This window comes from Pseudomonas versuta (assembly GCF_001294575.1).
In the GTDB taxonomy this organism is placed as follows: Bacteria; Pseudomonadota; Gammaproteobacteria; order Pseudomonadales; family Pseudomonadaceae; genus Aquipseudomonas; species Aquipseudomonas versuta.
Map to the genome: position 1 here is coordinate 5,030,001 of NZ_CP012676.1, position 112,008 is coordinate 5,142,008.

Genomic DNA, 112,008 nt, shown 5'->3' on the forward strand with positions numbered 1-112,008 from the left:
GGTAGAGCACTGTTTCGGCTAGGGGGTCATCCCGACTTACCAAACCGATGCAAACTCCGAATACCTACAAGTGCCGAGCATGGGAGACACACGGCGGGTGCTAACGTCCGTCGTGAAAAGGGAAACAACCCAGACCGTCAGCTAAGGTCCCAAAGTTATGGTTAAGTGGGAAACGATGTGGGAAGGCTTAGACAGCTAGGAGGTTGGCTTAGAAGCAGCCACCCTTTAAAGAAAGCGTAATAGCTCACTAGTCGAGTCGGCCTGCGCGGAAGATTTAACGGGGCTCAAACCATACACCGAAGCTACGGGTATCATCTTAGGATGATGCGGTAGAGGAGCGTTCTGTAAGCCTGTGAAGGTGAGTTGAGAAGCTTGCTGGAGGTATCAGAAGTGCGAATGCTGACATGAGTAACGATAATGGGTGTGAAAAACACCCACGCCGAAAGACCAAGGTTTCCTGCGCAACGTTAATCGACGCAGGGTTAGTCGGTCCCTAAGGCGAGGCTGAAAAGCGTAGTCGATGGAAAACAGGTTAATATTCCTGTACTTCTGGTTATTGCGATGGAGGGACGGAGAAGGCTAGGCCAGCTTGGCGTTGGTTGTCCAAGTTTAAGGTGGTAGGCTGGAATCTTAGGTAAATCCGGGATTCTAAGGCCGAGAGCTGATGACGAGTTAACTTTTAGTTAACGAAGTGGTTGATGCCATGCTTCCAAGAAAAGCTTCTAAGCTTCAGGTAACCAGGAACCGTACCCCAAACCGACACAGGTGGTTGGGTAGAGAATACCAAGGCGCTTGAGAGAACTCGGGTGAAGGAACTAGGCAAAATGGCACCGTAACTTCGGGAGAAGGTGCGCCGGTGAGGGTGAAGCATTTACTGCGTAAGCCCACGCCGGTCGAAGATACCAGGCCGCTGCGACTGTTTATTAAAAACACAGCACTCTGCAAACACGAAAGTGGACGTATAGGGTGTGACGCCTGCCCGGTGCCGGAAGGTTAATTGATGGGGTTAGCTAACGCGAAGCTCTTGATCGAAGCCCCGGTAAACGGCGGCCGTAACTATAACGGTCCTAAGGTAGCGAAATTCCTTGTCGGGTAAGTTCCGACCTGCACGAATGGCGTAACGATGGCGGCGCTGTCTCCACCCGAGACTCAGTGAAATTGAAATCGCTGTGAAGATGCAGTGTATCCGCGGCTAGACGGAAAGACCCCGTGAACCTTTACTATAGCTTTGCACTGGACTTTGAATTTGCTTGTGTAGGATAGGTGGGAGGCTTTGAAGTGTGGACGCCAGTCTGCATGGAGCCAACCTTGAAATACCACCCTGGCAACTTTGAGGTTCTAACTCAGGTCCGTTATCCGGATCGAGGACAGTGTATGGTGGGTAGTTTGACTGGGGCGGTCTCCTCCTAAAGAGTAACGGAGGAGTACGAAGGTGCGCTCAGACCGGTCGGAAATCGGTCGTAGAGTATAAAGGCAAAAGCGCGCTTGACTGCGAGACAGACACGTCGAGCAGGTACGAAAGTAGGTCTTAGTGATCCGGTGGTTCTGTATGGAAGGGCCATCGCTCAACGGATAAAAGGTACTCCGGGGATAACAGGCTGATACCGCCCAAGAGTTCATATCGACGGCGGTGTTTGGCACCTCGATGTCGGCTCATCACATCCTGGGGCTGAAGCCGGTCCCAAGGGTATGGCTGTTCGCCATTTAAAGTGGTACGCGAGCTGGGTTTAGAACGTCGTGAGACAGTTCGGTCCCTATCTGCCGTGGACGTTTGAGATTTGAGAGGGGCTGCTCCTAGTACGAGAGGACCGGAGTGGACGAACCTCTGGTGTTCCGGTTGTCACGCCAGTGGCATTGCCGGGTAGCTATGTTCGGGAAAGATAACCGCTGAAAGCATCTAAGCGGGAAACTTGCCTTAAGATGAGATCTCACTGGAACCTTGAGTTCCCTAAAGGGCCGTCGAAGACTACGACGTTGATAGGTTGGGTGTGTAAGCGCTGTGAGGCGTTGAGCTAACCAATACTAATTGCCCGTGAGGCTTGACCATATAACACCCAAGCAATTTGCGCTTTGAATACAAAGCCTGCAAGTTGCGGTGTGTGAAGACGATACAAACCGAAAGTTTGCGTAACACACAAATCTATTACATACCCATTCGCTGGAACGTTAACCGTAAGGTAAACGCGCTGGCTACCGAATTTCTTGACGACCATAGAGCATTGGAACCACCTGATCCCATCCCGAACTCAGTAGTGAAACGATGCATCGCCGATGGTAGTGTGGGGTTTCCCCATGTGAGAGTAGGTCATCGTCAAGATTAAATTCCAAACCCCCTGTCTGCTCACGCAGACAGGGGGTTTGTTTTTGTGGCGAGAAAAAAGCTCCTGATTTAACTCGTACAAAAATGCGATAACAGGTGCGCTTTGGCTGGGTTCAGGCCGCAGGCTTTCTATGCAATAGCCCTACTCATGGCTATTATGCGTGCCTGATTGTGAGGCGATACTTGCATGCTGACGTTGTTGAAACTACTCAAAGATGGTCGATTTCATTCGGGGCAGGCGCTTGGGGCCGCGCTCGGTGTTAGCCGTAGCGCTGTGTGGAAACAGCTTCAGCACCTGGAGTCTGAATTGAACCTGTCCATTCACAAGGTTCGTGGTCGTGGCTATCAGTTGCAGGCTCCGCTGGAGCTTCTTGAGCCAGATCAGGTGGCTGGCAGTTGCTTGCCTGTATCTATACATGAATCCTTGGACTCAACGAACGCAGAGGCCTTGCGTGCTATTGATCGCGGCGTGGTTGCTCCCTTTGTAATTCTGGCTGAACGACAGCTTGCAGGCAGGGGGCGGCGGGGACGCAAGTGGATCAGTCCGTTCGCGGAGAATATTTACTACAGTCTGGTTCTGCGGATTGATGGCGGTATGCGCCGGCTTGAAGGGCTTAGTCTTGTGGTGGGGTTGGCGGTTTTACGTGCTCTTCGAGAGATGGGTATGGAAGGTGCTGGGCTTAAGTGGCCGAATGACGTGCTGGTCGGTAATAAGAAGATTGCTGGCATTTTACTTGAGTTGGTCGGTGATCCTGCCGATGTGTGTCACGTAGTCATTGGTGTTGGTATCAATGCCAATATGCGGGTCGCCAATGGTGTCGATCAGGCTTGGACATCCATCTTCCTGGAGTCTGGCAAAGCAATAAACCGCAATGCGCTCGTATCGAGTCTAAATGAGAGTTTGCTCGCGTATCTCAAACGCCATGAATCGTCTGGATTTGCGGCTATCCAGGCTGAATGGGAGATGAATCATTTGTGGCAGGGGCGCGAAGTGTCGCTGATTGCTGGAGTGCATCAGGTGGACGGTACGGTCATTGGTATTGATCAGCAGGGTGCACTTCGCTTGCGTGTCGGGGGCGAAGAGAAGGTTTTCAGTGGTGGCGAGCTTAGTTTGAGGTTGCGCCATGATTCTTGAGCTGGATTGTGGTAACAGCTTCATAAAGTGGCGCGTGCTCGACGATGAAAAAATTGCTGGAGGAGGGGTCGTAGATTCCGAAACGGCACTTATTGCAGCGGTACGATGTGTGCCAGCACTGGATGTCGTGCAGTGTCGCTTGGTCAGTGTGCGTACTGATGAAGAGACCTCTCTGCTGGTGGCAAGTATCGCCTCGGCGTTCGGGGTTGGGGTCATGTGCGCCGAGCCCGTCAGAGCGGTTTCGGGAGTCAGCAATGGCTACGAAGATTTTTCTCGCCTGGGCCTCGACCGCTGGCTGGCTCTCGTCGGCGGCTATGAATTGGCAAAACGTGCGTGCCTGGTTCTGGATTTTGGCACGGCTGTAACGGCAGATTTTGTTGCGGTTGATGGGCAGCATCTGGGAGGTTTTATTTGCCCTGGAATGCCCCTGATGCGTGATCAGTTGCGCACCCACACACGACGAATCAGATATGACGATTTTTCCGCCGAGCAAGCGCTGCTTTTGCGGACCCCGGGGCGTACAACGGCAGAGGCCGTAGAGCGTGGCTGCTTGTTGATGATGCGGGGTTTCGTTTTGACTCAGTTGGAATTGGCGCGAGAGTACTGGGGGCAAGAGTTTGAGGTTTTTCTCACGGGAGGTGACGCTGCCCTGGTGAGCGATATGGTCCCAGACGCACGATTGATTCAGGATCTTGTATTTGTCGGCTTGGCTGTAGCTTGTCCCTTTTCCTGAGGTTCTTATGCGTTGGCTGTTTCTGCTGCTGGTTGTTCTCAATGTTTTCTATTACGTGTGGCATCAGCAGGAGGCGCCTGTAAGGGTCAAGGAGGTTGTTTCCTTGTCGCTATACAAGGGCAGCCAGCAGGATATACGACTATTGAGTGAGGCTCGGCCTTTAACCCCCGCTGGGGTAGTCCCTGATGATCATCTGGAGGGGGTGGAGTGTACCTATCTCGGTAATATCTCCAGTGAAGACCAGTTGCGCAGAATTCAGCGCAAGCTCGCCGATATGGATATTCAGGCGCAGAGAGCTTATGTCAATACGGGGGATTTGGTGGGATATGCGATTCAGATCGATCCTGAAAGCAGCTCCAGCATCAATGAAATGCTACTGCAGGACCTTGCCAATGAATTCAATGAGTTAAAACACAAAAAAATGCAGTGCGAGGGGTTGCGGGTGCCCGGTTCTTTGCATAGAATGGCGCCCGCTCCACAGTGAACGCCTAACAGGCTTTGAAGTGTGAAGTGAGTCGAGATGCTAACTTCATGAATTAATTGAAGAAAGTGCTTGACAGAAGGGTAGAATGATGTAGAATTCTGCCTCGCTTAGGAGGGGTTCCCGAGCGGCCAAAGGGATCAGACTGTAAATCTGACGTCTACGACTTCGAAGGTTCGAATCCTTCCCCCTCCACCATATTTAAGTTCGAATAGCAAGATTTGCGGGTGTAGTTTAGTGGTAGAACCTCAGCCTTCCAAGCTGATGATGCGGGTTCGATTCCCGCCACCCGCTCCAGTCTTGCTGTTTTTGCGATGTGTTTTGCTCTTGTAGCTCAGTTGGTAGAGCACACCCTTGGTAAGGGTGAGGTCAGCGGTTCAAATCCGCTCAAGAGCTCCATATAACAAGGCAGATATGAAAATATCTGCCTTTGTTTTAACAGGTGCATAGCCTGTCCGGAGTGTTTGCTGGTGGTGCCAGATGTTTGGTGTTGCTGCTCTGGTTGGTGTTGCTGTTGTAGGCAGCTCGCATTCTGCTGTTTGCAAGGTCATATGCTCAGCTTGGCTGGTTTTATGGCAAAAGTAATTGCATTGGTTGTTGAAAAGTCTCTCTCGGGCCTGCATAATTCGCGGCTCGATAATGTTTTAGGTCAGTAGCTCAATTGGCAGAGCGACGGTCTCCAAAACCGTAGGTTGGGGGTTCGATTCCCTCCTGACCTGCCAGATTCGCTCATTGCGTCTGGCTTTCTTTTCACAGGATCCTCTTAGATGACTCCCAAGGCTGAAGTTCAAGGCTCTCGCTTCGATCTCCTCAAGTGGCTTGTAGTGGTTGCTCTTGTGGTGGTTGGCGTTGTTGGGAATCAGTATTATTCTGGTTCGCCGATCCTGTATCGTGTCATTGCACTTCTTGTAATTGCTGCTGTTGCCGCCTATGTGGGTTTGCAGACGGCAAAAGGCAAGTCGTTCTCTGTCTTGGTGAAGGAAGCTCGTACTGAGATTCGTAAAGTCGTATGGCCAACTCGCCAAGAAACTACGCAGACCACGTTGATCGTGGTGGCTGTTGTTCTAGTTATGGCGTTGCTGTTGTGGGGTTTAGATTCCCTGCTCGGTTGGCTCGTTTCCTTGATTGTTGGCTAAGGGTGTCCCGTGGCTAAGCGTTGGTACGTAGTGCATGCTTATTCGGGTTACGAAAAGCATGTTATGCGCTCTTTGATTGAGCGTATTAAGCTGGCAGGCATGGAAGAAGGCTTCGGCGAAATTCTGGTTCCCACTGAAGAAGTGGTTGAAATGCGTAATGGCCAGAAACGCAAAAGCGAGCGCAAGTTCTTCCCTGGATACGTGCTGGTTCAAATGGACATGAGCGAAGGGACTTGGCACTTGGTCAAGGATACCCCTCGCGTAATGGGCTTCATTGGTGGTACCGCTGATAAACCAGCGCCGATCACTGATAAAGAGGCAGAAGCAATTCTGCGTCGCGTTGCTGATGGTAGCGACAAGCCCAAGCCGAAAACACTGTTCGAGCCAGGTGAAGTTGTTCGCGTCACCGATGGCCCGTTTGCTGATTTCAATGGCACTGTTGAAGAAGTTAACTACGAAAAGAGTCGCATCCAAGTGGCAGTGCTCATTTTCGGTCGCTCTACTCCGGTAGAGCTAGAGTTCAGCCAGGTCGAAAAGGTCTAACTGGACACGAATCCCAACCCCATGGCTTCGGCTGTGGGGTTTTGTCGTCACTGGGATAAACGCGCAAGTAACCGGGGAGCCTTTCTAGGCGTCTGAACCCGTAATTGGAGTGCCTCATGGCCAAGAAGATTACCGCTTACATCAAGCTGCAAGTGAAGGCCGCTCAGGCCAACCCAAGCCCACCTGTCGGCCCAGCATTGGGTCAACACGGTGTGAACATCATGGAATTCTGCAAGGCTTTCAACGCCCGTACTCAAGGTATTGAACCAGGTCTGCCGACTCCAGTGATCATCACTGTTTACAGCGACCGTAGCTTCACATTCGAAACCAAATCGACTCCTGCTTCGGTTCTGCTGAAGAAGGCTGCCGGTTTGACTAGCGGTTCCGCTCGTCCAAACACCGTTAAGGTTGGCACTGTTACCCGTGCTCAGCTGGAAGAAATCGCGAAAACCAAAAACGCGGATCTGACTGCAGCTGATATGGAAGCAGCCGTGCGTACCATCGCCGGTTCTGCTCGTAGCATGGGCCTTAACGTGGAGGGTGTGTAATGGCTAAGCTGACTAAGCGTCAAAAGGCAATTGCCGGTAAAATTGAAGCTGGCAAGTCTTACAACTTTGTAGACGCTGCTGCTTTGCTGGCTGAGTTGTCCACCGTCAAGTTCAGCGAGTCTTTTGACATCGCTGTTAACCTGGGCGTAGACCCACGTAAATCTGACCAGGTTGTTCGTAGCGCTACTGTGCTGCCACACGGCACTGGCAAGACTGTACGTGTAGCTGTGTTCACCCAGGGTCCAGCTGCTGAAGCTGCTTTGGCTGCCGGTGCTGATCGCGTTGGTATGGACGACCTGGCTGCCGAAATGAAAGGCGGCGACCTGAACTATGACGTAGTTATTGCATCCCCGGACGCAATGCGTGTTGTAGGTCAGTTGGGTCAGATCCTTGGTCCACGTGGTCTGATGCCTAACCCTAAGGTTGGTACTGTAACTCCAGACGTAGCTACTGCGGTTAAGAACGCAAAAGCTGGTCAGGTTCGTTATCGCACTGACAAAAACGGTATCATCCACACCTCCGTTGGCAAGATCGGCTTTGATGCCGTCAAGCTGAAGGAAAACGTTGAAGCACTGATCGCTGATCTGAAGCGTATCAAGCCAGCTTCCTCGAAAGGTATTTACGTTAAGCGCGTTACCCTGAGCACCACTATGGGCCCGGGCCTGGTCATCGACCAGGGTTCTCTGGACGCGTAAAACAAATTGGCACGGCTTGCCGTGCCAATGAAAGATTGGGGTCCCTGCCTGGCGGGGGCTATCCAAGACCGTAGGCGGCGAAAGTCTTAAACCTCAAGCCTACGCAGATGGTGCTCCCGGTTCCTTACCGAATCAGACACCAAAACGACATCCGACTCAGGTCAGATGAAACGGTAACAAGCAGGAGTTAAACCCGTGGCAATTAAACTCGAAGACAAGAAGGCCATCGTCGCTGAAGTCAACGAGGCTGCCAAAGTTGCCCTGTCTGCTGTTGTGGCTGATGCCCGCGGTGTGACAGTAGGCGCTATGACCGGACTCCGTAAAGAGGCTCGTGAAGCTGGCGTTTACGTACGTGTTGTACGTAACACTCTGCTCAAGCGCGCTGTTGCTGACACTGAATACAGTGTTCTCAACGACGTGTTCACCGGCCCGACCTTGATCGCTTTCTCCAACGAACATCCAGGTGCTGCTGCCCGTTTGTTCAAAGAGTTCGCTAAAGGTCAGGATAAGTTCGAGATCAAGGCAGCTGCGTTCGAGGGCAAGTTCCTCGCAGCTAATCAGATCGACGTACTGGCAAGTCTGCCGACCCGTGACGAAGCAATTTCTCAGCTGATGAGCGTGATTCAAGGCGCTACCAGCAAGTTGGCTCGTACTCTGGCGGCACTTCGCGACCAGAAAGAAGCTGCTGCAGCCTAAGGCTGAGCTACTCCTTTCAGCGTTTATTGTTTATTTCGATAGCCGCCTAGGCTGTCACCCCAATACAGGAATTTATAGTCATGTCTCTGACTACTCAAGAAATCATCGACGCAATCGGTTCGAAATCCGTTCTGGAAATCGTTGAGCTGATCAAGGCAATGGAAGAAGCATTCGGCGTTTCCGCTGCTGCTGCTTCTGCTGGTCCTGCTGCTGCCGCTGCTGTTGTTGAAGAGCAAACTGAATTCAACGTCATGCTGCTGGAAGCTGGCGAGAAGAAAGTTAACGTGATCAAGGCTGTTCGCGAGCTGACTGGTCTGGGCTTGAAAGAAGCCAAGGCAGTAGTAGACAGCGCTCCTAGCGTTGTTCTGGAAGCTGTTGCGAAAGACGCAGCTGACAAAGCCAAGGCTACCTTGGAAGAAGCAGGCGCTAAAGTCGAGCTGAAGTAAGCCTCGACCTTGCGTCTCCAGCCCAAGCGTTAAGCAGAAGGCTGATGGCTGGTGGCTCTTGCCACCGGCCTTTTTCCGTTATTGGCTGCCGACTGGGTCGGCGTCTTTAACGTGCTGTAACCACCCTGTGCGGTGGAGCAAACCAAGGGGTTTGCACGATTTTCTGGCTGCTCCCGTCGGGAGAGGCCAAACAAGCAGGTGACCAAGCTGGGGAACGCTGATGGCTTACTCATATACTGAGAAAAAACGTATCCGCAAGGACTTTAGCAAGTTGCCGGACGTCATGGATGTGCCGTATCTCTTGGCAATCCAGCTGGATTCGTATCGTGAATTCTTGCAGGCGGGAGCGACTAAAGATCAGTTCCGCGACGTGGGCCTGCATGCGGCCTTCAAATCCGTTTTCCCGATCATCAGCTACTCCGGCAATGCTGCGCTGGAGTACGTCGGTTATCGCTTGGGCGAGCCGGCATTTGATGTTAAAGAATGCGTGTTGCGCGGTGTAACTTACGCCGTACCTTTGCGGGTAAAAGTTCGTTTGATCATTTTCGACAAAGAATCGTCGAACAAAGCGATCAAGGACATCAAAGAGCAAGAAGTCTACATGGGTGAAATCCCCCTGATGACTGAGAACGGTACCTTTGTAATCAATGGCACCGAGCGTGTAATTGTTTCCCAGTTGCACCGTTCCCCGGGCGTGTTCTTTGACCACGACCGTGGCAAAACGCATAGCTCCGGTAAACTGCTTTATTCCGCGCGTATCATTCCTTACCGTGGTTCGTGGTTGGACTTTGAGTTCGATCCGAAAGACTGCGTGTTCGTACGTATTGACCGTCGTCGCAAGCTGCCTGCATCGGTATTGCTGCGCGCGCTGGGTTATACGACTGAGCAGGTGCTGGACGCGTTCTACACCACCAACGTATTCCACGTTCAGGGCGAAAGTATTAGCCTGGAACTGGTACCTCATCGCCTGCGCGGTGAGATCGCGGCCATCGATATTACCGATGACAAAGGCAAGGTGATTGTTGAGCAGGGTCGTCGTATCACTGCTCGTCATATCAACCAGCTGGAAAAAGCCGGTATCAAAGAGCTCGTTATGCCTCTGGACTATGTCCTGGGTCGCACAACGGCCAAGGCTATCGTGCATCCGGCTACCGGCGAAATCATTGCTGAGTGCAACACCGAGCTGACCACCGAGATTCTGGCGAAAATCGCCAAGAGCCAGGTTGTCCGTATCGAAACGTTGTACACCAACGATATCGACTGCGGTCCGTTCGTCTCCGACACTCTGAAGATCGACTCCACCAGCAACCAATTGGAAGCGCTGGTCGAGATCTATCGCATGATGCGTCCAGGCGAGCCGCCAACCAAAGACGCTGCCGAGACTCTGTTCAACAACCTGTTCTTCAGCCCTGAGCGCTATGACCTGTCTGCGGTCGGCCGGATGAAGTTCAACCGTCGTATCGGTCGTACCGAGATCGAAGGTTCGGGCGTGTTGTGCAAAGAAGACATCGTCGCGGTACTGAAGACTCTGGTCGACATCCGTAACGGTAAAGGCATCGTCGATGACATCGACCACCTGGGTAACCGTCGTGTTCGCTGTGTTGGCGAAATGGCTGAAAACCAGTTCCGCGTTGGCCTGGTACGTGTTGAGCGTGCGGTCAAAGAGCGTCTGTCGATGGCTGAAAGCGAAGGCCTGATGCCGCAAGACCTGATCAACGCCAAGCCAGTGGCTGCGGCGGTGAAGGAGTTCTTCGGTTCCAGCCAGCTCTCGCAGTTCATGGACCAGAACAACCCTCTGTCCGAGATCACCCACAAGCGCCGTGTTTCTGCACTGGGCCCGGGCGGTCTGACGCGTGAGCGTGCAGGCTTTGAAGTTCGTGACGTACACCCGACTCACTACGGTCGTGTATGCCCGATTGAAACGCCGGAAGGTCCAAACATCGGTCTGATCAACTCCCTGGCCGCCTATGCGCGCACCAACCAGTACGGCTTCCTTGAGAGCCCGTATCGCGTGGTGAAAGACGCTTTGGTCACCGACGAGATCGTGTTCCTGTCCGCCATCGAAGAAGCCGATCACGTGATCGCTCAGGCCTCGGCCACGATGAACGACAAGAAAGTCCTGATCGACGAACTGGTAGCTGTTCGTCACTTGAACGAATTCACCGTCAAGGCGCCGGAAGACGTCACCCTGATGGACGTTTCGCCGAAGCAGGTTGTGTCGGTTGCAGCGTCGTTGATTCCGTTCCTCGAGCATGATGACGCCAACCGTGCGTTGATGGGTTCGAACATGCAGCGTCAAGCTGTACCTACCCTGCGCGCTGACAAGCCGCTGGTTGGTACCGGCATGGAGCGTAACGTAGCCCGTGACTCCGGCGTTTGCGTCGTGGCTCGTCGTGGTGGCGTGATCGACTCCGTTGATGCAAGCCGTATCGTGGTACGTGTTGCTGATGACGAAGTAGAAACTGGCGAAGCCGGTGTCGACATCTACAACCTGACCAAATACACCCGCTCCAACCAGAACACCTGCATTAACCAGCGTCCGCTGGTTCGCAAGGGTGATCGCGTGCAGCGCAGCGACATCATGGCCGATGGTCCGTCCACCGATATGGGTGAGCTGGCTTTGGGTCAGAACATGCGCATCGCGTTCATGGCCTGGAACGGTTACAACTTCGAAGACTCCATCTGCTTGTCGGAACGGGTTGTTCAAGAAGATCGCTTTACCACGATCCACATCCAGGAACTGACCTGTGTGGCACGTGACACCAAGCTTGGGCCTGAAGAGATCACTGCAGACATCCCTAACGTGGGTGAAGCTGCACTGAACAAACTGGACGAAGCCGGTATCGTTTACGTTGGTGCTGAAGTTGGCGCGGGCGACATTCTGGTAGGTAAGGTCACTCCGAAAGGCGAGACCCAGCTGACTCCGGAAGAGAAGCTGTTGCGTGCAATCTTCGGTGAAAAAGCCAGCGACGTTAAAGACACCTCCCTGCGCGTACCTACCGGTACCAAAGGTACTGTCATCGACGTGCAGGTCTTCACCCGCGATGGCGTTGAGCGTGATGCTCGTGCCCTGTCGATCGAGAAGACTCAGCTGGACGAGATCCGCAAGGATCTGAACGAAGAGTTCCGTATCGTTGAAGGCGCCACTTTTGAACGTCTGCGCTCTGCACTGGTTGGCCGTATAGCCGAAGGTGGAGCCGGTCTGAAGAAAGGTCAGGAAATCACCAATGAAATCCTGGACGGTCTTGAGCATGGTCAGTGGTTCAAACTGCGCATGGCTGAAGATGCTCTGAACGAGCAGCTTGAAAAAGCCCAGGCTTACATCATCGATCGCCGTCGTCTGCTGGACGACAAGTTCGAAGACAAGAAGCGCAAACTGCAGCAGGGCGATGACCTGGCTCCGGGCGTGCTGAAAATCGTCAAGGTTTACCTGGCAATCCGTCGTCGCATCCAGCCGGGTGACAAGATGGCTGGTCGTCACGGTAACAAAGGTGTGGTCTCCGTGATCATGCCGGTTGAAGACATGCCGTACGATGCCAATGGCACCCCGGTCGATGTGGTCCTCAACCCGTTGGGCGTACCTTCGCGTATGAACGTTGGTCAGATTCTCGAAACTCACCTGGGCCTCGCAGCCAAAGGTTTGGGCGAGAAGATCAACCTCATGATTGAAGAGCAGCGCAAGGTTGCTGACCTGCGCAAGTTCCTGCATGAGATCTACAACGAGATTGGCGGTCGTCAAGAAAGCCTGGATGACTTCTCCGACCAGGAAATCCTGGATCTGGCGAAGAACCTTCGTGGCGGTGTGCCGATGGCTACCCCGGTGTTCGACGGTGCCAAGGAAAGCGAAATCAAGGCAATGTTGCGCCTGGCAGATCTGCCGGACAGCGGCCAGATGACGCTGACTGACGGCCGTACCGGCAACCAGTTTGAACGTCCGGTTACTGTTGGCTACATGTACATGCTGAAGCTGAACCACTTGGTAGACGACAAGATGCACGCTCGTTCTACCGGTTCTTACAGCTTGGTTACCCAGCAGCCGCTGGGTGGTAAGGCACAGTTCGGTGGTCAGCGTTTCGGGGAGATGGAGGTTTGGGCGCTGGAAGCATACGGCGCGGCATACACTCTGCAAGAAATGCTCACAGTGAAGTCGGATGATGTGAACGGTCGTACCAAGATGTACAAAAACATCGTGGACGGCGATCACCGTATGGAGCCGGGCATGCCCGAGTCCTTTAACGTGTTGATCAAAGAAATTCGTTCCCTCGGCATCGATATCGATCTGGAAACCGAATAACACGTGACGTGAATCGAGAGCGGGGCGGTATTGCCCGCTCTCTGCTCCGCCAGGAGGAAAGGCCTTGAAAGACCTACTGAATTTGCTGAAAAACCAGGGTCAAGTCGAAGAGTTCGACGCCATCCGTATTGGATTGGCATCGCCTGAGATGATCCGTTCGTGGTCGTTCGGTGAAGTTAAAAAACCGGAAACCATCAACTACCGTACGTTCAAGCCTGAGCGTGACGGCCTGTTCTGCGCCAAAATCTTTGGCCCGGTTAAGGATTACGAGTGCCTGTGCGGTAAGTACAAGCGCTTGAAGCACCGCGGTGTGATCTGCGAGAAGTGTGGCGTTGAAGTCGCACTGGCCAAGGTCCGTCGCGAGCGCATGGCTCACATCGAACTGGCATCGCCGGTTGCTCACATCTGGTTCCTGAAATCGCTGCCGTCCCGTATCGGTTTGCTGATGGACATGACCCTGCGTGATATCGAACGCGTTCTCTACTTCGAGAGCTATGTCGTTATCGATCCGGGCATGACCACTCTTGAGAAAGGTCAGCTGCTGAACGATGAGCAGTACTTCGAAGCGCTAGAAGAGTTCGGCGACGACTTTGATGCCCGTATGGGTGCTGAAGCTGTCCGTGAACTGCTGCACGCTATCGATCTGGAACACGAGATTGGCCGTCTGCGCGAAGAAATTCCGCAAACCAACTCCGAAACCAAAATCAAGAAACTGTCCAAGCGCCTGAAGTTGATGGAAGCCTTCCTGGGCTCCGGCAACCTTCCTGAGTGGATGGTGCTGACCGTTCTGCCGGTTCTGCCGCCAGATCTGCGTCCTTTGGTTCCGCTGGATGGTGGTCGTTTCGCGACTTCCGACCTCAACGATCTGTATCGTCGAGTGATCAACCGTAACAACCGCTTGAAGCGCCTGCTTGATCTGTCCGCTCCGGACATCATCGTGCGTAACGAAAAGCGTATGTTGCAAGAAGCGGTCGACGCATTGCTCGACAACGGCCGTCGTGGTCGCGCTATCACTGGTTCCAACAAGCGTCCTCTGAAATCCCTGGCTGACATGATCAAGGGTAAGCAGGGTCGTTTCCGTCAGAACTTGCTCGGTAAGCGTGTTGACTACTCGGGTCGTTCGGTAATTACCGTAGGTCCAACCCTGCGTCTGCACCAGTGCGGTCTGCCGAAAAAAATGGCTCTCGAGCTGTTCAAGCCGTTCATCTTCGGCAAGCTTGAAATGCGCGGTCTCGCGACCACCATCAAAGCAGCCAAGAAAATGGTTGAGCGCGAATTGCCAGAGGTTTGGGACGTTCTCGCAGAAGTCATTCGCGAACACCCGGTTCTCCTCAACCGTGCACCGACCCTTCACCGTCTGGGTATCCAGGCGTTTGAACCGGTACTGATCGAAGGTAAGGCTATCCAGCTGCACCCGTTGGTCTGTGCTGCGTACAACGCCGACTTCGACGGCGACCAAATGGCCGTGCACGTACCGCTGACACTGGAAGCCCAGCTGGAAGCGCGTGCGTTGATGATGTCGACCAACAACATTCTGTCGCCAGCCAACGGTGAGCCAATCATCGTTCCGTCGCAGGACGTTGTATTGGGTCTGTACTACATGACTCGTGAAGCGATCAACGCCAAGGGCGAAGGTCGTGTATTCGCGGATCTGCAAGAAGTTGACCGTGTATTCCGTGCCGGCGAAGCCGCACTGCATGCCAAGGTTAAAGTGCGGATCAACGAAACCGTCAATGACCGTGATGGTGGCAGCGTGAGCGGCACCCGTATCGTCGACACTACTGTCGGCCGTGCGCTGTTGTTCCAGGTTGTGCCTAAAGGTCTGTCGTACGATGTCGTCAACCTGCCGATGAAGAAAAAGGCGATCTCCAAACTGATCAACCAGTGCTACCGCGTGGTTGGTTTGAAAGAGACCGTGATTTTCGCTGACCAGTTGATGTACACCGGTTTTGCTTACTCGACCATTTCCGGCGTTTCCATCGGTGTTAACGACTTCGTTATCCCTGATGAAAAAGCCCGCATCATCGCGGCTGCAACCGATGAAGTGAAAGAGATCGAAAGTCAGTACGCCTCGGGCCTGGTAACACAGGGCGAGAAGTACAACAAAGTAATCGACCTTTGGTCGAAAGCTAACGACGAAGTCTCCAAGGCAATGATGTCGAACCTCTCGAAAGAGAAGGTTATTGACCGTCACGGCGTTGAGGTTGAGCAAGAGTCGTTCAACTCGATGTACATGATGGCCGACTCCGGCGCACGGGGTTCTGCAGCGCAGATCCGTCAGCTGGCCGGTATGCGTGGTCTGATGGCCAAGCCGGATGGCTCCATCATTGAAACGCCGATTACTGCGAACTTCCGTGAAGGTTTGAGCGTACTTCAGTACTTCATCTCTACTCACGGTGCTCGTAAGGGTCTGGCGGATACCGCCTTGAAAACTGCTAACTCCGGTTACTTGACGCGTCGTCTGGTAGACGTTGCGCAGGATCTGGTTGTGACTGAAGTCGACTGCGGGACCGAACACGGTCTGCTGATGACTCCGCACATTGAAGGCGGTGACGTTGTTGAGCCGTTGGGTGAGCGCGTACTGGGTCGAGTAATCGCCCGTGACGTATTCAAGCCGGGTACCGATGAAATCATCGTTCCTGCTGGCACCCTGGTCGACGAGAAGTGGGTTGAATTCATCGAGCTGAACAGCATTGACGAAGTAATCGTACGCTCGCCAATCAGCTGCGAAACCCGCTTCGGTATCTGTGCCAAGTGCTACGGTCGCGATCTGGCCCGTGGTCACCAGGTGAACATCGGTGAAGCTGTCGGCGTAATCGCTGCCCAGTCGATCGGTGAGCCGGGTACACAGCTGACCATGCGTACGTTCCACATTGGTGGTGCGGCTAGCCGGACCTCTGCTGCTGACAGCGTTCAGGTGAAGAATGGCGGTACTGTCCGTCTGCACAACCTGAAGCACGTTGAGCGGGTAGATGGTTGCCTGGTAGCAGTATCCCGTTCCGGTGAGCTGGCCATCGCTGATGACTACGGTCGTGAGCGCGAGCGCTACAAGCTGCCGTACGGTGCCGTGATTTCGGTCAAAGAAGGTGACAAGGTCGACGCTGGCTCTATCGTCGCCAAGTGGGATCCGCACACTCACCCAATCGTTACCGAAATGAAAGGTACCGTGACCTACGTGGGCATGGAAGAAGGCATCACGATCAAGCGTCAGACTGACGAATTGACCGGTATGACCAACATTGAAGTGCTTGATGCCAAAGACCGTCCAGCTGCCGGCAAGGACATTCGTCCAGCCGTCAAGATGGTTGGTGTTGATGGCAAGGACCTGCTGTTGCCAGGTACCGACGTACCGGCTCAGTACTTCCTGCCGGCGAACGCCCTGGTCGGTGTAGCGGATGGTGCGGAAATCGCGATCGGTGACGTTATCGCTCGTATTCCGCAAGAAACTTCGAAAACTCGAGACATCACCGGTGGTCTGCCACGGGTTGCTGACTTGTTCGAAGCGCGTCGTCCGAAAGAAGCCTCGATTCTGGCTGAAGTCAGCGGCACCATCGCGTTCGGTAAAGAGACCAAAGGCAAGCGCCGTCTGGTCATTACTCCGAACGACGGTACTGATCCGTACGAAGAGCTGATTCCAAAGTGGCGTCACCTGAACGTCTTCGAAGGCGAACAAGTGAACCGCGGCGAAGTTATCTCCGACGGTCCGAGCGATCCACACGACATCCTGCGTTTGCTGGGTGTGAGTGCGTTGGCCAAGTACATCGTTAACGAAATTCAAGACGTTTACCGTCTGCAAGGCGTAAAAATCAACGATAAGCACATCGAGACGATTCTTCGTCAGATGCTGCGTAAAGTTGAGATTGCCGAGTCTGGCGATTCCACCTTCATCAAGGGCGACCAGATGGAGTTGACGCATGTACTGGTCGAGAACGAGCGCCTGGGCAACGAAGATAAATTCGTGTCCAAGTTCACTCGCGTTCTGTTGGGTATCACCAAGGCGTCGTTGTCGACTGAGTCGTTTATCTCCGCGGCCTCTTTCCAAGAGACTACCCGCGTACTGACCGAAGCAGCGGTTACCGGCAAGCGCGATTACCTGCGTGGCCTGAAAGAAAACGTGGTCGTGGGTCGTTTGATCCCGGCTGGTACCGGTCTGGCATACCACAGCGAGCGCAAGCGTCGTCGTGAGGCTGACAAACCGTTGCGCGTAAGCGCCAGTGAAGTGGAAGCTGCACTGACCGAAGCACTGAACTCGAGCGGTAACTGAGTTCTGAGCTAATTGAAGGGTGGGCCCCGGCCGTTCCGTTCATCGAATCGAGACATTTTGTCTTGGTTAGATGAGTGGGAAGGTCGGGGCCTTGCCTTGACTGGGGACAAGATCCTCTTTAGACTCTTGTACCCCTAAATTTGGCGGGAATTCGTTCCTGCCATTTTGCTTTTCTTGCAAGACAATAGCGTCGCAAGACAACAGTGGAGCTAGTAGATGGCAACTATCAACCAGCTGGTACGTCAGCCGCGTAAGCGTATCGTCGAGAAATCCGACGTGCCTGCGCTGCAAAACTGCCCGCAACGTCGTGGCGTATGCACCCGTGTGTATACAACTACGCCGAAAAAACCTAACTCGGCACTGCGTAAAGTATGCCGTGTGCGCCTGACCAACGGTTTCGAGGTTTCCTCGTACATCGGTGGTGAAGGTCACAACCTGCAAGAACACAGCGTGGTACTGATTCGTGGCGGTCGTGTAAAAGACTTGCCAGGTGTTCGTTATCACACCGTTCGCGGTTCTTTGGATACTTCCGGTGTTAAAGGTCGTAACCAGGGTCGTTCGAAGTACGGTACCAAGAAGCCGAAGTAGTTTTCGGTCGCTTGTAAATAATGCAGATTTCTTTTTTTCTGAGTCGATAAGAGTAAGGTCGGACGTGCATCCTCTGGGTGTAATGGTTCCGAGCTAACCTGAAGACCGTTTGAGGGCTTATCCATGCCAAGAAGACGCGTAGCAGCCAAGCGCGATGTGCTTGACGATCCAAAATACGGAAGCCAAATCCTGGCCAAGTTCATGAACCACGTGATGGAAAGCGGCAAAAAAGCCGTTGCCGAGCGTATCGTTTATGGCGCGCTGGAAAAGGTTAAAGAACGCAAGAACAGCGATCCCCTGGAAATCTTCGAGAAAGCTCTCGACGCCATCGCTCCGCTGGTCGAAGTGAAGTCGCGCCGTGTAGGCGGTGCTACTTACCAGGTTCCGGTCGAAGTTCGCCCGTCCCGTCGTAACGCCCTGGCAATGCGCTGGTTGGTAGACTTCGCCCGCAAGCGCGGCGAGAAGTCTATGGCTCTGCGCTTGGCTGGCGAACTGTTGGATGCTGCTGAAGGCAAGGGCGCAGCAGTTAAGAAGCGTGAAGACGTGCACCGTATGGCTGAAGCTAACAAAGCTTTCTCGCACTACCGCTTCTAATTTCAGCGCTACTCATTTTGCGAGGGCTTTATGGCTCGTACTACACCGATTAACCGCTACCGTAACATTGGTATCGTTGCTCACGTGGATGCTGGTAAAACCACCACCACCGAGCGCGTCCTTTTTTACACTGGCAAAAGTCACAAGATGGGCGAGGTGCATGATGGCGCCGCGACCACAGACTGGATGGTTCAGGAGCAGGAGCGTGGTATTACCATTACTTCTGCTGCTATTACCGCCTTCTGGAAAGGTTCTGCCAAGCAGTACAAAGACGAGCATCGCTTCAACGTAATCGATACCCCGGGCCACGTTGACTTCACTATTGAAGTTGAACGTTCCCTGCGTGTACTCGATGGCGCGGTTGTTGTGTTCTGCGGTACTTCGGGTGTTGAACCTCAGTCGGAAACCGTATGGCGTCAAGCCAACAAGTACGGCGTTCCGCGTCTTGTTTATGTAAACAAGATGGACCGTGCCGGTGCGAACTTCCTGCGCGTGATTGAGCAGATCAAGAAGCGTCTTGGTCACACTCCGGTTCCAATCCAGTTGGCCATCGGTTCCGAAGACAACTTCCAGGGTCAGATCGATCTGATCAACATGGAAGCTGTGTACTGGAACGATGCTGACAAAGGTATGGTTCCAGTTCGCAAAGAGATTCCAGCTGAGCTGAAAGATCTTGCTGACGAATGGCGCGACAACATGGTTCAGGCTGCGGCCGAAGCCAATGAAGAGCTGATGAACAAGTACCTCGAAGGTGAAGAATTCACCATCGAAGAAATCAAGGCTGCTCTGCGTCAGCGTACTATCGCTGGTGAGATCGTCTTGGCTGTTTGCGGTTCTTCCTTCAAGAACAAGGGTGTTCCCCTGGTTCTCGACGCCGTTATCGACTTCCTGCCAGCACCAACCGATATTCCAGCCATCAAGGGTACTGACCCGGATGACGAGTCTATCGAGCTGGAGCGTCATGCAGACGACAGCGAGCCGTTCTCGGCTCTGGCGTTCAAGATCGCTACCGACCCATTCGTGGGTACCTTGACCTTCGTTCGAGTTTACTCGGGCGTGTTGAACTCCGGCGACGGCGTAATCAACTCGGTTAAAGGCAAGAAAGAGCGCGTGGGTCGTATGGTGCAAATGCACGCAAACGCCCGTGAAGAAATCAAGGAAGTGCGCGCTGGTGACATCGCGGCCTTGATCGGCATGAAGGACGTCACCACTGGTGAAACCTTGTGCAACGCTGACAAGCCAATCATCCTGGTTCGTATGGACTTCCCGGAGCCGGTTATTTCGGTTGCCGTTGAGCCCAAGACCAAAGATGACCAGGAAAAAATGGGTGTCGCTCTGGGCAAACTTGCTCAGGAAGATCCATCTTTCCGCGTAAAAACTGATGAAGAAACTGGTCAAACGATCATTTCTGGCATGGGCGAGCTGCACTTGGACATCCTGGTTGACCGGATGCGCCGTGAGTTCAACGTCGAAGCCAACATCGGTAAGCCTCAGGTTTCGTATCGTGAGCGCATCACGAAGAGCTGTGAGATCGAAGGCAAGTTCGTTCGTCAGTCCGGCGGTCGTGGCCAGTTTGGTCACTGCTGGATCCGTTTTGCTCCTGCTGACGAAGGTCAGGAAGGTCTGCAATTCGTGAACGAAGTGGTAGGTGGTGTGGTTCCTAAGGAATACATCCCGGCTATCCAGAAGGGTATCGAAGAGCAGATGAAGAACGGTGTTGTTGCCGGCTATCCGCTGATCGGCCTGAAGGCTACCGTGTTTGATGGTTCTTACCACGACGTCGACTCCAACGAGATGGCGTTTAAGGTGGCTGCTTCCATGGCTACCAAGCAACTGGCCTCCAAAGGCGGTGGTGAGTTGCTTGAACCGATCATGGCGGTAGAGGTTGTTACACCTGAAGACTATATGGGTGACGTGATGGGCGACTTGAATCGTCGTCGCGGCATGATCCAGGGTATGGAAGATACGGTCTCCGGCAAAGTAATTCGTGCTGAAGTTCCGTTGGGTGAAATGTTCGGTTATGCGACCGACGTTCGTTCCATGTCTCAGGGTCGCGCAAGCTACTCTATGGAATTCAAAAAATACGATACAGCTCCGTCGCACATCGTCGAAGCTGTTACTAAAAAACAAGGCTGATTTAGTTCAGTCCTTTAGGCAAGGAGTTAATTGTCGTGGCTAAAGAAAAATTTGATCGTTCCCTACCGCACGTCAACGTTGGCACTATCGGTCACGTTGACCATGGTAAAACCACGTTGACCGCAGCTCTGACTCGTGTTTGCTCCGAGATTTTCGGTTCGGCCATCGTTGATTTCGATAAAATCGACAGCGCGCCAGAAGAAAAAGCTCGTGGTATCACCATCAACACTGCGCACGTTGAATACAACTCGCTGATCCGTCACTACGCTCACGTTGACTGCCCAGGTCACGCTGACTATGTGAAGAACATGATCACCGGTGCTGCCCAGATGGACGGCGCGATCCTGGTTTGTTCGGCCGCTGATGGTCCGATGCCACAAACTCGTGAGCACATCCTGCTGTCCCGTCAGGTTGGCGTTCCGTACATCGTGGTCTTCCTGAACAAGGCTGACCTGGTAGACGACGCTGAGCTGCTGGAACTGGTTGAGATGGAAGTGCGCGATCTGCTGAGCACTTACGACTTCCCGGGCGACGACACTCCGATCATCATCGGTTCTGCTCGTATGGCGCTGGAAGGCAAAGACGACAACGAAATGGGCACCACTGCCGTTCGTAAACTGGTTGAAACTCTGGATACTTACATTCCGGATCCAGTTCGTGTTATCGACAAGCCGTTCCTGATGCCAATCGAAGACGTATTCTCGATTTCGGGTCGCGGTACTGTTGTAACCGGTCGTATCGAGCGCGGTATCGTTCGCGTTCAAGATCCGCTGGAAATCGTTGGTCTGCGTGACACTACTGTTACCACCTGCACCGGCGTTGAAATGTTCCGTAAGCTGCTTGACGAAGGTCGTGCAGGCGAGAACTGCGGCGTGCTGCTGCGCGGCACCAAGCGTGACGACGTAGAGCGTGGCCAGGTTCTGGTTAAGCCGGGTTCGGTTAAGCCGCACACTACCTTCGAAGCTGAAGTGTATGTGTTGAGCAAAGAAGAAGGCGGTCGTCACACTCCGTTCTTCAAAGGCTACCGTCCACAGTTCTACTTCCGGACCACTGACGTGACCGGTAACTGCGAACTGCCGGAAGGCGTTGAAATGGTAATGCCAGGCGACAACATCAAAATGGTTGTCACCCTGATCAAAACCATCGCAATGGAAGACGGTCTGCGTTTCGCAATTCGTGAAGGCGGTCGTACCGTTGGCGCTGGCGTTGTAGCCAAAATCATCGCGTAAGTGATGATTGCCTGAAAAAGCCCCCGCTCAGCGGGGGCTTTTTTTATTGAGTTGACACCTACTGGGGTCGTCTATAGAATTGCGCCTCCTTTTAACGGGCGTATTGCGCTCGGTGGGAATAGCAATCTGGAGTCTGAAATCCAATGCAAAATCAGCAAATCCGTATCAGGTTGAAGGCTTTTGACCATCGCCTGATCGACCAATCAACCCAGGAAATCGTGGAAACCGCGAAACGTACTGGTGCTCAAGTGCGTGGTCCAATTCCACTGCCTACCCGTAAAGAGCGGTTCACCGTTCTGGTCTCCCCGCACGTCAACAAAGACGCGCGTGACCAGTACGAGATCCGTACTCATAAGCGCGTACTGGACATCGTCCAGCCAACGGATAAAACCGTTGATGCACTTATGAAGCTTGATCTTGCGGCCGGTGTGGAAGTGCAGATCAGCCTCGGCTAAGACTTGGGTCTTAGTCGTGTAACGCTCTGAAATGGGCGGCCATAGCGGGTGAAAGCCCCGTACACTCATGAGGTTTACAACATGACTATTGGTGTAGTCGGTCGTAAATGCGGTATGACCCGTATTTTCACCGAAGAAGGTGTCTCCATTCCGGTCACGGTCATTGAGATCGAACCGAATCGCGTCACCCAGTTCAAAACTGAAGAAACCGATGGCTATCGTGCAGTGCAAGTCACTGTCGGCGAGCGTCGCGCTTCGCGTGTAACTGCTGCTCAAGCGGGTCACTTCGCTAAAGCAAACGTTGCAGCTGGTCGTACCGTAATGGAATTCCGCCTTGAAGAAGGCGAGTACCAGGCAGGCGATCTGATCAACGCTGAAATCTTCACCGCAGGTCAGATGGTCGATGTGACCGGTCAGTCCAAAGGTAAAGGCTTCCAGGGTACGATCAAGCGTTGGAATTTCCGTGGCCAAGATAACACTCACGGTAACTCCGTTTCCCACCGCGTCCCGGGCTCTATTGGCCAGTGCCAGACTCCTGGTCGTGTATTCAAGGGCAAAAAAATGTCCGGTCATATGGGCGCTGAGCGCGTGACCGTGCAGTCCCTCGAAGTAGTGCGCGTCGACGCTGAACGCAATCTGTTGTTGGTCAAAGGTGCTGTTCCTGGCGCTACTGGCGGCAACCTGGTTGTACGTCCGGCGGCCAAGGCTCGCGGTTAAGGGGAAGCTGACATGCAATTAAACGTAAATGACGCTCAAGCGATCGAAGTTTCCGAACTGACATTTGGCGGCGAGTTCAACGAGACGCTGGTTCACCAAGCAGTCGTGGCCTACATGGCCGGCGGCCGTCAAGGTAGCAAGCAGCAAAAGACCCGTTCCGACGTTCGTGGTGGCGGTAAGCGCCCATGGCGTCAGAAAGGTACTGGCCGTGCTCGTGCCGGTACTATCCGTAGCCCAATCTGGCGTGGCGGCGGTACCACTTTCGCAGCTCGTCCACAGGATCACTCTCAGAAGCTCAACAAGAAGATGTATCGCGCAGCAATGCGTTCCATCCTTGCTGAACTGGTTCGTACTGATCGTCTGATCGTGGTTCAGGACTTCGCAGTTGAAGCACCGAAGACCAAAGATCTGCTGAACAAACTGAATGGCATGGGTCTGACAGACGTCCTGATCGTGTCCGAAGTTGTTGATCAGAACCTGTACCTGGCTGCTCGTAACCTGCCACACGTTGATGTACGTGACGTGCAAGGTTCCGATCCAGTTAGTCTGATCGCATACGACAAGGTGTTGATCACCGTGTCGGCCGTGAAGAAATTCGAGGAGCTGCTGGGATGAACCAGGAACGCGTATTTAAAGTTCTGCTTGGCCCGCACGTTTCCGAGAAGGCTACGGTTCTGGCAGACAAGAAAGGCCAGTTCGTTTTCAAGGTTGCTACTGATGCAACCAAGCTGGAAATCAAGAAGGCCGTCGAAAGCCTGTTCAGCGTGAAAGTTGAGCGTGTTACTACCCTGAATGTTCTGGGTAAAAGCAAGCGCACCGCTCGCGGCGTGGGCAAGCGTAATGACTGGAAGAAGGCAGTAATCTCCCTTCAGCCAGGCCAAGATCTCGATTTCAGCAGCAGTGCTGAGTAAGGAAGGGGTGCATCATGGCAATCGTTAAATGCAAACCGACTTCCCCTGGCCGCCGTCATGTGGTCAAGGTGGTCAACCAGGAGCTGCATAAAGGCGCTCCTCACGCACCGCTGCTCGAGAAGAAATCGAAGACTGGTGGTCGTAACAACAATGGCCGTATTACCACGCGTCACATCGGTGGTGGTCATAAGCAGCATTATCGTTTGGTCGACTTCCGTCGCAACGACAAAGATGGCATTCCAGCCACTGTTGAGCGTATCGAATACGATCCAAACCGTACTGCTCACATTGCTCTTATGTTGTACGCAGACGGCGAGCGCCGTTACATCATCGCCCCTAAAGGCGTGAGTGCTGGTGACCAGCTGATCGCAGGTGCTTTGGCACCGATCAAGCCGGGCAACGCTCTGCAACTGCGCAACATTCCAGTTGGTAGCACCGTACACGGCATCGAATTGAAGCCGGGTAAAGGCGCGCAAATCGCACGTTCCGCTGGTGCTTCGGCTCAGCTGGTAGCTCGTGATGGTGTCTATGTGACCCTGCGTCTGCGCTCTGGTGAAATGCGTAAAGTATTGGCTGAATGCCGTGCAACGCTTGGCGAAGTCTCGAACTCCGAGCACAGCCTGCGTTCCCTGGGTAAAGCTGGTGCCAAACGCTGGCGTGGCGTTCGCCCAACCGTTCGTGGTGTTGCCATGAACCCGGTTGACCACCCACATGGTGGTGGTGAAGGTCGTACCTCTGGTGGTCGTCATCCGGTATCGCCATGGGGCTTCCCGACTAAGGGCGCGAAGACTCGTGGTAATAAGCGTACCGACAAAATGATCGTCCGTCGTCGCAAGTAAATAGAGGGATACGACAGTGCCACGTTCTCTGAAAAAAGGTCCTTTTATTGATCTTCACCTACTGAAGAAGATCGAAGTGGCGGCGGAAAAGAACGATCGCAAACCGGTGAAAACCTGGTCGCGCCGTTCTATGATCCTGCCACAAATGGTCGGTCTGACCATCGCTGTGCATAACGGTCGTCTTCATGTCCCAGTTCTTGTGAACGAAGACATGGTTGGCCATAAACTAGGCGAGTTTGCCGGTACCCGCACTTATCGTGGGCACGTGGCAGACAAGAAAGCCAAGCGTTAAGGGGTAAGGAACGATGGAAGTAGCCGCTAAGTTGTCGGGCGCTCGAATCTCCGCCCAGAAAGCCCGCTTGGTCGCCGACCAGATCCGCGGGAAGAAGGTGGGCGAAGCGCTCAACCTGTTGGCTTTCAGCAACAAGAAAGCCGCCGAGATCATCAAGAAAGTGCTGGAGTCGGCCGTAGCCAACGCCGAGCATAACGAAGGCGCAGACGTTGACGACCTTAAAGTCGCTACCGTTTTCGTCAACGAAGGGCGTTCGCTGAAGCGCATCATGCCGCGTGCCAAAGGCCGCGCTGATCGCATCGTCAAGCGGTCTTGCCATATCACTGTCAAGGTTGCTGACAAGTAACGGAGTCGAAGAGATGGGTCAGAAAGTACATCCCATTGGCATTCGCCTGGGAATCGTCAAGGAGCACACCTCCGTCTGGTACGCAGACGGCCGGACTTATGCGGACTATTTGTTCGCTGATCTGAAGGTGCGTGAATACCTCCAAGACAAACTAAAAAGCGCGTCCGTAAGCCGTATCGATATCCATCGTCCGGCTCAGACTGCACGTATCACCATCCACACTGCTCGTCCTGGTATCGTTATCGGGAAGAAAGGTGAAGATGTTGAGAAGCTGCGTCAGGACCTGACCAAGCAAATGGGTGTGCCTGTGCACATCAATATCGAAGAGATCCGCAAGCCGGAACTCGACGGTATGCTGGTTGCGCAGAGCGTAGCTCAGCAGCTGGAGCGTCGTGTAATGTTCCGTCGCGCGATGAAACGCGCTGTACAGAACGCTATGCGCATTGGTGCCAAAGGCATCAAAATCCAAGTGAGCGGTCGTCTCGGCGGTGCTGAAATCGCACGTACTGAATGGTATCGCGAAGGTCGTGTGCCACTGCACACCCTGCGTGCCGACATCGACTATGCCAACTACGAAGCTCACACCACTTACGGTGTGATCGGTGTAAAGGTTTGGATCTTCAAAGGCGAAGTAATTGGTGGTCGCCAAGAAGAACTGAAGCCACAAGCACCAGCGCCTCGTAAAAAAGCTGCTAAGTAAGGGGTACGCCAAATGTTACAACCTAAGCGTACGAAGTTCCGCAAGCAGATGACAGGCCACAACCGTGGCTTGGCATTGCGCGGTAGCAAAGTCAGCTTCGGCGAGTATGCGCTGAAGTCTGTTGCTCGTGGTCGTCTCACCGCTCGTCAGATCGAATCAGCGCGTCGTGCACTGACCCGTCACGTTAAGCGTGGCGGTAAGATCTGGATCCGTGTATTCCCGGACAAGCCTGTAACCAAAAAGCCACTCGAAGTTCGGATGGGTAAAGGTAAGGGTAACGTGGAATATTGGGTTGCCCAGATTCAGCCAGGCAAAGTCCTGTATGAAATCGAGGGTGTTACTGAAGAGCTGGCGCGTGAGGCTTTCGCCCTGGCTGCTGCAAAGCTGCCGCTCGCCACCTCCTTTGTTAAACGGACGGTGATGTGATGAAAGCGAATGAACTTCGTGAAAAATCCGCACAGCAGCTGAACGAGCAACTGCTCGGCTTGCTGCGCGACCAGTTCAATCTGCGCATGCAGAAAGCAACTGGCCAGTTGGGGCAGTCGCATCTGCTCTCGCAAGTTAAGCGTGACATCGCTCGCGTGAAGACTGTGCTCAAACAGCAGGCAGGTAAGTAATCATGGCTGAAGCCGAAAAAACTGTCCGTACGCTGACTGGCCGTGTTGTCAGCGACAAGATGGACAAGACCATCACCGTACTGATCGAGCGTCGCGTTAAGCACCCGATCTACGGTAAATATGTTAAGCGTTCGACTAAGCTGCACGCGCACGACGAAACCAATCAGTGCCACATCGGCGACAAGGTCACTATTCGTGAAACTCGTCCGCTGGCCAAGACCAAGTCTTGGGCATTGGTTGATATTCTCGAACGCGCTGTGGAAGTCTAAGGACTAGGGGTCGGAGAAATTATATGATTCAGACTCAATCCATGCTCGATGTGGCCGATAACAGCGGCGCACGCCGCGTTATGTGCATCAAGGTGCTGGGTGGCTCCCATCGTCGTTACGCTGGTATCGGTGACATCATCAAAGTTACCGTCAAGGAAGCAATTCCTCGCGGTAAAGTGAAAAAAGGCCAAGTGATGACTGCTGTTGTAGTCCGCACTCGTCACGGCGTACGTCGTGCTGATGGCTCCATTATCCGCTTTGATGGCAACGCTGCTGTTCTTCTGAACAACAAGCAAGAGCCGATCGGCACCCGTATCTTTGGGCCAGTGACCCGTGAACTTCGTACTGAGAAGTTCATGAAGATCGTCTCGCTCGCCCCAGAAGTGCTGTAAGGAGATCCGACATGCAAAAGATTCGTCGTGACGACGAGATCATCGTGATCGCCGGCAAAGACAAAGGTAAGCGCGGTAAGGTGCTTAAGGTTCTCGCTAACAACCGTTTGGTTATTGGCGGTCTGAACCTGGTTAAGCGTCATACCAAGCCTAACCCTATGTCGGGCGTGCAAGGCGGTATCGTCGAAAAAGAAGCTCCACTGGACGCTTCTAACGTCGCCATCTTCAACGGCGAAACCAACAAGGCTGACCGCGTTGGTTTCAAAGTAGAAGAAGGCAAGAAAATTCGTGTCTTCAAGTCGACCCAAAAAGCGGTTGATGCTTGAACACTGCTAGGTAGATAAGACCATGGCACGACTAAAAGAGATTTACCGGAAGGAAATCGCTCCGAAACTTAAGGAAGAACTTAAGCTTTCGAACGTGATGGAAGTTCCGCGCGTTACCAAAATCACCCTGAACATGGGTTTGGGCGAAGCGATCGGTGATAAGAAAATCATCGAGCACGCTGTAGCTGATTTGGAAAAGATCACGGGTCAGAAATGTGTTGTGACCTACGCTCGCAAGTCCATCGCAGGCTTTAAAGTTCGCGAAGGCTGGCCGATCGGCGTTAAAGTTACTCTGCGCCGTGAGCGTATGTACGAATTCCTGGATCGTCTGCTGTCGATCTCCCTGCCTCGGGTACGCGACTTCCGCGGCCTGAATGCCAAGTCCTTCGATGGTCGTGGTAACTACAGCATGGGCGTGAAAGAGCAGATCATTTTCCCGGAAATCGACTACGACAAGATCGATGCCCTTCGCGGTCTGGACATTACCCTGACCACCACTGCTCGGACAGATGATGAAGGTCGCGCCTTGTTGCGTGCTTTCAAATTCCCGTTCCGCAACTGATTGGAGTAGGAAAATGGCCAAGATGAGCATGAAAAACCGCGAGCTGAAGCGTCAGCTCACGGTTGCCAAGTTCGCCAAGAAGCGTGCAGCACTGAAAGCTATCATCGTGGATCTGAACGCAAGTCCAGAAGCACGTTGGGAAGCTCAAGTTGCTCTGCAGAAGCAGCCACGTGACGCAAGCGCTGCGCGCATGCGTAACCGCTGCCGCCTGACTGGTCGTCCGCATGGTGTTTACCGCAAGTTCGGCCTCGGCCGTAACAAGTTGCGTGAAGCAGCAATGCGCGGTGACGTACCAGGTCTGGTTAAAGCCAGCTGGTAAGGCGCACAGGCAAAGTTGTCACTGTCAGGATTGCAATATCCTGACAGTCGGTGACCTTGAATATGAATCAAGCCCCTATTGGGGCTTGATTCATTTCTGGCGTGTGTCTAGAATGACCGGCTCGCCTGAGCCCGTGCTTTTTAAGCATTGAGTCACTCGGCGACAGATGTAGCCGCGAGGCTAATTATTTTTGTAACAGGAGCGTCTAGCCCATGAGTATGCAGGACCCGTTAGCGGACATGCTAACTCGAATCCGTAATGCCCAGATGGCTGAAAAGTCCGTCGTAAGCATGCCATCTTCCACGTTGAAGGTAGCTGTAGCCAAAGTTCTCAAAGACGAAGGTTACATCGCGGATTATCAGATCAGCAGCGAAATCAAACCACTGCTGTCTATCGAGCTGAAATACTTCGAAGGCCGTTCGGTTATCGAAGAAGTGAAGCGCGTTAGCCGTCCAGGCCTGCGTCAGTACAAGTCCTCCGAAGATCTGCCGAAAGTTCGTGGCGGTCTCGGTGTGTCTATCGTCTCCACCAGCAAAGGTGTGATGACGGATCGTGCTGCGCGCGCTGCCGGTGTCGGCGGCGAAGTTCTTTGCACTGTGTTCTAAGGGGGGATAAGCATGTCACGCGTCGCTAAGAACCCCGTTAAGCTGCCAGCTGGTGTCGAAGTAAAATTCGCCGGCCAACAGCTTTCGGTGAAGGGTGCCAAGGGCACTCTAGAACTGAACATCCATTCGTCCGTTGAAATTGTTGAAGAAGCTGGTGAGCTGCGTTTCGCTGCTCGCAATGGCGATCAACAAACTCGCGCAATGGCTGGTACCACTCGTGCGTTGGTAAACAACATGGTCCAAGGCGTAAGCCAAGGCTTCGAGCGCAAGCTCCAGCTGGTCGGTGTTGGTTACAAAGCGCAAGCAAAAGGCACAGTGCTGAACCTGGCTCTTGGCTTCTCGCACCCAGTGGATTACGAACTGCCGGAAGGCATCACCGCTGAGACTCCTAGCCAAACCGATATCCTGATTCGGGGTATTGATAAGCAGCTGGTAGGTCAGGTGGCCGCTGAGATCCGCGGTTTCCGTCCACCAGAGCCTTATAAAGGTAAGGGTGTACGTTACGCGGACGAAGTCGTCCGTCGTAAAGAAGCCAAGAAGAAGTAGGGCATAGCAAATGACCGACAAAAAAGTTACTCGCCTGCGTCGCGCTCGCAAAGCACGTCTGAAAATGCACGAACTCGAAGTCGTGCGTCTCTGCGTGTTCCGCTCGTCGCAGCATATATACGCCCAGGTCATCTCGGCCGACGGCAGCAAAGTCTTGGCAAGTGCTTCGACTTTGGACAAAGAACTGCGTGATGCTGCTACTGGCAACATCGACGCGGCCACAAAGGTTGGCCAGCTGGTCGCTACGCGTGCAAAAGCCGCTGGCGTCTCGCAGGTGGCTTTCGACCGCTCTGGCTTCAAGTACCACGGCCGCGTGAAAGCGCTGGCTGAGGCTGCTCGTGAAGCTGGGCTGGAGTTCTAAGTTATGTCAAATAACGACCAAAAGCGCGACGAAGGCTACATTGAGAAGCTGGTTCAAGTTAACCGCGTAGCCAAAACCGTTAAAGGCGGCCGTATCTTCACTTTCACCGCGTTGACCGTGGTTGGTGATGGTAAAGGGCGCGTTGGCTTCGGCCGTGGCAAGTCACGTGAAGTGCCTGCTGCGATCCAGAAGGCAATGGAAGCTGCTCGCCGCAACATGATCCAAGTTGACCTGAACGGTACAACTCTGCAGTACGCAATGAAGTCCGCTCACGGTGCTTCGAAGGTGTACATGCAGCCTGCTTCTGAAGGTACCGGTATCATCGCTGGCGGCGCTATGCGTGCTGTCCTCGAAGTTGCTGGCGTTCAGAACGTTCTAGCCAAGTGCTACGGCTCGACTAACCCGGTAAACGTGGTTCACGCCACTTTCAAAGGTTTGAAAGCTATGCAATCTCCTGAGTCTATTGCCGCTAAGCGTGGCAAAAGCGTTAAGGAGATCTTCTGATCATGGCTACCGTTAAAGTAACGCTGATCAAAAGCATGACCGGCCGTATCCCTAATCACAAACTGTGCATTAAGGGTCTGGGTCTGCGTCGCATCGGTCACACTGTAGAAGTACTTGATACTCCCGAGAATCGCGGGATGATCAACAAGGCTTACTACATGCTGCGTGTAGAGGGTTAATCGATGAAACTCAATGATCTGAGTCCAGCGCCGGGTTCCCGTCGCGAAAAGCATCGTCCGGGCCGTGGTATCGGTAGTGGTTTGGGTAAGACTGGTGGCCGTGGTCACAAAGGTCAGTCCTCCCGTTCCGGTGGCACAATTGCTCCAGGCTTTGAAGGCGGTCAACAGCCGCTTCATCGCCGTCTGCCTAAGTTCGGTTTCGTTTCCCTGAAAGCCATGGATCGCGCAGAAGTGCGTTTGTCCGAGCTGGCTAAAGTGGAAGGCGACATCGTTACTGTGCAGACCCTGAAAGATGCCAACGTGATCAACGTCAACGTACTGCGTGTGAAAATCATGCTGTCCGGTGAAGTTACTCGCGCTGTCACAATCGGCAAGGGAATCGGCGCCACCAAAGGTGCGCGTTCGGCTATCGAAGCAGCTGGCGGCAAGTTCGAGGAATAAATGGCTAAGCAAGGTGCTCTCTCAGCGCTCAGCAAAGGCGGGTTATCCGAGCTCTGGGCTCGTCTGCGTTTTCTATTCCTGGCGATTATCGTCTACCGAATAGGCGCACACATCCCAGTTCCAGGTATTAACCCGGACCGGTTGGCGGACCTGTTTCGACAGAATGAGGGGACCATTCTTAGCTTGTTCAACATGTTTTCTGGCGGCGCGCTGGAGCGGATGAGTATTTTTGCGCTGGGGATCATGCCGTATATTTCGGCATCGATCATCATGCAGCTTATGTCCGCTGTCAGCCCGCAACTGGAGCAGTTGAAGAAGGAAGGTGAAGCTGGTCGTCGCAAGATAAGCCAGTACACCCGCTACCTCACTGTCGCTCTTGCTCTTGTTCAGGCTATTGGCATGTCCATAGGTCTGGCAGGGCAGGGCGTAGCGTTCACTGGTGACCTAGGCTTCCATTTCGTTGCAGTAACCACTTTTGTGGCTGGTGCGATGTTCATGATGTGGCTGGGTGAACAGATTACTGAGCGTGGTGTTGGCAACGGTATCTCGATGTTGATTTTTTCGGGTATCGTCGCCGGTCTTCCGAGAGCAATTGGGCAGTCTTTCGAGTCTGCGCGTCAGGGCGATATCAATATCTTCGCTTTGGTTGCTATCGGTTTGCTGGCAGTAGCGATTATCGGTTTTGTGGTGTTCATTGAGCGTGGTCAGCGTCGTATTGCTGTTCACTACGCCAAGCGTCAGCAGGGCCGCAAGGTGTTTGCTGCGCAGACTAGCCACCTACCGCTGAAAGTGAATATGGCCGGTGTTATTCCGGCTATTTTTGCGAGCAGCATTTTGCTGTTCCCGGCTTCGCTGGGTGCCTGGTTCGGTCAGTCTGAAGGTATGGGCTGGTTGCAGGACATCTCGCAGTCGATCGCTCCTGGTCAGCCGTTGAATATTCTGCTGTTTAGTGCAGGGATTATTTTCTTCTGCTTCTTCTATACGGCGTTGATGTTCAATCCGAAAGACGTAGCGGAAAACCTGAAGAAGTCCGGTGCCTTTATTCCGGGTATCCGTCCAGGTGAGCAGTCGGCACGCTATATTGATGGCGTTTTGACTCGTTTGACTCTGTTCGGTGCTCTTTATATGACGGCCGTGTGTCTGTTGCCCCAGTTCCTGGTGGTTGCGGCAAACGTTCCGTTCTACCTTGGCGGGACCTCGTTGCTGATCGTGGTCGTGGTTGTTATGGACTTCATGTCCCAAGTACAATCGCACCTCGTTTCGCACCAGTACGAATCCCTGATGAAGAAAGCCAACCTGAAGGGCTACGGCAGCGGCATGCTTCGCTGAAGTACCCATAAGGTGAGAGGAGTTGGTGATGAAAGTTCGTGCATCGGTGAAAAAGCTGTGCCGTAACTGCAAGATTATTCGCCGCGAAGGTGTTGTTCGGGTAATTTGCAGCGCGGAACCACGTCACAAACAGCGCCAAGGCTGAGTGTGATCTGTTTGAAGCCCAGCAGCTAGTGCGCTGCTGGGTTGATTATTTGTTATTACAGCGATATTATCTCGCGCCCTATTTCTTGGCTTCCGGGGCGTAGGTAGCTGTCAATTGGAGTCCCACTGAATGGCCCGTATTGCAGGCGTTAACATTCCAGATAACAAGCACACTGTTATCTCGCTGACCTACATCTTTGGTGTTGGTCGCACTACTGCGCAGAAAATTTGCGCAGAGACTGGGGTAAACCCAGCCGCTAAGATCAAAGATCTGAGCGACGAGCAGATTGAGTTGCTGCGTGGCGAAGTGGCAAAGTTCACCACTGAAGGTGACCTGCGTCGTGAAGTCAACATGAAAATCAAACGCTTGATGGATTTGGGCTGCTACCGCGGTCTGCGCCATCGTCGTGGTCTTCCAGTACGCGGTCAGCGTACCAAGACCAACGCGCGTACTCGCAAAGGTCCGCGTAAGCCGATCCGCAAGTAATCGCACCAGCGAATCGACAGGAATTTAGTCATGGCAAAACCTGCTGCTCGTCCTCGTAAAAAAGTCAAAAAGACAGTGGTTGATGGCATCGCCCACATCCACGCGTCTTTCAATAACACAATCGTGACCATCACCGACCGTCAGGGTAACGCGCTTTCTTGGGCTACCTCCGGTGGTTCGGGTTTCCGCGGTTCTCGCAAGTCCACTCCGTTCGCTGCTCAAGTAGCTGCTGAACGTGCTGGTCAAGCTGCGCTGGAATATGGCCTGAAAAACCTTGACGTTAACGTTAAAGGTCCAGGTCCAGGTCGTGAGTCCGCTGTCCGTGCTTTGAACGGCTGTGGCTATAAGATCGCCAGCATCACCGACGTGACGCCAATCCCGCACAACGGGTGCCGTCCGCCGAAGAAGCGCCGCGTGTAATCCAGGAGACTGTAAAGAATGGCTCGTTACATTGGTCCAAAATGCAAACTGGCACGTCGTGAAGGCACCGATCTCTTCTTGAAGAGTGGTGTGCGCGCTATCGAATCGAAGTGCAATATTGAAGCTGCTCCAGGCATCCACGGCCAACGCCGCGGTCGCCAATCCGACTACGGTACCCAACTGCGTGAAAAGCAGAAGGTCCGTCGTATCTACGGCGTTCTCGAGCGTCAGTTCAGCGGCTACTACAAACAAGCTGCTGGCAAAAAAGGTGCAACTGGCGAAAACCTGTTGCAACTGCTCGAATGCCGCCTGGATAACGTCGTATACCGTATGGGTTTCGGCTCTACTCGTGCCGAATCCCGTCAGTTGGTATCGCACAAGTCGATCAGCGTAAACGGTCAGACCGTTAACGTTCCGTCCTACCAGGTACGTGCTGGTGACGTGGTCGCTATCCGCGAGAAAGCAAAGAACCAGCTTCGCATTGTCCAAGCTCTCGATCTGTGTGCCCAACGTGGCCGCGTAGAATGGGTAGAAGTAGACACTGAGAAGAAGTCGGGCGTTTTCAAGAACGTTCCTGCTCGCAGTGATCTGTCCGCCGACATCAACGAAAGCCTGATTGTCGAGCTCTACTCCAAGTAAGGGCTAGAAAATAGGTGCATCCATGCAGATTTCGGTAAATGAGTTCCTGACACCTCGCCATATTGATGTGCAAGTTGTCAGTCCAACCCGCGCTAAAATCACACTCGAGCCTCTCGAGCGTGGTTTTGGCCACACCCTGGGCAACGCGCTGCGACGCATCCTGTTGTCCTCAATGCCAGGCTGTGCAGTAGTCGAGGCCGAGATTGATGGTGTGCTCCACGAGTACAGCGCCATCGAAGGTGTACAGGAAGACGTAATTGAAATCCTGTTGAACCTTAAAGGTCTGGCTATCAAGCTGCACGGCCGTGACGAAGTTACGCTGACCTTGTCGAAGAAGGGTTCGGGGGTGGTTACCGCTGCCGATATTCAGCTGGATCATGATGTCGAGATCGTTAATCCCGATCACGTAATCGCCAACCTGGCGTCTAACGGCGCCTTGAACATGAAGCTCACCGTAGCTCGTGGTCGTGGTTATGAACCAGCAGACTCGCGTCAGAGCGATGAAGATGAAAGCCGCAGCATTGGTCGCTTGCAGCTTGACTCTTCGTTCAGCCCGGTTCGCCGTATCGCATACGTGGTGGAAAACGCCCGTGTCGAGCAGCGTACTAACCTGGACAAGCTGGTTATTGATCTGGAGACCAACGGTACACTGGATCCTGAAGAGGCTATTCGTCGTGCTGCAACCATCCTGCAACAGCAGTTGGCTGCATTCGTCGACCTCAAAGGTGACAGCGAACCAGTGGTTATCGAACAGGAAGACGAGATCGATCCGATCCTGCTTCGTCCGGTTGACGATCTGGAACTGACCGTGCGTTCGGCCAACTGCCTTAAGGCGGAGAACATTTACTACATCGGTGACCTGATTCAGCGCACCGAAGTAGAACTGTTGAAGACTCCGAACCTGGGCAAGAAATCCTTGACTGAAATCAAGGACGTTCTGGCCTCCCGTGGTCTGTCCCTCGGCATGCGCCTCGACAACTGGCCGCCTGCAAGTCTTAAGAAGGACGACAAGGCGACTGCCTGATCGTCGTAATCACCGAACGTTGTGTTTGGTAAGGAATGAACCATGCGTCATCGTAAAAGTGGTCGTCACCTGAGCCGCACTAGCTCCCACCGCAAGGCTATGTTTCAAAACATGGCAGTGTCGTTGTTTGAGCACGAGCTGATCAAAACGACTCTGCCGAAAGCCAAAGAATTGCGTCGCGTTGCTGAGCCGCTGATTACTCTGGCCAAGAATGATTGTCTGGCTAACCGCCGTCTGGCCTTCGACCGTACGCGTTCGAAAGCCATCGTTGGTAAGCTGTTCAACGATCTGGGCAAGCGTTATGCAACTCGTGAGGGTGGCTACCTGCGCATCCTCAAGTGCGGTTTCCGTGCTGGCGACAACGCGCCTATGGCGTACGTCGAGTTGGTTGATCGTCCAGTTGGCGGTGAAGCTGTATCCGCTGAGTAAGACGTCAGTCTCTACAAAGAACCGGGCCTAGTGCCCGGTTTTTTGTGTCTGTATGATTATCGTTTTCTATTGATCGTGATCAATTAATGTATTTGCCCGTGTAGAGTTCATGATCAATACTCCTCCTCAGCCGATTAGCCGGCAGTACAAAGACTGAGGAAGCAAAAGCATGAGCCAGACCAAAACGCTAACGACCGCCAGCGGCGCTCCAGTTGCTGACAACCAGAATTCTCGTTCTGCTGGCCCTCGCGGCCCGTTGTTGCTCGATGATTTTCATCTGCTCGAAAAGCTTGCTCATTTCAACCGTGAAAACATTCCGGAGCGTCGTGTTCACGCCAAGGGTTCGGGTGCCCACGGTACCTTCACCGTTAACCGTGACATGGCTCAGTACAGCAGTGCGAAGCTGTTCGACACCATTGGCAAGCAGACCCCGACCTTCCTGCGTTTCTCAACCGTAGGTGGCGAGCGCGGCTCGGCAGACACTGCGCGTGATCCGCGTGGTTTTGCGCTCAAGTTCTATACCGAAGAAGGCAACTGGGACATCGTGGGTAACAACACCCCGGTTTTCTTTATTCGGGATCCGTTGAAGTTTCCTGACTTTATCCACACCCAAAAGCGTCTTCCGCAAAGCAACCTGAAAAGCGCACAGATGATGTGGGACTTTTGGTCGCATTCGCCTGAGTCACTGCACCAGGTCACCATCCTGTTCTCTGATCGTGGCATCCCTGATGGCTACCGTCACATGCACGGTTTCGGCAGCCATACCTACAGCCTGATCAACGCGGCTGGCGAGCGTCACTGGGTCAAATGGCACTATAAAACCAAGCAAGGCATCAAGAACCTGCCGCCAGCAGAAGCCGAGCGTCTTGCAGGTACTGATCCGGACTACGCGCAGCGCGACCTTTTTGATGCCATTGAGCGAGGCGACTTCCCGAAATGGCGCGTATGCATGCAAGTCATGACTGAAGCCCAGGCTTCCACCCATTACGAAAACCCGTTCGACGTGACCAAGACCTGGTCGCAAAAAGAGTTCCCGCTGATTGAAATTGGCGAGCTGGAATTGAATCGTAACCCGCTTAACTATTTTGCCGAGGTCGAACAGGCAGCATTCGGTCCAAGCAATATGATTCCGGGTGTTGGTCTATCGCCTGACCGCATGCTGCAAGGCCGTGTGTTCGCTTACGCTGATGCCCATCGTTACCGTGTAGGCACCAACCACCAGCATCTGCCTATCAATGCGCCACGGGTACCTGTGCATAACTACCAGCGTGATGGTTCGATGGCTTTTGGCAACAATGGCGGTGCGGCACCGAACTACGAGCCTAATAGCTACACCGATGCCCCTAAGCAGGCGCCTCAGTACGCTGAGCCGCCTTTGGCGCTCAGTGGTGCAGCGGATCGTTACGATCATCGCGTTGACAGTGATTACTACAGCCACGCCGGTGCGCTGTTCCGCCTGATGACTGATGAGCAGAAAGCTCTGTTGATAGATAACATCGCAGGTGCCATGGCCGGGGTATCGGACGACGTAGTGCAGCGCCAGTTGCAACATTTCTACAATGCCGATCAGGCTTATGGTCACGGTGTCGCCAAAGCACTGGGTGTAAAGGCTAAGTAAGTCTAAGTGAGAAGCAGAACCGCCCTCAATTGGGCGGTTTTTGCGTTTTTTAGGCCTATTATCTCTACAGATACGGGATTTTATTGCGATTGAGCCGTGACCTCCCGGTCAGCTTGGTTCAAACTACAGACTTTCAAGCAGGGAGATGTGCGGCGATGCAAGGGCACCCGGACGTAATCGATTACCTCAACACGTTGCTTACCGGCGAGCTGGCTGCACGTGACCAATACTTTGTCCATTCCCGTATGTACGAGGACTGGGGCTTTACCAAGCTATACGAACGCATCAACCACGAAATGGAAGAAGAGACACAACACGCTGATGCGTTGATGCGTCGGATTCTGATGCTAGAAGGTACTCCGCGTATGCGTGCGGACGACCTGGATGTCGGGACCACGGTGCCTGAGATGTTTGCGGCCGACCTTCGTCTTGAATACAAGGTCCGTGCTGCGCTCTGCAAGGGCATCGCGCTGTGTGAACAGCACAAGGATTACGTGAGCCGCGACATCTTGCGCGTTCAGCTGGCAGACACAGAAGAAGATCATACCTACTGGCTGGAAAAGCAGCTGGGCCTGATCAAGACGGTCGGCTTGCAGAATTACCTGCAATCGCAGTTCTGACTGACCCTGGATCTGTAGGCGCGAGTTTGCTCGCGAGCCGTTAAAAGATCGCGAGCAAAAGTCTGACGCATAAAAAAGCCCCTGCCATCTCACAATGGCAGGGGCTTTTTTTCATGCGTCAGGCTTAATCCCTGTCGCGAATCAGCAACGGTTTCAGATAGAAGCCGGTATGAGACTGCGTCATTTCAGCCACGTCTTCCGGCGTGCCGACTGCAATGATCTGACCACCTTTAGACCCGCCTTCGGGTCCTAGATCCACCAGCCAGTCAGCAGTTTTGATCACGTCAAGGTTGTGCTCGATCACCACCACGGTGTTGCCGTGGTCGCGTAGTCGATGCAGCACATCCAGCAGTTGCTGGATGTCAGCAAAGTGCAAACCTGTTGTCGGCTCATCAAGGATATACAGGGTCTTGCCAGTATCGCGCTTGGACAGCTCGCGAGACAGTTTGACCCGTTGCGCTTCACCGCCTGACAGCGTCGTGGCGGACTGCCCCAGCTTGATGTACGACAGGCCTACATCCATCAGCGTTTGCAGCTTACGCGCCAGTGCAGGCACCGCGTCGAAGAACACACGGGCTTCTTCGATCGTCATTTCCAGCACTTCGTGAATGCTCTTGCCCTTGTATTTGATCTCAAGGGTTTCACGGTTATAACGCTTGCTCTTGCACACATCGCAAGGCACGTAGATGTCGGGCAGAAAGTGCATTTCCACCTTGATCAGGCCATCCCCCTGACACGCCTCGCAGCGTCCGCCCTTCACGTTGAAGGAGAAACGACCCGGGCCGTACCCCCGCGAGCGGGATTCAGGTACGCCGGAAAACAACTCGCGTATTGGTGTGAACAGGCCGGTGTATGTGGCCGGGTTGGAACGAGGCGTACGACCAATAGGGCTCTGGTCGATGTCGACTACCTTGTCCAGGTGCTCAAGACCTTTGATGCTGTCGTGAGCTGCGGCCTCCAGCGTGGTCGCACCATTGAGGGCAGTGGCGCTGAGCGGGTAGAGCGTGTTGTTGATCAGTGTCGACTTGCCTGAACCCGAAACCCCGGTCACGCAGGTCAAAAGTCCCAGAGGGATTTCCAGATCTACATTACGCAAGTTGTTGCCGCGAGCGCCCTTGAGCGTCAGCGTCATCTTCTTGTTGCGAGGCGTACGCTTGGCCGGAACGGGAATTTTCACACGCCCGGACAGGTATTTACCGGTCAATGAATCAGGATGAGCCATTACCTCCGCCGGCGTACCTTGCGCGACGATGTGGCCGCCATGTACCCCGGCGCCCGGGCCGATATCAACGACATAGTCCGCCAGGCGAATCGCATCCTCGTCATGCTCCACCACAATCACGGTGTTGCCGATGTCACGCAGATGTTTAAGGGTGCCGAGCAAACGGTCGTTATCGCGCTGATGCAGGCCGATGGAGGGTTCGTCGAGGATGTACAGCACCCCGACTAGACCTGCGCCGATCTGGCTGGCCAGACGGATACGCTGCGCCTCACCGCCAGACAGGGTGTCGGCGCTGCGATCCAGCGACAGATAATCGAGCCCCACGTTGACCAAAAACTGCAGGCGTTCGCGAATTTCCTTAAGAATTTTGTCTGCGATTTCGCCCCGGCGCCCGGTCAGGCTCAGGGTGCTGAAATACTCGGTCGCATCCCCAATAGGCATATTGGTTACAGCCGGCAGGGTTTTCTCGCCAACCCACACGTGACGGGCTTCGCGACGCAGGCGCGTACCACGGCAATCCGGGCAGGACTGGGTGCTCAAGAACTTGGCCAGCTCTTCGCGCACGGTAGCCGATTCGGTTTCGCGATAGCGGCGCTCCAGGTTCGGCACGATGCCCTCAAACGGGTGCGAGCGCTTGACGATATCGCCGCGATCATTCAGATAGCGGAAATCAACGTTGTGGGTACCGCTGCCATACAAAATGACTTTTTGCTTGTCAGCCGGCAGTTCGCCGAAGGGCACTTCCAGGCTGAAGTCGTAGTGTTTGGCCAGCGCCCCGAGCATCTGGAAGTAATAAACGTTGCGCCGGTCCCAGCCGCGTATGGCGCCTTCGGCCAGTGTCAGCTCGCCATTGACCAGGCGTTTAATGTCGAAAAACTGCTTAACCCCCAGCCCGTCACAGGTCGGGCATGCCCCGGCTGGGTTGTTGAAGGAAAACAGCTTGGGCTCAAGTTCGCTGATCGCATGGCCGCAGATCGGGCAGGCGAAGCGCGCGGAGAAGATCATCTCTTCGCCCGGCTCATCATCCATCGGCGCAACCAGTGCAATACCGTCGGCCAGCTTCAGCGCGGTCTCAAAGGATTCGGCCAGGCGTTGCTGCAGATCGGGGCGAACCTTGAAGCGGTCAACCACCACATCGATAGTGTGCTTCTTCTGCTTGTCGAGCTTGGGCAGCTCATCCAGCTCGCAGAGTCTGCCGTTGACCCGGGCCCGCACGAAACCTTGAGCGCGCAGTTCTTCAAAAACCGAAAGGTGTTCACCCTTGCGCTCGCGGATCACTGGCGCCAGAAGCATCAGCTTGCTGCCTTCAGGCTGCGCCAGTACCAGGTCGACCATTTGGCTGACGGTCTGCGCTTCGAGCGGGATGTCGTGATCGGGGCAGCGGGGGATGCCGACACGGGCATACAGCAAACGCAGGTAGTCGTAAATTTCGGTGATGGTACCGACAGTGGAGCGCGGGTTATGCGACGTCGATTTTTGTTCGATGGATATCGCCGGCGACAGACCTTCGATGGTATCAACGTCAGGCTTTTCCATCATCGACAGGAACTGGCGTGCATAGGCCGACAGCGACTCGACATAGCGGCGCTGGCCTTCTGCGTACAACGTATCAAAGGCCAAGGATGATTTGCCGGAGCCAGACAGTCCGGTGATGACGATCAGTTTGTCCCTTGGCAGGGTCAGGTCGATGTTCTTCAGGTTGTGGGTTCGTGCCCCACGTATCAGGATCTTGTCCACTGCGGCCTCGCTTGGCGGGCATAACGTAAACGAATGAGTATACGGATCTGTACGAAAGCTGTGCAGGCTCTTAATGGCAAGTTGGTATTAAGAGCCTTTATAACTTTTACGTGACAAAGCGTCGCGCCTCGCTCGTGTGTGTGCTGTTACTCGATGGGACTGGTAGAATCGCCGCCGGTTCACATGAGGTTATTCCATGCACGATCCCCACAGCGACCGCATGAGTGGTAGCGAGACCCGGGCAGCAAGCGGTCTGGCACTTGTGTTCGCCTTCCGTATGCTTGGCATGTTTATGGTGTTGCCGGTTTTGGCGACCTATGGGATGGACCTCGCCGGTGCGACGCCTGCCCTGATAGGCCTGGCAATAGGCGCCTACGGCCTGACACAGGCAATTTTTCAGATCCCTTTCGGGGTTATTTCTGACCGCATTGGTCGTCGTCCGGTTATTTACCTGGGTTTGATTGTCTTCGCTCTCGGTAGCGTACTGGCAGCGAACTCGGACTCGATCTGGGGCGTCATTGCCGGTCGGGTCCTGCAGGGCGCTGGCGCAATTTCTGCTGCCGTGATGGCGTTGCTTTCAGACCTCACTCGCGAACAGCACCGCACCAAAGCCATGGCCATGATCGGCATGACCATTGGCTTGTCGTTTGCTGTAGCGATGGTAGTAGGTCCGCTGCTAACCCGTGCTTTTGGTTTGTCAGGCCTGTTCCTGGCCACTGGCGCAATGGCGCTTGTAGGAATAGTCATCGTCATGTTCATGGTGCCGCGCTCAACCGGTACCTTGCAGCATCGCGAGTCGGGTGTGGCCAGGCAGGCATTGCTTCCGACCTTGCGTCACCCCGACCTGCTGCGTCTGGACCTGGGGATTTTCGTTTTGCACGCCATGCTGATGTCCAGTTTCATCGCATTGCCGCTAGCGCTGGTGGAAAAGGCCGGGCTGCCCAAAGAGCAACATTGGTGGGTGTACCTGACCGCCTTGCTGATTTCTTTCTTCGCCATGATTCCGTTCATCATCTACGGCGAAAAGAAACGCAAAATGAAACGAGTTTTGCTCGGCGCCGTCGTGACGTTGATGCTCACTGAGCTATTCTTCTGGAAGTTCGGCGACAGCTTGCGAGCATTGGTGGTGGGGACTGTGGTGTTCTTTACCGCCTTCAACCTGCTGGAAGCTTCATTGCCTTCGTTGATCAGCAAGGTGTCTCCGGCGGGCGGCAAGGGTACGGCGATGGGGGTTTATTCCACCAGCCAGTTCCTCGGTTCAGCACTGGGCGGCATACTCGGCGGCTGGTTATTTCAGCATGGCGGCTTGTCGGTTGTGTTCCTTGGATGCGCAGGTCTGGCTGCACTCTGGCTGGCCTTTGCTGTTACCATGCGCGAACCGCCTTATGTGACAAGCCTGCGCTTGCCGCTATCGCCTGAAGCGCTTCGCGAAGCAGGCCTGGCCGAGCGTTTAAAGGCTATTACAGGCGTTACAGATGCAGTGGTGGTAGCGCAAGAAGCTGCCATTTATATCAAATTGGACACCGAACTATTGGATCGCGCGACACTCGAGCAGTTGGTTAACCCAGCGCCGATGTGCGAAGCCTAGGAGAACGTTATGGCCCGTGGGGTTAACAAAGTTATATTGGTCGGCACGTGCGGCCAGGATCCCGAAGTTCGCTACTTGCCTAACGGTAATGCCGTGACCAACCTGAGTCTGGCAACCAGCGAACAGTGGACAGACAAGCAAACCGGCCAGAAAGTCGAAAAGACTGAATGGCACCGCGTATCGATGTTCGGCAAAGTTGCCGAGATCGCCGGCGAATACCTGCGCAAGGGTTCGCAGGTTTACATCGAAGGCAAGTTGCAAACCCGTGAGTGGGAAAAAGACGGTATCAAGCGTTACACCACCGAAATCGTGGTCGACATGCAAGGCACCATGCAACTGCTGGGTGGGCGTCCACAAGGCGACCAACAAAACCAGGGCGGTGGTAACAACTACCAGCAACAGCAGTCTGCTCCGCGTCAACAGGCTCAACGTCCTGCACCGCAACAGCAACAGCAGCCTCAACAGCAGCAGTCGCGTCCAGCTCCGCAGCAGCAGGCACCCCAGCCAGCACCGGATTTCGACAGCTTTGATGACGATATCCCGTTCTAGAGTACAGCCTTCGGGCTACACGCTCAGAACCCCGAAAGGCCCGTCGCTGATTCAGCAACGGGCTTTTTTTTGGCCCATGCGCCAGATGGCACATCCCGTGACGGTAGCTTTGGTGATACCCGCCCGGTCAAAAAATGGCACCCGCTCAGCTCCTGGTAGTCCAATCCTGTGTCCGTGTATTACTGAAGCGCCCGGCGCTTCATTGACTAAGCTGTACTGTTCCCAAGTACCGATGAGTCAATTAGCGAACGTCATCGGTACTGTCAAAGATGTCCAGGAGGACCCCCGGGTTTGTTCAATTTCAAAACAGCGATTGTACTTCTCATCCTGTTGCTTTCAGGCAATGGCCTGCTCCAGGCGGCACCCACACTGGCCTCGGTCATCAAGGCAGAGGAGTCGGATGGAAAACCACCGGTGCTGGTCAATGGTGGCCTGCTCGGTGCCTTGGGGGCGGGTATGGATGAGGTTCAGAGTCGGCTCGGTCTGAGCATGCAACTGCTCGATACCTGGCGTTTGCGCTCCGAAGAGGCTGTTGATGAAGTCGGTGAATTGGTCGAGCAGTCATCAGCACATCCTTCGTGGAACGGCGTGGGGGACTTCCTCCTGTTGTCAGCCATCTGGTTCGGGGCTTTTTTCGGGTTGATGCTGTCGGGAGGTTTGCTGGCGCGATACCTGAACGAGACCCGTCTGCTCAGAACCCGGCCGCGTATACAAACACTGGTCGGTTATATGGTGCAGTACCTGTTACCCGCAGTGCTGACGCTGCTGCTGACCTTGTATGCCAGTCGTTTTCTGCAAGACACCGTTGGCCGCTCACTGGGGATGAGCCTGACGTATGCGGGCAGTGCCGGGGTGTTCTGTGTAGCGCTGGTGCTGGCACTCAGCTCGATGTTTGAAGTAGGGCACAAGCGGATTGCCGTTCAGATCATTCGCAAGTATTCCCGGCGGCCACTGTTCCTGATCGGCTTTTTTGCCGCGCTCAGCGACGGAATGGACAGCTCGCAAATTGCCCTGCAAATTGGCGAAAACATTGCGAGCTGTCTGTCGGTTTTTACCGGGCTCGTGGCGTGCACCATTTTCGCCTTTCTCTCCATTCGGTTACGCCGGCCTGTGGCGCACCTGATTCGGGATCGTGCGCTGGCGCAGCGTATTGGACAGCCTGCATTGCAGGAGTCGTTGCGTATCTTCTCGGCGCTCTGGTACTGGCCGATTCTGCTAATGCTGGTAGTCACAGCGCTCAACTTGCTGGGGATCGGCGAGGGCAGTGAGCGCGCGTTGCGCGGTGCGCTGCTGACGTCAGCGTTGATCATCGGCACCGTCTTTTTAAGTACGATTTTGCATCACTCATTTCGTACCCGTACCCGGCGTACCAGTATTTATCGAGAACGTTTTTTGAATGTGGTTTACGCATTGCTGCGTATTGCTCTGGCTATCACTGTGATCGAGCTGCTGTCACAAATCTGGGGTTTTTCCCTGCTGGCGTTTGCTTCAGACAGCAATACCGGCAAAGTCATCAGCGATTCGCTGGGGCGCATCCTGTTGATCCTGCTGGTGACATGGCTCGCGTGGGTGGTACTCGATACTGCCATCCAGCAAGCGCTGGAACCTTCTGTTACCAGGCATGGCACCCGCGAGCCGAGCACTCGAATCAAAACCATCCTGCCGCTGATGCGCAATGCAATAAAAGTCGTTCTGGTGGTGGTCTGCACCATCACTACCATGGCCAACCTGGGTGTCAACGTCGCCCCATTCCTTGCCGGCGCCGGCGTCATCGGTCTGGCAATCGGCTTTGGTTCTCAACAGCTGGTACAAGACGTCATTACGGGCCTGTTCATCATTATTGAGGACACGATTTCGGTCGGCGATTGGGTGGTTATCGATTCCAGTCATGCAGGTACCGTTGAAGGCTTGACCATTCGCACCTTGCGCCTGCGAGACTCGCGCGGCTTTGTGCATTCGGTTCCCTTTGGCCAGATCAAGGCGGTGATCAACCATTCCCGGCAGTTTGCGTACGCATTTTTCTCGGTCCAGTTCACCTACGACACGGATACCGATAAAGCCACTGATTTGATCCGTGAAGCCGGTAGCCAGATCAGTGACGACTCTTTGCTCAGTCTCAGTCTGCAAGGCTCACTGACCATTTTCGGGGTCGACAGCATGAATCTGGATGGGGTGACGATTACCGCGCAATTCAGAACCATGTCCGGGGCACAGAGCTCAATCAGTCGTGCCTTCAATGACCGGCTCAAAAAGCTTGTGGATAAGTGTGACGATGTCCACTTTGCGCAACATTATCCACAGGGGTTCCTGATGCCCGTGCGTGAAATCAGTGAACCGGCGCCGGCTGCAGGGCAGCAGTCCTCCAGGTTGTTGCTCACCGACCTACCATCGCAGTCGCAGTGAAGCCATGGACCGCCGGGGTGCAGTTTGTCAGTGACGGCGGGTCCATAAACCCGCAAAATACGGGGGTCTTGATCATGGCCAACCGCTTTCACCGTTGGTTTTCTGGTATACATCACCGTTCTGAATAGACTGAGCCTGCACACTCTATGCGAATGCGCCTTATGTTATTGGGCGGCGGAAATGCTCTTGGGCAGGCGCTGATTCGTCAGGGTGCCGAGGAAGACATTAATTTCCTTGCCCCGCGTCCGCCGCAAGACGGTTGGGACGCTGCGAGCCTGACGCAACTGCTGGATGACACCCGCCCCGATGCGGTCATCAACCTTGCGTACTACTTCGACTGGTTTCAGGCGCAGGTAGTAAGCGAGTCCCGTCTTGCTGGCCAGGAGCGCTCTGTCGAGCGTCTGGCCGAACTGTGCCAGCACCACAACATCATTTTGCTGCAACCTTCCAGCTATCGGGTTTTCGACGGCTCGCGGGCGACGGCCTACAGCGAGAAGGACGAACCTGTCCCGCTCGGGTTGCGCGGTCAGGCACTGTGGCGGATCGAACAGAGTGTGCGGGCTATTTGCCCGCAGCACGTGCTGCTGCGTTTCGGCTGGTTACTTGATGACAGTGCCGAGGGCACCCTCGGGCGGTTCCTGGCCCAGGCCGAAAAGCCGGGGGAGTTGCTGATGGCCGATGATCGACGGGGCAACCCGACTCCGGTAGATGACGCCGCACGGGTGATTATTTCTGTGCTCAAGCAACTGGATTGTGCCGCGCCGCTTTGGGGTACCTATCACTACGCCGGGCATGAAGCGACCACGCCGCTGGCGCTGGGGCAGGCGATCCTGAGCGAAGCGCGCAGCCTGCGCCCGCTGGCGATCGAAGCTCCTACACCGCAGGCACATGCGGCATGCCCGGACGCGGCTGAAGAGCCCCAGCATGCAGTGCTGGCCTGCAAAAAAATTCTTCACACCTTCGGGATCAAGCCTCGCGCCTGGCGTGCGGCACTCCCGACATTACTGGACAGACTTTATCGTCATGGCTGATTCACTCGTATTAGTGACCGGCGGCGCCGGATTTATCGGTTCCAACCTGGTAGATGCCTTGTTGGCCAAAGGCCACTCCGTACGCATTCTCGACGACATGTCCACCGGCAAGCGCAGCAACCTGCCCATGGACAATCCCAAGGTCGAGCTGATCGAAGGTGACGTGGCGGATGCTGCGCTGGTTACCAGGGTCATGGCCGGTTGCAGTGCTGTGGTTCACCTGGCGGCAGTGGCATCGGTACAAGCCTCGGTAGATGACCCGGTACGTACCCACCAAAGCAACTTTGTCGGCACCCTCAACGTGTGCGAAGGCATGCGCGAGGCCGGTATCAAACGGGTTGTTTTTGCCTCCAGTGCCGCGGTCTATGGCAATAACGGTGAAGGCGAGTCGATCGTTGAAGACACCCCCAAGGCACCGTTAACCCCTTATGCGTCCGACAAGCTATCCAGTGAGTACTATCTGGATTTCTACCGCCGCCAGCACGGGTTTGAACCGGCCATTTTCCGCCTGTTCAATGTCTTTGGCCCGCGTCAGGATCCGTCATCGCCGTACTCCGGCGTTATCAGCATCTTCAGCGAGCGTGCGGTAAAGGGCCTGCCAATCACCATTTTTGGCGATGGCGAGCAAACCCGGGACTTCATCTACGTTGGCGACCTGGTACAGATCCTGGTTCAGGCTGTCGAAGCCCGGCAGGTTGAAGAGGGGGCGGTCAATGTTGGCCTGAACAAAGCCACGACTCTCAAGCAAATGCTCGAGGCGTTGAGCGAAGTGGTTGGCCAGCTGCCACCGATCAGCTACGCCCCGGCCCGCTCTGGTGATATCCGCCATTCGCGTGCCGACAACACTCGGCTGTTGCAACGTTTCACGCTGGGTGAAACCACGCCAATGAGTGTCGGTCTGGCGCGTTTGCTCGGGCGCTGAAAAACCGTCGGCCACAAAAAAGGCGCCTTCAAAGGCGCCTTTTTTATGCTGGATGCGGCTTAGAACTTGTAACCCACACCAACCATGTAAACGAACGGGTCCACGTCTACGTTGACCTTGGCGCGGGTGCCAGGTGCAACTGCGTTGTTTTCCACTGTGGCGCGGGTATCGATATCGATATAGCGGGCCTGGGCGTTGATCAGGATGTTATCGGTCAGCATGTAGTCAGCACCGATCTGAAATGCCATGCCCCACGAGTTTTTTGCCTTGAAGTTGTCAAAGCCTGCTGCGCTGGCGCTGCTGCCGACGTGCTCGTCATAGATCCAGGTGTAGTTGATACCGGCACCGACGTAAGGCTGGAACACCGACTTGGAGTCCAGCGGGTAGTAAACAACGCTAAGGGTCGGTGGCAAGTGTTTGAGGCTGCCCAGCTTGCCGTTGGCCGCAGACAAGGCGGTGCCTTTAAGTTTCACGTCATGCTCAAACGGCGTGGCTGCCAGCAGTTCAATACCGACATGGTCAGTGATCATGTACGCAAAGTTCAGACCCAATTGCGTGTCGCTGCTCATGGTCGCCTTGCCACCCAGATTCGCACCAGCCAGCGGGCCTTGATCAACCTTGACGCTGGAACTGTCGGCTTTCGGGTTTACCGTAATAGCACCGGCACGCAGGATAATGTCGCCTTCAGTGTGCGCGTGGGCAAGCGGGGCGACGACGGCGAGCGCAAGGGCGGCAGCGCTGAGCAAAGACTTGTGCATGGGAGCTCCATTGGGATATTTAAAATTTATATAACCAATGGTAAAGAGCGCCTGGCCTCACTCAGTTGACCCAGCTCAATGAACGGTGAGTTTGTGAAAAATTCGTGAATTAACCCCCGATCTCCCTGTCGGAGCGAGCTTGCCTCGCGATCTTTTAAAGACAAAAGATCGCGAGGCAAGCTCGCTCCTACAGATGGGTGGGGGTTACTCCGGCAGTTCGTACACTACGATCTTTTGCGCATCCATCTGGTAACCCGCATCAGCCAGTTCACTGGTGCTGGATTTGACCTGCATCGCCCCTTCGATCCAGTACGGCTGATACAGCTCGTCGACCTGCACCCCGGCCTTGCTGGTTACATGCACGATCTGGTTCGACGGAGGCGGTGGCACGTGGATACAGGCGCCGAAGTAGGGCACCAGTAGAAACTCGGTAGTTCGGCCTTGTTCATTGACCTCAAGCGGCACGATATAGCCCGGCAAGCGAATCAACTGGCCGTCCAGCGTCGTCACCACCGGCGCGTTGGGCAAGTCCTGTCTGGCTGCCGGAGCGGCCTCCATGTCGCCCATTTGTGACAGGTCGTGCAGCGGTGCCATGTCCGGCACTTCAGGCGGCGCGTCGGGCGGAATCATCTCCGACCACGTCAACTCTTTCGGCTCTGCTGCCCACAAAGGAGTGGTGAGCAGCACAAGCAATGCCAGCAGCACGCGTGGCAACACGGACATTTTCATAACCCCGGTTTCATAAACGAATGGACAGACCATCGGCCAGCGATTGTCGGTAGGCGCGCCATGCCGGCACGCAGCCCATCAGCAGGGCAGCGGCAAGGATACCGCCAAGCAACGTCCATTCATATTCACTGGGCCAGGCCAGCGGCAAATACAGCCCGTAGTTGGATTGCACATACCCCTGGGCCACGGCGATGCACAGGTACAGCAACCCGACGCCCGCCACCACGCCGGCCAGTGCCAATGCCAGTGCCTCGAATATCAGCAAGGTTGCGATATGCCATGGCCGGGCACCCACCGAGCGCAGAATCGCCATCTCGCGCCGACGTTCATTGAGACTGGTCAAAATCGCAGTGAGCATGCCGATCAAGCCGGTCAGCACTACAAACAGCGACACCACGAACAATGCTTTTTCAGCGGTGCTCATCAAACTCCAGAGTTCTTGCAGAGCCACCCCGGGCAAAATTGCCATCATCGGTTCACCGCGGAAATCATTGATTTCACGCTGCAAGGCAAAGGTCGAGATTTTGCTGTTCAGACCCAGCATAAAGGCGGTGATGGCCTGCGGGGTGAGGTCCATATTGCGTGCCTGATCGGCACTGATACGCCCGGCACCACGGGCAGGCACGCCGTTATGCCAGTCGATGTGAATCGCTTCCATGCCGCCCAGGCTGATATGCAGCGTACGGTCGACCGGGGTGCCGGTGCGTTTGAGAATGCCGACCACGGTGAACGGTTTGTCATCATGTTTCACCAGGCTGACGGCCGCCACGCCATGAGCCAGTACCAGCTTGTCGCCCAGCTTGTAATGCAGTGCATCGGCGACTTCGGCACCCAGCACCACCTCAAAAGGGTCGGTGGCGAAGGCACGGCCGCTGGCCAGTTGGAGGTTTTGCCGATGACCGTACTGATAGTGCTCGAAATACGCCTCGCTGGTGCCCATCACCCGATAACCGCGATGTGAGTCGCCCAGTGACATGGGAATCGCCCATTTCACTTTCGGATTGTTGGCAAAGTGCTCAAAGCTGTCCCAGCGAATATTGTTGGTGGCATTCCCGATGCGAAACACCGAGTACAACAGCAAATTGACCGAGCCGGAGCGTGCGCCCACGATCAGGTCAGTGCCGCTGATGGTGCTGGCAAAGCTGGCGCGGGCTTCGGTGCGCACCCGCTCGACCGCCAGCAACAGGCACACCGACAGGGCGATGGCGAAGGCGGTCAGGATCGCGGTGAAGCGACGGTTAGCCAGGCTGGCCAGGGCTAGTCGAAACAGATACATCTCAGACCTCAGCCGACGTGGCGGCACGATTGAGTTCGGACAACGACAGATTACGGTTGAACAGGGGGGCCAGACTTTGATCGTGGCTCACAAACAGCAGGCTGGCGCCCGCCTCGCGGCATTCAGCAAACAGCAACTGGATAAATGCTTCGCGCGCGTCGGCATCGAGGGCCGAGGTAGGCTCATCGGCGATCACCAGCTCGGGCTGGCCGATCAGGGCGCGGGCAGCGGCGACCCGTTGCTGCTGGCCAATCGACAGGGAGTCGGCACGTCGCTCCAGCAAAGCCGGGTCTTTGAGGCCCAGGTGCGCGAGCAAGGTTTGCGCGGCGTTATCCACACTGCCGTGGCGTTGCACGGCGCGGCTGGCGCGAAGCCTGGAGAAGTGACAAGGCAGTTCAACGTTCTCGCGTACCGATAAAAACGGCAGCAAATTGAATTGCTGAAAGATATAACCGGTGTGATCGACCCGAAAGCGATCGCGAGCACCCGAGCCGAGATCGCTCAGTTCCTGTCCGAGCAGGCGGATCGTGCCGCTATCGGCTTTTTGCACGCCGCCGAGCAAGCCCAGCAAGGTGGTTTTGCCGCTGCCGCTGGGCCCCTTGAGGAACAGGGTTTCACCCGGCTCCAGGCGGAACGCCGGGATATCCAGCAACACGGGCTGCCCCGGCCAACTGAAACTCAGGTCATTGAGTTCGATAAGTGCTTGGGTCATGGGGAAGAGAAATCGCCTGTATAAGGTGCGGATAACGGACTGCTGTCTGTAGGAGCGAGCTCTTCATCGCGACATGGAAGAGCTCGCGAGCAAGCTCGCTCCTACAGTTTGGGTCCGGTCAGAACTTGACGGTGGGGGCTTGAGGTGTGGCTTCGACACCTTGCTGACCACTGGAGCCGATCAGTTGTACCTTGATTTTATGGGTGCCCGGGAAAGTCTTGAAGAACTTGCTCAGATCCAGCGTCTTCAGCGCCTCGGGTTTGCTGCAGGTGAAGGCATAGTGAGCTTCGATATCGCTGTGATGGTGCTCGCCTTTTGCCACGCCGCCAGCTTCTTCAGGGGCGGCTTCAAACAGCGGGCTCTGCAGGTCTTGAGCTTCAACACTGCAATCGGCAGCTTTGGGCAAGCTGAACAATACCAGCGGGTTGCCCAGTTGGGCTTGAGCGGCCGCGACCTTGGCCTTGTCAGCATCGGTAGTGGCGATGTGTTCAAACCCGACCAGGTTCATTGCCGGGCCATCGAGGTCCAGCTCCAGCGTCTGGCCGTCGAGCGCCACATCCAGGCTACCCACACCATGCTCGTGGGCTCCAAGGCTGGCGTGTTCATGGTCGTGATCATCATCGGCATGCGCCACGGCCAGCGGCAACAAGGCAAACGGCAAAGCAAGAAGCAAACGGCGCATAGCGTGACTCCGGCAAGGGTAGATATATTTTGTTATGTGATCTTATAACAATGGTTGCGAGAGTTTGCCCGTGTGCTTGGCGTTACGCAAGACGCATGGGAGCATGGTTTCATGAAACTTGAGGAGTAGAACGATGGTGCGCATTCGCGGAACAATCGGCGACTGGCCGGTGGACTTGACGGTGGAACTGGATGACAGCGACTGGGCCGCGCTGGGGGCGCAGTTGCAGGTCAGTGACACGCGGGTCAGCCCACCGGCTGCCAGGCCGGTGAATCAGGATGATGCCGTGTGGGAAACCACTAAAGACTTGCTGCGCAAGGCCGGGCAGATCAGCGGGCCTGAGTTGCTCGACCAGTTGCAAGCGCTGACCGGCAGTACCGGCGCGGGCAAACGCTTGCTGGTCCGCCTGCGCCATTGCAATGAAGTGAAGGTGGTGAGCGGTACGGATTCACCGATTTACAGCTGGATCGAATAGCGAAGATGACGCAAAACCCGTAGGAGCGAGCTTGCTCGCGAGCCTTTAACCTCTCGCTCCTACAGCGCCATCTCTAGTACAGCGCAGCAAACAATTTGCGCCGGTAGGTTGTCACCAGCGGATGATCGTTGCCCAGCAGGTCGAAGACTTGCAGCAAGGTCTTGTGGGTGATGCCTTCGTTGTAGCTGCGGTTACGGGTGAACAGCTTCAGCAGCCCGTCCAGAGCCCCTTCATATTGCTGGCGCGCCAATTGTTGAATCGCCAGCTGGTAAGCCGCTTCGTCGTCTTGCGGGTTTTGCGCCACGCGGGTTTTCAAATCCGCCACATCCGGCAAATCCGCGGCCTGACGCAGGAACGTCAATTGCGCCTTGGCCCCGGCCAGTTCGGCTTTGTGCTCGTCACTTTTAACGGCGTCCAGCACAGCTTGTGCTTCGGTGAGTTCACCGCGTTCGGCGAGGCAGCGGCCATACAGAATCAGTGCGCCGGCATGTGTGTTGTCTTCGGTCAGGATGCTTTTGAGCAGGGCTTCGGCATCAGCAAAACGACTTTCGGCAAACAGCGCCCGGGCTTGCACCATCGGGTCTTCGGCCGCAGGCTCGGGCATCACCACATGAGGCGCGAGCATCGCGCGGATGGCTGATTCGGGTTGCGCTTCCTGGAAGCCATCCACCACTTTGCCGTCTTTAAACAGCACCACTGTGGGCAGGGTCTGAATGCCGATACGGCCCACGATGTCCTGTTCGACTTCGCAATTGACCTTGGCCAGCAGCAACTCGCCCTGATAGTCCTCGGCAATTTGCTCCAGGATCGGCAGCATCACCTTGCACGGGGCACACCATTCGGCCCAGAAATCCACCAGAACGGGCTGCTCGAACGAGGCCTGGACAACCAGTCTGTCGAAGTCGGCAGAGGTCACGTCGAAACTGTAAGAAGGCGTAGGCTGATTCATTATGTGTCTCGAAACAGGTAAATGAGGGCAACTATAAAGGCTGTACGGGCAGGCTGAAAGGCGCAGGCCCACGTTGTGCGTGATACAGGCTTACATGACGAAACTCGTGGGGCTCGGCCAGATCCGGCAGGGTCAATGCCTTGAGACTGTCCAGCTGGCGGTACAGCGGATGCTTGAAGTCGCGCACCCGGGAATCGGCAACCAGTGTCTGTTGGCCACGGGTTAAAAACTGATCGAGCAGGGGCAGGTTTTCACGGTCGTAAAGCACGTCCGCCACCAGGATCAGATCGAAGCGGTCAGCCTCGACGAAAAAGTCGGTTGAGTAATGCAACTGCACATCGTTGAGTTCGGCATTCGCCCTGCAGGCAGCCAGCGCCAGCGGGTCAAGATCGCACGCCAGCACTTCGAGGGCACCGGCCCTGGCCGCCGCGATCGCCGCCACCCCGGAACCCGCGCCAAAATCCAGCACGCGCTTGCCTTGCACCCAGTGTGGCTGCTCGGCCAGATAACGTGCCAGAGCCAGGCCGCTGGCCCAGCAAAACGCCCAGTACGGTGGCTCGTAAAGGATGCGCCGGGTCTCGTCGGCCGTGAACGAACGGTCCATGTTTTGCGGATCAATCAGCCAGAGCTTGAGTGCAGTGCCAGGCAAGTCCGTAACGACCAGGCGAGCGTCGCCCAACAATTCACTCAATGACTGTTGAAGATCCAGCGGCCTGTTCATGGCGCCTGGACAAAGGCCAGCGTACCCATGGCCTGAGTCGCGGGCTGGCTGATTATTTTTGAGGGCAGATGCAGGATCAGCTGCCCGGACTGGCTGGCGCGCCCGCGCAGTTCAACCCGCGCGCCGACGGGAAATGCTTCGGGGTTAAAACGCAGCTTGAACGGCAGCGGCTGGCTATTGCCGATGATCTTGCTGCTGGCCATCAGGCCTTGGGGGCGACCGCGCTCGTCAATGATCAGCATCGCCAGCTCAACCTCGGCCCCTGCAGGTACGCCGGTCAATACACCGCTGAGCTCACGCTGGTAGGCCGGCAGTGGCCCGAGGTCTTTCGGAGCATCAGTTTTAGGCTGCGCCAATACCTGAGTCTGCACCGGTTTTGGCGGTTCACTGCTACAGGCGACCAGGCAACCGGCCAGGCACAGTAAAGCAAGCGTTCGTAGCGACATGGAAGGCTCCAGCGGCAGGTCTGTCGATGTATCAGATGGTGTGAAACATAGTAGGCGGACTGTATACCGTAAAGCCTATGGCTTGTCTTGCCAGTGGGATGCGCTACCATGGCACTCCCCATTTTTTGTTGCCGCCACCATGCACTGTCCCTTCTGCGGTGCCAACGACACTAAAGTCATCGACTCGCGTCTGGTCGCCGAGGGCGATCAGGTGCGCCGCCGGCGTGAATGCCTGGCCTGTGGTGAGCGTTTCACCACCTTTGAAACAGCCGAGTTGGTGTTACCGCGCCTTATCAAGCAAGACGGCAGCCGTCAGCCTTTCGACGAAGAAAAACTGCGCGCCGGCATGCAGCGGGCGCTGGAAAAGCGCCCGGTCAGCGTCGAGCGACTGGAAGCTGCGCTGGCGCATATCAAGAGTAAGCTGCGCGCCACCGGCGAACGCGAAGTCAAATCGCTGGTTGTCGGAGAGCTGGTCATGGGCGAGCTGCAAAAGCTCGATGAAGTGGCCTATATCCGTTTTGCCTCTGTCTATCGACGCTTCCAGGACCTCAACGAGTTCCGCGAAGAGATCGACCGACTCGCCCGTGAGCCTTCCAAAGAATGACTGTAACTACAGAGCAATCCATTTTAGATGCCCATTACATGGCGCGTGCCATCGAGCTGGCGCGTAACGGCCTGTACACGACCCATCCCAACCCGCGTGTCGGTTGCGTGATCGTGCGTGACGGACAGATTGTCGGCGAAGGCTGGCATGTGCGTACGGGCGAACCCCATGCCGAAGTTCACGCCTTGCGTGCGGCGGGCGAGCTGGCCCGTGGCGCTACTGCATACGTCACGCTGGAACCGTGCAGCCACCATGGTCACACCCCGCCGTGTGCCGACGGCTTGCTCCATGCGGGCGTGGCGCGCGTCGTTGCTGGCATGCAGGACCCCAATCCTGAAGTCGCCGGGCGCGGTCTCAAGCGTCTGGCGGATGCCGGGGTCGAGGTGTGCAGCGGCGTGCTCGAGAACGAAGCCCGGGCGCTGAACCCCGGCTTCCTCAAGCGAATGGAGCACGGTCTGCCGTTTGTGCGGGTCAAGCTGGCGATGAGTCTTGATGGCCGCACGGCAATGGCCAATGGTGAAAGCCAATGGATCACCGGCCCTGCGGCGCGATCAGCGGTGCAGCGGCTGCGGGCCCAGGCCAGCGTTGTGTTGACCGGGGCCGACACGGTCCTGGCCGACGGCGCCCGTCTCACCGTGCGTGGTCCCGAGCTGGGTTTGAGCCCCGAGCTGACCGCGCTGGCGTTGAGCCGCCCACCGTTGCGGGTGCTGATTGACGGGCGTTTGCGGGTGCCGCTGGATGCGCCTTTTTTCAAGGCCGGTCCGGCGCTGGTTGCCACCTGTGTACCTCCCGCCGAGCAATACCGCACGGGGCCCGAGTGCCTGGTGATTCACGGTGCCAACGGCCAGGTCGATTTACGCAAGCTGCTGGTGGCGCTGGCCGCCCGCGGGGTCAATGAAGTACTGGTTGAGGCCGGGCCGCGTCTGGCCGGGGCGTTTGCCGAGCAAGGTCTGGTCGATGAGTACCAGATTTTTATCGCTGCCAAGTTCCTCGGGTCTACCGCGCGGCCCTTGCTTGAACTGCCGTTGACCCACATGAGCGAAGCGCCTTTGCTCAAAATCATTGAAATGCGCGCGGTGGGCGAAGACTGGCGAGTCACAGCCATACCTGTGCCATCAGCGAGCGTATAATTCTCAGCCTCCGTTTTACGCAGGTTCTGTTCTCAAGGGGAACGCCATGTTTACCGGCATCATTGAATCCATCGGCAGCATCCGCGCACTGACCCCCAAAGGCGGCGATGTGCGGGTTTATGTAGACACCGGCAAGCTCGACCTGAGCGACGTCAAACTCGGCGACAGCATTGCGATCAATGGCGTGTGCCTGACCGCTGTGGAGCTGCCGGGCAACGGTTTTATGGCTGACGTCAGCCGTGAGACCCTCGACTGCACCGCGTTCAATGACTTGAAAAGCGGTAGCCGGGTCAACCTGGAAAAGGCCCTGACCCCGACCACGCGTCTGGGTGGCCATCTGGTGAGCGGTCACGTTGATGGTGTCGGTGAAGTGATCTCGCGGGAAGAGAACGCCCGCGCCATCGAGTTCCGCATCCGCGCTCCCAAAGAACTGGCCAAGTACATTGCCCACAAAGGCTCGATCACTGTCGACGGCACCAGCCTGACCGTGAACTCGGTCAATGGCGCCGAATTCTCGCTGACCATCATTCCCCATACCCTGAGCGAAACCATCATGGACGACTACCGTCCAGGTCGCCGGGTGAACCTCGAAGTGGACCTGCTGGCACGCTACCTTGAGCGTCTGCTGCTGGGCGATAAAGCCGCCGAGCCAACTTCGGGCGGCATCAGCGAAAGTTTTCTGGCCGCCAACGGCTACCTCAAATCCTGAATTAAGGGGGTGCCGCGTGGCGCTCAACAGCATCGAAGAACTGGTTGAAGACATCCGCCAAGGCAAGATGGTCATCCTGATGGATGACGAAGACCGCGAGAACGAAGGCGACCTGATCATGGCCGCCGAGTGCTGCAAGGCCGAGCACATCAACTTCATGGCGCGCTTTGCCCGTGGCCTGATCTGCATGCCGATGAGCCGCGAGCGCTGCGAACTGCTCAAGCTGCCATTGATGGCGCCGCGCAACGGTTCCGGCTTCGGCACCAAGTTCACGGTCTCGATCGAAGCCGCCACCGGTGTGACCACCGGCATCTCGGCAGCTGACCGCGCCCGTACCGTGCAGGCAGCAGCGGCCAAGGATGCCAGGGCGGAAGACATCGTCAGCCCGGGGCACATCTTCCCGTTGATGGCGCAAGCGGGCGGTACCCTGGCCCGCGCCGGCCACACCGAAGCAGCCTGCGACCTGGCGCGCATGGCCGGGTTCGAGCCGAGCGGCGTGATCTGTGAAGTAATGAACGACGACGGCACCATGGCCCGCCGCCCGGAGCTTGAAACCTTCGCCGCCGAACACGGCATCAAGATCGGCACAATTGCCGACCTGATTCACTACCGCATGATCCACGAACGTACCGTTCAGCGGATTGCCGAACAGCCACTGGACAGCGAACTGGGCCAATTCAACCTGGTGACCTATCGTGATTCAGTCGAAGGCGATGTGCACATGGCACTGACCCTGGGCAAGATTTGCGCCGAAGAACCGACGCTGGTGCGTGTGCATAACATGGACCCGCTGCGTGACTTGCTGATGGTCCGCCAGCCCGGCCGCTGGAGCCTGCGCGCCGCCATGACTGCGGTGGCAGAGGCTGGCAGCGGGGTGGTGCTGTTACTGGGTCACCCCCTCGACGGTGATGTATTGCTGGCCCATATTCGCGAAACCGCTGACCAGGTGCCGGCGAAAAAACCGACCACTTACAGCATCGTGGGTGCCGGTTCGCAGATCCTGCGTGACCTGGGCGTGCGCAAAATGCGCTTGATGAGTTCACCAATGAAGTTCAATGCCATATCCGGTTTCGATCTGGAAGTTGTAGAATACGTGCCCTCCGAATAAAGACCGGTCGTGTCCTGTCCGAATTCGTGGCCCAATATCCTTAAAGAACGCACGCGAGTGCGTTCTGGCTCTTTAATACGAGACATACCGAATGACCCTGAAGACCATCGAAGGTACCTTCATCGCCCCCAAAGGTCGCTACGCTCTGGTAGTTGGCCGCTTCAACAGCTTCGTCGTCGAAAGCCTGGTGAGTGGTGCCGTTGATGCCCTGGTTCGCCACGGTGTGAACGAAAGCGACATCACCATCGTCCGTGCTCCTGGCGCGTTCGAAATCCCGCTGGTTGCGCAAAAGGTTGCCCAGCGCAACGAATTCGCCGCCATCATCGCTCTGGGCGCCGTGATTCGTGGCGGTACCCCGCACTTCGAATACGTTGCCGGCGAGTGCACCAAGGGCTTGTCCCAGGTGTCCATGCAGTTCGGCGTACCGGTTGCATTCGGTGTGTTGACGGTCGATTCCATCGAGCAGGCCATTGAGCGTTCCGGCACCAAAGCCGGTAACAAAGGCGCTGAAGCTGCCTTGTCCGCCCTTGAAATGGTCAGCCTGTTGGCACAGTTGGAGGCCAAGTGATTTCCGACGAAAGCGATCGTTTCAACCCGCGCGACCCGAAACCTGCGGACGCTGGCAAGCCATCCAAGAGCGCCAAGCGCCGTGAGGCGCGTCAACTCGCGACTCAGGCGCTGTATCAGCGGCACATGGCCAAGCAATCGTTGAACGAAATCGAAGCGCAGTTCCGCGTCGATAACGACTTCTCCGACGTTGATGCCGCTTACTTCCGGGAAATCCTGCACGGTGTTCCGGCGAACCTGGTTGAAATCGATGCTGTTCTGGCGCCTTGCCTGGACATCACCATCGAAGAACTCGACCCGGTTGAACTGTGCGTTCTGCGCCTGTCCACCTGGGAGCTGATGAAGCGTGTCGACGTGCCTTACCGCGTTGTGATCAACGAAGGCATCGAGCTGGCGAAAGTGTTTGGTTCTACCGACGGCCACAAGTTCGTCAACGGTGTACTCGACAAACTGGCGCCGCGCCTGCGTGAAGCTGAAGTCAAGGCTTACAAGCGCTAACCAGCGCTGTCGGCCATGGGCGAGTTCGAGCTGATCCGTAACTTCTTCGCTGCCGCGCCTTGTGCGCAGGTCGGCGAGGGTGTTGCTCTGGGCATCGGCGACGACTGCGCCCTGCTGGATGTTCCTTTCGGGGAACAACTGGCGATTTCCACCGACACCCTGGTAGCCGGGGTGCACTTCGCAGATCCTTGCGACCCTTTCTTGCTCGGTCAGCGTTCGCTGGCAGTGGCGGCCAGCGATTTGGCGGCCATGGGCGCAACTCCCCTCGCGTTTACCCTTGCCCTGACCTTACCTGCGGTTGAAGCCGACTGGTTAGAAGCGTTCGCCCGTGGTTTGAACCTGATGGCTCAAGGCTGCGGCTTGCGCCTGATCGGTGGTGATACCACCCGCGGTCCGCTGTGCCTGACGCTGACGGTCTTCGGTCGCGTCCCTCGGGGTCAGGCATTGACCCGCAGCGCAGCCCGCCCCGGCGACTTGCTGTGCGTTGGCGGCGAGCTGGGCAATGCCGCTGGCGCCTTGCCTCTGGTCCTCGGCCAGCGCAGCGCCACACCCGCCATCGCCGAGCCGTTGCTGGCGCACTACTGGTCGCCGCAACCGCAATTGGCGCTGGGCCAGGCACTGCGTGGCAAGGCCAGCTCGGCGCTGGATATCTCGGATGGCCTGCTGGCCGACTGCGGGCATATTGCCCTGGCGTCGAAAGTCCGCTTGCTGATCGAAAACGACCGCATACCGGTTTCGCTCGCCTTGCAAGAATTCCTGGGTGACGCCGATGCGCAGCAAGCGGCGTTGAGTGGAGGTGACGACTACGTGCTGGCGTTCACCTTGGCGGCTGTTGAATTGCCGACCCTGCTGGCAGATGGCTGGCCGATTCATGTGATTGGCCGAGTAGTTGAAGGGCAGGGCGTTGGCTTGCTGGACGTCCATGGCCAGGACATCACCCCGACCATTCGCGGCTACCAGCACTTCCGCAGTGAATAACAACCTGCCCAGATAACTTGTAGGAGCTGGCTTGCCAGCGATGCACCCAGTTGCCTGAATCGCTGGCAAGCCAGCTCCTGGAAGAACTATCAAACTTTTAGATCTTTATCTCCGATAATTCAGCCTAAGCGTCTATAGGAACGTCCTGTTACAATGTCGCCTCTGCGAATTTCCAGTACTCAAACTGATCAGGAGCACACGGTGCCCGTCGTTTTCGTTGCCGCTTGCAAGCTTCCCACCCCCTTTGCCGAATTCACCATGCATGGCTTTCTCGAGAAAGCCACGGGTCGTGAACACGTTGTGCTCAGTTTGGGCGACGTGGCGGACGGCGCTCCGGTTTTAGGCCGGGTGCACTCTGAATGCCTGACTGGCGATGCCTTGTTCAGCCAGCGCTGCGACTGTGGTTCGCAACTCGAAGCCGCCATGCAGGCCATCGCCCGCGAAGGCCGTGGCGTGTTGCTGTACCTGCGCCAGGAAGGCCGTGGTATTGGCTTGCTGAACAAGGTTCGTGCTTACGAACTGCAAGATGGTGGCGCCGATACGGTTGAGGCCAATGAGCGCCTGGGCTTTGCGGCCGATCAGCGTGATTACGGGATCTGCCTGCCAATGCTGGAGCACATGGGCGTCAAGTCGCTGCGTCTGATGACCAACAACCCGCGCAAGGTCAAAGCCTTGACCGACATGGGTATCACCGTGGCAGAACGTGTGCCGCTGCACACCGGGCATAACCCGCACAACAAGCTGTACCTGGCGACCAAAGCCAACAAGCTCGGGCACATGATGGGCAGCCAGCATCAAAACGAGGCCGACCCGGCGTGACCCGTGGTCAGATCCGTCGCCGCATGAGCTTCAGCTGGTGGCAGCAACTGGTACTGACCCTGCTGCCGCTGGTATTGGCCAACTGGTTGTTTGGCAAGTCCGAACCCTTGCTGCCCGGGCTGACGATGCCGTTTTTCATTGCCGGTGTCGCCTCGATGTTTGTCACGCTGCGCTTTTTCGGGCCGTATAAGCATGGCCTGATCGCACTGCAAAAAGCCCTTGATACTCCGCAGGAACCCGCTGCCTGGGCCGAGCTTGGCCGTGCCCGCTACCGCGCCTTGCTGGCTGCCGGCCTGCCGGTCTGGATCGCCGCGCTCGCGGTGTTTGTCGGGCTTGAAGGCGTGCCGTTGCTGCTGCTGTCAGTGTCGACGCTGGTACTGTTTTACCTCTATCGCATTCCGCGCCAGATCGGCTGATGCGCGCCTGGCTGGCGGTGTTGCTGCTGGCCGTCGGTATCCCGGCCGGGGCTGCCACACGGGTGGTCAGCCTGTCACCGTCCTTGTCCGAAATGGTTGTAGAGCTGGGTGCCACCGATCTGCTGGTGGGGCGCCTGGAGGCCGGGGAACCTTTGCCACAGCTGCGCAATGTGCCCTCTGTGGGTCGTTACGGCCAGCTGGACATGGAGCGCCTGCTCAGCCTGCAACCCGACCTGCTGTTGCTCTGGCCGGGTAGCGTTGCAGCTGCCCAGCGCGAACAGCTGCGTCACCTCAACATCCCTACCTACACTGCAGAGCCTGCCAGCCTCGAGCAGTTGGCCGATCAGGTCCAGGCCCTGGCCGTGGCGCTGAATCGCCCCGAGCGCGGCCGTGAACTGGCAGCGCAACTGCGACAGCGCCTGGCGGGGCTGCGTGCTCAATATCGGCGGGAGATACCGCTACGGGTGTTTTACCAGGTGTGGGATCAGCCGTTGTACACCGTCGGCGGCACACAGATCATCAGTGATGCACTGGCGGTGTGCGGGGCGAGCAATGTGTTTGCCGACCTCAAACTGCCTGCGCCGCAGGTGAGCGTGGAGTCGGTATTGCAGCGCAATCCGCAAGTAATCATTGCCAGCAGCCAGGCACAACTGGACGCCTGGAACGCCTGGCCGCAGATCGATGCGGTCAAGCACGGACGTTTGCTGTTATTGACCGATAAAGGTCTAGAACGCCCGAGTGCACAGATGCTTGAAGCAACGGCCCGACTCTGCGAGCAACTGGCTGACTGACTCTCACCCTGTAGGAGCGAGCTTTTAATACGCAGAGCTCGCGAGCAAGCTCGCTCCTACAGGGGGTACGAGGGATATCGGGGTTTTAGAGCGTCGGGGTCCAGGTAACAGCCAGTTGCACGCTGCGGCGCTCTTCCCGGTAACCGTAGTAGCTGCCGTCATAGCTGTAGAGCGCGCGGGTGAAGCTCTTGTCCAGCAGGTTGTCGACTTTCAAATCGAGCCTGACCTCGGAGCTGGCCTTCCAGTTACCGCGCACGCCCAGCAACCCATAACCGCCAATGGGCTGCTTGTTGTCATCGTCATTAAAGCTGCCACTCACCGCCTGCCAGCTGGCGCCGACCCCTACCCGGTCGAACTGGCGATCCAGATCCAGGCTCAGGGTGCGGCGGGCACGTCGGCTCAACGTATGGCCGGTGTCGCGATCACGGGGATCGGTAATGGCAACCCCGAGGCTGCTCTGCCAGCCGAACCATTCTTGCTGCAAGGCACTCTCGAATCCGATGATGCGCGCGGCGCCAATGTTCTGCTGAATGAAGTCGGCATCGGCCACAATCGCATCACGAATGTCGGTTCGATACAGGGAAGTTTCCAGTCGGCTGCTCTCGCTCAACTGGCTGCGCCATTGCACCTCGTAGCTTTTTGAATGCTCGGGTTTCAGGGCCGGGTTGCCGTATTGCGGGTAGTACAGATCGTTAAACGTCGGCGCCCGGAACCCTTCGCTGTAAGACAGCAGCACATCGTTAGCAGGGTTGAGCGGTACCGTCAGGCTGGCGCTCCAGGTGTTATTGCTGCCGAACTGCTGGTTGTCGTCGTGACGCAGACCCAGTTCGGTAGAGAAATAATCGCCATTGAAGCGGTGCTGGATAAACACGGCGCGATTCCAGCGGCTGCCCTTTTCAAAGACAGTGCTGCTGCGCACGCGATCCTCATAGGCATCGGCACCGAGGATCAACGTGTTTTGATCATTGAGCGTCAGGTTGTTTTGCCAGTTCAGCGAGTCGCGATAGGTGTTGAAGCTGTAGATGTCAGCGCTGAGCTTGTCGCGGGTTTTTTCGCGATTTTCGCTGTGGCCCAGTTCCAGGCGCGAATTCCAGCGCTCGGTCAGCTGGGCGTCGATAAAACTGCCCACGCTGCTGATATCAAAGTCACTGTAGAGCTGCTGACCACTGACGGTCATGGTGTCCGGGTCCCAGCGTCCAAACGAATTATCGAGCTCGGTTTTGCCGATGTTCTTCATCGCGGTCAGGCCGACTTCCAGATCATCGCCCAGGGTGTGACTCAGATTCAGACTCAGGGATTTATTGCGGTAAGCATCATGATCGTTGTCGCTGGGGAAGGATTCATGGGTGCGATTGATCCCGGCAGTTTGTTCAAGGCTGCCGCTCAGGTTGTAGCGGGTTTGTGCGTCACCACCGGACACGCCGACACTGTTGTCGGTGCTGCCATAACTGCCAACCGAACTGTGCACCCGCAGCTGAGGGGCCTGGTCTGCGCCGCGGCGGGTGAAAATCTGGATCACCCCGCCAATTGCATCGCTGCCGTAGATGACCGACCGCGAGCCGCGCAGTACTTCAACACGTTCGATTTGATCGATGTTCAGGTATTGCAGGTTGCTGTCGGCCGAGGTGGCATTGGCCATGCGCTGACCATCCACCAGTACCAGGCTTTGTGCCGATTTGGTGCCGCGAATGTAAATCCCCGGCAAGCCACCGCGGCCACCGCTGCGTGCCACCTGCACGCCTGGAACCCGGCCCAGCAGATCGGTCAGGCTGGTAGGTTGCAGCCGGTCGATGTCGTCACGGGTGAACACTGTGTTGGCGCTGCTGCTGTCAGAGCGCGCCTCGACCTGGCGGTTGCCGGTGATCAGTGTTTGCCCAAGCTTGAGTGCATCTTCCCGTTCGAGAGTGTCGGCGAGCAAAGGGCAGGCAGGGATGAAGCCGAGGAGTAAAGCCAGGCGAAGGTGTTTCATGTTTTTCCAAATCTGTAGGAGCGAGCTTGCCTCGCGAGCTCGTTGGAAGGCTCGCGAGCAAGCTCGCTCCTACAGTAAGTCTGATTGGGTCAGAGCCCCAGCAGCTGCATGCGCTGGCGCACCGAAGCTTCGATACCCGCCGCATCCAGCCCGCATTCAGCCAGCATCTGGCTTGGCTTGGCGTGTTCGACATAGACGTCCGGCAAGCCCAGGTGCAGGACCGACCTGAGCACGTTTTCACGGGCCAGGAACTCGCTGACTGCCGCCCCGGCACCGCCCATGATGGCGTTCTCTTCAATGGTCACCAGCAGCTCATGGCTGTCGGCCATTTCGCGGACCAGTGCTTCATCCATCGGCTTGACGAAGCGCATGTCGACCACGGTGGCATCGATTTTTTCTGCCACTTGCAGCGCTTCGGCCAATTGCACGCCAAATACCAGGATCGCCACCTTGCTGCCTTTGCGACGAATCACGCCTTTGCCGATTTCCAGCGGCTCGAGGGTTTTTTCGATGGCTGCATTGGGCCCGGTGCCGCGCGGGTAACGCACTGCCGCCGGACCGTTGTACAGATGGCCGGTGGTGAGCATTTTGCGCAGTTCGTTTTCATCGCTCGGGGTCATGATCACCATGCCCGGGATGCAACGCAGGTACGACAGGTCAAAGCTGCCGGCATGGGTCGGGCCGTCTTCGCCAACCAGACCGGCGCGGTCGATGGCGAACAGCACGTCCAGATTTTGCACGGCGACGTCATGCACCAGCTGGTCGTAACCGCGCTGCAGGAATGTCGAATAGATAGCCACCACAGGCTTGGCGCCTTCGCAGGCCATACCCGCTGCAAAGGTCACGGCGTGTTGTTCTGCAATCGCTACGTCGAAGTAACGCAGCGGGAAACGTTCACTGAACGCGATCAGATCCGAGCCTTCTTTCATGGCCGGCGTAATGCCGACCAGGCGTTGATCGGCGGCAGCCATGTCGCACAGCCACTCGCCAAATACCGCCGAGTACTTTGGCCCGCTCTCAACTTTTGCTACTGCTTTCGGTGCGTCCAGCGGTTCGAGTTTGGTGATGGCGTGGTAGCCGATCGGGTCAGCCTCTGCCGGTGCAAAGCCCTTGCCCTTTTTGGTGACGATGTGCAGGAACTGCGGCCCCTTGAGGTCGCGCATGTTGCGCAGCGTGGCGATCAGGGTCGGCAGGTCGTGGCCATCGATAGGGCCAATGTAGTTCCAGCCAAGCTCCTCAAACAGGGTGCCGGGAACCAGCATGCCTTTGGCATATTCTTCGGTGCGTCGGGCAATTTCCCACGCACCAGGCAAACGCGACAGCACTTTCTTGCTGCCTTCGCGCATGCTGGCGTAGGTGCGGCTGGAGAGGATTTTGGCCAGGTAGTTGGACAAGCCGCCGACATTGCGCGAGATCGACATGTCGTTGTCATTGAGGATGACCAACATGTTGGCGTTGACTTCAGGCGCGTGGTTCAGGGCTTCAAAGGCCATGCCGGCGGTCAGCGCGCCGTCACCGATCACGGCGATGGCCTTGCGCTCACTGTTTTGCAGGCGCGCGGCAATGGCCATGCCCAAAGCGGCACTGATTGACGTGCTGGAGTGGCCGACGCCAAAGGTGTCGTACTCGCTCTCGGAGCGACGCGGGAAAGCGGCGATCCCGTCTTTCTGGCGCAAGGTCGCCATTTGCTCGCGACGGCCGGTGAGGATTTTGTGCGGATACGCCTGATGGCCCACGTCCCATACCAGCCGGTCATCCGGGGTGTCGAAGACGTAGTGCAGCGCAATCGTCAGTTCAATGACGCCCAGGCCGGCACCAAAATGCCCACCCGTCTGGCCGACGGTATAGAGCAATTCCTGGCGCAATTCATCGGCCAGGGTTTCCAGCTCGGCTTCGGCCAGCCGGCGCAGGCCCACAGGCGTGCCCGCTCGGTCGAGCAGGGGCGTAGTCGGGCGCTTGCGGGGGATCTCTTGAAACGTCGTTGGCATCAGGCGAATCGTTATAGGCATAGAAGATGGGGCAGTTTACCTTAAGGAACGTAAGCTGCCCACGCGCGGTGGAAATCGTTAGTCAGACCTTGGCATTAGACGCTGTCTGAAAACGCCATATTTTCCAGTTTTAGTGACGACGTTCCACGATGTATCGCGCCAGTGCGCGCAGCGGATCGGCTGTAGTGTCAAAAGATTTCAGCGCATTGAGTGCCTGGTCACGCAACTCCAGCGCATAGTCCTTTGCACCTTGCAGCCCCATCAACGCCGGGTAGGTGGGTTTGTCCCGTGCAATATCGGCCCCCTGGCGTTTGCCCAGGGTCGCGGTATCGCTCTCAACGTCAAGAATGTCGTCCTGCACCTGAAATGCCAGGCCAATCGCCCTTGCATAGAGGTTCAACGCCTGCAGATCATCTGCACTGGCATGGCCGCTGGCCAGGGCGCCCAACTCTACGCTGGCTTCGATAAGTGCGCCGGTCTTGTGCCGGTGCATGAACTCCAGTGCGGTCTGATCAAGTTTGATCCCCACTGAGCCGAGATCAATTGCCTGCCCGCCGACCATGCCCGCGGGGCCTGCAGCAAGTGCCAGCCCGGCAACCATGCGCAAGCGTGTCTCGGCGTCCAGGGTATTGAGCTGCGGATCCAGCAAAGTGCTGAATGCCAGGCTTTGCAGGCCGTCGCCGGCCAGAATCGCACAGGCTTCGTCGAACGCTTTATGGGTCGTCGGCTGGCCGCGGCGCAGGTCGTCATCGTCCATCGCGGGCAAGTCATCATGCACCAGCGAATAGGCGTGGATCAGTTCTACCGCACAGGCCGCGCCATTGGCTTGCTCTGCTGCAGCGCCCAAGGCTTCGCAGGCGGCATAGGCCAGTAGCGGGCGGACCCGTTTGCCGCCGTTCATCACGCTGTAGCGCATTGCTTCATAGAGGCGGGCCAGCTCCGGAGCCGGAGCGACAAACAAGCGCTCAAGCGCCGCGTTGACGCGGTCCTGGCTGCTGGTCTGGTAGGCATCAATCATTCTGGCTGTTCCGCTTCAAAGGGCTCTTGGGCCAATTCACCATCACGCTCAAGCAGGATTTGTACTTTCTGTTCAGCCTGAGCCAGTGCGCCTTGGCAATCACGGGTCAAGCGGATGCCTTGCTCGAAGGCGGTCAACGAATCTTCCAGTGACAGCTCGCCATTTTCCAGACGCTCGACCAGTGATTGCAGGTCAGCGAGGGACTGTTCGAAATCCAGAGCAACTTTTTTGCGGGCCATAGCGGCATTCTCGGTAGGCGTTAAAACCGGCTGACACTAGCAGACGGCGGGTTTTGGGGCAAATCCCGGGCAGCTAACAGGGCTTGCCCGGGGCCCCGCAATGGCCGCTTACCGATGGCCCTGGCCTTGCGCCGTCGCCACGCTGATCAGCCCAGCAAGTCGAGTGTGCGGGCGCGGGCTATAGCCTGAATGCGACTGGTCACATGCAATTTGCTGAACAGGTTTTTCAGGTGCCACTTTACGGTTTCTGCCGAGATATCCAGGCTGCGGGCGATTTCCTTGTTGGCCTGGCCCTGGGCAATCAGTTGCAGGATCTGTTGTTCGCGCTCACTCAGGGTTGGCTCGTCGCCGCTCTGTTTATCATCACCGATCGGCTGATCGACGCTTTCGAGCAAGGGGCGCAGGTAGGCGGTTATCGGTGCCCGTGCGCTTTTCAGTGAGGCCTGGAGCAGGGCCGGCATGGCTGCTCCCGCATCCAGCAGGGTGCGGCGCAGGTTTTGCCGGCAGGCCAGATTGAGCAGCGGTTGCAGGGTTTTCAGGGCGGCTGCCTGATCATCGGGCCATAACGCGCACGCCAGGGCGGCGCGGCTGCGTGCGGCGCGCAGTAACTGGCCCTGGCATTCGTCCTGTTGCAGCAAGGTCTGTAACAGGGTTGCGGCCACCCTCCAGTGTTTTTGCGCAGCGGCGATATGGCATTGCGCCTGGGCGTGGGCACGGCGGATGTCAGGGTGGGAGTGGTCGAGTGCCTGGAACTGCTCCAATAACCCCAACGCCTGGGGCAGTTGCTCGCAGGCCAGGTGAATGCGTATCTCCTCCACCAGCAGCCAGGCTTGCAGGCGCGGCCAGCGGCGCAGCGTTGCCAGTTGCTGGGCATGCTGCAACAGATAACGGGCCTGGCCCGGTTCCCCCGCCAAAAGCGCTCTGCGTGACAGACTGGCATACGCGCAAAACAGCGCATCAGGCGGCGCAACGGCATCAATCTGGCTCAGGCGCGGCTCCAGCAGCGTCTGTAGCTGTTGCCATTCGCCACGCTCATACAGCAACTCTCCCAACAGCGCCGCCAGCGTTGCGCTGCCACTCGACTGAGGTCCGGTGAGCTGCTGGGCCGGTGTCAGCGCCTGAAGATAGTACTGTTCGGCACTGTATAAATCGGCTTGGCGCAACTGACTCAAACCCAGCACAAAGGCCCGGTACACACTGACAAAAAGGTTATGCGACGGGGTGGCGGGGCAGGGCATGTGGCGTTGTACCGCTTGTGCCTGCTGGAATTGACCGCGGGTCATGTAGTCATAGCTGAGGATGTTGCAGATCAGCCCGTCGACCCATGTATCGCCACAGGGCACTTGAGCCAGCAGGGGTTCGACACGTTCGATGCTCAGGCTGATATTTTCCGCGAACGCCTCGGTGATGGCGCCGATCACCTGGTATTTGATGTTCAGCCTTGAGTGGTGCCCCAGGGTCTTGAGCAAGGGCCCCAGGCTATCGAGCAACCCCCGTGAGGCGGCGAAGTGAAAGTGATGGCCCAGGGCCCAGGCCAGATTGAGTTGCAGGTCGATGCGCTGTTCATCCAGGGCTTTGCCGCAGGTGTCGGGCATCTGCTGCAGCCAGCGCACCAGCGTGTCGACATCCCCTTCTTCGGCCAGTGACTGGGCGCCCTGGTTGGCGCAATCGTTGCGGCTCCCCAGCTTGCCCGCGGCCAGCGCGTGGCGGATAGCCTCGGCCCAGTACTGATGGCCGGCGAGCCAGTTACTGGCCCGTTCATGCAACTGAGCCACGTCGATGCCGGTCTGCAACAGGCGCTCATTGAGGGTCTCGACAAACAGCGTGTGGTAACGAAACCACTGGCCCTGGGTATCCAGGGCAAAGATAAACAGGTTGTGCCGTTCAATTTCCTCGAGCATCTGTTGCGCGTCGTCGCGGCCAGTTACCGCATTGCACAGTGAAGGCGTCAGGCGCCCCAAAATCGAAGTCTTGAGTAAAAACGCCTGTAGCGGCAGCGGTAAGGGCGCCAGCACCACATCGTGCAGATAGCGTCCTATCTGGCGGTTACCCAGTTGCAAGCGATCCAGATCGCGCAGCGGATCGCTGGGCGCCAGCGCTGCCATCTGGATCCCGGTAATCCAGCCTTCAGTCAGACTCAGCACGCGCTGAAGGTCGGCCGGGGCAAAACACTGAGTGGTTGCGTGGGCCAGGTAGTCCTGGGTTTCTTCAAGATTGAAACGCAGCGCATTGGTGTCGATTTCAAGCAGTTGATTGCGTGCCTGCAAACGGCTCACAGGCAGTTGCGCAACGCTGCGACTGCCCACCAGCAAGTGCAGGCAACCGGGGGCATGAAGCAGCAACTGCTCCAGGTCCGAGGTAATGCCCGGGTGGTGAATCAGGTGCAGGTCATCCAGCACCAGGTACAGGGGCTCAAGCCGGGCCTGCAAGAGGTTGATCAGCTCACGGATGAATCGGCTGTCGGCCGACGCCATACAGTCAGACAGGGCATCGGCTTCAATTCGCGGTTGCCCGCTGGCCTGGCTCAGGGCGCTCAGCAGATAACGGCGAAAGGTCAGGGGCGTATCGTCCTGCTCGTCCAGGCTGAGCCAGGCCACCCCATGACCCTGCTCGCGCAAAATCTGCGACCACTGCCCCAGTAACGTGGTTTTACCAAACCCTGCCGGGCCGCACACCAGCGCCAGGCAGCGCCCCTCCAGCAGGCTTATTTTTTCCAGCAGCCGCGCTCGCGCCAGCACCGTTCCGACCGAGCGCGGAGGTACCAGCTTGGTGGTTATCAGGGGCAGGCCGTAATTGATGTCAACGCGTTCCGGGCCCGCGGGCAGTTTGGGAAATCTGGCTTGGGTCATTGTTGTTATGTATCCCTCTAGCGTTTGACTGACGCCGCCTCTGGGGGTTGAAGGGTAGCCCCCCCATCGCTCTTAAGCGCCCCCCCATCCGGGTAGTTATGGCGCGAACTCTAGGCTCATACCGTAAGCGAACGCCATCGTCGTGCGCCTGCGGGGGCTCGATAAATCCAATAAAAAAGCCAAGACAAGAGGGCGAATCCATGTCGCTTAGCAAGTCAGAACTGCTTAAGGCCTATCGCAAAATGCGCGAAATCCGCGTCTTCGAAGAGCGCCTCCACCAGGAAAATACCACCGGTGATATTCCGGGTTTCATTCACCTTTACTGCGGTGAAGAAGCCATCGCCGTGGGCGTTTGCGAAAACCTTGAAGACACCGACTACATCGGCTCGACTCACCGCGGGCATGGGCACTGTATCGCCAAGGGCTGTGACATCCACGGGATGATGGCCGAGATTTTTGGCAAGGATTCGGGGCTGTGCCGTGGCAAGGGCGGTTCGATGCACATCGCCGACCTGAGTAAAGGCATGCTCGGCGCCAACGCCATCGTCGGTGGCGCCCCGCCGCTGGCGATTGGTGCGGCACTGACCGCCAAAACCCTGGGTAACCGTGGCGTCGCGGTGTCTTTCACCGGTGACGGCGGCTCGAACCAGGGGCTGGTATTCGAGGCGATGAACATGGCCGTGGTCCTGCGCTTACCGGTCATTTTCGTCTTCGAGAACAATGGTTTTGGTGAGGCTACCGGTCACGACTATGCCGTCGGCGGGCGTGATATCGCTCACCGTGCAGCAGGTTTCGGCATGCCTGCGGTCAAGGTTGACGGCACCGATTTTTTTGCCGTGCATGAGGCGGTTGCAGTCGCCGTCGAGCGCGCCCGGGCCGGTGAAGGGCCGACCGCCATCGAAGCCGTTGCCCATCGCTGGTACGGCCACTTTGAGGGCGACCCGATGCTCTATCGCGCGGACGGTGAAGTCGAACGCCTGCGCCAGGAAAACGATCCGTTGAAAATCTTCAGTCAGCAGGTTGCCGGTCAAATCTCTGTAGAGGAACTGCAAGCCATCGACGCCCAGGTCCAGGCCCTGGTGGACGATGCCGTGGCCAAGGCCCGGGCGGCAGATTTCCCTGCGCTAGAGAGCTTGCTGACCGACGTCTACGTGTCTTACTGAGGATTTGAACCATGGCAATTCGTACTTATCGTGAAGCGGTCAAAGAAGCCCTGGCTCAGGAAATGGCACTCGATGATCGGGTGGTGTTGATTGGCGAAGACGTGTGCGGCGGGCAGGCCGGTACTGCCGAAGTGGGCAGCAAGGGTGAAGCCTTCGGCGGGGTGCTGGGGGTGACCAAAGGCCTGTGGACCGAATTCGGCTCGGCGCGGGTGATCGATACACCGATCACTGAGTCGGCGATTATCGGCATGGCTGCCGGCGCGGCCATGACCGGCCTGCGGCCAGTGGCCGAGTTGATGTTCATGGACTTCTTCGGCGTCTGCCACGACATGCTCTACAACCAGGCGGCCAAGTTCCGCTACATGTTCGGTGGCAAAGCCAAAGCGCCGATGGTGGTACGGGGCATGATCGGTGCCGGTTTCTCGGCGGCGGCGCAGCACTCGCAATCGCCGTATCACATTTTCGCCACCACCCCCGGCCTCAAAGTGGTCGTGCCCTCGTGCCCCTACGACGTTAAAGGCCTGCTGATCCAGGCCATACGCGACGACGACCCGGTGGTGTTCTGCGAGCACAAGGCGCTCTACGACATCAAGGGCGAAGTCCCTGAAGAGCCGTACACCATTCCTTTTGGCGTCGCCAATTACACCCGCGAAGGTACCGACGTGACCATCATTGCCCTCGCGGCAATGGTCCACAAAGCCAACCAGGTGGCAGACAAGCTGGCCGCCGAAGGCATCTCGGTCGAAGTGGTCGACCCCCGCACCGTGTCGCCGCTGGATGAAGACGGCATTCTGGAATCGGTGACCTCCACCGGCCGGGTGGTGATTGTCGATGAGTCGGCAGCACGACTGGGCTTTGCCCACGACCTGGCCGCGCTGATCGCGACCAGAGCGTTCTATCAACTCAAGGCGCCGATCATCATGGTGACGCCGCCGCACACGCCCGTACCGTTCTCGCCCGTGCTGGAGCAGGCCTGGATTCCCAGTGTGGATCGCATCGAAGCTGCCGTGCGCAAAGTGATGGAGGGCTGAACATGACTGATATCAAAATCATCGAGGTGCCTAAATGGGGGCTGTCGATGGAAGAAGGCACCCTCAACAATTGGCTGATTGAAGAAGGCGACAGTTTCAGGCTGCATCAGGAAGTCTGCGAAATCGAGACCAGCAAAATTGCCAACGTGCTGGAAGCCCCCTTTGCTGGTGTACTGCGCCGCAAGGTTGCGGTGGCCGGGCAAACCCTGCCCGTAGGCGGTGTGCTGGGGGTGGTCGCCGATGCCTCGGTCAGCGATGCCGAGATTGATGCGTTTCTGGCGCTGCGCAGCACCCCGGCCGGCACCGGCGCGCCGCAGCCTGGGGCGGTCGCGGCGACACCGGCGGCTCCCGTTGCACCGGCCGTCGCGGTGAAAGCGGCAGAGCCTGTCGCGGCGCCGAGAGTGAAATCGGCACAGGGCTGGCAAGTACCTCAGGCGTTAGCCGGGGCCGGCCCTGAATCGGTGTTTGCCACACCCCACGCCACACGTCTGGCCAAGGAACTGGGGATAGATTTGAGCCGGGTCAGCGGCTCGGGGCCCGAGGGCCGGGTCAGCGTGGCGGATATTCAACAGGCGGTCCGCGACCGCGGCGGCAAGGTCGCGGCCGTTGAGCCTGCGCTCAAGGCCAGCGGTCCCGCCCGCTCTCGCAGTGATGACAGCCAGGTTCAGGCAACGCCGCTGGCCCGTCGGCTGGCAGCCAGTCTGGGGGTCAACCTGAATGATTGCCGGGTCACCGGCAGCCGCGGCCGGGTCTGCAAAGCCGATGTTCTGGAAGTCAGCGCGGTGCAGCATCCGCCGGTGGCAGCGCCCGCTGATGCAACACCCGGGCAGGCCGAGGTTGAAGTCTTGCCGATGAGTGGCATGCGCAAGGCGATTGCTGCCCGCCTGCAGGAATCCAAGCGCACGGCGCCGCACTTTCGGCTTCAGGCCGACCTTGATTTGCAAGCCCTGCTGGCGCTACGCAGCGAGCTGAATGCCAGTACTCCGGCGATCAAGCTGTCGGTCAACGACTTGTTGATAAAAGCCTGCGCGCTGGCGCTGGTTAAAGTGCCGGACGTGAATGTGCAATTCGATGAAGCGCGTCAGGCCGTGCTGCGTTTCAGCGATGCCGATATCTCGGTGGCCGTAGCGTTGCCCGGCGGTTTGATCACCCCCATCGTGCGCCAGGCCAACCGTAAAAGCCTGCGGCAAATATCCGAAGAAATGCTGGGTCTGGTGACCCGGGCCAAGGCCGGTACGCTCAAGCCGCAGGAGTTTCAGGGCGGCACGTTCAGTATTTCCAATCTGGGCATGCTCGGGGTCAGCCAGTTCGACGCCATCATCAACCCGCCCCAGGGCGCAATTCTGGCTATCGGTGCCGGCGAGCAGCGGGCAGTGGCGCACAACGGAGAAGTCGCGGTGCGCACACTCATGACCGTCACCCTCTCCTGCGACCACCGGGTGATTGATGGTGCGCAGGGGGCGGCGTTCCTCGCCGAACTCAAGCGCTTGGTACAGACCCCAAGCCTGATGATGCTCTAGGAGCGACCATGACTGACAAATTTGATGTGGTGGTCATCGGCGGCGGTCCCGGGGGCTACGTCGCGGCGATTCGTGCCGCGCAACTGGGCCTGAGTACCGCACTGGTCGAACAGCAACATCTGGGCGGCATTTGCCTGAACTGGGGCTGCATTCCGACCAAGGCGATGCTCAAGGGGGCTGAAGTCGCGCACACCTTAAAACACCTGCCGACCTTTGGTTTCAGCGCCGAGAACATTCAGTTTGATATTGCGCAACTGGTTGCCCACAGCCGGGGCGTGTCGCAGCGGCTGACCTCGGGTATCGCTTACCTGTTGAAAAAGAACGGGGTCCGGGTGGTCGATGGCCGCGGCCGCGTTACGGCTAAAGGCCGGGTCAGCGTGACCACGCAGGCGGGCGATCAGGAACTGCAGGCGAGGCACATCATTCTGGCCACCGGCGCCCGGCCCAGAGCCTTGCCCGGGCTGGCCGCCGATGGTCATAAAATCTGGAGTTACTTCGACGCGCTGGTGCCCGAGAGTGTTCCGCCGTCGTTGCTGGTGATCGGCTCCGGGGCCATTGGCGTGGAGTTCGCCAGCCTGTACAGCGACCTGGGCAGCCAGGTGACCCTGGTGGAAGTGGCCAGGCAAATCATGCCGGTCGAGGATCAGGAAGTGGCAAGCCTGGTTCAGCGCGAGTTCGAACAGCGCGGTATTCGGGTCCTGACTCAGGCCCGGGTCAGCGCGGTGCAGGGGGAGGTCGGCGCCTTGCAGTGCCGGGTTGCGCTCAGTGATGGCAGCGAGCAGACCTTGCAGGTGTCCCAGGTATTGCTGGCCGCCGGGATCGAACCCAATACCGGTGACATGGGGCTCGAAGCGTTGGGCGTTGAGTTCGAAAACGGCTTCATCAAGACCGACCCGTGGTGCCGCACCAACGTGGCAGGGCTGTATGCCATTGGCGATGTGGCCGGAGCGCCGTGCCTGGCGCACAAGGCCAGCCATGAAGGTGTGCTTTGCGTGGAAAAGCTGGCGGGCGTTGACGGGGTTCACCCGCTGGATAAAACCCGCATTCCCGGCTGCACCTATGCCAGGCCCGAAGTCGCCAGCCTGGGGCTTACCGAAATGGCCGCCAGAGCCGGGGGGCATAACATCGCCGTGGGCCGTTTCGACTATCAGGCCAACGGCAAGGCGCTGGCCATGGGCGAAGGGAAAGGCTTCGTGAAGACCATATTCGATGCCGACAGTGGCGAATTGCTGGGCGCCCACATGGTGGGGCCGCACGTGACCGAGCAGATTCAGGGGTTCGGTATTGCCCGGGCACTGGAAGCCACGGATGTGGAATTAAGCCAGGTGATTTTTGCCCACCCGACCCTCAGTGAATCCATGCATGAAGCCGTGCTGGCAGCGAGAGACCGTGCCCTGCATCAATAGGCAAGGGTGTGAACCCGCTATGGTAAGGGCGGCAGGATCTGGATCAATTGTTGAAAGGAAACCAACGAATGAAACTCTCTGGAAAGATTGCACTGGTAACGGGTGGCGCACAGGGCATCGGGCGCGGCATTGCACTGCGCCTGGCCAAGGACGGTGCCGATATTGCACTGGTTGACCTCAATCCTGAAAAGCTGGCGCAGGTCGCCAAAGAGGTGCAAGCCCTCGGGCGCAAAGCCACCACTTTTGTGGCCGACGTGGGCGACCGTGAACAAGTATTTGCCGCTGTTGATTACGCCCACAACGAACTGGGCGGGCTGGACATCATGGTCAACAACGCGGGCATCTCCCAGGTCAAGCCGCTGGCGGATGTCACCCAGGAGGAGGTGGAGCGAATCTACCGGATCAACGTTCAGGGCACCCTGTGGGGGATTCAGGCGGCGGCAGAGAAGTTCAGGGCGCTCAAGCGCAAGGGCAAAATCATTAATGCCAGCTCCATTGCCGGCCACGAAGGTTATGCGCTGTTGGGGGTTTACTCCTCGACCAAGTTTGCCGTGCGGGCCCTCACCCAGGCGGCGGCCAAAGAGCTGGCGGTGCACGGCATCACGGTCAACGCCTATTGCCCCGGCGTCGTGGGTACCGATATGTGGGTGGATATCGACAAGCGCATGGCAGAGCTCACGGGCGCCCCGATTGGTGCGACCTATGACAAGTTTGTCAGTGGTATTGCGCTGGGCCGGGCAGAAACCCCGGACGACGTGGCCGCTTTTGTGTCGTATCTGGCCAGCCCGGATGCGGACTACATGACCGGCCAGGCGCCGTTGATCGATGGCGGGCTGGTGTTCCGCTAGTCCTGCGATCCAGGCAATGCCCCTTGTGGGAGCTGCTTTGTCAGCGGATCGCGAGCAAGCTCGCGCCTACAGGTATTGGGGTTGAGGTTGGGATGGTGTCGGTTGGCAGAACCCTTGTGGGAGCTGGCTTGCCAGCGATGGCATCGCTGCGGTCTGGCTGCCGGGCCGCAGTGACAGGTTTCGGGTTTTTTGGGGGGGCAGGCATCAACCCTGGTCAGGCGGTGTAGTCGGCCTGTTGATCGGCGATCAGGGTGAGCGCCGCGTCCCATGCCAGTTGCACTATCCCTTGTGCATCATCCTGCTCAAACTGACGCGCCGTGTGCTCACATACGTGTGGCGCCGGCTGTAGCAGTTTGCCGCCTCCGGCCAGGGCCTGGATCTGCGCCTGGCAGGCTCTTTCCAGAAAATAGATGTTCTGAAAGGCATCGGCGACGCTGCTGCCGGCGGCCAGTAATCCATGGTTGCGAAGGATCATGGCCGAATGCGTGCCCAGGTCGGCCACCAGCCGTTCGCGCTCGGCCGTGTCCAGGGCAATCCCTTCGTAGTCGTGATACGCCAGCCGGTTATAAAACTTCAGCGCATGCTGGCTGATGGGCCTCAGGCCATCGGCCTGTGCCGACACGGCCATGCCGGCGGCGGTGTGGGTATGGATCACGCAATGCAGGTCCGGTCGGGCGGCATGGATGGCCGAGTGGATCACGAACCCGGCACGATTGACCCGGTGACCCGGTGATCCGGGAACAGGGTATCCACCACTTGGCCTTCGCTGTTGATCTTCACCAGATCACTGGCTGTCATATGCTCAAAGAGCACGCCATAGCGGTTGATCAGGAAGTGCCCGGCGCCGTCTTCCAGACGCAGGGAAATATGGGTGTCGATCAAGTCGGTCATACGAAAATGGGCAATCAGGCGGTACAGCGCCGCCAGTTCACAGCGCGCAGCCCATTCCATTGCATCGGCGTCCAGGGGTAAATCGTGCATGGCTTTGATCCGCAAAAGAGTAAGGTCTGACGTGTCGTCGTCGGGTATTTTTACGAGATAACGCCGCGACCTTACAATTCGCCATTTCTTATAGTGATTATTCGTCAGCCCAATTAAAGGTATTGCCGTGACCGCTTCCAACCACCCTTGCGGCGTAACGCCTGCTGGCCGTCGGCCCTTGAGCGAGCGGGTGGACTGGAACCTGTTGCGCACCTTCCAGATGATCGCCCAGGAAATGAGCATCAGCCGTGCTGCAGTGCGGCTTCATTTGTCCCAGCCGGCAGTGACCCAGGCGTTGAAACGCCTGGAGGAGCAAATCGGCGTGGCGCTGATCGAGCGCAACGGCCCGCGCTTTCAATTGACCCGCGCGGGTGTCGAAACCCTGAAAATCGCGGGTGAGGTGCACGGCCATTTTGGTCAGCTGCAAGCCGCAGTCGAGGCCGCCAGCGACCAGGTCATCGGTCCGGTCCGGCTGCTGTCGGTGAGCGGCATTGAGTGCCCGGCCTATGACCGTTTTCTGGCTGCACTGCATCGCGATTACCCCGGCATCACCCTTGAGATCGAGGTGCGCTCCAGCGAAGCGATTCTCAGTGCCCTGAGCCATAAAACCGCCACTTTCGGCCTGGCGGTCAACCGCAGTACTTACCCGTGGTTGCACCAGCAATGCCTGACGACCGAACGCTACCGCTTTTATTGCAGCGACCAGCACCCGCTGTTCGGGCGCAGCGACCTGACCCTGAGCGATCTGCGCCTGGAACCCTTGATCGTCATCACCGGAGACTTGCTGGGTGGCAACCTGTCGCCACTCGCAGAGTTCCGTGACCGACATTCATTGTCGGGAGACATCGTCGCCTCCACGGCCGATATTCAGGAGGCGTTGCGTCTGGTGCTGGCCGGTTTTGGCATTGGCTGCCTGCCCGACCATGTCTGCCTGGATAGCCGGGTGGCCGCGCGCCTTTGGCCGCTGCCGCCCGAGGAGGAGGTCTGCGCGATGGATATCAACCTGCTCTGGCATGCAGGCCAGCGCCTGAGCCAGGCCGAAGCCGTTTTTTTACAGCGGTTGCGCAATGCACCCGGTGTAGTCGCTGACGAGCAGCACGAGGCTGCGATCGGGCAACGCCCGTAAAACCTCACATCCCGTAGCAGGGGATACACCGGGATGGTTACTTGGGTGTCTTTAACGGCTCGCAGCCTCGCGCTGCTCGGCAGCGACTAGGGTATTCAATATTCATCGCGCAGGGTCCAAGGCCTTGACCTTGCCATACTGGGAAGCTTCAGGATCGACTCAATTTCAAGGAGAATTGCCAATGGCTAGCGTTTCGCTTCAACCAGAGTCCAAAACATCCGGCGCTGTGGGGGCGCGTCTGAGTCTGCCGGTTGAAGGCATGACGTGCGCCTCGTGCGTCGGTCGGGTCGAACGTGCGCTCAAGGCGATACCGGGCGTGCAGTTGGCCGCGGTCAATCTGGCCACCGAGCGCGCCGATGTGACCTTCAGCGCTGCGGCCGATCCGCAGGCGGTGGTCGATGCCATCGAGCGCGCGGGCTACTCGGTGCGTGAAGAAACCACCGAGCTGGCAATCGAAGGCATGACCTGTGCCTCGTGTGTGGGCCGGGTCGAGAAGGCGCTGGCGAAGGTGCCCGGCGTGCGTCAGGCCAGTGTCAATCTGGCCACCGAGCGCGCGCAGGTGGTTCATCTAGCCGGGGCTGTCTGCGCTGCCGACCTTGAAGCCGCCGTCGAGCGGGCGGGGTACACGGCCCGCCGTGTGTCCGCCGATACCCCGGATGCGGGTGAGCAGGACGACCAGCGGCGCGAGGGCGAGGCGCGGGGGCTGCAGCGCTCCTTGCTGATTGCCGCCATCCTCAGCTTGCCGGTGTTCATTCTGGAGATGGGCTCGCACCTGATCCCCGCCATGCATCATTGGGTGATGACAGTCATCGGTCAGCAGACCAACTGGTACATCCAGTTCGTGCTGGCCACACTGGTGCTGTTCGGACCGGGGCTGCGTTTTTTCCGCAAGGGTGTTCCGGCACTGCTGCGTGGTGCTCCGGACATGAATTCGCTGGTGGCAGTCGGGACCTCGGCGGCTTACGGTTATTCGCTTGTCGCGACCTTTGCGCCTCAAGTGCTGCCCCAAGGCACCGCCAACGTATATTTCGAAGCGTCCGCGGTCATCGTCACCCTTATTTTGCTTGGCCGCTCGCTGGAGGCCCGAGCCAAGGGCCGAACCTCACAGGCGATCAAACGTCTGGTCGGGCTGCAAGCCAAAACCGCGCGGGTAGAGCGCAACGGTAAAACCCTTGAACTGCCCCTCGATCAAGTGACAACCGGGGACGTGGTGCTGGTGCGTCCGGGCGAGAAAATTGCCCTCGACGGCGAGATTGTCGACGGTGCCTCCTATGTCGACGAGAGCATGATCAGCGGGGAACCGGTGCCGGTGCATAAAACTGTTGGCGCTGAAGTGATTGGCGGCACGATCAACAAGACCGGGGCATTCAGTTTTCGCGTGACCCGGATCGGGGCCAACACGGTGCTGGCGCAGATCATCCGCCTGGTCGAACAGGCCCAGGGCTCCAAGCTGCCGATCCAGGCGCTGGTGGACAAGGTCACCATGTGGTTCGTCCCGGCCGTGATGGCGGCGGCCACGTTGACCTTTCTGATCTGGCTGATCTTCGGGCCCACGCCAGCGCTGACCTTTGCTCTGGTCAATGCGGTGGCGGTACTCATCATTGCCTGCCCGTGTGCGATGGGGCTGGCCACGCCCACCTCGATCATGGTCGGTACGGGGCGAGCGGCCGAGCTGGGGGTGCTGTTTCGTAAAGGCGAGGCCTTGCAGGCGCTGCGTGACGTGAGCGTGATCGCCCTCGACAAGACCGGCACCCTGACCAAGGGCCGCCCGGAACTGACCGATCTGGTACCTGGCGAAGGTTTTGATTACGACGAAGTGCTGGGGTTGGTGGCGGCGGTCGAAACCCGCTCCGAGCACCCGATCGGCGAAGCCATCGTCAGCGCGGCACAACAGCGTGGCCTGGTGATTGATGCGATCGACCACTTCGAGGCGACGCCGGGTTTCGGCGTGACGGCCAAGGTCTCGGGGCGAACTGTGTCGGTGGGTGCCGACCGTTTCATGACACAGCTGGGGCTGGATGTGTCGAGCTTTGTCGCGACGGCACAGCGTCTGGGCGAGCAGGGCAAGAGCCCACTGTATGCCGCTATTGACGGCCGTCTGGCGGCGGTGATCGCAGTCGCTGACCCGATCAGGGAAACCACCCTCGAGGCGATCAAGGCGCTGCACGCACTTGGCCTCAGGGTGGCGATGATCACCGGTGACAATGCGGCCACGGCCAATGCCATCGCCCGCCAGTTGGGGATTGATGAGGTGGCCGCCGAGGTCCTGCCCGACGGCAAAGTCGCGGCGCTAAAGAAATTCCGGGTCAATGGTGCGCGGGTGGCGTTTGTCGGCGACGGCATCAACGACGCCCCGGCCCTGGCCGAAGCGGACGTGGGGCTGGCCATCGGTACAGGTACCGATGTGGCCATCGAGGCGGCAGACGTGGTGCTGATGTCAGGAGACCTGCGAGGCGTACCGAATGCCATCGCGTTGAGTCAGGCGACGATCCGCAACATCAAGCAGAACCTGTTCTGGGCATTTGCGTACAACGCAGTGTTGATCCCGGTCGCGGCGGGAGCGTTATACCCGGTGAACGGCACACTGCTGTCGCCGATCTTCGCGGCGGCCGCGATGGCGCTTTCCAGCATTTTCGTGCTGGCCAACGCGCTCCGGCTCAAGGGCTTCAAGGCGCCGATGGCGGTGAGTGGCGTGTAAACGGGGCAGTTTTTCGCGGCCAGGATCCAGGGAGAGGAACATGATGAATATCGGTCAGGCGGCCAGTTTTTCCGGGGTTTCGGCGAAGATGATCCGTTACTACGAACAGACTGGCTTGATCCCCAAAGCCCTTCGAACCGAGGCCGGCTACCGGCTTTACAGCCCCCAGGACGCCAATGCCCTGGGCTTTATCCGGCGCGCCCGCGACCTGGGGTTCTCTGTTGAACAGATCTCGGAGTTACTGGAGTTGTGGCGCGACCGTGATCGCGTCAGCGCTGTGGTCAAGGCCATGGCGCTGACCCATGTTGCGGGCCTGAAAGCGAAAGTCGCCGAACTGCAGGCGATGGTGCAAACCCTCGAAAGTCTGGCCAGTCACTGTCGCGGCAATGACCGCCCGGACTGCCCGATCATAGCCGGGCTGGCCGAGCTCAATGCTTTGGCCGCAGCGCCGCAAGCCCCGCGCCGGACACCGCGGTTCGGGGCTTGCGGCACTGCGGCCTCAGCCCACCAGCGGCAGTTCGCTGAAAAGTGATTGACCTTGCCACGCTGGCAAACTTCAACGTAGCGGTTCACCTTAAATAATCAGGAGATCCCTATGCATCGTTTTCATATCCCCAACATGACCTGTGGCGGCTGCGCCCGATCCGTCACCAAAGCGCTACTGGCCGTCGACCCGCAAGCGCGCATCGAAACCGACCCGGCGGCCCGTGAAGCCAGAGTTGAAAGCCAGCTGGACGAGGGCCTGTTCCACGCGGCGCTCAGCGAAGCCGGATACCCGGACAAACACTAATCCGCAGTACAGCTGGGCTTGCCTCGTGATGCAGACGACGCGGTGTTTGAGACCGGTTGCGGCGTTGATAGCGCGAGGCAGGTTTATTGAGTTTATGGCGGGTTTAAGGGGGTGTAGGTACCTGTAAAATTGTTATGTTCAGTGCATGTTCGGTAGGTATTGCACGTGCCAGGGAATATCAGAGTTTTCCTGTTTTTATTCGTGGGGATACAACTTATTTTTATGCGTCGCACGGGTTGCATGTGTGAGTCGTACTGTTTAAGTACTTAATATTTTCGAGCGTTTGGCGTTGGCGTGGTTCTTTAAAGGGGTTGTAAAACTGTTGTTCTGGTGTCGTACCCACCTCAGGCGGGCACGACAGCTGATCTTTACGCCGAGGCCAAGTACGCTGCGTTCGCCATCAAGGACCCGCTCCATGAATATAAAGCTCCAAGCCTGCCGTCTGCTGGCAAAACTGCCGCTCATTCATTCTGCACGCTGGCCGTTCGGCAAAATAGAAGTACTCCTTGCCTATGATTTTCGTCGTTCGAATAAGGCGGAGTACGAATATTTAACAACCTATTATCCTGACTATTGTTCTTTGTATGGGGATGGAACCCCGGATTATTTTAAAAACAACTTTCATTATTTCGCCAGTGTCAGGGCAAATGATCGTCTGGATATTATTTCCCATGCCAATGAACATGGAATCGGGCGCGAAAGGACAGCGCAAGACCTGGCGCAGGAGCTTCGTAGATACAGTTTGCGCGAAGTTGGGGTGATAAAGTTTCAGGGGTGTGATCTTGGCAAGGGAGCATGGCTGGAACTGGCCCGAGATGCATTTTTGCAGGCCGGTATCAGCTTTGCTTATATGGCCGCCCCTCTTGGACGCATACAGTGGGTTCCCCCTTTTAAATATGTTGATGTTGAGCATGGCGGCGAACGCTATCGGGTGATCAAAGGCAATATTGAACGTAGCTTCCCCGGCACTCGTTATACCTGAGACCCACTTAGGGGAGGCTGGCGGTAACCTTGTGGGAGCTGGCTTGCCAGCGATGGCAGCACAGGGGGCTGCCTGAAAGATCGCAGCGCTTGTGGCTCGCGAGCAAGCTCGCTCCTACAGGGGTTGGGTTTGACCCGCCTGCTTCAGTGGGTGGTTACCCCGTCCAGTGACTTGTCGACATAGGCTTTGGCCAGTTCCAGCAAATAGGCGATCGACAACACCCGATCCCGTGCCGCTCCGTCCAGGCCATTGCCTGCCTCACTTGCCGTGGCACCCGCGCAGCGCAACAGCTCTGACGCTTGGGCCAATGCTGCTTCCAGGTTGACGCCGTCGGGGATGGAATACAGGGCCGTGACCACGGGGCGATCAGGCTTGGGGTCGGGGAAGTAGTAATTGAGGGCGCGATCGGCGGCGGCACGGTCCAGCAACTGTTGATCGCTTGGCGCAGTATCTTGCAGGGTGAAAGAAGGCGGGTCGGGGACAATCTTCTTCATGGCTCAACTCCAGATACATCGACAGGAGCTGCCACTTGTCGCGACTAAACGAGTGGGTGGCAGCCGTACGCAGGTTAGTCGACCGGTGCATCTGGAAACCGGTGCGCCCGAGGGCGCCCTGCGCACGGCCACCATAAAGCGGAGGCCGAAAAAAAGCGCCTCGCTAAAGGTGGCGCTGATGCGCCAGATGACAAACCGGGCGACTAAACCCGATCGCTGATTTGCAGCGATGGACCCAGACTATGCCCCGATTTGAGCAGGCGCAAGCGAGCGGGATTTTCTCGGAAATTTCGTACGAATGAAAGTAAAGAGTCTTACAAAATGCCTAATTCTGCAGGCTTGTAGAGCGCTTGTGGCTGCAGTCCACGGATTTGTTGCAATGCAGTGTTGATTGGAGTAGCCGTGAAAGTGTCAGGGCCAGTTTGCGAATCTTGGTACGGCGAATATTGCGCAAGTATAAATATCCCCCTGATCAAGCAGAGGATGCCGCACAGATGATTCTTAACCTGGCTGAGATGCTGTGTGAGGCTTGGCTGTAGTGGGCTTTGCGACAGGCATTAAAAAGCCGGCTTGTGGCCGGCTTCTCGGGGGCGGGTTTGGCTTATTTTTGGTAAGCCGTACTCGCCTTCAATTTAGACATCCAGGCCCTGATAGTCAGGGTTGGGGCGTGGCGGCTTATTGCTGCCTTGCCTGCGGTCCGGCCTGCTCGATGCGGGGCGCGGTGCTTATGTGGCGCGAATCATACGGGGATTCAATGTCGTTTCCCAGCGAAAACAGCTCAATCTTCGGACATAAAAAAACCTCGGCGAACCGAGGCTTTTGTGTGATTCAAGCCTGCCTTAAGACAGGACCGGCATCACTTAGCCTTTGTAGGCGGCTACCGATTTCATGATCTCGGTGCGGGCGGCTTCTGCATCGCCCCAACCTTCGATCTTCACCCATTTGCCTTTTTCGAGATCTTTGTAGTTCTCGAAAAAGTGCTGGATTTGCTGAATCAGCAGAGGTGGCAGGTCGGTGTACTCTTTCACGTCAACGTACAGCTGGGACAGCTTGTCGTGAGGGACTGCAACGACTTTGGCATCGCCACCGCCGTCGTCGGTCATGTGCAGGATGCCAACCGGGCGGGCACGGATTACCGAACCTGGTGCTACCGGGTAAGGGGTAACAACCAGCACGTCGAGGGGGTCACCGTCGTCAGCCAGGGTGTTCGGGATGAAGCCGTAGTTGGCCGGGTAGAACATCGGGGTGGCCATGAAGCGGTCAACGAACAGGCAGTCGCTGTCTTTGTCGATTTCATATTTGATCGGCGCGTGGTTCGCCGGAATCTCGATGGCGACGTAGATGTCATTCGGCAGGTCTTTGCCAGCCGGAATCTTGCTGTAGCTCATTGGGCGGTGCCCCCGTGTATAGGCCAGTTTACTTGGCCGGTTTGGCCAAAAAGTGGCGGCGATTATAGGCGTATTCCGCATACGCCGTCACGTCTGGCCGGTTTAGTGGTGCCTCACGCCCGGTTCACTGGCTCTCGGTACTCGGGGTGACCGCTCTGTAACGTTTGCAGCCGGGTCAGCGGGTCCTGCCGGTAGAACAGGCTGAGCTGCTGGTACACCTTGGGATAGGCGTGGGTCAGCAGGTCGGGGGCGCTGAAGAAGTACTCGCTGGTGACCGCGAAGAACTCTGCCGGGTTTTCGGCCGCATACGGGTCAATGGGGGCGTGGTCGGGGGCGTGGTGGTCGAGGTAGTGATTGAGGTGGTCGTAGGCGTGTTGCATGGCTTGTGTCCATTCGCTCACGTGCATGCTGCTGTGCAGGGGCGGCATGCCATTGGCGGCACCATTGAGCATGTCGAGCTTGTGCGCCAGTTCGTGAATCACCAGGTTGTAGCCTTCCCACCTGCCGCTGGCCAGTACGCCGGGCCAGGCCAGTACCACGGGGCCATGTTCCCAGGCCTCGCCGCTGTGGGTGCCTTGCCATTCGTGCTCGACGCCACTGGAGTCGCGGTGACGCTGGGGGCTGATGAAGTCATCGGGGTACAGCACGATTTCGTGGAAACCCTGATACCAGTCCAGTTCGCCCAGGTTGAGCAGCGGCAGTTGTGCCTGGGCGGCCAGTAACAGGCGGCCTTCATCGGTGAGTTCAACCCCGGGCATGGGGGTCAGGTGTTTGTCTTGCAGAAACAACACGCTGTGTTCGCGCAGCCATTTGTCCTGCGCGTCGTCCAGCCCGTCGAGAATACTCAGGTGCTGGCGCACGTCGTGCCACACGTGCGCCGCCACCGGGTGTTGCGCCAGAATTCGCTGGCGCCGCCATTCACTCAGAGACCACATGGGGGCGGGTCCCGGTCAGGCTTTGGAAGGGCTGCGGCCCATGCGGCTGCGGATTACACCAATGATCATCGGTATCAGAGACAGCAGGATAATGCCGACTACCAGCAAGGACAGATTGGACTTGATGAAGGGCACGTTGCCGAAGAAGTAGCCCAGTGTCACCAGGCCGCCGACCCAGAGGATGGTGCCGAAAACGCTGAACATCAGGAAGCGCGGGTAGAACATGTGCGCCACGCCGGCAACGAAGGGGGCAAAGGTGCGAAAGATTGGCAGGAACCGCGCCATGGTCACGGTTTTGCCGCCATGACGTTCGTAGAAATCGTGGGTTTTTTCCAGGTAATCGCGGCGGAAGATTTTCGAGTCCGGGTTACTGAACAATCGCTCGCCGGCCGTCCGTCCTATGACGTAGTTGGTGCTGTCGCCCAGGATTGCCGCCACCATCAGCAGGCCTGCCAGCAGCACCGGGTCCATGCCGCCGCCTGCAGCGACCGCGCCGGCAATAAAGAGCAACGAATCACCCGGCAGGAACGGCATGACCACCAGACCGGTTTCACAGAAGATCACCAAAAACAGGATGGCGTAGATCCACACTCCGTAATCTCTTACCAGCATGTCCAGGTACACATCGAGGTGCAGGATAATGTCGATCGGGTTGAAATCCATGTAAAGCACCTGTGTTGATGACCCGGCTCTGCAGGTCCGTGCGGGAAAGGGAAAGGTATTTAACTACAACGGATGTAGTTTTTTCGTACATTTCTTAAAAAAGCGGATTATACGGATTGAGGCAAGTCTTGTTGGTGGAGTTTGTAGCGAGGCGTGTATTGAGTCGCAGCGGCTGGCTAATCAACCGTAGGAGCGAGCTTGCCTCGCGAAGCACACAGCTCGCGAGCAAGCCCGCTCCTACAGAGTCACGGCCCCGTGTTTATTCACCCTTGAGTAGGAAATTTTCGCTGGGAGCCTCTGATTCAATGGTTTGTACCTGTGCTTCGTCTTTCAGGTTCACACCCGACAATTGCCGACGACAGGCTTCGCGCATCAAGTAGGCCAGCCGATGAGCGGCCATGCCGTAGCTCAACCCTTCGAGCCGCACGTTAGAGATGCAGTTGCGATACGCGTCGGTCAGACCAATCTTTGGCGCGTAGGTGAAATACAGGCCCAGGCTGTCAGGAGAACTGAGGCCGGGGCGTTCACCGATCAGCATGACCACCATTTTTGCACCCAGCAGCTCGCCGATTTCATCGGCGACCGCTACCCGTCCTTGTTCCACCAGAATCACCGGTGACAGGCTCCAGCCTTCAGTGGCCGTTTGCTCCTGCATGCGGGCCAGAAAGGGCAGGGTGTGACGATGAACCGCCAGCGCCGACAGCCCGTCGGCCACCACGATGGCGACATCGATACCGCCAGGATGAGCCAGGGCGTAGTCGCGCAATTGTTGCGCCGAGTCATCGTTAAGCTTGCGCCCCAGATCCGGCCGTTGCAGATAGCTGTGGCGATCAATGGCGGCGCTGTGCAGCAGCAGCGTTTGCTGTCCGCGCTCGGCAAGCTGGCTGCTTAAACCTGCGTGATCAAACGGCAAATGCACCGCATCCCGGGCTTGGGCGTGGGCAAACTGAAAATCCAGCTGGGCCCCGGTGGGCATGCTGGTGCCGGTACGTCCCAGGGCAATGCGCGCCGGGGTCAGGCGGCGCAGTTCCAGCCAGGGGTTGAGGTTGTCTGTGGGGGTAGTGGCCATGCTCAGCGTCCTCCCAGATGAGCCAGTGCCTGGCGAAATGCCGGCGGCAGTTGATGCCCGAACTCGATCCGGCCATCGGTCTGGGTAAATATCCCGATCTTGCTCAACCACTGCTCAAACTCGGGGGCCGGTTTGAGGCCCAGGGTTTTTCGCGCATACAGCGCGTCATGGAACGAGGTGGTCTGATAGTTGAGCATGATGTCGTCCGAGCCCGGAATGCCCATGATGAAGTTGATCCCGGCCACACCCAGCAGGGTCAGCAGGTTGTCCATGTCGTCCTGATCGGCTTCGGCGTGGTTGGTGTAGCAGATGTCGCATCCCATCGGCACGCCGAGCAGCTTGCCGCAGAAGTGGTCCTCAAGCCCGGCACGGATGATCTGCTTGCCGTTGTACAGGTACTCGGGGCCGATAAAACCGACCACGGTGTTGACCAGAAACGGCTTGAAATGCCGCGCCACTGCATAGGCGCGGGTTTCGCAGGTTTGCTGGTCGACGCCGAAATGCGCGTTGGCCGACAGCGCGCTGCCCTGGCCCGTTTCGAAATACATCAGGTTGTTGCCCAGGGTCCCGCGGTTGAGGCTCAAGCCTGCGTCATACCCTTCCTGCAATACATTCAGATTGATCCCGAAGCTGGCGTTGGCGGCTTCAGTACCGGCAATCGACTGGAACACCAGATCCAGCGGTACGCCACGGTTGATCGCTTCAATCGAAGTGGTGACATGGGTCAGCACGCAGGACTGGGTCGGGATCTCATAACGCTGGATGATGGCGTCGAGCATGTTCAGCAGGTCGCAGATGGATGCGATGCTGTCGGTGGCCGGGTTGATACCGATCATGGCATCGCCGTTGCCGTACAGCAGGCCGTCGAGAATGCTGGCGGCAATCCCGGCCGGATCGTCGGTGGGGTGGTTGGGTTGCAGGCGGGTCGACAGTCGCCCGCGCAGGCCCATGGTGCCGCGAAAACGGGTGACCACGCGGATCTTCTGCGCCACCAGAATCAGGTCCTGCACGCGCATGATTTTCGACACCGCAGCGGCCATTTCCGGGGTCAGGCCCGGCGCCAGGGCGCGCAGGCTCTGCTCGTCGGCAGCGTCGCTGAGCAGCCAGTCACGAAAACCGCCCACTGTCAGATGGCTGACTGCAGCAAAGGCGAGCGGGTCATGGGTGTCGATAATCAGCCGGGTGACTTCATCGGACTCGTAGGGAATCAGCGCTTCCTGCAGGAACCAGGCGAGCGGGACGTCAGCCAGCGCCATTTGCGCAGCGACCCGTTCACCATCGTTCTGTGCGGCGACACCAGCCAGAAAATCCCCGGAACGCGCCGGGCTGGCTTTGGCCATGAGGTCTTTGAGGTTGTCAAAACGGTAAGTCTGGGTGCCTACCGCGTGAGAAAAAGTTGCCATTCAGGGTGCTCCTTAACGCCAGACGCAGTGCGTCTGGCGGGTTTCTCAGCGACTAGTGCAAGGCTTGCTCGGCTTTTTGAATCGCCGCGAATTCCTCTTCAGGCGTACCGGCCACCAAGTGGTGCCGACTGTAAAAAGCGAAGTACGCAATTAATACGCCATAGATCACGGCAGCGCCAATCACCACGCGCGGGTCGACCAGGAAGCCGGCCACGACCGCGACGCAAGCGAGCACCAAAGCGATGCCTGAAGTGAAGATTCCGCCCGGAGTGCGGTACGGACGCTCCATTTTGGGGCGACGAATACGCAGGGTGATGTGCGCGGCCATCATCAACACGTAGGAAATGGTCGCGCCAAACACGGCCACCAGAATCAGCAAGTCCCCTTGCCCGGTCAGCGACAGGCCGAAACCGATGATGCCGGGGATGATCAGCGCCAGTACCGGTGCTTTGCTTTTGTTGGTTTCTGACAGTTTGCGCGGCAAATACCCTGCACGGGACAGGGCGAAGATCTGACGCGAGTAGGCGTAAATGATCGAAAAGAAACTGGCGATCAAGCCGGCCAGGCCGACCAGGTTAACGAACCCGCCCATCCAGGTTGAGCCGCCATAGGCCTTGCTCAGTGCTTCAACCAGCGGGTTGCCCGAGGCCATTAAATGGTGTGCGCCCGCGGCACCAGGGCCGATGACCAGAATCAGCAGGGCAAAGGTGACGAGTACCAGCATGGCGCCGATCAGGCCGCGAGGCAGGTCGCGCTTGGGGTTTTTGGTTTCTTCGGCGGCCAGCGGTACGCCTTCGACGGCGAGGAAGAACCAGATCGCGTAAGGGATTGCGGCCCACACGCCAACGTAGCCGAATGGTAGGAAGGCGCTGGCGCCTTTGGCTTCTGTGACCGGGATATCCAGCAGGTTGGCGACGCTGAAGTGCGGCACCATAGAAACCAGAAACACGCCCAGGGCAATCGCGGCCACGGCGGTGATGACGAACATCAGTTTGAGGGCTTCACCCACGCCGAAAATGTGAATGCCGATAAAGATGATGTAGAACGCCAGATAGATCATCCAGCCACCAATCCCGAACAGTGATTGGCAATAAGCACCGATAAATACGGCAATCGCGGCCGGTGCTATGGCGTATTCAATCAGGATCGCGGTGCCGGTCAGGAACCCGCCCCACGGGCCGAAGGCGCTTCGGGCAAAGCCATAGCCACCACCGGCTGTAGGAATCATCGACGACAGTTCGGCCAGCGAAAAGCACATGCACAGGTACATGGTGGCCATCAGCAAGGTGGCGATAAACATCCCGCCCCAGCCGCCCTGGGCCAGGCCAAAGTTCCAGCCGGCGTAGTCGCCGGAGATGACGTAAGCCACACCCAGGCCCACCAGCAGGACCCAGCCGGCAGCGCCTTTTTTCAGTTCGCGTTGTTGAAAGTATTCGGAGCCGACTTTTTCAAAGTCGACGGAGGAAGCTGACGCCGAAGCGCCAATGGGTTCGCTAGGCATGTGAGTGCACCTGTTCTTTTATAGTTTGGAAAATATGACAGGGAGCAAAGCAAGAGCTGGGCCATGAGGGCCGGTTTAGAGCGGTCTGATCTGCAGGAGCGAGCTTGCTCGCGAGCTCTTGACGGCTCGCGAGCAAGCTCGCTCCTACAGGGGCAGGGGGTTAGAAGAAGCCCAGCGGGTTGATGTCGTAGCTCACCAGCAGGTTTTTAGTCTGCTGATAGTGGTCGAGCATCATTTTGTGGGTTTCACGGCCAACACCGGACTTTTTGTAGCCACCGAACGCGGCATGGGCCGGGTACAGGTGGTAGCAGTTGGTCCAGACGCGACCGGCCTTGATGGCGCGGCCCATGCGGTAGGCGCGGTTGATGTCGCGGGTCCACAAACCGGCACCCAGGCCGAACTCGGTGTCGTTGGCAATCGCCAGTGCTTCGGCTTCGTCCTTGAAGGTGGTGATGCTGACCACCGGGCCAAAGATTTCTTCCTGGAACACGCGCATTTTGTTGGTGCCCTTGAGCAGCGTCGGCTGGATGTAATAGCCGGTTGCCAGGTCGCCTTCGAGCTTGGCCACCTGGCCGCCGGTCAGCAGTTCGGCGCCTTCTGCCTTGGCGATTTCAAGGTAAGACAGGATCTTGTCGAATTGCTGCTCGGAGGCCTGGGCGCCGACCATGGTGTCGGTGTCCAGCGGGTCGCCACGTTTGATCGACTCGACCTTCTTCATCACCACTTTCATGAAGTCGTCATAGATCGACTCCTGAATCAGCGCGCGGGAAGGGCAGGTGCACACCTCACCCTGGTTGAAGAATGCCAGCACCAGGCCTTCGGCCGCCTTTTCAATAAAGGCCGGTTCAGCCTGCATGATGTCGGCGAAGAAGATGTTTGGCGATTTGCCACCCAGTTCAACGGTGGAAGGAATGATGTTCTCGGCGGCACATTTCATGATGTGCGAGCCCACGGGTGTCGAACCGGTGAAAGCGATTTTGGCGATGCGCTTGCTGGTGGCCAGGGCTTCGCCTGCTTCCTTGCCGAAACCTTGCACCACGTTCAGTACGCCGGGCGGCAGCAGGTCACCGATCAACTCCATGAATACGGTGATGCTCAGCGGGGTTTGCTCGGCGGGTTTGAGCACGATGCAGTTACCGGCAGCCAGGGCCGGTGCGAGTTTCCAGGCGGCCATCAGCAGCGGGAAGTTCCACGGAATGATCTGCCCGACCACGCCCAGCGGTTCGTGGATGTGATAGGCCACGGTGTTGCCGTCGATTTCTGCCGCGCTGCCTTCTTGCGCGCGGATGCAACCGGCGTAGTAACGGAAATGGTCAGCTGCCAGCGGAACGTCGGCGTTCAGGGTTTCGCGCACTGCTTTGCCGTTGTCCCAGGTTTCGGTCACGGCCAGCAGTTCGAGGTTTTGTTCGATGCGATCGGCAATTTTGAGCAGCACCAGCGAGCGGGCCTGCACCGAGGTCGCGCCCCAGGCGTCAGCAGCGGCATGGGCGGCATCCAGGGCTTTTTCGATATCTTCTGCAGTCGAGCGCGGGAATTCGGCGATGGGCTTGCCGTTCACTGGCGAGGTATTGGTGAAGTACTGGCCTTTGACGGGCGCCACGAATTCGCCGCCAATGTAGTTGCCGTAGCGGCTCTTGAACGAGACGACAGAGCCTTCAGTACCGGGTTGTGCGTAACGCATGGGGAGTGTCTCCTGGCTTTATTGTGCTTATGGGAGGACGCGCTGTGGCGTTGCCCTAAGTCAGAGCAAGGGCCGGGCCATATTGTCTGGATAGCTCTGGGACGGGGATTTCATGCTGATTAAGGGTATGGCGCCGGCAGGGGGTGTCACAGGGTCGATACAGTTGCAGTGACACTTTGTACCAAAACCGGAACAGTTGATGACCGGAGAGTCAGTTGGCGATTGCAAAGGCTCGCGGGCAAGCAGATGCTGGGCGCTCGGTCTGAACCTGGATCCATGTTGGCGAAGAGGCTAAATGTGCCCCTGCCGGACATGAGACCGCCGATACAGCGCGGAGAATAATAACAATGCACAGTAATGATTTGAGCCGGCACGCCCGGCAAGTTCTGGATGTGACCCAGGGTCGCCCTCAGGGGTGTGACCCTTCTATCGTTCGCTCCTGGCAACGCTGCCTGGAGGACTACCACCTCGATCCTGCACAGACCATTGCCCCGACAGTACTGGAACACGGCCGCATTCTTGAAGGGCGCGAGCGTTTGCAGCAGGTGCTGCAAATTGCCGGGCACGAAATGAACAGCTTGCATCAGCAGCTCTCGGGGGCCGGGCACGCGGTCCTGCTGACCGATGCCCGCGGGGTCATCCTCAACTGTGTAACGGCGGCGACCGAACGCAAAGTGTTTGAGCGGGCCGGGCTGTGGCTGGGGGCTGACTGGAGCGAGGCCCGCGAGGGCACCAACGGGATTGGCACCTGTGTGGTAGAGCGCCAGGCTTTGACCATTCATCAGGACGAACATTTTCGTGGCCGTCACACCGGGCTGACCTGTTCGGCCAGCCCGGTATTTGACCCGCAGGGCGAGCTGCTGGCGGTGCTGGACGTTTCTTCGGCGCGGCATGAAGTCTCGCGCCAGAGCCAGTTTCACACCATGGCGCTGGTCAATCTCTCAGCGCGGATTATCGAAAACAGCTATTTTCTGCGGCACTTCGAACACCAGTGGCTGCTGCGTTTTCACCTGCAGGCCGAGTCGGTGGGGCTGTTCAGTGAAGGCATGCTGGCATTCGACGGCGACGGAGTTATCTGTGCCGTGAATCAAAGCGCCTTGAATTTGCTGGGCCACGTGCGAGGCGGATTGCTCGGGCAGACCGTCGACAGCGTATTCGATTGCCCGCGCGATGAACTGTTCGCCCGTGCCAGCACCCTGGCCAGCACCAGTTGGCCGCTGCGTACCCACGATGGTCGCCGGCTGTTTGCAGCGGTGCGTGGTCTGCCGCGCAGCGTGCCGTGCGCGGTCAAGCCGCAGGTCGAGCCCGTGGCGGCGCGCTTGAGCGGAATTTGCTTGGGGGATGAGGCCCTGCAGACCGATTTTCGTCGCGCGCTGCGGGTGTTCGAGCGTGATGTGCCGTTATTGATCAATGGCGAAACCGGCTCGGGTAAAGAGGCCTTTGCCAAGGCTGTGCATCAGGCCAGCTTGCGTCATGGCAAACCGTTCGTCGCACTCAATTGCGCATCTATCCCTGAAAGCCTGATCGAGAGTGAGCTGTTTGGCTATCGCGGTGGCAGCTTTACCGGGGCGCGCAAAGAGGGGATGCAGGGCAAGCTGCAGCAGGCTGATGGCGGCACCCTGTTTCTGGACGAGATTGGCGATATGCCGCTGGTGCTGCAAACCCGGCTGTTGCGGGTGCTCGAAGATCGCCTGGTGGTGCCGATCGGTGGCGAGCCGGTGGCGGTCAATGTGCGCATCATCAGTGCTACGCATCGCAACTTGCAGGAGCGGGTGGCTGACGGCAGTTTTCGCGAAGACCTGTATTACCGCCTCAATGGTCTTGAAATCGGTTTGCCGGCGTTGCGCGATCGCAGTGATAAGTCGCAACTGCTCGATTTTTTGCTGGCCGAAGAGGCGCCACAGCAAGGGTTGCTCATCAGCCCTGCGGCACGTCAGGCGCTACTGGAGTTTCCGTGGCCGGGCAACGTGCGCCAGCTGCGTAACGTGCTGCGTACCCTGGCGGCATTGTGTGAAGAGCAGGTGATCGAATTTGATGATCTGCCGGTTGTCATTCGCCAGGCGCCAGGCAAAGCCCCGGTCCCCTGCGGGCAGCCATTGGAAAACGCAGAAAAACTGGCGCTGCTCGAGGTGCTGGAAATGCACCGTTGGCACATGACCCACGCGGCCGTGCAGTTGGGTGTTAGCCGCAATACGCTGTATAGAAAGCTGCGCAAGCACGGGATAGAGCGATAGCTTTTTGGGCGGGAGCGGGGGGCTGGCAATCAAGGTCGCGCGGTTTGATTTGAAACTGTGCCGATGCCATCGCCGGCAAGCTGCTGGCTCCCACGCAAAATGCCCCCTGAATCATCAGGTGCGAAAAACAACCCCCTGCGATACCCTTCGCCGATGATTTACGAGGTCGACTATGCACATTCATATTCTTGGTATTTGCGGCACTTTCATGGGTTCGCTGGCTGTTCTGGCCAAAGAACTGGGCCATCACGTTACCGGTTCCGATGCTAACGTCTATCCGCCAATGAGCACCCAGCTGCAAGCTCAAGGCATTGAATTGACCCAGGGCTATGACCCGGCCCAGCTCGACCCGGCCCCCGATGTGGTGGTGATCGGTAACGCGCTGTCGCGTGGCAACCCGGCCGTTGAATATGTGCTTAACAAAGGCCTGCCTTATGTATCGGGCCCGCAATGGCTGGCCGACCACGTGTTGCAAGGCCGCTGGGTACTGGCTGTGGCCGGCACCCATGGCAAAACCACCACCAGCAGCATGCTGGCCTGGGTCCTGGAACACGCGGGCATGGCGCCGGGCTTCCTGATCGGTGGGGTGCCGCAAAACTTTGCGGTGTCGGCGCGTCTGGGTGGTACGCCGTTCTTTGTGGTTGAGGCCGATGAGTACGACAGCGCCTTTTTCGACAAGCGTTCAAAATTTGTGCACTACCGTCCGCGCACCGCGATCCTGAACAATCTCGAGTTCGATCACGCTGACATCTTCCCGGATTTGCCGGCCATTGAGCGTCAGTTCCACCACCTGGTGCGCACCATTCCCAGTGAAGGACTGGTGATTCACCCCACCACCGAGCCTGCCTTGCAGCGCGTGATCGAGATGGGCTGCTGGACGCCGGTACAAACCACAGGCGTTGATGGCCAATGGCAAGCCAGGCTGCTCAGCGAAGACGGTTCGCGCTTTGAAGTGCTGTTTGAAGGCCTCGTTCAAGGCATCGTCGACTGGGACATGACCGGTCAGCACAATGTGGCCAATGCCCTGGCAACCCTGGCGGCTGCACGCCATGTGGGTGTAGTGCCAAGCCTGGCGATTGATGGCCTGAGCGCGTTTAAAAGCGTGAAACGGCGGATGGAAAAAGTCGCTGAAGTTCACGGTATTACCATCTACGACGACTTTGCCCACCACCCGACGGCGATTGCCACCACCCTTGATGGCCTGCGCAAGCACATCGGTGATGCTCCGCTGATTGCGGTCATCGAGCCGCGCTCCAACTCCATGAAGCTGGGCGCGCATCGTGATGGTTTGCCGCAGAGTGTGGTGCAGGCCGATCACGTGGTCTGGTATGCACCGGCCAACCTGGGCTGGGACCTGGCGGCGACCGTGGCTTGCAGCCCGGTGCCGACGCTGGTGTGCGACTCGCTGGAGGCAATCATTGCCGAGGTCAAGCGTCATGCCAAACCCGGTACCCATGTGGTGATCATGAGTAACGGCGGCTTTGGCGGCCTGCATGGCAAATTGGCGGATGCACTGCAATGAGTGGCCCGGAACGCATCACTCTGGCGGTAACCGGCGCCTCTGGCATGCAATACGCTCTGCGCCTGCTCGATTGCCTGGTGCGGGAAGACCGTGAGGTGCATTTCCTGATTTCCAAGGCCGCACAATTGGTGATGGCCACTGAAACCGATGTCAGCCTGCCGCCCAAGCCACAGGCCATGCAGACCTTTCTGACTGAGTACACAGGAGCTGCCGCCGGGCAGATTCGGGTCTACGGCAAGGAAGACTGGATGTCACCGGTGGCCTCGGGCTCCGGTGCCCCTGCCGCCATGGTGGTGGTGCCCTGTTCTACGGGGACGCTGTCGGCCATTGCCACCGGCGCCTGTAACAACCTGGTCGAGCGGGCTGCGGATGTCACGCTGAAGGAGCGTCGCCAACTGATTCTGGTGCCGCGTGAAGCGCCGTACTCCAGCATCCATCTGGAGAACATGCTCAAGTTGTCGAACATGGGCGCGGTGATACTGCCCGCATCCCCTGGTTTCTACCATCAGCCGCAAACCATTGATGACCTGGTGGACTTTGTGGTGGCACGCATTCTCAACCTGCTCAATATCCCGCAAGACATGCTGCCACGCTGGGGTGAACACCATGTGGGCGGCGATGAGTAAAACCCTGCTGGTGATGCTTGCGGCTATGCATGTATGTGGTTGCGCCAGTGTTCGCACGCTGGACGCGGCCAAGCCGGGTGCGCCGATTGTTTATTCCGGCACGCGACTGGACATGTATGCGTTAGAGGGCGGGTGTTGTGCGATGGACCGCTTTGGTGCCGATGCCCCGCGCTACCCGGGGCTAGACCTGCCAGCCAGCGCATTGCTCGATACGCTGTTGTTGCCGTTGTCGGTGTTGACCGTGCTGGGTGTGGGGTATCAGGCCAGCGGAGGTTTGTAGTCGCTGCCGATGGCTGCGAGCTCTGTGCTTAGAAGGACTACACCCCGGTTTTATAAAGCTCGCAGCCTTCGGCAGCGACTACAGGGCGGGATTATTTACCCAGCTTTCTCAGCTCGTCTGACTCGACCACCCGTACGCCATTCTGTTCTTCCAGCGCCAGGCGCCATAGGGCGCGAGCCAGCTGGCAGGCCTCGATACCGTGGTATTTACCCGGGATCAGTCTGGACAGTGGAGCCGCCAGTTGTTCGGTCAGGCGTGGCTCGGTGCGCTCGCCGATCAGCAGCGACGGGCGGGCAATGGTCAGTTGCGGCCAGTCCTGGGCGCGCAAGGATTGTTCCATCTCGCCTTTGACCCGGTTATAGAACACCGAGGATTTAGGGTCGGCCCCTATCGCACTCAGAACGATCAGGTGCCGTGCACCCATTTCCCGTGCGCGTTTGGCAAAGGCCACGACCATGTCATGGTCGACGGCCCGGAAGGCTTCTTGCGAGCCCGCCAGCTTGATCGTGGTTCCCAGGCAGCAAAACGCGATATCGACCCGGCCTTTCAACTCGGGCAGGAATACAGACGGGTCGCCCACCGGGTTTTCCAGGTGCGGATGTTTTGCCAGCGGCCGGCGTGAAGGCGCAAGTACCCTTGTGATGGTGGGCTCGTTAAGCAGTCGGTCGAGCAAGTGCTCGCCGGTAAGACCGGTAGCTCCTGCAAGCAGGATGTGCTGAGGCGTCAAGTACATGCGTGGTTCTCCCTTGATACATCCAGCTTAGTCTTAGTTGGCTTGCTTGCAGTTCAATCAGGTGAATGCAAAGCCTGTTTTGCCTGTTGCTGGCGCAAGCGTTGCCAGTGCGCCAGAACCCCCTTTGGCGCCCATATCTGCGGTTCGGAGGGTTCGTAGCCGTCAGTCTGCTCGCGCTCGGCGATATAACCCTTGGCCAGCTTGAAAGCTTTTTGCAGATCGTCGGTCTGATTCAGCGCCTGAGCGAACAGGGCGTTGCCGAAGTAAGTGAAGTCGGCTTCTTCCGAACAGCCAAAAGACACGCGATCTGCCCGGGACGCGGTCATGATCAGGGTCTTTTCATCTTTGAGTGCCGGAATGAATCCGCCCGAGTAACAGGATGAAATTACGATGATCTTGTCCCGGTTTTTCAGCGGTGCCAGAGCTGCTGCCAGTTCGTCGGCAGGCATGTCTGCCAGTTCCAGGCGCGGTTGATCCAGTACCAGTTCGTGCTCCTGGGTACCGTGGCTGGTGAGGTAAATAAATATCAGGTCTTCGGGGCCGCTACGCTCGGCCAGTGTTTTGGCTGCGCGGTACAGGTTCTCGCGGGTGGCCATTGGCCGGTCCAGCAAATGGTCGCGGTGGTTGATCAGGTTGATCCGGCCGTGGCTGCCAAAGCGGGTGGCGAGCATCTTGTTAACGTATTCGGCTTCGCGCATGAAGACGCTTTGCTTGCCGTCGCCCGCCAGCACCAGGCTATACAGCTCAACGTCTGCAGTTGAGGGTGGAACGGCATCCAGCGCTTCATTGAGCAGTTTGCCTTGATTAAGCAGGCCCAGTTCCAGCGGGTCAGGCAACACGGCGCCATTGGCGTCGCGCACTTGCTGGCCATTAAGCCAGTAGCCGCTCTGGACGGTGCCATCGCTCATGGTCAGGGTGCCGGGGCCCTGATAGGTGTCTGCGGCAAATTCGCCTACATAGGTGCTACCGTCGGCCATGGTCAGGTGGCCAGGACCATTGAACCGCCACTCATTGAACATGCCGCGATAGTGGGAGCCATCAATGCCGATCAGCTCGCCTTTGCCGGTCAGGGCGCCATCCTTGAACTCGCCGATCCAGACGTCACCGTCAGCGTTTTCATAGCGGCCTTTGCCGTTCAGTTGGTTGTGTTTGAATGCGCCCTCGTACTGGTCGCCGTCGGCGCTGTTGAAAACGCCGTTGCCTTCCAGCTCGCCATTGACGAACTGGCCGCTGAATTCATTACCGCTGGCATCGCTGCGCTTGCCTTCGCCGTTGGGTTTGCCGTGGGCAAACTGGCCTTGGTACTGGCTGCCGTCCTCAAGCTCAAGATGCCCTACGCCAGAGAACTGGTCGTCCTTGAACTCGCCGCGGTAGCTCATGCCGCCTTCTTTGAGCGTGCCTTCACCTTCGCGCCGGCCTTGCTTGAAACCACCGATGTAAGTGCTGTCGTGGGTAATCAGGCTGCCTTGGCCGCTATACAGACCCTGTTCGAACCCCCCGCGATAGACGTCGCCATTGCTGGCATGCCACTCGCCCTGGCCGTGCCACAGGCCATTTTTGAACTCGCCGGCGTACCAACTGCCGTTCGGGTAGTCGATGCGGCCCTGCCCCTGCAACAGTCCGTTGACCACTTCGCCCCGATAGCGGCCGCCATCGGGCAGGCGTGCGTCAGGGGGCATCAGCGATTCGCCGTCTCCGCAGGCCGTCAGCAGCAGGGTCAAAGCAAGGGGGGCAAATGGGCGCATAGCGGGATCCGGATAGTTAGGCTTGCGAGTATGCCGTAGCAATGGGAGCCGCTCTATAGGGCTGCATGAAACATCCTGGTTATTGCGTGGCGAGCCGCCGTGGTTTGGCAATGCCGGCTTGGTAGGCGACGTGCTTATAATGCGGCGCAAAAAATATTCGCTGGAGAGGTGAAATGTTGTTACGCGGCTTGACTTGGCTGGTGCTGTTTCAATTGCTCGGCACAGCTCTTAATCACTTGTACGTCCCCGTATTGCCCGGCCCCATCATTGGACTGTTGCTGCTATTGGTCTTTTTGATGTTGCGCGGTCAGGTCGGTGAACCCTTGAGCCAGGCTGCCAGCGGATTGTTGCGCTACCTGCCGCTGCTGCTCGTCCCCCCGGCTGTCGGGGTGATGGTGTATGCCGCCGATATCGCGGCTGACTTTTGGGCCATTGCCGGCGCCCTGGTGTTGTCATTGCTGATCTCGATGGCGTTTGTCGGCGTACTGATGCAGCGCTTGCTCAAAGGGCACAGTCACCCCCAGGAGCGGCCATGAACCTTGAGTGGCAAGGCGCCTGGGAGTCGGTTATCCATCACCCGCTGTTTGGCATCGGCATTACCCTGGGCGCTTATCAATTGGTGCTCGCGGCCTATGAAAAGACCCGCTGGATTTTCCTGCAGCCGGTGTTGGCGTCGATGTTGCTGGTGATCGGAGTCCTGGTCAGTTGCGGTCTGAGCTACGTCGAGTACCGCAAAAGCACGGAAATCCTCAGCATTCTGCTGGGCCCGGCCACTGTGGCGCTGGCGGTGCCGCTGTATTTGAATCTGCGCAGAATTCGCCAGCTGTTCTGGCCCATTTTTACTACGCTGGTGATTGGCGGCGTCCTGGCGACCGGGCTGGTGGTGTTGCTGGGCTGGTGGTTTGGCGCCGGGCACATGATGCTGATGACGCTGGCGCCGAAATCGGTCACCTCGCCGATTGCCATGCTGGTGGCAGAGCAAATTGGCGGTGTCGCGCCCCTGGCCGCGGTGTTTGTGCTGATTACCGGGGTGATCGGCGCGATTGTTGGCCCCGGTTTGTTGCGGCTGCTGGGGGTACATAGCCCTGAGGCCCGGGGTATGGCGCTGGGCATGACGGCCCACGCGGTGGGCACCTCGGTAGCCCTGCAGGAAGGTGAGGAGTGCGGCGCTTTTGCAGCATTGGCCATGAGTTTAATGGGTGTAGGCACGGCGGTTTTCTTGCCGTTGGCTGTAACCCTGGTTGTCTAAGGAAAAATATATGAGCTTGCCGCTGTTTCCATTGAACACAGTGCTGTTTCCGGGCTGCGTACTGGACTTGCAGATTTTCGAAGCGCGCTATCTGGACATGATTGCCCGATGCATGAAGCAAGGCACGGGGTTCGGCGTGGTGTGCATCCTGGAAGGCGACGAGGTGGGAGATGCGCCGCAAGATTTCGCCCGGATCGGCTGTGAAGCGCTGATTCGCGATTTCCAGCAGCAGGACAACGGTCTGCTGGGGATTCGGGTTGAGGGCGGGCGGCGGTTTGAGGTGTTGAGTACTGAACTGCAGGGCAATCAGCTGTTACTGGCGCAAGTCGAGTGGCTGGACGAACTCCCCGAGCAGCCGCTGGAAGAGGAAGACCAGGATTTGCTGGCATTGCTCAAAGCCCTGGCGGAACACCCGATGGTGGCCGCTTTGAACATGAGCACCGACGTGCCGGGGCAGCAGTCACTGGCTAACCAGTTGGCGTACCTGTTGCCCTTCGCGCAAGAGGACAAGATCGAGTTGCTGCAGGTCGATGACCCGCAGCAGCGTCTGGACGGGATTCAAGTGCTGCTCGACGAGATGCAGAGCGAAGCACTGGGCGAAACCCTGATGTAAGCGCCGGACTGCATCAATAGGTGTAACGCAGCAGCTCGCGGGACAAGTCGTGCAGCATGAAAAAACCATAGAGTGCGATGACGGCAGGCAAGATCAGCCACCAGATTTTTTGTGGGATCGGCTGCAGTGGCATGTAGCGCTGGCTCAGCGCCAGGGCAAAGGCGTTGACCATGATGGCGAGCAGGGCGCCGGCCATGATGTCGGTTGGCCAATGGGCCCCCAGATACACCCGCGACAACGCCACGCAGATCGCCAGCAAGCAGCCCAGCAACACCCAGGTAATGCGCATGCGCTGCGGTTGATCGCGCCCGGCCAGAATCGCCAGCGCGATAAAAAACGCAAATGAGCCGGAGCTATGGCCGCTGGGCATGCTGTAGCTGGTCAGCGGGTCGATCAATACTTCGGGGCGCATGCGGGCGAAGAAGTGTTTGGTGGCGGTGTTGGCTAGCGCAGTAAACAGCGTCACCCCGCCGAAAAAGATCATCGCGCGCCATTGTCGGGTGACCAGCAGTAGCCCGCAGAGCAGCGCTGCAGCCACAAACTGGGTGCGGAAGTTGCCTATTTGCGTGACCACCACGGCGCCGATATCCATTGCACTGCTGCGGTGCTCTTGGAGCAACGCGCTGATGCCGCGGTCAAACGCGCTCATGTACGGATAGCCCGCAAAGACGGCGATCAGCAGCACCAGGCCCAGGGCGCCGATCAATAGCGTGGCCCTGGGTTGGCGCCGGATACTGGCATTGATGCTCAGCCCCAGCAACGCGGCCAGGCCTGCGGCGACGATGGCTGCCTGTGGCCAGAAACCTTCAGGCAGCGGCAGGCGGATCGCGGCACCTGTTGCCCAGCCCGGCAGCAGATAAACCAGCGACCAGCCGGCCCCTGCCAGCAGGCTGACGATAAGAAAGCGCGGGACTTGCATGTCGCACATGCCTGCCACCATGGGCAGCATCGGACGCAACGGGCCGATAAAACGTCCGACGAGCAAGCTGGCAATGCCGTAGCGTTGAAAATAGCCTTCTGCCCTGTTGATCCATTCAGGGTGATTGCGCAACAAGGGCAGGCGGCGGATGTTTTGGTGGAAGCGTTTGCCAAGGATGTAGGACAGCACGTCCCCCGTCAGACCGCCGAGAAGGCCCATCAATAAGGTTTCGCCCAGTGACAGGGCGCCATTGCCCGCGAGGATGGCAATGGCGAACAGCAATATGGTTCCCGGGATGACAAAACCGATAATCGCCAGGCATTCCAGAAGTGTCACCAGAAACACTGCAAGGCCCAGCCATTGCGGGTTGGCCGTTAACCAGCCGGTCATGCTATCGAGCCATGGGCCCATGCTTAAACTTCCTTTTTAATCGTTGTTTTAATCGTCAGCGCAAGCGAGCTCTGCGTTGCTGCGTTGAAAAGCGCGCTCTTACAGAAGGGGCGGGTTTTCCCGGGAGATATAGTCGCGCCCCTCAACCTGACCGCGACGCAGCGGGTTACGGGTGCAATAAGCGGCGTAATCGGCGTCGACAAACCGGTACATCAAGTGCTCGTCCCGGCCATGGGGTATGCCCAGGCGGGTGGTTTGAATGATCCTTGACGGCACTTGTGAGACGTCATCGACCCGTAAACGTTCGGGGTCGAAACATTTTGCGTCCCAATCCGGCACTTTCAGGCCCAGGGCTTTGCACAGCAGGGTTTGCCCCGCACAGAGTTTCTGGTCCGGGCGTGGCCGGCCCTGGGCATCAGGGTTGTTGAGGCGCATCCGGGCCAGGCTGGCCGGTCCGGACAATGCGTCTTGCCACGGGTAGGCCGACTTGATCAGTACCGCATTGCCGGGCCCGTGAGCGCTGAAGTTAAGCGAGTCTGCGCCGCGTGCGTAGTACATATAGATATGACCGCCATCGAGAAACAACGCCTTGCGCTTTTCGGTATAGCCCAGGGACGCGTGGCTGCCCTTCTCTGCGCAGTAATAGGCTTCGGTTTCGATGATCCGGGCGCTGAGCCACAAGCCGTCGACCCGATGACGAATGACTTTCCCCAACAATTCGCGAGCAAGGAGCAGGGCGTCGCGATTGAAAAAAGCATCGGGCAGCGTGATTGGCATCTTCGGGAGGGTCAGTGGATGGCTAAAAAGTCGCCAATCATAGCAAGGGATGCTTAATCAGGGCTGAACACAGTGTATTTACGGTCGATTTCGACCATCCGCCTGCCACCGCTGTGCGTGAGGCGGCGCGACAGCTATAATCGGCCGCTTTCCTCCCTGCCAAGACCCTTGAGACCATGACTGAGTCCGTTCTTGACTACATGACCCGCCTGGGTCGCGCTGCTCGCGAAGCCTCCCGCGTGATCGGCCGCGCCAGCACGGCGCAGAAAAACCGTGCCCTGCACGGTGCTGCCGGCGCTCTGGATGCCGCCCGTTCGGAGCTTGTTGCTGCCAACGAACTGGACCTGGCCGCCGGCCGGGCCAATGGTCTTGAGCCCGCGATGCTGGAGCGCCTGGCGCTGACCCCTGCCCGTATCGACAGCATGATTGTCGGTTTGCGTCAGGTGGCAAGCTTGCCGGACCCCGTCGGTGCCATTCGTGACATGAGTTATCGCCCCTCCGGTATTCAGGTGGGCAAGATGCGCGTGCCACTTGGCGTAGTAGGAATCATCTATGAGTCGCGTCCGAACGTGACCATTGATGCGGCCAGTCTGTGCCTCAAGTCGGGCAATGCGACCATCCTTCGTGGTGGCTCCGAAGCCATTCACTCCAACCGGGCGATAGCCGTCTGCATTCAGCGAGGTCTGGCCGAAGCCGGGCTGCCGCCGGCAGTGGTGCAAGTGGTTGAGGTGACCGATCGGGCCGCGGTCGGTGCGCTGATCACCATGCCCGAGTATGTGGACGTGATCGTGCCCCGTGGTGGTAAAGGCCTGATCGAACGCGTCAGTCGTGATGCCAAGGTGCCGGTTATCAAGCACCTGGACGGCATTTGCCATGTCTATGTCAGCGCTCAGGCTGATCTGGACAAGGCCCGACGCATCGCGTTCAACGCCAAAACCTACCGTTATGGTATTTGCGGGGCGATGGAAACCTTGCTGGTGGATCAGGCCGTCGCGGCGCAGTTTTTGCCGGCAATGGCCGAGCAATTTATTGCCAAGGGTGTCGAACTGCGCGGCTGCGAACGTACCCGGGCGCTGATCGACGTGCTACCGGCGACAGAAGAAGACTGGAATACCGAGTATCTGGACGCGATTCTGTCGATCCGGATAGTCGACGGGCTGGATCAGGCGATTGAGCACATCAATCACTACGGCTCCCATCACACCGACTCGATCGTGACCGAACATCAGGGCGATGCCCGGCGTTTTATGGCCGAAGTCGACTCCAGTTCGGTGATGCTCAACACCCCAACCTGCTTCGCCGATGGATTTGAGTACGGATTGGGTGCGGAGATTGGCATTTCTACTGATAAGCTGCACGCCCGCGGCCCGGTGGGTCTCGAAGGTCTGACCTGCGAGAAGTACATTGTGGTCGGTGACGGTCAGCTGCGCGGCCAGGAGCCGGTCTGACTTGGTTGACCTCAGTCCGCTAGTGATGGCGCCGGTCATCGACGTGTTACCCCTGCGCATTGGCGTGCTGGGGGGCACCTTCGATCCGGTGCACATCGGGCATTTGCGCGGAGGCCTGGAAGTGGCCGAGCTGATGCAACTCGACGAGTTGCGTCTGACTCCCAACGCCAGGCCGCCACATCGCGATACCCCCCAGGTGTCGGCGCTCGACCGTTTGGCGATGGTTGAGTGCGCTGTCGCCGGAGTGGCTACGCTGGTAGTGGATTCCCGGGAGCTGCAACGGGACACGCCGTCCTACACCATTGATACCCTGGAATTGATGCGGGCCGACCTTGCCGCAGATGACCAGTTGTTTTTACTGCTGGGCTGGGACGCTTTTTGCGGCCTGCCCACATGGCATCGCTGGGAGGATTTACTCCTGCATTGCCATATCCTGGTGCTACAGCGCCCGGATGCCGACAGCGAACCGCCGGATGCCTTGCGCAACCTGCTGGCAGCGCGCTCGGTAAGCGACCCGCTGGCCCTGAAGGGGCCCGGCGGACAGATTGCATTCGTCTGGCAGACGCCGCTCGCGGTATCCGCCACCCAGATCCGTCAACTGCTGGCCAGCGGTAAGTCGGTACGTTATCTGGTGCCCGACGCGGTCCTGGCCTACATCGATGCGCACGGACTTTACCGTGCGTCGAACTGAAAAGGCGCGTTTCAAGGCACGATTCAACGTGTATTGAAACGCCCGAACACATGAGCAAAACGAGTTTTTATATGACGAACAACGACGTAAACAAAGTAAAGCGCAAAGGCACAGCCAAAAGCGCACCGCTGCCGGTCAAGGTTTTCGCCGGTGAGCCGCTTAAAGGCGAAGAGCTGGTCAAGGTAGCCGTAGCTGCCCTGGAAGACGTCAAGGGTCAGGACATCCAGATCATCGACGTGCGTGACAAGCACAGCATCACCGACTTCATGATCATCGCTACCGGTACTTCGAACCGTCAGATCGGCGCGATGCTGGACAAGATTCGCGAAGCCGTCAAAGCACTGGGCGTCAAGCCGCTGGGCGAAGAAGGCAAGGGCGACAGCGACTGGGTCCTGCTGGACATGGACGACGTGATCGTTCACATGATGACTGCCAGTGCACGCCAGTTCTATGACCTGGAACGCCTGTGGTCCGGTGCAGAACAGAGCCGCGCCCTGAACGCTGCTCACCACAGCCCGGAAAACACCCACGAGCACTTCATCAAGCTCAACAAAGACCAGGAATAAGGGTTCGTTGTGCGCTTGCGTCTGATCGCTGTCGGTTCGCGTATGCCCAAGTGGGTGGAAGAGGGTTGGCATGAATATGCCAAGCGTCTGCCATCCGAGCTGGCGCTTGAACTGGTAGAAATACCGCTCAATACCCGTGGCAAGAATGCCGACGTGGCTCGTTTCATCCGTCAGGAGGGCGAGGCCATGCTGGCCAAAGTCGGCCCGGGGGAGCGAATCGTCACTCTCGAGGTCCACGGCAAGCCCTGGAGTACCGAGCAGCTGGCGGTTGAGCTCGACCGCTGGCGCCTGGACTCGCGTACGGTGAACTTCATGGTCGGTGGCCCTGAGGGGCTGGCGCCGGAAGTCTGCGCGCGCGCCGATCAGCGCTGGTCGTTGTCGCCGTTGACGTTGCCGCACCCGTTGGTACGCATTCTGATTGGTGAGCAGTTGTATCGCGCCTGGACTGTGTTGTCCGGGCACCCTTATCACAAATAGTCAGCGTCCCGAATGTCCCAGCCGATACGCCTCAAAGATCACGAGAAAGACGCCCGCCTTGTGCGTGGACGAGTCGTGGTCGGCGCAATTGTGGTGGTGGTACTGATCTGTGTCCTGCTCGCGCGTCTGTATTTTTTGCAGGTGGTGCAGTACGAGTACCACTCGACCCTGTCGGAAAACAACCGGGTGCATGTGCAGCCGATCCCACCGACCCGCGGCCTGATTTTTGACCGCAATGGTGTGGTGATCGCGGACAACCGCCCCAGCTTCAGCCTGACCATGACCCGCGAGCGTTCGGGCGATTCGCAGCAGGTCCTGGACGTTATCGTCGAAGTCCTGCAGCTCACGCCTGAAGATCGCGCGTTGTTTGAAAAGCGCATGAAGCAGGGGCGCCGGCCGTTTGAGCCGGTGCCGATTCTGTTTGAGCTGAACGAAGAGCAGATCGCCCGGATTGCCGTGAATCAGTTCCGTCTGCCCGGGGTCGAGGTGGTTGCCCAGCTGGTGCGTCATTACCCGCAGGGCGCGCACTTTGCGCACTCGGTGGGGTATATGGGGCGGATCAACGAGAAAGAGCTTAAAAGCCTCGATCCGGTCAATTACAGCGGCACCCATCACATTGGTAAAACGGGCATCGAACGCTTCTACGAAGCCGAGTTGCACGGTCAGGTGGGTTACGAAGAAGTTGAAACCAACGCCAGGGGCCGGGTGTTGCGGGTGTTGAAACGCACCGATCCGATTCCAGGCAAAGACATCGTGCTCAGCCTCGATATCAAGCTGCAAGAGGCGGCCGAAGAAGCCCTGGCCGGCCGGCGCGGGGCTGTAGTTGCACTTAACCCGATGACCGGTGAAGTACTGGCCATGGTCAGTCAGCCAAGCTTCGACCCCAACCTGTTTGTCACCGGCATCAGCTTCAAGGCGTATGCCGAGTTGCGCGATTCGATTGACCGTCCTTTGTTCAACCGCATTTTGCGCGGGCTGTATCCCCCGGGCTCGACCATCAAGCCTGCTGTGGCGATTGCCGGTCTGGACAGTGGCGTGATCAGTGCGTCGACGCGGGTCTATGATCCCGGCTATTACCAGTTGCCCAATTACGATCACAAGTACCGTAACTGGAACCGTACCGGTGATGGCTATGTCGACCTGGACACCGCGATCATGCGTTCCAACGACACCTATTTCTACGATCTGGCCCACAAGCTGGGTATCGATCGTTTGTCTTCCTACATGAACCAGTTCGGTATCGGCCAGAAAGTCTCCCTCGACATGTTCGAAGAGTCGGCCGGGCTGATGCCGTCCCGCGAGTGGAAGCGCGCTACCCGGCGTCAGGCCTGGTTCCCGGGCGAGACGCTGATTCTGGGGATTGGTCAGGGCTATATGCAGTCCACGCCGCTGCAACTGGCGCAGGCGACTGCGCTGATTGCCAGCAAGGGCAAGTGGATTCGCCCGCACCTGGCCAAAACCATTGAAGGCGTGGCGCCGGTCGACCCCAACCCGATGCCCGATATCGTTCTTCGCGACCCGTCCAGCTGGGCCAAGGTCAACCACGGCATGCAACAAGTGGTGCATGGTGCCCGCGGCACGGCCAGAGTGGCAGGCGTTGGCGCGCAATACCTGATTGCCGGCAAGAGTGGTACGGCGCAGGTGGTGGCAATCAAGCAGGGCGAGAAATACGACCGCTCCAAGGTTCAGGAGCGCCACCGTGACCACGCCTTGTTCGTCGGTTTTGCCCCGGCCAACAACCCGCAAATTACCGTCTCGGTCATGATTGAAAACGGCGAGGCAGGCAGTCGGGTCGCGTCCCCGGTGGTGCGCAAGGTGATGGATGCCTGGCTGCTGGATGCTGACGGCAAGCTCAAACCCGAATACGCCAGCCCTATAAAGGCAGAGGTTACGGCCAATGATTAGTAATTTTGACCGCATCCTCTCCAGTGAGGACGTGATGCGTCGACGTGCCACGCTGCTTCAGCGTTTGCACCTCGACGGTCCGCTGCTGATTTTGCTCCTGACCCTGGCTGCGGGCAGCTTGTTCGTACTGTATTCGGCCAGCGGCAAGAGCTGGGACCTGCTGAGCAAGCAGGCCACATCCTTTGGCATCGGCCTGGTATCGATGTTTATCATCGCCCAGCTGGAGCCGCGCTTTATGGCGCGCTGGGTGCCGGTCGGCTACCTGATCGGAGTGATGCTGCTGGTGGTGGTGGATGTCATGGGGCACAACGCCATGGGCGCAACGCGCTGGATCAACATCCCCGGGGTCATTCGTTTCCAGCCCTCGGAATTCATGAAGATCCTGATGCCGGCGACCATCGCCTGGTATTTGTCCAAACGCACGTTGCCGCCACAACTCAAACACGTGGCGGTCAGTTTGCTGCTGATCGGGATTCCCTTTGGTCTGATCGTGCGTCAGCCCGACCTCGGCACTGCGCTGCTGGTCCTGGCTGGCGGTGCGTTCGTACTGTTTATGGGGGGCTTGCGCTGGCGCTGGATTATCAGCGTGTTGGCGGCGGCGGTGCCGGTGGCAATTGCCATGTGGTTCTTCATCATGCACGACTACCAGAAGCAGCGGATCCTGACCTTCCTCGACCCCGAAAGCGATCCTCTGGGCACCGGCTGGAACATTATTCAGTCCAAGGCTGCCATCGGTTCGGGCGGAGTATTTGGCAAGGGCTGGCTGCTGGGTACGCAATCGCATCTGGACTTTCTGCCCGAGAGCCACACCGACTTCATCATCGCGGTCATGGGTGAGGAGTTCGGTCTGGTGGGCATCTGTGCGCTGTTGCTGATTTACCTGCTGTTGATCGGTCGTGGCCTGGTGATTACCGCCCAGGCGCAGACGCTGTTCGGAAAATTGCTGGCCGGCAGCCTCACCATGACGTTTTTTGTTTATGTTTTCGTCAACATCGGTATGGTCAGTGGCCTGTTGCCGGTAGTGGGCGTGCCATTGCCGTTCATTAGTTACGGCGGAACTTCGCTCGTGACGCTGCTTTCAGCGTTTGGGGTTTTGATGTCGATCCACACGCATCGCAAATGGATCGCACAAGTTTGATTAAGGTGAAGAATTTAATGCAAGTAATGCGTGGCCGGGCCGCTCGATACGCGTCGTGGATGGGCCTGCTGGGTCTGTTCGGGGCAGCGCAGGGCGCGGTGGCCGGCGACTATGAAGGCTCGCCCCAGGTAGCTGAGTTTGTCGGTGAAATGACCCGTGACTACGGGTTTGCCGGCGAACAGCTGATGGCAGTGTTCCGTGATGCCGAGCGCAAGCAAAGCATCCTCGACGCCATCTCGCGTCCGGCCGAGCGGGTCAAACAGTGGAAGGAATACCGTCCGATCTTTATCTCCGATGCCCGGGTGGCCCGCGGTGTGGATTTCTGGCGCGAACACGAAGCCGTACTGGCCCGTGCCGAGCAGGAATACGGGGTTCCGGCCCAGGTGATAGTGTCGATTATCGGTGTCGAAACCTTCTATGGCCGCAATACCGGTAACTACCGGGTGATTGATGCGCTGTCGACCCTGGGCTTTGACTATCCGCCGCGTGCCGAGTTTTTCCGCAAGGAGCTGCGAGAGTTCCTGCTGCTGACCCGCGAAGAGCAAGTCGACCCGCTGACGCTTAAAGGCTCTTATGCCGGGGCGATGGGGTTGCCGCAGTTCATGCCGAGCAGCTTTCGCGCCTATGCGGTGGACTTCGACGGTGATGGCCACATAAATATCTGGAGCAACCCGGACGATGCCATCGGCAGTGTTGCCAGTTACTTCAAGCGTCACGGCTGGGTGGCCGGTGAGCCGGTCGTGGTGCGTGCTGACGTACAGGGCGGCCGGGCGGATGAAGGCTTGACCCAGGGCATTGAACCGGTCAAAACGGTCGGGGAGTTGCGAGCGCTGGGCTGGTCGAGTCATGATGCGCTGCCGGACGACATGCCGGTCACGGCGTTCCGTCTTGACGGCGCCAACGGCCCTGAATACTGGATGGGCCTGAAGAATTTTTATGCGATCACGCGTTATAACCGCAGCGTGATGTACGCCATGGCAGTGCACCAACTGTCCGACTTGCTGGTTCAAGCACGGGGCAACAAGTAATGCCGTTTCTAGCAATCCGCACACCTCTGAAACTTGCAGCCTGCGCCGCTATCGCGCTGCTGGTGGTGAGCTGCACCAGCAGTCGCCCGAGCAGCCCGCAAAAGTCGGCGGCCATTGCCTCCAAGCCGGGGCTGGACATCAACCGTGCCCACAAGGACGGTGCGCCGTGGTGGGATGTCGATGTCTCGCGCATCCCCGACGCGACGCCAACCCTGCACTCCGGCCCTTACAAGGCCAACCCTTACACGGTGCTGGGCAAGACCTACTTCCCGATGCAAGAGTCCAAAACCTACGTGGCTTCGGGCACTGCGTCCTGGTATGGCACCAAGTTTCATGGTCAGAACACCGCCAATGGCGAGGTATATGACCTGTACGGCATGAGTGCCGCGCACAAGACCCTGCCGTTGCCCAGCTACGTCAAGGTAACCAATCTGGATAACGGCAAGGCAGTGGTTTTGCGGGTTAACGACCGTGGCCCGTTCTATTCGGACCGCATCATCGACCTGTCTTACGCTGCGGCCAAGAAGCTGGGCTACGCCGAGACCGGTACCGCCCGGGTCAAGGTTGAAGGTATTGACCCGCAGGCCTGGTGGGCTCAACGCGGGCGTCCAGCGCCCCTGATGCTCAACGAGCCTAAAATGGCGCAGAATGCGCCCGGCCCGACTGTTTCGACCGGCAAGGTTGAACAATGGACGCCGCCTGCCCAGCAGCATGCTTCGGATGTGGTGCCGGTGCCGACCATGGCGAAGGGGCAGGGCACGTATTTGCAGGTCGGCGCTTTTGCCAATCCGGATGCCGCCGAGTTGCTTCGCTCCAAACTCAGTGGCATGGTCAGCGCTCCCGTGTTTATCAGCTCGGTTGTGCGCAATCAGCAAACCTTGCACCGCGTGCGCATGGGGCCGATCGCCTCGGTAAATGAAGTGCAGCAGACACAAAACAGTGTGCGTCTGGCCAATCTGGGTCAGCCGAGCGTTGTGACCGATCAGTAACACCGATCAAAGCGTTGCGCCTCCAGGCTTGGGGGCGCAAACGCAGTTGCAGGGTCCAAGAATAAAAGCCCTTCGAGGGGCAGGCTTGCAACTGAATACGCGACAGCCAGTCAAACGGCTGTCACAACAGTTTTGCCCGCGAGGGTAAGTTTTCATTAACAATTTCGAGAGACGGATGAACATCACCACCTTTGCCAAACGCCTGTGCCTGCTAGTTCCGCTGATCATCACCCCGGCTGCCTGGGCAGTCGAGATGATGCCGTCGCCACCGCAACTGGCTGCCAAGTCTTATGTCCTGATGGATGCCAGCAGCGGTAACGTGCTGGTTGAGAACAACGGCGACCAGCGTCTGCCACCGGCCAGCCTGACCAAGCTGATGACCGCTTACATCGCGACCCTGGAAATCCGCCGTGGTCAGATCGGCGAGAACGACCCGGTGACGGTCAGCGAGAACGCCTGGCGCACCGGCGGTTCGCGGATGTTCATCAAGGTAGGTACCCAGGTCTCGGTCAGCGACCTGCTGCACGGGATCATCATCCAGTCGGGTAACGATGCCAGCGTAGCTCTGTCCGAGCACATCGCCGGCAGCGAAGATGCGTTCGCCGACATGATGAACAAGACCGCTGGCGAGTTGGGCATGTCCAACAGCCACTTCATGAACCCGACCGGCCTGCCGAACCCGGATCACTACTCGTCTGCTCACGACATGTCGTTGCTGGCGCGCGCGATCATCCATGAAGACCCGACTCACTACGCGATCTATTCGCAGAAAGAGTTCTTCTGGAACGGCATCAAACAGCCTAACCGCAACTTGTTGCTGTGGCGTGACAAGACCGTTGACGGTCTGAAAACCGGTCACACCGACGAAGCGGGCTACTGCATGGTGTCTTCGGCCGTGCGTGATGGCATGCGCCTGATTGCTGTGGTGTTCGGCACCAACAGTGAAGCGGCACGTGCTGCCGAGACTCAGAAGCTGCTGACCTACGGTTTCCGTTTCTTCGAAACCCAGACCTTCTACCAGAAGGGTGTTGAACTGGCCCAGGCTCCTGTCTGGAAAGGCACCACCAACCAGGTAAAAGCCGGTCTGGCTGAAGATTTGACCCTGACCCTGCCTAAAGGCCAATTGAAAAAGCTGGCTGCAAGCATGACCATGAATCCTCAACTGATGGCGCCTATCGCCAAAGGCG

General features: G+C 57.7%; 113 protein-coding genes, 4 tRNA genes, 2 rRNA genes and 2 pseudogenes (2 of these 121 running past the window's edge). 94 read left to right on the forward strand and 27 right to left on the reverse strand.

Going from position 1 to position 112,008, the window contains the following annotated elements; all coding sequences use genetic code 11:
- From AOC04_RS22570 to bfr, 51 genes are all read left to right on the forward strand, one after another.
- Positions 1-2,047, forward strand: a 23S ribosomal RNA gene (locus tag AOC04_RS22570) (it extends 847 nt beyond the left edge of the window).
- 154 nt (positions 2,048-2,201) lie between these two features.
- Positions 2,202-2,317: ribosomal RNA gene (gene rrf / locus AOC04_RS22575) — 5S ribosomal RNA — on the forward strand.
- 190 nt (positions 2,318-2,507) lie between these two features.
- A complete protein-coding gene (birA, locus tag AOC04_RS22580; RefSeq protein ID WP_060696750.1) occupies positions 2,508-3,455 on the forward strand; it encodes a bifunctional biotin--[acetyl-CoA-carboxylase] ligase/biotin operon repressor BirA in 948 nt (315 codons plus the stop codon).
- The gene (locus AOC04_RS22585) at positions 3,445-4,188 is read left to right on the forward strand and encodes a pantothenate kinase (protein WP_060696751.1); all 744 of its coding nucleotides are present in this window, start codon (positions 3,445-3,447) and stop codon (positions 4,186-4,188) included. The genes birA and AOC04_RS22585 overlap by 11 nt, the downstream gene beginning before the upstream one ends.
- A 7-nt stretch (positions 4,189-4,195) precedes the next feature.
- Positions 4,196-4,672 (forward strand): hypothetical protein, encoded by a 477-nt coding sequence (locus AOC04_RS22590; protein WP_060696752.1) that lies wholly within the window; start codon positions 4,196-4,198, stop codon positions 4,670-4,672.
- A gap of 110 nt (positions 4,673-4,782) precedes the next feature.
- Positions 4,783-4,867: transfer RNA gene (locus tag AOC04_RS22595), tRNA-Tyr, on the forward strand.
- Between the two features lie 25 nt (positions 4,868-4,892).
- Positions 4,893-4,966 (forward strand) — tRNA-Gly (locus AOC04_RS22600).
- A gap of 26 nt (positions 4,967-4,992) precedes the next feature.
- Positions 4,993-5,068: transfer RNA gene (locus tag AOC04_RS22605), tRNA-Thr, on the forward strand.
- Between the two features lie 247 nt (positions 5,069-5,315).
- Positions 5,316-5,391 (forward strand) — tRNA-Trp (locus AOC04_RS22610).
- 45 nt (positions 5,392-5,436) lie between these two features.
- Positions 5,437-5,805 carry a preprotein translocase subunit SecE gene (secE, locus tag AOC04_RS22615; RefSeq protein ID WP_003444399.1) on the forward strand — a complete coding sequence of 123 codons (369 nt, stop codon included), beginning with the start codon at positions 5,437-5,439 and terminating at the stop codon, positions 5,803-5,805.
- 9 nt (positions 5,806-5,814) lie between these two features.
- The gene (gene nusG, locus AOC04_RS22620; protein WP_003444397.1) at positions 5,815-6,348 is read left to right on the forward strand and encodes a transcription termination/antitermination protein NusG; all 534 of its coding nucleotides are present in this window, start codon (positions 5,815-5,817) and stop codon (positions 6,346-6,348) included.
- A 116-nt stretch (positions 6,349-6,464) separates the two neighbouring features.
- On the forward strand, positions 6,465-6,896 hold the full coding sequence (rplK, locus tag AOC04_RS22625; RefSeq protein WP_008008888.1) for a 50S ribosomal protein L11: 432 nt from the start codon (positions 6,465-6,467) through the stop codon (positions 6,894-6,896).
- Complete coding sequence (gene rplA / locus AOC04_RS22630; protein WP_003444394.1) at positions 6,896-7,591, forward strand: 50S ribosomal protein L1; 696 nt, start codon at positions 6,896-6,898, stop codon at positions 7,589-7,591. The genes rplK and rplA overlap by 1 nt, the downstream gene beginning before the upstream one ends.
- A 195-nt stretch (positions 7,592-7,786) precedes the next feature.
- A complete protein-coding gene (gene rplJ / locus AOC04_RS22635; RefSeq protein WP_003444392.1) occupies positions 7,787-8,287 on the forward strand; it encodes a 50S ribosomal protein L10 in 501 nt (166 codons plus the stop codon).
- An 80-nt stretch (positions 8,288-8,367) separates the two neighbouring features.
- Entirely contained in the window at positions 8,368-8,733 is a 366-nt protein-coding gene (rplL, locus tag AOC04_RS22640; protein ID WP_060696753.1) for a 50S ribosomal protein L7/L12, read from the forward strand.
- Between the two features lie 220 nt (positions 8,734-8,953).
- Positions 8,954-13,027 carry a DNA-directed RNA polymerase subunit beta gene (gene rpoB, locus AOC04_RS22645; RefSeq protein WP_060696754.1) on the forward strand — a complete coding sequence of 1,358 codons (4,074 nt, stop codon included), beginning with the start codon at positions 8,954-8,956 and terminating at the stop codon, positions 13,025-13,027.
- Between the two features lie 64 nt (positions 13,028-13,091).
- On the forward strand, positions 13,092-17,291 hold the full coding sequence (rpoC, locus tag AOC04_RS22650) for a DNA-directed RNA polymerase subunit beta' (RefSeq protein WP_060696755.1): 4,200 nt from the start codon (positions 13,092-13,094) through the stop codon (positions 17,289-17,291).
- Between the two features lie 216 nt (positions 17,292-17,507).
- Complete coding sequence (gene rpsL, locus AOC04_RS22655; protein ID WP_002555494.1) at positions 17,508-17,879, forward strand: 30S ribosomal protein S12; 372 nt, start codon at positions 17,508-17,510, stop codon at positions 17,877-17,879.
- A 123-nt stretch (positions 17,880-18,002) separates the two neighbouring features.
- The gene (gene rpsG, locus AOC04_RS22660) at positions 18,003-18,473 is read left to right on the forward strand and encodes a 30S ribosomal protein S7 (RefSeq protein WP_019824369.1); all 471 of its coding nucleotides are present in this window, start codon (positions 18,003-18,005) and stop codon (positions 18,471-18,473) included.
- Between the two features lie 30 nt (positions 18,474-18,503).
- Positions 18,504-20,609: an elongation factor G gene (gene fusA, locus AOC04_RS22665; protein WP_060696756.1), complete on the forward strand. Its 2,106-nt coding sequence runs from the start codon at positions 18,504-18,506 to the stop codon at positions 20,607-20,609.
- Positions 20,610-20,644: 35 nt separating this feature from the next.
- Positions 20,645-21,838, forward strand: coding sequence for an elongation factor Tu (gene tuf / locus AOC04_RS22670; RefSeq protein ID WP_003444379.1), 1,194 nt, complete (start codon positions 20,645-20,647; stop codon positions 21,836-21,838).
- A gap of 143 nt (positions 21,839-21,981) precedes the next feature.
- Positions 21,982-22,293: a 30S ribosomal protein S10 gene (gene rpsJ, locus AOC04_RS22675; protein WP_003186070.1), complete on the forward strand. Its 312-nt coding sequence runs from the start codon at positions 21,982-21,984 to the stop codon at positions 22,291-22,293.
- An 81-nt stretch (positions 22,294-22,374) separates the two neighbouring features.
- Positions 22,375-23,010, forward strand: coding sequence for a 50S ribosomal protein L3 (gene rplC, locus AOC04_RS22680; protein ID WP_003444377.1), 636 nt, complete (start codon positions 22,375-22,377; stop codon positions 23,008-23,010).
- 12 nt (positions 23,011-23,022) lie between these two features.
- Positions 23,023-23,625 carry a 50S ribosomal protein L4 gene (gene rplD, locus AOC04_RS22685; protein WP_003444376.1) on the forward strand — a complete coding sequence of 201 codons (603 nt, stop codon included), beginning with the start codon at positions 23,023-23,025 and terminating at the stop codon, positions 23,623-23,625.
- Positions 23,622-23,921, forward strand: a complete 300-nt coding sequence (rplW, locus tag AOC04_RS22690) for a 50S ribosomal protein L23 (RefSeq protein WP_003444375.1) — start codon at positions 23,622-23,624, stop codon at positions 23,919-23,921. Before rplD ends, rplW begins: the two co-directional genes overlap by 4 nt.
- Before the next feature lie 14 nt (positions 23,922-23,935).
- Complete coding sequence (gene rplB, locus AOC04_RS22695) at positions 23,936-24,760, forward strand: 50S ribosomal protein L2 (RefSeq protein WP_003444374.1); 825 nt, start codon at positions 23,936-23,938, stop codon at positions 24,758-24,760.
- A gap of 16 nt (positions 24,761-24,776) precedes the next feature.
- Positions 24,777-25,052: a 30S ribosomal protein S19 gene (gene rpsS, locus AOC04_RS22700; protein WP_003232420.1), complete on the forward strand. Its 276-nt coding sequence runs from the start codon at positions 24,777-24,779 to the stop codon at positions 25,050-25,052.
- 13 nt (positions 25,053-25,065) lie between these two features.
- Positions 25,066-25,398, forward strand: a complete 333-nt coding sequence (rplV, locus tag AOC04_RS22705; protein WP_003444373.1) for a 50S ribosomal protein L22 — start codon at positions 25,066-25,068, stop codon at positions 25,396-25,398.
- 13 nt (positions 25,399-25,411) lie between these two features.
- Positions 25,412-26,098, forward strand: coding sequence for a 30S ribosomal protein S3 (rpsC, locus tag AOC04_RS22710; RefSeq protein ID WP_003176422.1), 687 nt, complete (start codon positions 25,412-25,414; stop codon positions 26,096-26,098).
- 12 nt (positions 26,099-26,110) lie between these two features.
- Positions 26,111-26,524, forward strand: a complete 414-nt coding sequence (gene rplP / locus AOC04_RS22715) for a 50S ribosomal protein L16 (RefSeq protein WP_003444372.1) — start codon at positions 26,111-26,113, stop codon at positions 26,522-26,524.
- On the forward strand, positions 26,524-26,715 hold the full coding sequence (rpmC, locus tag AOC04_RS22720; RefSeq protein WP_003444371.1) for a 50S ribosomal protein L29: 192 nt from the start codon (positions 26,524-26,526) through the stop codon (positions 26,713-26,715). The genes rplP and rpmC overlap by 1 nt, the downstream gene beginning before the upstream one ends.
- Before the next feature lie 2 nt (positions 26,716-26,717).
- Positions 26,718-26,984, forward strand: a complete 267-nt coding sequence (gene rpsQ, locus AOC04_RS22725; RefSeq protein WP_003444370.1) for a 30S ribosomal protein S17 — start codon at positions 26,718-26,720, stop codon at positions 26,982-26,984.
- Between the two features lie 23 nt (positions 26,985-27,007).
- Positions 27,008-27,376: a 50S ribosomal protein L14 gene (gene rplN, locus AOC04_RS22730; protein ID WP_002555479.1), complete on the forward strand. Its 369-nt coding sequence runs from the start codon at positions 27,008-27,010 to the stop codon at positions 27,374-27,376.
- Between the two features lie 11 nt (positions 27,377-27,387).
- On the forward strand, positions 27,388-27,702 hold the full coding sequence (rplX, locus tag AOC04_RS22735) for a 50S ribosomal protein L24 (RefSeq protein WP_003444369.1): 315 nt from the start codon (positions 27,388-27,390) through the stop codon (positions 27,700-27,702).
- Between the two features lie 22 nt (positions 27,703-27,724).
- Positions 27,725-28,264 (forward strand): 50S ribosomal protein L5, encoded by a 540-nt coding sequence (rplE, locus tag AOC04_RS22740; RefSeq protein WP_003444368.1) that lies wholly within the window; start codon positions 27,725-27,727, stop codon positions 28,262-28,264.
- A 13-nt stretch (positions 28,265-28,277) separates the two neighbouring features.
- Positions 28,278-28,583: a 30S ribosomal protein S14 gene (gene rpsN / locus AOC04_RS22745; RefSeq protein WP_003444367.1), complete on the forward strand. Its 306-nt coding sequence runs from the start codon at positions 28,278-28,280 to the stop codon at positions 28,581-28,583.
- A 212-nt stretch (positions 28,584-28,795) separates the two neighbouring features.
- Entirely contained in the window at positions 28,796-29,188 is a 393-nt protein-coding gene (gene rpsH, locus AOC04_RS22750) for a 30S ribosomal protein S8 (RefSeq protein ID WP_003444366.1), read from the forward strand.
- Between the two features lie 12 nt (positions 29,189-29,200).
- Positions 29,201-29,734 carry a 50S ribosomal protein L6 gene (gene rplF / locus AOC04_RS22755; protein WP_003444365.1) on the forward strand — a complete coding sequence of 178 codons (534 nt, stop codon included), beginning with the start codon at positions 29,201-29,203 and terminating at the stop codon, positions 29,732-29,734.
- Between the two features lie 10 nt (positions 29,735-29,744).
- Entirely contained in the window at positions 29,745-30,095 is a 351-nt protein-coding gene (gene rplR / locus AOC04_RS22760) for a 50S ribosomal protein L18 (protein ID WP_003444364.1), read from the forward strand.
- Between the two features lie 3 nt (positions 30,096-30,098).
- Positions 30,099-30,599, forward strand: coding sequence for a 30S ribosomal protein S5 (gene rpsE / locus AOC04_RS22765; protein ID WP_003186035.1), 501 nt, complete (start codon positions 30,099-30,101; stop codon positions 30,597-30,599).
- Between the two features lie 2 nt (positions 30,600-30,601).
- Positions 30,602-30,778, forward strand: coding sequence for a 50S ribosomal protein L30 (gene rpmD, locus AOC04_RS22770; RefSeq protein WP_003444363.1), 177 nt, complete (start codon positions 30,602-30,604; stop codon positions 30,776-30,778).
- A gap of 3 nt (positions 30,779-30,781) precedes the next feature.
- On the forward strand, positions 30,782-31,219 hold the full coding sequence (gene rplO / locus AOC04_RS22775; protein WP_003444362.1) for a 50S ribosomal protein L15: 438 nt from the start codon (positions 30,782-30,784) through the stop codon (positions 31,217-31,219).
- A complete protein-coding gene (secY, locus tag AOC04_RS22780; RefSeq protein ID WP_003444361.1) occupies positions 31,220-32,548 on the forward strand; it encodes a preprotein translocase subunit SecY in 1,329 nt (442 codons plus the stop codon). It begins immediately after the preceding gene.
- Between the two features lie 28 nt (positions 32,549-32,576).
- Positions 32,577-32,693 carry a 50S ribosomal protein L36 gene (rpmJ, locus tag AOC04_RS22785; protein WP_002555468.1) on the forward strand — a complete coding sequence of 39 codons (117 nt, stop codon included), beginning with the start codon at positions 32,577-32,579 and terminating at the stop codon, positions 32,691-32,693.
- 129 nt (positions 32,694-32,822) lie between these two features.
- Positions 32,823-33,179, forward strand: coding sequence for a 30S ribosomal protein S13 (gene rpsM / locus AOC04_RS22790; RefSeq protein ID WP_003444360.1), 357 nt, complete (start codon positions 32,823-32,825; stop codon positions 33,177-33,179).
- 30 nt (positions 33,180-33,209) lie between these two features.
- Positions 33,210-33,599, forward strand: a complete 390-nt coding sequence (rpsK, locus tag AOC04_RS22795) for a 30S ribosomal protein S11 (protein ID WP_002555466.1) — start codon at positions 33,210-33,212, stop codon at positions 33,597-33,599.
- Between the two features lie 18 nt (positions 33,600-33,617).
- Positions 33,618-34,238: a 30S ribosomal protein S4 gene (gene rpsD, locus AOC04_RS22800; RefSeq protein WP_003444359.1), complete on the forward strand. Its 621-nt coding sequence runs from the start codon at positions 33,618-33,620 to the stop codon at positions 34,236-34,238.
- A gap of 22 nt (positions 34,239-34,260) precedes the next feature.
- Entirely contained in the window at positions 34,261-35,262 is a 1,002-nt protein-coding gene (locus AOC04_RS22805; protein ID WP_003176403.1) for a DNA-directed RNA polymerase subunit alpha, read from the forward strand.
- Between the two features lie 42 nt (positions 35,263-35,304).
- Positions 35,305-35,691, forward strand: a complete 387-nt coding sequence (gene rplQ / locus AOC04_RS22810) for a 50S ribosomal protein L17 (RefSeq protein WP_003444357.1) — start codon at positions 35,305-35,307, stop codon at positions 35,689-35,691.
- A gap of 169 nt (positions 35,692-35,860) precedes the next feature.
- The gene (locus AOC04_RS22815) at positions 35,861-37,309 is read left to right on the forward strand and encodes a catalase (RefSeq protein ID WP_060696757.1); all 1,449 of its coding nucleotides are present in this window, start codon (positions 35,861-35,863) and stop codon (positions 37,307-37,309) included.
- Between the two features lie 155 nt (positions 37,310-37,464).
- Positions 37,465-37,929: a bacterioferritin gene (gene bfr / locus AOC04_RS22820; RefSeq protein WP_060696758.1), complete on the forward strand. Its 465-nt coding sequence runs from the start codon at positions 37,465-37,467 to the stop codon at positions 37,927-37,929.
- A 124-nt stretch (positions 37,930-38,053) separates the two neighbouring features.
- Here bfr and uvrA read toward each other — a convergent pair whose 3' ends face one another.
- The gene (gene uvrA / locus AOC04_RS22825) at positions 38,054-40,888 is read right to left on the reverse strand and encodes an excinuclease ABC subunit UvrA (protein WP_060696759.1); all 2,835 of its coding nucleotides are present in this window, start codon (positions 40,886-40,888) and stop codon (positions 38,054-38,056) included.
- Positions 40,889-41,084: 196 nt separating this feature from the next.
- Here uvrA and AOC04_RS22830 point away from each other — a divergent pair, with 196 nt between their 5' ends.
- The 5 genes from AOC04_RS22830 to AOC04_RS22850 all read left to right on the forward strand — a co-directional run bounded on the left by AOC04_RS22830 (position 41,085) and on the right by AOC04_RS22850 (position 47,381).
- Positions 41,085-42,476, forward strand: coding sequence for an MFS transporter (locus AOC04_RS22830; protein WP_060696760.1), 1,392 nt, complete (start codon positions 41,085-41,087; stop codon positions 42,474-42,476).
- 9 nt (positions 42,477-42,485) lie between these two features.
- Positions 42,486-43,025, forward strand: coding sequence for a single-stranded DNA-binding protein (locus AOC04_RS22835; protein ID WP_060696761.1), 540 nt, complete (start codon positions 42,486-42,488; stop codon positions 43,023-43,025).
- 291 nt (positions 43,026-43,316) lie between these two features.
- On the forward strand, positions 43,317-45,428 hold the full coding sequence (locus tag AOC04_RS22840; protein WP_060696762.1) for a mechanosensitive ion channel family protein: 2,112 nt from the start codon (positions 43,317-43,319) through the stop codon (positions 45,426-45,428).
- A gap of 146 nt (positions 45,429-45,574) precedes the next feature.
- On the forward strand, positions 45,575-46,459 hold the full coding sequence (locus AOC04_RS22845; RefSeq protein WP_060696763.1) for a sugar nucleotide-binding protein: 885 nt from the start codon (positions 45,575-45,577) through the stop codon (positions 46,457-46,459).
- The gene (locus tag AOC04_RS22850) at positions 46,452-47,381 is read left to right on the forward strand and encodes an NAD-dependent epimerase/dehydratase family protein (protein ID WP_060696764.1); all 930 of its coding nucleotides are present in this window, start codon (positions 46,452-46,454) and stop codon (positions 47,379-47,381) included. Before AOC04_RS22845 ends, AOC04_RS22850 begins: the two co-directional genes overlap by 8 nt.
- A gap of 59 nt (positions 47,382-47,440) precedes the next feature.
- Here the strand turns inward: AOC04_RS22850 and AOC04_RS22855 are convergent, their stop codons facing one another.
- From AOC04_RS22855 to AOC04_RS22875, 5 genes are all read right to left on the reverse strand, one after another.
- Positions 47,441-48,139 carry an OmpW/AlkL family protein gene (locus tag AOC04_RS22855; protein WP_060696765.1) on the reverse strand — a complete coding sequence of 233 codons (699 nt, stop codon included), beginning with the start codon at positions 48,137-48,139 and terminating at the stop codon, positions 47,441-47,443.
- 204 nt (positions 48,140-48,343) lie between these two features.
- Positions 48,344-48,868, reverse strand: coding sequence for a DUF3299 domain-containing protein (locus AOC04_RS22860; protein ID WP_073510661.1), 525 nt, complete (start codon positions 48,866-48,868; stop codon positions 48,344-48,346).
- 10 nt (positions 48,869-48,878) lie between these two features.
- Complete coding sequence (locus AOC04_RS22865) at positions 48,879-50,144, reverse strand: ABC transporter permease (protein WP_060696766.1); 1,266 nt, start codon at positions 50,142-50,144, stop codon at positions 48,879-48,881.
- A gap of 1 nt (position 50,145) precedes the next feature.
- Complete coding sequence (locus AOC04_RS22870) at positions 50,146-50,856, reverse strand: ABC transporter ATP-binding protein (protein ID WP_060696767.1); 711 nt, start codon at positions 50,854-50,856, stop codon at positions 50,146-50,148.
- Between the two features lie 118 nt (positions 50,857-50,974).
- The gene (locus AOC04_RS22875; RefSeq protein WP_060696768.1) at positions 50,975-51,538 is read right to left on the reverse strand and encodes a DUF2796 domain-containing protein; all 564 of its coding nucleotides are present in this window, start codon (positions 51,536-51,538) and stop codon (positions 50,975-50,977) included.
- Positions 51,539-51,671: 133 nt separating this feature from the next.
- On the opposite strand from AOC04_RS22875, the gene AOC04_RS22880 reads away from it, so the two are divergent.
- The gene (locus AOC04_RS22880) at positions 51,672-52,013 is read left to right on the forward strand and encodes a hypothetical protein (protein WP_060696769.1); all 342 of its coding nucleotides are present in this window, start codon (positions 51,672-51,674) and stop codon (positions 52,011-52,013) included.
- 73 nt (positions 52,014-52,086) lie between these two features.
- Here the strand turns inward: AOC04_RS22880 and AOC04_RS22885 are convergent, their stop codons facing one another.
- From AOC04_RS22885 to AOC04_RS22895, 3 genes are read right to left on the reverse strand one after another with little or no spacing between them, the layout of a single operon-like run.
- On the reverse strand, positions 52,087-52,962 hold the full coding sequence (locus tag AOC04_RS22885) for a thioredoxin family protein (RefSeq protein ID WP_060696770.1): 876 nt from the start codon (positions 52,960-52,962) through the stop codon (positions 52,087-52,089).
- A 31-nt stretch (positions 52,963-52,993) separates the two neighbouring features.
- On the reverse strand, positions 52,994-53,683 hold the full coding sequence (locus tag AOC04_RS22890) for a class I SAM-dependent methyltransferase (RefSeq protein ID WP_060696771.1): 690 nt from the start codon (positions 53,681-53,683) through the stop codon (positions 52,994-52,996).
- Positions 53,680-54,129 (reverse strand): YbaY family lipoprotein, encoded by a 450-nt coding sequence (locus tag AOC04_RS22895; RefSeq protein WP_060696772.1) that lies wholly within the window; start codon positions 54,127-54,129, stop codon positions 53,680-53,682. The genes AOC04_RS22890 and AOC04_RS22895 overlap by 4 nt, the downstream gene beginning before the upstream one ends.
- A gap of 139 nt (positions 54,130-54,268) precedes the next feature.
- Here AOC04_RS22895 and nrdR point away from each other — a divergent pair, with 139 nt between their 5' ends.
- The 10 genes from nrdR to AOC04_RS22945 all read left to right on the forward strand — a co-directional run bounded on the left by nrdR (position 54,269) and on the right by AOC04_RS22945 (position 61,749).
- Positions 54,269-54,733, forward strand: coding sequence for a transcriptional regulator NrdR (gene nrdR, locus AOC04_RS22900; protein WP_003444283.1), 465 nt, complete (start codon positions 54,269-54,271; stop codon positions 54,731-54,733).
- The gene (gene ribD / locus AOC04_RS22905; RefSeq protein ID WP_171970558.1) at positions 54,730-55,863 is read left to right on the forward strand and encodes a bifunctional diaminohydroxyphosphoribosylaminopyrimidine deaminase/5-amino-6-(5-phosphoribosylamino)uracil reductase RibD; all 1,134 of its coding nucleotides are present in this window, start codon (positions 54,730-54,732) and stop codon (positions 55,861-55,863) included. Before nrdR ends, ribD begins: the two co-directional genes overlap by 4 nt.
- Before the next feature lie 46 nt (positions 55,864-55,909).
- Entirely contained in the window at positions 55,910-56,572 is a 663-nt protein-coding gene (locus AOC04_RS22910) for a riboflavin synthase (RefSeq protein ID WP_019409432.1), read from the forward strand.
- Positions 56,573-56,588: 16 nt separating this feature from the next.
- On the forward strand, positions 56,589-57,680 hold the full coding sequence (gene ribBA / locus AOC04_RS22915; protein WP_060696774.1) for a bifunctional 3,4-dihydroxy-2-butanone-4-phosphate synthase/GTP cyclohydrolase II: 1,092 nt from the start codon (positions 56,589-56,591) through the stop codon (positions 57,678-57,680).
- Between the two features lie 91 nt (positions 57,681-57,771).
- A complete protein-coding gene (gene ribH, locus AOC04_RS22920) occupies positions 57,772-58,248 on the forward strand; it encodes a 6,7-dimethyl-8-ribityllumazine synthase (RefSeq protein WP_016779228.1) in 477 nt (158 codons plus the stop codon).
- On the forward strand, positions 58,245-58,745 hold the full coding sequence (gene nusB / locus AOC04_RS22925) for a transcription antitermination factor NusB (RefSeq protein WP_060696775.1): 501 nt from the start codon (positions 58,245-58,247) through the stop codon (positions 58,743-58,745). Before ribH ends, nusB begins: the two co-directional genes overlap by 4 nt.
- 15 nt (positions 58,746-58,760) lie before the next feature.
- Complete coding sequence (gene thiL / locus AOC04_RS22930; protein WP_060696776.1) at positions 58,761-59,723, forward strand: thiamine-phosphate kinase; 963 nt, start codon at positions 58,761-58,763, stop codon at positions 59,721-59,723.
- 201 nt (positions 59,724-59,924) lie between these two features.
- Complete coding sequence (gene ribA, locus AOC04_RS22935; RefSeq protein ID WP_060696777.1) at positions 59,925-60,542, forward strand: GTP cyclohydrolase II; 618 nt, start codon at positions 59,925-59,927, stop codon at positions 60,540-60,542.
- Positions 60,539-60,958: a hypothetical protein gene (locus AOC04_RS22940; RefSeq protein WP_060696778.1), complete on the forward strand. Its 420-nt coding sequence runs from the start codon at positions 60,539-60,541 to the stop codon at positions 60,956-60,958. Before ribA ends, AOC04_RS22940 begins: the two co-directional genes overlap by 4 nt.
- Positions 60,958-61,749 carry a cobalamin-binding protein gene (locus AOC04_RS22945; RefSeq protein WP_060696779.1) on the forward strand — a complete coding sequence of 264 codons (792 nt, stop codon included), beginning with the start codon at positions 60,958-60,960 and terminating at the stop codon, positions 61,747-61,749. The genes AOC04_RS22940 and AOC04_RS22945 overlap by 1 nt, the downstream gene beginning before the upstream one ends.
- An 85-nt stretch (positions 61,750-61,834) precedes the next feature.
- Here the strand turns inward: AOC04_RS22945 and AOC04_RS22950 are convergent, their stop codons facing one another.
- The 5 genes from AOC04_RS22950 to AOC04_RS22970 form a co-directional block, all read right to left on the reverse strand.
- Entirely contained in the window at positions 61,835-63,718 is a 1,884-nt protein-coding gene (locus AOC04_RS22950) for a TonB-dependent receptor domain-containing protein (RefSeq protein ID WP_060696780.1), read from the reverse strand.
- Between the two features lie 89 nt (positions 63,719-63,807).
- The gene (gene dxs / locus AOC04_RS22955) at positions 63,808-65,706 is read right to left on the reverse strand and encodes a 1-deoxy-D-xylulose-5-phosphate synthase (protein WP_060696781.1); all 1,899 of its coding nucleotides are present in this window, start codon (positions 65,704-65,706) and stop codon (positions 63,808-63,810) included.
- 130 nt (positions 65,707-65,836) lie between these two features.
- The gene (gene ispA, locus AOC04_RS22960; protein WP_060696782.1) at positions 65,837-66,724 is read right to left on the reverse strand and encodes a (2E,6E)-farnesyl diphosphate synthase; all 888 of its coding nucleotides are present in this window, start codon (positions 66,722-66,724) and stop codon (positions 65,837-65,839) included.
- Positions 66,721-66,963: an exodeoxyribonuclease VII small subunit gene (locus AOC04_RS22965; protein WP_003444260.1), complete on the reverse strand. Its 243-nt coding sequence runs from the start codon at positions 66,961-66,963 to the stop codon at positions 66,721-66,723. The genes ispA and AOC04_RS22965 overlap by 4 nt, the downstream gene beginning before the upstream one ends.
- A gap of 146 nt (positions 66,964-67,109) precedes the next feature.
- Positions 67,110-69,812, reverse strand: a complete 2,703-nt coding sequence (locus AOC04_RS22970; protein ID WP_060696783.1) for a winged helix-turn-helix domain-containing protein — start codon at positions 69,810-69,812, stop codon at positions 67,110-67,112.
- Between the two features lie 200 nt (positions 69,813-70,012).
- Between AOC04_RS22970 and AOC04_RS22975 the strand changes: the two genes are divergently transcribed.
- From AOC04_RS22975 to AOC04_RS22995, 5 genes are all read left to right on the forward strand, one after another.
- Positions 70,013-70,975, forward strand: a complete 963-nt coding sequence (locus AOC04_RS22975; RefSeq protein ID WP_060696784.1) for a thiamine pyrophosphate-dependent dehydrogenase E1 component subunit alpha — start codon at positions 70,013-70,015, stop codon at positions 70,973-70,975.
- Between the two features lie 11 nt (positions 70,976-70,986).
- Complete coding sequence (locus tag AOC04_RS22980; protein ID WP_060696785.1) at positions 70,987-72,006, forward strand: alpha-ketoacid dehydrogenase subunit beta; 1,020 nt, start codon at positions 70,987-70,989, stop codon at positions 72,004-72,006.
- 2 nt (positions 72,007-72,008) lie between these two features.
- Positions 72,009-73,526, forward strand: coding sequence for a 2-oxo acid dehydrogenase subunit E2 (locus tag AOC04_RS22985; protein WP_060696786.1), 1,518 nt, complete (start codon positions 72,009-72,011; stop codon positions 73,524-73,526).
- 8 nt (positions 73,527-73,534) lie between these two features.
- The gene (gene lpdA, locus AOC04_RS22990; RefSeq protein ID WP_060696787.1) at positions 73,535-74,932 is read left to right on the forward strand and encodes a dihydrolipoyl dehydrogenase; all 1,398 of its coding nucleotides are present in this window, start codon (positions 73,535-73,537) and stop codon (positions 74,930-74,932) included.
- Between the two features lie 68 nt (positions 74,933-75,000).
- Positions 75,001-75,780 (forward strand): acetoin reductase, encoded by a 780-nt coding sequence (locus AOC04_RS22995; RefSeq protein ID WP_060696788.1) that lies wholly within the window; start codon positions 75,001-75,003, stop codon positions 75,778-75,780.
- Positions 75,781-75,994: 214 nt separating this feature from the next.
- On the opposite strand, the pseudogene AOC04_RS23000 reads toward AOC04_RS22995, so the two are convergent.
- Positions 75,995-76,761, reverse strand: a pseudogene (locus AOC04_RS23000) (class II aldolase/adducin family protein).
- Between the two features lie 220 nt (positions 76,762-76,981).
- On the opposite strand from AOC04_RS23000, the gene AOC04_RS23005 reads away from it, so the two are divergent.
- The 5 genes from AOC04_RS23005 to AOC04_RS23025 all read left to right on the forward strand — a co-directional run bounded on the left by AOC04_RS23005 (position 76,982) and on the right by AOC04_RS23025 (position 82,357).
- The gene (locus AOC04_RS23005) at positions 76,982-77,887 is read left to right on the forward strand and encodes a LysR family transcriptional regulator (RefSeq protein WP_082363805.1); all 906 of its coding nucleotides are present in this window, start codon (positions 76,982-76,984) and stop codon (positions 77,885-77,887) included.
- Positions 77,888-78,068: 181 nt separating this feature from the next.
- Positions 78,069-80,585, forward strand: coding sequence for a heavy metal translocating P-type ATPase (locus AOC04_RS23010; RefSeq protein ID WP_060696790.1), 2,517 nt, complete (start codon positions 78,069-78,071; stop codon positions 80,583-80,585).
- 40 nt (positions 80,586-80,625) lie between these two features.
- Positions 80,626-81,117 (forward strand): Cu(I)-responsive transcriptional regulator, encoded by a 492-nt coding sequence (gene cueR / locus AOC04_RS23015; protein ID WP_237178886.1) that lies wholly within the window; start codon positions 80,626-80,628, stop codon positions 81,115-81,117.
- Between the two features lie 63 nt (positions 81,118-81,180).
- The gene (locus AOC04_RS23020) at positions 81,181-81,375 is read left to right on the forward strand and encodes a heavy-metal-associated domain-containing protein (RefSeq protein ID WP_003444255.1); all 195 of its coding nucleotides are present in this window, start codon (positions 81,181-81,183) and stop codon (positions 81,373-81,375) included.
- A 415-nt stretch (positions 81,376-81,790) separates the two neighbouring features.
- On the forward strand, positions 81,791-82,357 hold the full coding sequence (locus AOC04_RS23025; RefSeq protein WP_060696791.1) for a hypothetical protein: 567 nt from the start codon (positions 81,791-81,793) through the stop codon (positions 82,355-82,357).
- Positions 82,358-82,500: 143 nt separating this feature from the next.
- On the opposite strand, the gene AOC04_RS23030 is transcribed toward AOC04_RS23025, so the two are convergent.
- A complete protein-coding gene (locus tag AOC04_RS23030) occupies positions 82,501-82,851 on the reverse strand; it encodes a DUF6124 family protein (RefSeq protein WP_060696792.1) in 351 nt (116 codons plus the stop codon).
- Between the two features lie 383 nt (positions 82,852-83,234).
- On the opposite strand from AOC04_RS23030, the pseudogene AOC04_RS24555 reads away from it, so the two are divergent.
- Positions 83,235-83,390 (forward strand): annotated as a pseudogene (locus tag AOC04_RS24555) (type I restriction enzyme endonuclease domain-containing protein); the annotation flags it as partial.
- A gap of 321 nt (positions 83,391-83,711) precedes the next feature.
- Here AOC04_RS24555 and ppa read toward each other — a convergent pair.
- The 7 genes from ppa to exaC all read right to left on the reverse strand — a co-directional run bounded on the left by ppa (position 83,712) and on the right by exaC (position 91,491).
- Positions 83,712-84,239: an inorganic diphosphatase gene (ppa, locus tag AOC04_RS23040; RefSeq protein WP_003444254.1), complete on the reverse strand. Its 528-nt coding sequence runs from the start codon at positions 84,237-84,239 to the stop codon at positions 83,712-83,714.
- A 113-nt stretch (positions 84,240-84,352) separates the two neighbouring features.
- Positions 84,353-85,174, reverse strand: coding sequence for a M90 family metallopeptidase (locus AOC04_RS23045; protein ID WP_060696794.1), 822 nt, complete (start codon positions 85,172-85,174; stop codon positions 84,353-84,355).
- A gap of 15 nt (positions 85,175-85,189) precedes the next feature.
- Positions 85,190-85,837: a DedA family protein gene (locus tag AOC04_RS23050; RefSeq protein ID WP_060696795.1), complete on the reverse strand. Its 648-nt coding sequence runs from the start codon at positions 85,835-85,837 to the stop codon at positions 85,190-85,192.
- Positions 85,838-86,096: 259 nt separating this feature from the next.
- Positions 86,097-86,906: an ethanolamine ammonia-lyase subunit EutC gene (eutC, locus tag AOC04_RS23055; RefSeq protein ID WP_060696796.1), complete on the reverse strand. Its 810-nt coding sequence runs from the start codon at positions 86,904-86,906 to the stop codon at positions 86,097-86,099.
- Positions 86,907-86,908: 2 nt separating this feature from the next.
- Positions 86,909-88,309 carry an ethanolamine ammonia-lyase subunit EutB gene (locus AOC04_RS23060; RefSeq protein WP_060696797.1) on the reverse strand — a complete coding sequence of 467 codons (1,401 nt, stop codon included), beginning with the start codon at positions 88,307-88,309 and terminating at the stop codon, positions 86,909-86,911.
- A gap of 52 nt (positions 88,310-88,361) precedes the next feature.
- Positions 88,362-89,810: an ethanolamine permease gene (eat, locus tag AOC04_RS23065; protein WP_060696798.1), complete on the reverse strand. Its 1,449-nt coding sequence runs from the start codon at positions 89,808-89,810 to the stop codon at positions 88,362-88,364.
- Between the two features lie 160 nt (positions 89,811-89,970).
- Complete coding sequence (gene exaC, locus AOC04_RS23070) at positions 89,971-91,491, reverse strand: acetaldehyde dehydrogenase ExaC (protein WP_060696799.1); 1,521 nt, start codon at positions 91,489-91,491, stop codon at positions 89,971-89,973.
- Between the two features lie 347 nt (positions 91,492-91,838).
- Here exaC and AOC04_RS23075 point away from each other — a divergent pair, with 347 nt between their 5' ends.
- The 4 genes from AOC04_RS23075 (at position 91,839) to AOC04_RS23090 (ending at position 96,153) form a co-directional block, all read left to right on the forward strand.
- On the forward strand, positions 91,839-93,725 hold the full coding sequence (locus AOC04_RS23075; RefSeq protein ID WP_060696800.1) for a sigma-54-dependent Fis family transcriptional regulator: 1,887 nt from the start codon (positions 91,839-91,841) through the stop codon (positions 93,723-93,725).
- A 172-nt stretch (positions 93,726-93,897) separates the two neighbouring features.
- Positions 93,898-95,247: a UDP-N-acetylmuramate:L-alanyl-gamma-D-glutamyl-meso-diaminopimelate ligase gene (gene mpl / locus AOC04_RS23080; RefSeq protein WP_060696801.1), complete on the forward strand. Its 1,350-nt coding sequence runs from the start codon at positions 93,898-93,900 to the stop codon at positions 95,245-95,247.
- Positions 95,244-95,873 carry a flavin prenyltransferase UbiX gene (ubiX, locus tag AOC04_RS23085; protein WP_003444235.1) on the forward strand — a complete coding sequence of 210 codons (630 nt, stop codon included), beginning with the start codon at positions 95,244-95,246 and terminating at the stop codon, positions 95,871-95,873. Before mpl ends, ubiX begins: the two co-directional genes overlap by 4 nt.
- Positions 95,866-96,153 (forward strand): YceK/YidQ family lipoprotein, encoded by a 288-nt coding sequence (locus AOC04_RS23090; protein ID WP_060696802.1) that lies wholly within the window; start codon positions 95,866-95,868, stop codon positions 96,151-96,153. Before ubiX ends, AOC04_RS23090 begins: the two co-directional genes overlap by 8 nt.
- A 91-nt stretch (positions 96,154-96,244) precedes the next feature.
- On the opposite strand, the gene AOC04_RS23095 is transcribed toward AOC04_RS23090, so the two are convergent.
- Together AOC04_RS23095 and AOC04_RS23100 are read right to left on the reverse strand one after the other, a co-directional pair.
- A complete protein-coding gene (locus AOC04_RS23095) occupies positions 96,245-96,886 on the reverse strand; it encodes an oxidoreductase (protein ID WP_060696803.1) in 642 nt (213 codons plus the stop codon).
- Between the two features lie 53 nt (positions 96,887-96,939).
- Positions 96,940-98,631: a C13 family peptidase gene (locus AOC04_RS23100; RefSeq protein WP_060696804.1), complete on the reverse strand. Its 1,692-nt coding sequence runs from the start codon at positions 98,629-98,631 to the stop codon at positions 96,940-96,942.
- 173 nt (positions 98,632-98,804) lie between these two features.
- Here AOC04_RS23100 and AOC04_RS23105 point away from each other — a divergent pair, with 173 nt between their 5' ends.
- The 3 genes from AOC04_RS23105 to AOC04_RS23115 are packed head-to-tail and all read left to right on the forward strand — an operon-like array spanning position 98,805 to position 100,493.
- Positions 98,805-99,167 (forward strand): CidA/LrgA family protein, encoded by a 363-nt coding sequence (locus AOC04_RS23105; RefSeq protein ID WP_060696805.1) that lies wholly within the window; start codon positions 98,805-98,807, stop codon positions 99,165-99,167.
- Positions 99,164-99,880, forward strand: coding sequence for an LrgB family protein (locus AOC04_RS23110; RefSeq protein WP_060696806.1), 717 nt, complete (start codon positions 99,164-99,166; stop codon positions 99,878-99,880). Before AOC04_RS23105 ends, AOC04_RS23110 begins: the two co-directional genes overlap by 4 nt.
- A gap of 10 nt (positions 99,881-99,890) precedes the next feature.
- Entirely contained in the window at positions 99,891-100,493 is a 603-nt protein-coding gene (locus AOC04_RS23115) for an LON peptidase substrate-binding domain-containing protein (RefSeq protein WP_060696807.1), read from the forward strand.
- Positions 100,494-100,506: 13 nt separating this feature from the next.
- On the opposite strand, the gene AOC04_RS23120 is transcribed toward AOC04_RS23115, so the two are convergent.
- Together AOC04_RS23120 and AOC04_RS23125 are read right to left on the reverse strand one after the other, a co-directional pair.
- Positions 100,507-101,823: a bifunctional DedA family/phosphatase PAP2 family protein gene (locus AOC04_RS23120; RefSeq protein WP_060696808.1), complete on the reverse strand. Its 1,317-nt coding sequence runs from the start codon at positions 101,821-101,823 to the stop codon at positions 100,507-100,509.
- Positions 101,824-101,901: 78 nt separating this feature from the next.
- On the reverse strand, positions 101,902-102,579 hold the full coding sequence (locus AOC04_RS23125; protein ID WP_060696809.1) for a DNA-3-methyladenine glycosylase: 678 nt from the start codon (positions 102,577-102,579) through the stop codon (positions 101,902-101,904).
- Positions 102,580-102,755: 176 nt separating this feature from the next.
- Between AOC04_RS23125 and AOC04_RS23130 the strand changes: the two genes are divergently transcribed.
- The 9 genes from AOC04_RS23130 to AOC04_RS23170 form a co-directional block, all read left to right on the forward strand.
- On the forward strand, positions 102,756-104,027 hold the full coding sequence (locus tag AOC04_RS23130) for a glutamate-5-semialdehyde dehydrogenase (protein ID WP_060696810.1): 1,272 nt from the start codon (positions 102,756-102,758) through the stop codon (positions 104,025-104,027).
- A gap of 25 nt (positions 104,028-104,052) precedes the next feature.
- Complete coding sequence (gene nadD / locus AOC04_RS23135; RefSeq protein WP_060696811.1) at positions 104,053-104,718, forward strand: nicotinate-nucleotide adenylyltransferase; 666 nt, start codon at positions 104,053-104,055, stop codon at positions 104,716-104,718.
- 71 nt (positions 104,719-104,789) lie between these two features.
- Complete coding sequence (rsfS, locus tag AOC04_RS23140) at positions 104,790-105,284, forward strand: ribosome silencing factor (protein WP_060697013.1); 495 nt, start codon at positions 104,790-104,792, stop codon at positions 105,282-105,284.
- Between the two features lie 9 nt (positions 105,285-105,293).
- On the forward strand, positions 105,294-105,761 hold the full coding sequence (gene rlmH / locus AOC04_RS23145; protein ID WP_003444191.1) for a 23S rRNA (pseudouridine(1915)-N(3))-methyltransferase RlmH: 468 nt from the start codon (positions 105,294-105,296) through the stop codon (positions 105,759-105,761).
- A 12-nt stretch (positions 105,762-105,773) separates the two neighbouring features.
- Entirely contained in the window at positions 105,774-107,666 is a 1,893-nt protein-coding gene (gene mrdA / locus AOC04_RS23150) for a penicillin-binding protein 2 (RefSeq protein WP_060696812.1), read from the forward strand.
- Positions 107,667-107,700: 34 nt separating this feature from the next.
- Positions 107,701-108,804 carry a rod shape-determining protein RodA gene (gene rodA / locus AOC04_RS23155; protein ID WP_162232806.1) on the forward strand — a complete coding sequence of 368 codons (1,104 nt, stop codon included), beginning with the start codon at positions 107,701-107,703 and terminating at the stop codon, positions 108,802-108,804.
- A gap of 17 nt (positions 108,805-108,821) precedes the next feature.
- Positions 108,822-109,832 (forward strand): lytic murein transglycosylase B, encoded by a 1,011-nt coding sequence (gene mltB, locus AOC04_RS23160; RefSeq protein ID WP_060696814.1) that lies wholly within the window; start codon positions 108,822-108,824, stop codon positions 109,830-109,832.
- Positions 109,832-110,821: a septal ring lytic transglycosylase RlpA family protein gene (locus AOC04_RS23165; protein WP_060696815.1), complete on the forward strand. Its 990-nt coding sequence runs from the start codon at positions 109,832-109,834 to the stop codon at positions 110,819-110,821. The genes mltB and AOC04_RS23165 overlap by 1 nt, the downstream gene beginning before the upstream one ends.
- Before the next feature lie 175 nt (positions 110,822-110,996).
- On the forward strand, positions 110,997-112,008 hold the 5' portion of the coding sequence (locus AOC04_RS23170; protein WP_060696816.1) for a D-alanyl-D-alanine carboxypeptidase family protein. The gene runs 146 nt beyond the window's last position; only the first 1,012 of its 1,158 coding nucleotides appear in the window; the start codon lies at positions 110,997-110,999; the stop codon falls past the right edge of the window.

Excerpts from the sequence above, each read along its gene's own strand:
- AOC04_RS23010 (WP_060696790.1), top strand. The coding sequence starts at position 78,069 with ATGGCTAGCGTTTCGCTTCAACCAGAGTCCAAAACATCCGGCGCTGTG.
- rpsL (WP_002555494.1), top strand. The coding sequence starts at position 17,508 with ATGGCAACTATCAACCAGCTGGTACGTCAGCCGCGTAAGCGTATCGTC.
- AOC04_RS22815 (WP_060696757.1), top strand. The coding sequence starts at position 35,861 with ATGAGCCAGACCAAAACGCTAACGACCGCCAGCGGCGCTCCAGTTGCT.
- ribH (WP_016779228.1), top strand. The coding sequence starts at position 57,772 with ATGACCCTGAAGACCATCGAAGGTACCTTCATCGCCCCCAAAGGTCGC.
- AOC04_RS23115 (WP_060696807.1), top strand. The coding sequence starts at position 99,891 with ATGAGCTTGCCGCTGTTTCCATTGAACACAGTGCTGTTTCCGGGCTGC.
- AOC04_RS22965 (WP_003444260.1), bottom strand. The coding sequence starts at position 66,963 with ATGGCCCGCAAAAAAGTTGCTCTGGATTTCGAACAGTCCCTCGCTGAC.
- mrdA (WP_060696812.1), top strand. The coding sequence starts at position 105,774 with ATGTCCCAGCCGATACGCCTCAAAGATCACGAGAAAGACGCCCGCCTT.
- rpsD (WP_003444359.1), top strand. The coding sequence starts at position 33,618 with ATGGCTCGTTACATTGGTCCAAAATGCAAACTGGCACGTCGTGAAGGC.
- rpsG (WP_019824369.1), top strand. The coding sequence starts at position 18,003 with ATGCCAAGAAGACGCGTAGCAGCCAAGCGCGATGTGCTTGACGATCCA.
- AOC04_RS23060 (WP_060696797.1), bottom strand. The coding sequence starts at position 88,309 with ATGGCAACTTTTTCTCACGCGGTAGGCACCCAGACTTACCGTTTTGAC.
- AOC04_RS23105 (WP_060696805.1), top strand. The coding sequence starts at position 98,805 with ATGTTGTTACGCGGCTTGACTTGGCTGGTGCTGTTTCAATTGCTCGGC.
- AOC04_RS22865 (WP_060696766.1), bottom strand. The coding sequence starts at position 50,144 with ATGTATCTGTTTCGACTAGCCCTGGCCAGCCTGGCTAACCGTCGCTTC.
- rplE (WP_003444368.1), top strand. The coding sequence starts at position 27,725 with ATGGCACGACTAAAAGAGATTTACCGGAAGGAAATCGCTCCGAAACTT.
- AOC04_RS22870 (WP_060696767.1), bottom strand. The coding sequence starts at position 50,856 with ATGACCCAAGCACTTATCGAACTCAATGACCTGAGTTTCAGTTGGCCG.
- AOC04_RS23030 (WP_060696792.1), bottom strand. The coding sequence starts at position 82,851 with ATGAAGAAGATTGTCCCCGACCCGCCTTCTTTCACCCTGCAAGATACT.
- rplB (WP_003444374.1), top strand. The coding sequence starts at position 23,936 with ATGGCAATCGTTAAATGCAAACCGACTTCCCCTGGCCGCCGTCATGTG.
- AOC04_RS22890 (WP_060696771.1), bottom strand. The coding sequence starts at position 53,683 with ATGAACAGGCCGCTGGATCTTCAACAGTCATTGAGTGAATTGTTGGGC.
- AOC04_RS22590 (WP_060696752.1), top strand. The coding sequence starts at position 4,196 with ATGCGTTGGCTGTTTCTGCTGCTGGTTGTTCTCAATGTTTTCTATTAC.
- AOC04_RS22585 (WP_060696751.1), top strand. The coding sequence starts at position 3,445 with ATGATTCTTGAGCTGGATTGTGGTAACAGCTTCATAAAGTGGCGCGTG.
- rplV (WP_003444373.1), top strand. The coding sequence starts at position 25,066 with ATGGAAGTAGCCGCTAAGTTGTCGGGCGCTCGAATCTCCGCCCAGAAA.
- AOC04_RS22880 (WP_060696769.1), top strand. The coding sequence starts at position 51,672 with ATGGTGCGCATTCGCGGAACAATCGGCGACTGGCCGGTGGACTTGACG.
- AOC04_RS22970 (WP_060696783.1), bottom strand. The coding sequence starts at position 69,812 with ATGACCCAAGCCAGATTTCCCAAACTGCCCGCGGGCCCGGAACGCGTT.
- rplR (WP_003444364.1), top strand. The coding sequence starts at position 29,745 with ATGACCGACAAAAAAGTTACTCGCCTGCGTCGCGCTCGCAAAGCACGT.
- dxs (WP_060696781.1), bottom strand. The coding sequence starts at position 65,706 with ATGCCAACGACGTTTCAAGAGATCCCCCGCAAGCGCCCGACTACGCCC.
- thiL (WP_060696776.1), top strand. The coding sequence starts at position 58,761 with ATGGGCGAGTTCGAGCTGATCCGTAACTTCTTCGCTGCCGCGCCTTGT.
- AOC04_RS22950 (WP_060696780.1), bottom strand. The coding sequence starts at position 63,718 with ATGAAACACCTTCGCCTGGCTTTACTCCTCGGCTTCATCCCTGCCTGC.
- AOC04_RS22855 (WP_060696765.1), bottom strand. The coding sequence starts at position 48,139 with ATGCACAAGTCTTTGCTCAGCGCTGCCGCCCTTGCGCTCGCCGTCGTC.
- AOC04_RS23095 (WP_060696803.1), bottom strand. The coding sequence starts at position 96,886 with ATGTACTTGACGCCTCAGCACATCCTGCTTGCAGGAGCTACCGGTCTT.
- secY (WP_003444361.1), top strand. The coding sequence starts at position 31,220 with ATGGCTAAGCAAGGTGCTCTCTCAGCGCTCAGCAAAGGCGGGTTATCC.
- rodA (WP_162232806.1), top strand. The coding sequence starts at position 107,701 with ATGCGTCGACGTGCCACGCTGCTTCAGCGTTTGCACCTCGACGGTCCG.
- AOC04_RS23075 (WP_060696800.1), top strand. The coding sequence starts at position 91,839 with ATGCACAGTAATGATTTGAGCCGGCACGCCCGGCAAGTTCTGGATGTG.
- ppa (WP_003444254.1), bottom strand. The coding sequence starts at position 84,239 with ATGAGCTACAGCAAGATTCCGGCTGGCAAAGACCTGCCGAATGACATC.
- AOC04_RS22885 (WP_060696770.1), bottom strand. The coding sequence starts at position 52,962 with ATGAATCAGCCTACGCCTTCTTACAGTTTCGACGTGACCTCTGCCGAC.
- AOC04_RS23020 (WP_003444255.1), top strand. The coding sequence starts at position 81,181 with ATGCATCGTTTTCATATCCCCAACATGACCTGTGGCGGCTGCGCCCGA.
- rpmD (WP_003444363.1), top strand. The coding sequence starts at position 30,602 with ATGGCTACCGTTAAAGTAACGCTGATCAAAAGCATGACCGGCCGTATC.
- rpsC (WP_003176422.1), top strand. The coding sequence starts at position 25,412 with ATGGGTCAGAAAGTACATCCCATTGGCATTCGCCTGGGAATCGTCAAG.
- AOC04_RS22830 (WP_060696760.1), top strand. The coding sequence starts at position 41,085 with ATGCACGATCCCCACAGCGACCGCATGAGTGGTAGCGAGACCCGGGCA.
- AOC04_RS23110 (WP_060696806.1), top strand. The coding sequence starts at position 99,164 with ATGAACCTTGAGTGGCAAGGCGCCTGGGAGTCGGTTATCCATCACCCG.
- rplW (WP_003444375.1), top strand. The coding sequence starts at position 23,622 with ATGAACCAGGAACGCGTATTTAAAGTTCTGCTTGGCCCGCACGTTTCC.
- rplC (WP_003444377.1), top strand. The coding sequence starts at position 22,375 with ATGACTATTGGTGTAGTCGGTCGTAAATGCGGTATGACCCGTATTTTC.
- AOC04_RS23050 (WP_060696795.1), bottom strand. The coding sequence starts at position 85,837 with ATGGATTTCAACCCGATCGACATTATCCTGCACCTCGATGTGTACCTG.
- eat (WP_060696798.1), bottom strand. The coding sequence starts at position 89,810 with ATGCCTAGCGAACCCATTGGCGCTTCGGCGTCAGCTTCCTCCGTCGAC.
- AOC04_RS22985 (WP_060696786.1), top strand. The coding sequence starts at position 72,009 with ATGACTGATATCAAAATCATCGAGGTGCCTAAATGGGGGCTGTCGATG.
- rpmC (WP_003444371.1), top strand. The coding sequence starts at position 26,524 with ATGAAAGCGAATGAACTTCGTGAAAAATCCGCACAGCAGCTGAACGAG.
- rpsQ (WP_003444370.1), top strand. The coding sequence starts at position 26,718 with ATGGCTGAAGCCGAAAAAACTGTCCGTACGCTGACTGGCCGTGTTGTC.
- rplD (WP_003444376.1), top strand. The coding sequence starts at position 23,023 with ATGCAATTAAACGTAAATGACGCTCAAGCGATCGAAGTTTCCGAACTG.
- AOC04_RS22860 (WP_073510661.1), bottom strand. The coding sequence starts at position 48,868 with ATGAAAATGTCCGTGTTGCCACGCGTGCTGCTGGCATTGCTTGTGCTG.
- ispA (WP_060696782.1), bottom strand. The coding sequence starts at position 66,724 with ATGATTGATGCCTACCAGACCAGCAGCCAGGACCGCGTCAACGCGGCG.
- AOC04_RS23045 (WP_060696794.1), bottom strand. The coding sequence starts at position 85,174 with ATGTGGTCTCTGAGTGAATGGCGGCGCCAGCGAATTCTGGCGCAACAC.
- AOC04_RS23005 (WP_082363805.1), top strand. The coding sequence starts at position 76,982 with ATGATCGCCCAGGAAATGAGCATCAGCCGTGCTGCAGTGCGGCTTCAT.
- rpoB (WP_060696754.1), top strand. The coding sequence starts at position 8,954 with ATGGCTTACTCATATACTGAGAAAAAACGTATCCGCAAGGACTTTAGC.
- rpsJ (WP_003186070.1), top strand. The coding sequence starts at position 21,982 with ATGCAAAATCAGCAAATCCGTATCAGGTTGAAGGCTTTTGACCATCGC.
- AOC04_RS23100 (WP_060696804.1), bottom strand. The coding sequence starts at position 98,631 with ATGCGCCCATTTGCCCCCCTTGCTTTGACCCTGCTGCTGACGGCCTGC.
- AOC04_RS22975 (WP_060696784.1), top strand. The coding sequence starts at position 70,013 with ATGTCGCTTAGCAAGTCAGAACTGCTTAAGGCCTATCGCAAAATGCGC.
- rplO (WP_003444362.1), top strand. The coding sequence starts at position 30,782 with ATGAAACTCAATGATCTGAGTCCAGCGCCGGGTTCCCGTCGCGAAAAG.
- rpsE (WP_003186035.1), top strand. The coding sequence starts at position 30,099 with ATGTCAAATAACGACCAAAAGCGCGACGAAGGCTACATTGAGAAGCTG.
- AOC04_RS23090 (WP_060696802.1), top strand. The coding sequence starts at position 95,866 with ATGAGTAAAACCCTGCTGGTGATGCTTGCGGCTATGCATGTATGTGGT.
- rpsM (WP_003444360.1), top strand. The coding sequence starts at position 32,823 with ATGGCCCGTATTGCAGGCGTTAACATTCCAGATAACAAGCACACTGTT.
- rplN (WP_002555479.1), top strand. The coding sequence starts at position 27,008 with ATGATTCAGACTCAATCCATGCTCGATGTGGCCGATAACAGCGGCGCA.
- AOC04_RS22845 (WP_060696763.1), top strand. The coding sequence starts at position 45,575 with ATGCGAATGCGCCTTATGTTATTGGGCGGCGGAAATGCTCTTGGGCAG.
- eutC (WP_060696796.1), bottom strand. The coding sequence starts at position 86,906 with ATGGCCACTACCCCCACAGACAACCTCAACCCCTGGCTGGAACTGCGC.
- AOC04_RS23165 (WP_060696815.1), top strand. The coding sequence starts at position 109,832 with ATGCCGTTTCTAGCAATCCGCACACCTCTGAAACTTGCAGCCTGCGCC.
- birA (WP_060696750.1), top strand. The coding sequence starts at position 2,508 with ATGCTGACGTTGTTGAAACTACTCAAAGATGGTCGATTTCATTCGGGG.
- nadD (WP_060696811.1), top strand. The coding sequence starts at position 104,053 with ATGGCGCCGGTCATCGACGTGTTACCCCTGCGCATTGGCGTGCTGGGG.
- AOC04_RS22910 (WP_019409432.1), top strand. The coding sequence starts at position 55,910 with ATGTTTACCGGCATCATTGAATCCATCGGCAGCATCCGCGCACTGACC.
- rplQ (WP_003444357.1), top strand. The coding sequence starts at position 35,305 with ATGCGTCATCGTAAAAGTGGTCGTCACCTGAGCCGCACTAGCTCCCAC.
- rpmJ (WP_002555468.1), top strand. The coding sequence starts at position 32,577 with ATGAAAGTTCGTGCATCGGTGAAAAAGCTGTGCCGTAACTGCAAGATT.
- rplL (WP_060696753.1), top strand. The coding sequence starts at position 8,368 with ATGTCTCTGACTACTCAAGAAATCATCGACGCAATCGGTTCGAAATCC.
- AOC04_RS23025 (WP_060696791.1), top strand. The coding sequence starts at position 81,791 with ATGAATATAAAGCTCCAAGCCTGCCGTCTGCTGGCAAAACTGCCGCTC.
- cueR (WP_237178886.1), top strand. The coding sequence starts at position 80,626 with ATGATGAATATCGGTCAGGCGGCCAGTTTTTCCGGGGTTTCGGCGAAG.
- rplF (WP_003444365.1), top strand. The coding sequence starts at position 29,201 with ATGTCACGCGTCGCTAAGAACCCCGTTAAGCTGCCAGCTGGTGTCGAA.
- rpsN (WP_003444367.1), top strand. The coding sequence starts at position 28,278 with ATGGCCAAGATGAGCATGAAAAACCGCGAGCTGAAGCGTCAGCTCACG.
- AOC04_RS22805 (WP_003176403.1), top strand. The coding sequence starts at position 34,261 with ATGCAGATTTCGGTAAATGAGTTCCTGACACCTCGCCATATTGATGTG.
- rplK (WP_008008888.1), top strand. The coding sequence starts at position 6,465 with ATGGCCAAGAAGATTACCGCTTACATCAAGCTGCAAGTGAAGGCCGCT.
- rpsK (WP_002555466.1), top strand. The coding sequence starts at position 33,210 with ATGGCAAAACCTGCTGCTCGTCCTCGTAAAAAAGTCAAAAAGACAGTG.
- ribD (WP_171970558.1), top strand. The coding sequence starts at position 54,730 with ATGACTGTAACTACAGAGCAATCCATTTTAGATGCCCATTACATGGCG.
- rplA (WP_003444394.1), top strand. The coding sequence starts at position 6,896 with ATGGCTAAGCTGACTAAGCGTCAAAAGGCAATTGCCGGTAAAATTGAA.
- AOC04_RS22945 (WP_060696779.1), top strand. The coding sequence starts at position 60,958 with ATGCGCGCCTGGCTGGCGGTGTTGCTGCTGGCCGTCGGTATCCCGGCC.
- nrdR (WP_003444283.1), top strand. The coding sequence starts at position 54,269 with ATGCACTGTCCCTTCTGCGGTGCCAACGACACTAAAGTCATCGACTCG.
- AOC04_RS23125 (WP_060696809.1), bottom strand. The coding sequence starts at position 102,579 with ATGCCAATCACGCTGCCCGATGCTTTTTTCAATCGCGACGCCCTGCTC.
- ubiX (WP_003444235.1), top strand. The coding sequence starts at position 95,244 with ATGAGTGGCCCGGAACGCATCACTCTGGCGGTAACCGGCGCCTCTGGC.
- rpsH (WP_003444366.1), top strand. The coding sequence starts at position 28,796 with ATGAGTATGCAGGACCCGTTAGCGGACATGCTAACTCGAATCCGTAAT.
- AOC04_RS22895 (WP_060696772.1), bottom strand. The coding sequence starts at position 54,129 with ATGTCGCTACGAACGCTTGCTTTACTGTGCCTGGCCGGTTGCCTGGTC.
- AOC04_RS23120 (WP_060696808.1), bottom strand. The coding sequence starts at position 101,823 with ATGGGCCCATGGCTCGATAGCATGACCGGCTGGTTAACGGCCAACCCG.
- rplX (WP_003444369.1), top strand. The coding sequence starts at position 27,388 with ATGCAAAAGATTCGTCGTGACGACGAGATCATCGTGATCGCCGGCAAA.
- AOC04_RS22850 (WP_060696764.1), top strand. The coding sequence starts at position 46,452 with ATGGCTGATTCACTCGTATTAGTGACCGGCGGCGCCGGATTTATCGGT.
- AOC04_RS23130 (WP_060696810.1), top strand. The coding sequence starts at position 102,756 with ATGACTGAGTCCGTTCTTGACTACATGACCCGCCTGGGTCGCGCTGCT.
- secE (WP_003444399.1), top strand. The coding sequence starts at position 5,437 with ATGACTCCCAAGGCTGAAGTTCAAGGCTCTCGCTTCGATCTCCTCAAG.
- AOC04_RS22995 (WP_060696788.1), top strand. The coding sequence starts at position 75,001 with ATGAAACTCTCTGGAAAGATTGCACTGGTAACGGGTGGCGCACAGGGC.
- rplP (WP_003444372.1), top strand. The coding sequence starts at position 26,111 with ATGTTACAACCTAAGCGTACGAAGTTCCGCAAGCAGATGACAGGCCAC.
- fusA (WP_060696756.1), top strand. The coding sequence starts at position 18,504 with ATGGCTCGTACTACACCGATTAACCGCTACCGTAACATTGGTATCGTT.
- mpl (WP_060696801.1), top strand. The coding sequence starts at position 93,898 with ATGCACATTCATATTCTTGGTATTTGCGGCACTTTCATGGGTTCGCTG.
- rsfS (WP_060697013.1), top strand. The coding sequence starts at position 104,790 with ATGACGAACAACGACGTAAACAAAGTAAAGCGCAAAGGCACAGCCAAA.
- mltB (WP_060696814.1), top strand. The coding sequence starts at position 108,822 with ATGCAAGTAATGCGTGGCCGGGCCGCTCGATACGCGTCGTGGATGGGC.
- bfr (WP_060696758.1), top strand. The coding sequence starts at position 37,465 with ATGCAAGGGCACCCGGACGTAATCGATTACCTCAACACGTTGCTTACC.
- AOC04_RS22835 (WP_060696761.1), top strand. The coding sequence starts at position 42,486 with ATGGCCCGTGGGGTTAACAAAGTTATATTGGTCGGCACGTGCGGCCAG.
- AOC04_RS22980 (WP_060696785.1), top strand. The coding sequence starts at position 70,987 with ATGGCAATTCGTACTTATCGTGAAGCGGTCAAAGAAGCCCTGGCTCAG.
- lpdA (WP_060696787.1), top strand. The coding sequence starts at position 73,535 with ATGACTGACAAATTTGATGTGGTGGTCATCGGCGGCGGTCCCGGGGGC.
- AOC04_RS22875 (WP_060696768.1), bottom strand. The coding sequence starts at position 51,538 with ATGCGCCGTTTGCTTCTTGCTTTGCCGTTTGCCTTGTTGCCGCTGGCC.
- exaC (WP_060696799.1), bottom strand. The coding sequence starts at position 91,491 with ATGCGTTACGCACAACCCGGTACTGAAGGCTCTGTCGTCTCGTTCAAG.